119 protein-coding genes, 1 tRNA gene and 1 pseudogene (1 of these 121 cut by a window edge) are annotated in these 112,984 nt (G+C 57.7%); 38 read left to right on the top strand and 83 right to left on the bottom strand.

Annotated features, from left to right (window positions below; translation table 11 throughout):
* Positions 1–1,111, bottom strand: the 5' portion of a protein-coding gene (locus AKL27_RS13550) for a branched-chain amino acid ABC transporter ATP-binding protein/permease (protein ID WP_050463364.1). Its footprint begins 698 nt before the window's first position; only the first 1,111 of its 1,809 coding nucleotides appear in the window; the start codon lies at positions 1,109–1,111; its stop codon lies beyond the left edge, outside the window.
* The gene (locus tag AKL27_RS13545) at positions 1,111–2,148 is read right to left on the bottom strand and encodes a branched-chain amino acid ABC transporter permease (protein WP_050463363.1); all 1,038 of its coding nucleotides are present in this window, start codon (positions 2,146–2,148) and stop codon (positions 1,111–1,113) included. Before AKL27_RS13545 ends, AKL27_RS13550 begins: the two co-directional genes overlap by 1 nt.
* Positions 2,149–2,617: 469 nt before the next feature.
* Between AKL27_RS13545 and hpaR the strand changes: the two genes are divergently transcribed.
* Positions 2,618–3,127 (top strand): homoprotocatechuate degradation operon regulator HpaR, encoded by a 510-nt coding sequence (gene hpaR, locus AKL27_RS13540; protein ID WP_050463362.1) that lies wholly within the window; start codon positions 2,618–2,620, stop codon positions 3,125–3,127.
* Positions 3,128–3,166: 39 nt separating this feature from the next.
* On the opposite strand, the gene AKL27_RS13535 is transcribed toward hpaR, so the two are convergent.
* Positions 3,167–4,762: an MDR family MFS transporter gene (locus tag AKL27_RS13535; protein ID WP_050463393.1), complete on the bottom strand. Its 1,596-nt coding sequence runs from the start codon at positions 4,760–4,762 to the stop codon at positions 3,167–3,169.
* Between the two features lie 47 nt (positions 4,763–4,809).
* Positions 4,810–5,826, bottom strand: coding sequence for a bifunctional helix-turn-helix transcriptional regulator/GNAT family N-acetyltransferase (locus AKL27_RS13530; protein ID WP_050463361.1), 1,017 nt, complete (start codon positions 5,824–5,826; stop codon positions 4,810–4,812).
* A gap of 76 nt (positions 5,827–5,902) precedes the next feature.
* Between AKL27_RS13530 and AKL27_RS13525 the strand changes: the two genes are divergently transcribed.
* Positions 5,903–6,697: an SDR family NAD(P)-dependent oxidoreductase gene (locus tag AKL27_RS13525; protein WP_050463360.1), complete on the top strand. Its 795-nt coding sequence runs from the start codon at positions 5,903–5,905 to the stop codon at positions 6,695–6,697.
* 133 nt (positions 6,698–6,830) lie between these two features.
* Here AKL27_RS13525 and pmbA read toward each other — a convergent pair whose 3' ends face one another.
* Entirely contained in the window at positions 6,831–8,195 is a 1,365-nt protein-coding gene (pmbA, locus tag AKL27_RS13520; RefSeq protein WP_050463359.1) for a metalloprotease PmbA, read from the bottom strand.
* 215 nt (positions 8,196–8,410) lie between these two features.
* Here pmbA and yjgA point away from each other — a divergent pair, with 215 nt between their 5' ends.
* Genes yjgA through AKL27_RS13505 form a run of 3 tightly spaced genes read left to right on the top strand, consistent with a single transcriptional unit; the run spans position 8,411 to position 10,310 of the window.
* The gene (gene yjgA / locus AKL27_RS13515) at positions 8,411–9,016 is read left to right on the top strand and encodes a ribosome biogenesis factor YjgA (RefSeq protein WP_050463358.1); all 606 of its coding nucleotides are present in this window, start codon (positions 8,411–8,413) and stop codon (positions 9,014–9,016) included.
* Positions 8,994–9,611, top strand: coding sequence for a molybdopterin adenylyltransferase (mog, locus tag AKL27_RS13510; protein WP_050463357.1), 618 nt, complete (start codon positions 8,994–8,996; stop codon positions 9,609–9,611). The genes yjgA and mog overlap by 23 nt, the downstream gene beginning before the upstream one ends.
* 30 nt (positions 9,612–9,641) lie before the next feature.
* A complete protein-coding gene (locus AKL27_RS13505) occupies positions 9,642–10,310 on the top strand; it encodes an alpha/beta hydrolase (protein ID WP_050463356.1) in 669 nt (222 codons plus the stop codon).
* Between the two features lie 55 nt (positions 10,311–10,365).
* On the opposite strand, the gene AKL27_RS13500 is transcribed toward AKL27_RS13505, so the two are convergent.
* Positions 10,366–11,199, bottom strand: coding sequence for an HDOD domain-containing protein (locus AKL27_RS13500; protein ID WP_050463355.1), 834 nt, complete (start codon positions 11,197–11,199; stop codon positions 10,366–10,368).
* 213 nt (positions 11,200–11,412) lie between these two features.
* On the opposite strand from AKL27_RS13500, the gene AKL27_RS13495 reads away from it, so the two are divergent.
* A complete protein-coding gene (locus AKL27_RS13495) occupies positions 11,413–13,695 on the top strand; it encodes a DUF3141 domain-containing protein (protein WP_050463354.1) in 2,283 nt (760 codons plus the stop codon).
* Positions 13,696–13,704: 9 nt separating this feature from the next.
* Here AKL27_RS13495 and AKL27_RS27180 read toward each other — a convergent pair whose 3' ends face one another.
* Both AKL27_RS27180 and AKL27_RS13485 read right to left on the bottom strand, forming a co-directional pair.
* Complete coding sequence (locus AKL27_RS27180; RefSeq protein WP_083439033.1) at positions 13,705–14,025, bottom strand: zinc ribbon domain-containing protein; 321 nt, start codon at positions 14,023–14,025, stop codon at positions 13,705–13,707.
* Between the two features lie 101 nt (positions 14,026–14,126).
* Positions 14,127–15,050, bottom strand: a complete 924-nt coding sequence (locus AKL27_RS13485; RefSeq protein WP_050463352.1) for a LysR family transcriptional regulator — start codon at positions 15,048–15,050, stop codon at positions 14,127–14,129.
* A gap of 104 nt (positions 15,051–15,154) precedes the next feature.
* Here AKL27_RS13485 and AKL27_RS13480 point away from each other — a divergent pair, with 104 nt between their 5' ends.
* The 4 genes from AKL27_RS13480 (at position 15,155) to AKL27_RS13465 (ending at position 18,837) form a co-directional block, all read left to right on the top strand.
* Positions 15,155–15,367: a DUF1427 family protein gene (locus tag AKL27_RS13480; RefSeq protein WP_050463351.1), complete on the top strand. Its 213-nt coding sequence runs from the start codon at positions 15,155–15,157 to the stop codon at positions 15,365–15,367.
* Positions 15,368–15,388: 21 nt separating this feature from the next.
* The gene (locus AKL27_RS13475) at positions 15,389–17,167 is read left to right on the top strand and encodes an amidohydrolase (RefSeq protein ID WP_050463350.1); all 1,779 of its coding nucleotides are present in this window, start codon (positions 15,389–15,391) and stop codon (positions 17,165–17,167) included.
* A gap of 48 nt (positions 17,168–17,215) precedes the next feature.
* Positions 17,216–17,908, top strand: a complete 693-nt coding sequence (locus AKL27_RS13470; RefSeq protein WP_050463349.1) for a YoaK family protein — start codon at positions 17,216–17,218, stop codon at positions 17,906–17,908.
* A gap of 323 nt (positions 17,909–18,231) precedes the next feature.
* Positions 18,232–18,837 carry a BPSL1445 family SYLF domain-containing lipoprotein gene (locus AKL27_RS13465; RefSeq protein ID WP_050463348.1) on the top strand — a complete coding sequence of 202 codons (606 nt, stop codon included), beginning with the start codon at positions 18,232–18,234 and terminating at the stop codon, positions 18,835–18,837.
* A gap of 77 nt (positions 18,838–18,914) precedes the next feature.
* Here the strand turns inward: AKL27_RS13465 and AKL27_RS13460 are convergent, their stop codons facing one another.
* Entirely contained in the window at positions 18,915–19,517 is a 603-nt protein-coding gene (locus AKL27_RS13460; RefSeq protein ID WP_050463392.1) for an alpha/beta fold hydrolase, read from the bottom strand.
* Positions 19,518–19,677: 160 nt separating this feature from the next.
* On the opposite strand from AKL27_RS13460, the gene AKL27_RS13455 reads away from it, so the two are divergent.
* The 5 genes from AKL27_RS13455 to parC all read left to right on the top strand — a co-directional run bounded on the left by AKL27_RS13455 (position 19,678) and on the right by parC (position 26,618).
* Complete coding sequence (locus AKL27_RS13455; RefSeq protein ID WP_083439032.1) at positions 19,678–20,511, top strand: pirin family protein; 834 nt, start codon at positions 19,678–19,680, stop codon at positions 20,509–20,511.
* 15 nt (positions 20,512–20,526) lie between these two features.
* A complete protein-coding gene (locus AKL27_RS13450) occupies positions 20,527–21,294 on the top strand; it encodes an SDR family NAD(P)-dependent oxidoreductase (RefSeq protein ID WP_050463346.1) in 768 nt (255 codons plus the stop codon).
* Between the two features lie 240 nt (positions 21,295–21,534).
* Positions 21,535–23,535: a DNA topoisomerase IV subunit B gene (locus AKL27_RS13445; protein ID WP_050463345.1), complete on the top strand. Its 2,001-nt coding sequence runs from the start codon at positions 21,535–21,537 to the stop codon at positions 23,533–23,535.
* Complete coding sequence (locus AKL27_RS13440) at positions 23,535–24,290, top strand: lytic transglycosylase domain-containing protein (RefSeq protein WP_050463344.1); 756 nt, start codon at positions 23,535–23,537, stop codon at positions 24,288–24,290. Before AKL27_RS13445 ends, AKL27_RS13440 begins: the two co-directional genes overlap by 1 nt.
* Positions 24,291–24,311: 21 nt before the next feature.
* On the top strand, positions 24,312–26,618 hold the full coding sequence (parC, locus tag AKL27_RS13435; protein WP_050463343.1) for a DNA topoisomerase IV subunit A: 2,307 nt from the start codon (positions 24,312–24,314) through the stop codon (positions 26,616–26,618).
* A 151-nt stretch (positions 26,619–26,769) separates the two neighbouring features.
* Here the strand turns inward: parC and AKL27_RS28645 are convergent, their stop codons facing one another.
* From AKL27_RS28645 to AKL27_RS13415, 4 genes are all read right to left on the bottom strand, one after another.
* Positions 26,770–28,770: a methyl-accepting chemotaxis protein gene (locus AKL27_RS28645; RefSeq protein ID WP_083439031.1), complete on the bottom strand. Its 2,001-nt coding sequence runs from the start codon at positions 28,768–28,770 to the stop codon at positions 26,770–26,772.
* A 411-nt stretch (positions 28,771–29,181) separates the two neighbouring features.
* The gene (locus tag AKL27_RS13425) at positions 29,182–30,363 is read right to left on the bottom strand and encodes an MFS transporter (RefSeq protein ID WP_050463341.1); all 1,182 of its coding nucleotides are present in this window, start codon (positions 30,361–30,363) and stop codon (positions 29,182–29,184) included.
* Between the two features lie 442 nt (positions 30,364–30,805).
* The gene (locus AKL27_RS13420) at positions 30,806–31,267 is read right to left on the bottom strand and encodes an Hsp20 family protein (protein ID WP_050463340.1); all 462 of its coding nucleotides are present in this window, start codon (positions 31,265–31,267) and stop codon (positions 30,806–30,808) included.
* A gap of 123 nt (positions 31,268–31,390) precedes the next feature.
* A complete protein-coding gene (locus tag AKL27_RS13415) occupies positions 31,391–32,233 on the bottom strand; it encodes a LysR family transcriptional regulator (protein ID WP_198155962.1) in 843 nt (280 codons plus the stop codon).
* 154 nt (positions 32,234–32,387) lie between these two features.
* Here AKL27_RS13415 and AKL27_RS13410 point away from each other — a divergent pair, with 154 nt between their 5' ends.
* Positions 32,388–32,777: a tautomerase family protein gene (locus AKL27_RS13410; protein ID WP_050463338.1), complete on the top strand. Its 390-nt coding sequence runs from the start codon at positions 32,388–32,390 to the stop codon at positions 32,775–32,777.
* A 53-nt stretch (positions 32,778–32,830) separates the two neighbouring features.
* Positions 32,831–33,943 carry an MBL fold metallo-hydrolase gene (locus AKL27_RS13405; protein WP_083439030.1) on the top strand — a complete coding sequence of 371 codons (1,113 nt, stop codon included), beginning with the start codon at positions 32,831–32,833 and terminating at the stop codon, positions 33,941–33,943.
* Positions 33,944–33,951: 8 nt separating this feature from the next.
* Here AKL27_RS13405 and AKL27_RS13400 read toward each other — a convergent pair whose 3' ends face one another.
* The 9 genes from AKL27_RS13400 to AKL27_RS13360 form a co-directional block, all read right to left on the bottom strand.
* Positions 33,952–34,986, bottom strand: a complete 1,035-nt coding sequence (locus tag AKL27_RS13400) for a M48 family metallopeptidase (RefSeq protein WP_050463390.1) — start codon at positions 34,984–34,986, stop codon at positions 33,952–33,954.
* A gap of 11 nt (positions 34,987–34,997) precedes the next feature.
* On the bottom strand, positions 34,998–36,080 hold the full coding sequence (locus tag AKL27_RS13395) for a YjgN family protein (RefSeq protein ID WP_050463337.1): 1,083 nt from the start codon (positions 36,078–36,080) through the stop codon (positions 34,998–35,000).
* Positions 36,081–36,221: 141 nt separating this feature from the next.
* A complete protein-coding gene (locus AKL27_RS13390) occupies positions 36,222–36,551 on the bottom strand; it encodes a DHCW motif cupin fold protein (RefSeq protein ID WP_050463336.1) in 330 nt (109 codons plus the stop codon).
* Positions 36,551–37,744: an aminotransferase-like domain-containing protein gene (locus AKL27_RS13385; RefSeq protein WP_050463335.1), complete on the bottom strand. Its 1,194-nt coding sequence runs from the start codon at positions 37,742–37,744 to the stop codon at positions 36,551–36,553. Before AKL27_RS13385 ends, AKL27_RS13390 begins: the two co-directional genes overlap by 1 nt.
* A 55-nt stretch (positions 37,745–37,799) precedes the next feature.
* Positions 37,800–38,258 carry a RidA family protein gene (locus AKL27_RS13380; RefSeq protein WP_050463334.1) on the bottom strand — a complete coding sequence of 153 codons (459 nt, stop codon included), beginning with the start codon at positions 38,256–38,258 and terminating at the stop codon, positions 37,800–37,802.
* A 143-nt stretch (positions 38,259–38,401) separates the two neighbouring features.
* Entirely contained in the window at positions 38,402–39,271 is an 870-nt protein-coding gene (locus tag AKL27_RS13375) for a DMT family transporter (RefSeq protein ID WP_050463333.1), read from the bottom strand.
* Positions 39,272–39,316: 45 nt separating this feature from the next.
* Positions 39,317–39,907, bottom strand: a complete 591-nt coding sequence (locus tag AKL27_RS13370) for a LysE family translocator (RefSeq protein WP_050463332.1) — start codon at positions 39,905–39,907, stop codon at positions 39,317–39,319.
* Between the two features lies 1 nt (position 39,908).
* Positions 39,909–40,238 carry a DUF2917 domain-containing protein gene (locus AKL27_RS13365; protein ID WP_050463331.1) on the bottom strand — a complete coding sequence of 110 codons (330 nt, stop codon included), beginning with the start codon at positions 40,236–40,238 and terminating at the stop codon, positions 39,909–39,911.
* Positions 40,235–41,245 carry a threonine dehydratase gene (locus AKL27_RS13360; protein ID WP_083439029.1) on the bottom strand — a complete coding sequence of 337 codons (1,011 nt, stop codon included), beginning with the start codon at positions 41,243–41,245 and terminating at the stop codon, positions 40,235–40,237. Before AKL27_RS13360 ends, AKL27_RS13365 begins: the two co-directional genes overlap by 4 nt.
* Positions 41,246–41,346: 101 nt before the next feature.
* Between AKL27_RS13360 and AKL27_RS13355 the strand changes: the two genes are divergently transcribed.
* The 5 genes from AKL27_RS13355 (at position 41,347) to AKL27_RS13335 (ending at position 46,575) form a co-directional block, all read left to right on the top strand.
* Positions 41,347–42,813 carry an aminotransferase-like domain-containing protein gene (locus AKL27_RS13355; protein WP_050463328.1) on the top strand — a complete coding sequence of 489 codons (1,467 nt, stop codon included), beginning with the start codon at positions 41,347–41,349 and terminating at the stop codon, positions 42,811–42,813.
* Between the two features lie 166 nt (positions 42,814–42,979).
* The gene (gene htpG / locus AKL27_RS13350; RefSeq protein ID WP_050463327.1) at positions 42,980–44,893 is read left to right on the top strand and encodes a molecular chaperone HtpG; all 1,914 of its coding nucleotides are present in this window, start codon (positions 42,980–42,982) and stop codon (positions 44,891–44,893) included.
* Positions 44,894–45,011: 118 nt separating this feature from the next.
* A complete protein-coding gene (locus AKL27_RS13345; RefSeq protein ID WP_050463326.1) occupies positions 45,012–45,398 on the top strand; it encodes a DUF1090 domain-containing protein in 387 nt (128 codons plus the stop codon).
* Between the two features lie 59 nt (positions 45,399–45,457).
* Entirely contained in the window at positions 45,458–45,973 is a 516-nt protein-coding gene (locus AKL27_RS13340; RefSeq protein WP_050463389.1) for an FUSC family protein, read from the top strand.
* A complete protein-coding gene (locus tag AKL27_RS13335; protein WP_232310984.1) occupies positions 45,970–46,575 on the top strand; it encodes a GNAT family N-acetyltransferase in 606 nt (201 codons plus the stop codon). The genes AKL27_RS13340 and AKL27_RS13335 overlap by 4 nt, the downstream gene beginning before the upstream one ends.
* Here the strand turns inward: AKL27_RS13335 and AKL27_RS13330 are convergent.
* Together AKL27_RS13330 and AKL27_RS13325 are read right to left on the bottom strand one after the other, a co-directional pair.
* Positions 46,556–47,008, bottom strand: a complete 453-nt coding sequence (locus AKL27_RS13330; protein WP_050463324.1) for an outer membrane lipoprotein — start codon at positions 47,006–47,008, stop codon at positions 46,556–46,558. The two genes, AKL27_RS13335 and AKL27_RS13330, sit on opposite strands and share 20 nt — an antisense overlap.
* A gap of 152 nt (positions 47,009–47,160) precedes the next feature.
* Positions 47,161–47,910: an SDR family oxidoreductase gene (locus tag AKL27_RS13325; RefSeq protein ID WP_050463323.1), complete on the bottom strand. Its 750-nt coding sequence runs from the start codon at positions 47,908–47,910 to the stop codon at positions 47,161–47,163.
* Positions 47,911–48,044: 134 nt separating this feature from the next.
* Between AKL27_RS13325 and AKL27_RS13320 the strand changes: the two genes are divergently transcribed.
* On the top strand, positions 48,045–48,530 hold the full coding sequence (locus AKL27_RS13320; protein ID WP_050463322.1) for a DNA-deoxyinosine glycosylase: 486 nt from the start codon (positions 48,045–48,047) through the stop codon (positions 48,528–48,530).
* Positions 48,531–48,600: 70 nt separating this feature from the next.
* On the opposite strand, the gene AKL27_RS27750 is transcribed toward AKL27_RS13320, so the two are convergent.
* The 3 genes from AKL27_RS27750 to AKL27_RS28640 are packed head-to-tail and all read right to left on the bottom strand — an operon-like array spanning position 48,601 to position 49,340.
* Entirely contained in the window at positions 48,601–48,822 is a 222-nt protein-coding gene (locus AKL27_RS27750) for a hypothetical protein (RefSeq protein ID WP_157056918.1), read from the bottom strand.
* Between the two features lie 25 nt (positions 48,823–48,847).
* Complete coding sequence (locus AKL27_RS13315; RefSeq protein ID WP_050463321.1) at positions 48,848–49,123, bottom strand: DUF2442 domain-containing protein; 276 nt, start codon at positions 49,121–49,123, stop codon at positions 48,848–48,850.
* Complete coding sequence (locus AKL27_RS28640) at positions 49,095–49,340, bottom strand: DUF4160 domain-containing protein (protein WP_083439028.1); 246 nt, start codon at positions 49,338–49,340, stop codon at positions 49,095–49,097. Before AKL27_RS28640 ends, AKL27_RS13315 begins: the two co-directional genes overlap by 29 nt.
* 294 nt (positions 49,341–49,634) lie before the next feature.
* Here AKL27_RS28640 and AKL27_RS13310 point away from each other — a divergent pair, with 294 nt between their 5' ends.
* The gene (locus AKL27_RS13310) at positions 49,635–50,267 is read left to right on the top strand and encodes a LysE family translocator (RefSeq protein WP_050463388.1); all 633 of its coding nucleotides are present in this window, start codon (positions 49,635–49,637) and stop codon (positions 50,265–50,267) included.
* Here the strand turns inward: AKL27_RS13310 and AKL27_RS13305 are convergent.
* From AKL27_RS13305 to AKL27_RS13235, 15 genes are all read right to left on the bottom strand, one after another.
* Complete coding sequence (locus tag AKL27_RS13305) at positions 50,264–51,223, bottom strand: NAD(P)H-dependent flavin oxidoreductase (protein ID WP_050463320.1); 960 nt, start codon at positions 51,221–51,223, stop codon at positions 50,264–50,266. The genes AKL27_RS13310 and AKL27_RS13305 overlap by 4 nt on opposite strands.
* A 14-nt stretch (positions 51,224–51,237) precedes the next feature.
* A complete protein-coding gene (locus AKL27_RS13300) occupies positions 51,238–51,978 on the bottom strand; it encodes an enoyl-CoA hydratase/isomerase family protein (protein ID WP_050463319.1) in 741 nt (246 codons plus the stop codon).
* 2 nt (positions 51,979–51,980) lie between these two features.
* A complete protein-coding gene (locus AKL27_RS13295; protein ID WP_050463318.1) occupies positions 51,981–52,451 on the bottom strand; it encodes a MaoC/PaaZ C-terminal domain-containing protein in 471 nt (156 codons plus the stop codon).
* Between the two features lie 39 nt (positions 52,452–52,490).
* On the bottom strand, positions 52,491–54,086 hold the full coding sequence (locus AKL27_RS13290; RefSeq protein ID WP_083439027.1) for an AMP-binding protein: 1,596 nt from the start codon (positions 54,084–54,086) through the stop codon (positions 52,491–52,493).
* A 1-nt stretch (position 54,087) separates the two neighbouring features.
* Complete coding sequence (locus AKL27_RS13285) at positions 54,088–54,810, bottom strand: ABC transporter ATP-binding protein (RefSeq protein ID WP_050463317.1); 723 nt, start codon at positions 54,808–54,810, stop codon at positions 54,088–54,090.
* Positions 54,807–55,598: an ABC transporter ATP-binding protein gene (locus AKL27_RS13280; RefSeq protein ID WP_083439026.1), complete on the bottom strand. Its 792-nt coding sequence runs from the start codon at positions 55,596–55,598 to the stop codon at positions 54,807–54,809. Before AKL27_RS13280 ends, AKL27_RS13285 begins: the two co-directional genes overlap by 4 nt.
* Positions 55,595–56,476 carry a branched-chain amino acid ABC transporter permease gene (locus AKL27_RS13275; RefSeq protein ID WP_050463316.1) on the bottom strand — a complete coding sequence of 294 codons (882 nt, stop codon included), beginning with the start codon at positions 56,474–56,476 and terminating at the stop codon, positions 55,595–55,597. Before AKL27_RS13275 ends, AKL27_RS13280 begins: the two co-directional genes overlap by 4 nt.
* 11 nt (positions 56,477–56,487) lie before the next feature.
* Complete coding sequence (locus tag AKL27_RS13270; RefSeq protein WP_050463315.1) at positions 56,488–57,360, bottom strand: branched-chain amino acid ABC transporter permease; 873 nt, start codon at positions 57,358–57,360, stop codon at positions 56,488–56,490.
* Positions 57,361–57,378: 18 nt separating this feature from the next.
* On the bottom strand, positions 57,379–58,509 hold the full coding sequence (locus AKL27_RS13265) for an ABC transporter substrate-binding protein (RefSeq protein WP_050463314.1): 1,131 nt from the start codon (positions 58,507–58,509) through the stop codon (positions 57,379–57,381).
* 79 nt (positions 58,510–58,588) lie between these two features.
* Positions 58,589–59,380, bottom strand: coding sequence for an enoyl-CoA hydratase-related protein (locus AKL27_RS13260; protein WP_050463313.1), 792 nt, complete (start codon positions 59,378–59,380; stop codon positions 58,589–58,591).
* Between the two features lie 32 nt (positions 59,381–59,412).
* Complete coding sequence (locus AKL27_RS13255; protein WP_050463312.1) at positions 59,413–60,546, bottom strand: ABC transporter substrate-binding protein; 1,134 nt, start codon at positions 60,544–60,546, stop codon at positions 59,413–59,415.
* Positions 60,547–60,605: 59 nt separating this feature from the next.
* Positions 60,606–61,244 (bottom strand): DUF4286 family protein, encoded by a 639-nt coding sequence (locus AKL27_RS13250; protein WP_050463311.1) that lies wholly within the window; start codon positions 61,242–61,244, stop codon positions 60,606–60,608.
* A 65-nt stretch (positions 61,245–61,309) separates the two neighbouring features.
* Positions 61,310–62,089: a citryl-CoA lyase gene (locus AKL27_RS13245; RefSeq protein WP_050463310.1), complete on the bottom strand. Its 780-nt coding sequence runs from the start codon at positions 62,087–62,089 to the stop codon at positions 61,310–61,312.
* 44 nt (positions 62,090–62,133) lie between these two features.
* Positions 62,134–63,006, bottom strand: coding sequence for a MaoC/PaaZ C-terminal domain-containing protein (locus tag AKL27_RS13240; RefSeq protein ID WP_050463309.1), 873 nt, complete (start codon positions 63,004–63,006; stop codon positions 62,134–62,136).
* 58 nt (positions 63,007–63,064) lie between these two features.
* Positions 63,065–63,985 carry an SDR family NAD(P)-dependent oxidoreductase gene (locus AKL27_RS13235; protein WP_050463385.1) on the bottom strand — a complete coding sequence of 307 codons (921 nt, stop codon included), beginning with the start codon at positions 63,983–63,985 and terminating at the stop codon, positions 63,065–63,067.
* 595 nt (positions 63,986–64,580) lie between these two features.
* On the opposite strand from AKL27_RS13235, the gene AKL27_RS13230 reads away from it, so the two are divergent.
* From AKL27_RS13230 to AKL27_RS13215, 4 genes are all read left to right on the top strand, one after another.
* On the top strand, positions 64,581–65,480 hold the full coding sequence (locus AKL27_RS13230) for an IclR family transcriptional regulator (RefSeq protein WP_050463308.1): 900 nt from the start codon (positions 64,581–64,583) through the stop codon (positions 65,478–65,480).
* A 9-nt stretch (positions 65,481–65,489) separates the two neighbouring features.
* Positions 65,490–66,365 carry an IclR family transcriptional regulator gene (locus AKL27_RS13225; RefSeq protein ID WP_083439025.1) on the top strand — a complete coding sequence of 292 codons (876 nt, stop codon included), beginning with the start codon at positions 65,490–65,492 and terminating at the stop codon, positions 66,363–66,365.
* A gap of 237 nt (positions 66,366–66,602) precedes the next feature.
* Entirely contained in the window at positions 66,603–67,841 is a 1,239-nt protein-coding gene (locus AKL27_RS13220) for a serine hydrolase domain-containing protein (RefSeq protein ID WP_083439024.1), read from the top strand.
* A gap of 385 nt (positions 67,842–68,226) precedes the next feature.
* Positions 68,227–68,727, top strand: coding sequence for a DUF3761 domain-containing protein (locus AKL27_RS13215; protein ID WP_408609770.1), 501 nt, complete (start codon positions 68,227–68,229; stop codon positions 68,725–68,727).
* 77 nt (positions 68,728–68,804) lie between these two features.
* On the opposite strand, the gene AKL27_RS13210 is transcribed toward AKL27_RS13215, so the two are convergent.
* A complete protein-coding gene (locus AKL27_RS13210; RefSeq protein WP_198155957.1) occupies positions 68,805–72,125 on the bottom strand; it encodes an EAL domain-containing protein in 3,321 nt (1,106 codons plus the stop codon).
* A 32-nt stretch (positions 72,126–72,157) separates the two neighbouring features.
* On the opposite strand from AKL27_RS13210, the gene AKL27_RS13205 reads away from it, so the two are divergent.
* Genes AKL27_RS13205 through AKL27_RS13200 form a run of 3 tightly spaced genes read left to right on the top strand, consistent with a single transcriptional unit; the run spans position 72,158 to position 73,381 of the window.
* Positions 72,158–72,370: a hypothetical protein gene (locus AKL27_RS13205; RefSeq protein WP_050463306.1), complete on the top strand. Its 213-nt coding sequence runs from the start codon at positions 72,158–72,160 to the stop codon at positions 72,368–72,370.
* Complete coding sequence (locus tag AKL27_RS27745) at positions 72,367–72,519, top strand: hypothetical protein (protein WP_157056917.1); 153 nt, start codon at positions 72,367–72,369, stop codon at positions 72,517–72,519. The genes AKL27_RS13205 and AKL27_RS27745 overlap by 4 nt, the downstream gene beginning before the upstream one ends.
* A gap of 37 nt (positions 72,520–72,556) precedes the next feature.
* The gene (locus AKL27_RS13200; protein ID WP_050463305.1) at positions 72,557–73,381 is read left to right on the top strand and encodes a class I SAM-dependent methyltransferase; all 825 of its coding nucleotides are present in this window, start codon (positions 72,557–72,559) and stop codon (positions 73,379–73,381) included.
* A gap of 61 nt (positions 73,382–73,442) precedes the next feature.
* Here the strand turns inward: AKL27_RS13200 and AKL27_RS13195 are convergent, their stop codons facing one another.
* Complete coding sequence (locus tag AKL27_RS13195; RefSeq protein ID WP_050463304.1) at positions 73,443–74,588, bottom strand: branched-chain amino acid ABC transporter substrate-binding protein; 1,146 nt, start codon at positions 74,586–74,588, stop codon at positions 73,443–73,445.
* 415 nt (positions 74,589–75,003) lie between these two features.
* On the opposite strand from AKL27_RS13195, the gene AKL27_RS28635 reads away from it, so the two are divergent.
* A complete protein-coding gene (locus AKL27_RS28635; RefSeq protein ID WP_050463303.1) occupies positions 75,004–76,752 on the top strand; it encodes a methyl-accepting chemotaxis protein in 1,749 nt (582 codons plus the stop codon).
* A gap of 24 nt (positions 76,753–76,776) precedes the next feature.
* On the opposite strand, the gene AKL27_RS13185 is transcribed toward AKL27_RS28635, so the two are convergent.
* On the bottom strand, positions 76,777–77,178 hold the full coding sequence (locus AKL27_RS13185; RefSeq protein WP_050463302.1) for a response regulator: 402 nt from the start codon (positions 77,176–77,178) through the stop codon (positions 76,777–76,779).
* A gap of 383 nt (positions 77,179–77,561) precedes the next feature.
* Between AKL27_RS13185 and AKL27_RS13180 the strand changes: the two genes are divergently transcribed.
* The 5 genes from AKL27_RS13180 (at position 77,562) to AKL27_RS13160 (ending at position 81,365) form a co-directional block, all read left to right on the top strand.
* Complete coding sequence (locus AKL27_RS13180; protein WP_050463301.1) at positions 77,562–77,843, top strand: hypothetical protein; 282 nt, start codon at positions 77,562–77,564, stop codon at positions 77,841–77,843.
* Positions 77,844–78,266: 423 nt separating this feature from the next.
* Positions 78,267–78,902 carry a hypothetical protein gene (locus AKL27_RS13175; RefSeq protein ID WP_050463300.1) on the top strand — a complete coding sequence of 212 codons (636 nt, stop codon included), beginning with the start codon at positions 78,267–78,269 and terminating at the stop codon, positions 78,900–78,902.
* A gap of 92 nt (positions 78,903–78,994) precedes the next feature.
* On the top strand, positions 78,995–79,768 hold the full coding sequence (locus tag AKL27_RS13170) for a hypothetical protein (RefSeq protein ID WP_050463299.1): 774 nt from the start codon (positions 78,995–78,997) through the stop codon (positions 79,766–79,768).
* Positions 79,769–79,817: 49 nt separating this feature from the next.
* Positions 79,818–80,084: a transposase gene (locus AKL27_RS13165; protein ID WP_050463298.1), complete on the top strand. Its 267-nt coding sequence runs from the start codon at positions 79,818–79,820 to the stop codon at positions 80,082–80,084.
* Between the two features lie 219 nt (positions 80,085–80,303).
* Entirely contained in the window at positions 80,304–81,365 is a 1,062-nt protein-coding gene (locus tag AKL27_RS13160) for a GlxA family transcriptional regulator (RefSeq protein WP_050463297.1), read from the top strand.
* Positions 81,366–81,784: 419 nt separating this feature from the next.
* On the opposite strand, the gene AKL27_RS13155 is transcribed toward AKL27_RS13160, so the two are convergent.
* Complete coding sequence (locus AKL27_RS13155) at positions 81,785–83,029, bottom strand: MFS transporter (RefSeq protein WP_050463296.1); 1,245 nt, start codon at positions 83,027–83,029, stop codon at positions 81,785–81,787.
* A gap of 50 nt (positions 83,030–83,079) precedes the next feature.
* Positions 83,080–83,892 carry a siderophore-interacting protein gene (locus tag AKL27_RS13150; protein ID WP_050463295.1) on the bottom strand — a complete coding sequence of 271 codons (813 nt, stop codon included), beginning with the start codon at positions 83,890–83,892 and terminating at the stop codon, positions 83,080–83,082.
* A gap of 517 nt (positions 83,893–84,409) precedes the next feature.
* Between AKL27_RS13150 and AKL27_RS13145 the strand changes: the two genes are divergently transcribed.
* Positions 84,410–84,485, top strand: a tRNA-Lys gene (locus tag AKL27_RS13145).
* Positions 84,486–84,569: 84 nt separating this feature from the next.
* Here the strand turns inward: AKL27_RS13145 and AKL27_RS13140 are convergent.
* The 36 genes and pseudogenes from AKL27_RS13140 to AKL27_RS12975 form a co-directional block, all read right to left on the bottom strand.
* Positions 84,570–85,241, bottom strand: coding sequence for an SOS response-associated peptidase (locus AKL27_RS13140; protein ID WP_050463294.1), 672 nt, complete (start codon positions 85,239–85,241; stop codon positions 84,570–84,572).
* Between the two features lie 33 nt (positions 85,242–85,274).
* The gene (locus AKL27_RS13135) at positions 85,275–85,517 is read right to left on the bottom strand and encodes a hypothetical protein (protein WP_050463293.1); all 243 of its coding nucleotides are present in this window, start codon (positions 85,515–85,517) and stop codon (positions 85,275–85,277) included.
* A 129-nt stretch (positions 85,518–85,646) separates the two neighbouring features.
* Positions 85,647–85,817, bottom strand: coding sequence for a hypothetical protein (locus AKL27_RS27740; RefSeq protein WP_157056916.1), 171 nt, complete (start codon positions 85,815–85,817; stop codon positions 85,647–85,649).
* Positions 85,818–85,850: 33 nt separating this feature from the next.
* Positions 85,851–86,384, bottom strand: a complete 534-nt coding sequence (locus AKL27_RS13130; RefSeq protein ID WP_050463292.1) for a hypothetical protein — start codon at positions 86,382–86,384, stop codon at positions 85,851–85,853.
* A gap of 490 nt (positions 86,385–86,874) precedes the next feature.
* Entirely contained in the window at positions 86,875–87,378 is a 504-nt protein-coding gene (locus AKL27_RS13125; RefSeq protein WP_050463291.1) for a hypothetical protein, read from the bottom strand.
* A complete protein-coding gene (locus AKL27_RS13120; RefSeq protein WP_050463290.1) occupies positions 87,375–87,902 on the bottom strand; it encodes a glycoside hydrolase family 19 protein in 528 nt (175 codons plus the stop codon). The genes AKL27_RS13125 and AKL27_RS13120 overlap by 4 nt, the downstream gene beginning before the upstream one ends.
* Positions 87,899–88,162, bottom strand: coding sequence for a hypothetical protein (locus AKL27_RS13115; RefSeq protein ID WP_050463289.1), 264 nt, complete (start codon positions 88,160–88,162; stop codon positions 87,899–87,901). The genes AKL27_RS13120 and AKL27_RS13115 overlap by 4 nt, the downstream gene beginning before the upstream one ends.
* Positions 88,159–88,527, bottom strand: coding sequence for a restriction endonuclease (locus AKL27_RS13110; RefSeq protein ID WP_157056915.1), 369 nt, complete (start codon positions 88,525–88,527; stop codon positions 88,159–88,161). Before AKL27_RS13110 ends, AKL27_RS13115 begins: the two co-directional genes overlap by 4 nt.
* A 57-nt stretch (positions 88,528–88,584) precedes the next feature.
* Positions 88,585–88,953, bottom strand: coding sequence for a hypothetical protein (locus AKL27_RS13105; protein ID WP_050463287.1), 369 nt, complete (start codon positions 88,951–88,953; stop codon positions 88,585–88,587).
* Positions 88,954–90,915, bottom strand: coding sequence for a LamG domain-containing protein (locus AKL27_RS13100; protein WP_050463286.1), 1,962 nt, complete (start codon positions 90,913–90,915; stop codon positions 88,954–88,956). It abuts the gene before it with no gap.
* Between the two features lie 11 nt (positions 90,916–90,926).
* Positions 90,927–94,103, bottom strand: coding sequence for a host specificity protein J (locus AKL27_RS13095; protein WP_050463285.1), 3,177 nt, complete (start codon positions 94,101–94,103; stop codon positions 90,927–90,929).
* Positions 94,100–94,699, bottom strand: a complete 600-nt coding sequence (locus AKL27_RS13090; RefSeq protein WP_050463284.1) for a tail assembly protein — start codon at positions 94,697–94,699, stop codon at positions 94,100–94,102. Before AKL27_RS13090 ends, AKL27_RS13095 begins: the two co-directional genes overlap by 4 nt.
* A gap of 54 nt (positions 94,700–94,753) precedes the next feature.
* Positions 94,754–95,494 carry a C40 family peptidase gene (locus tag AKL27_RS13085; RefSeq protein ID WP_050463283.1) on the bottom strand — a complete coding sequence of 247 codons (741 nt, stop codon included), beginning with the start codon at positions 95,492–95,494 and terminating at the stop codon, positions 94,754–94,756.
* Between the two features lies 1 nt (position 95,495).
* The gene (locus tag AKL27_RS13080) at positions 95,496–96,185 is read right to left on the bottom strand and encodes a phage minor tail protein L (protein WP_050463282.1); all 690 of its coding nucleotides are present in this window, start codon (positions 96,183–96,185) and stop codon (positions 95,496–95,498) included.
* 1 nt (position 96,186) lies between these two features.
* On the bottom strand, positions 96,187–96,522 hold the full coding sequence (locus tag AKL27_RS13075) for a phage tail protein (protein WP_050463281.1): 336 nt from the start codon (positions 96,520–96,522) through the stop codon (positions 96,187–96,189).
* Entirely contained in the window at positions 96,522–100,043 is a 3,522-nt protein-coding gene (locus tag AKL27_RS13070) for a phage tail tape measure protein (RefSeq protein ID WP_050463280.1), read from the bottom strand. The genes AKL27_RS13075 and AKL27_RS13070 overlap by 1 nt, the downstream gene beginning before the upstream one ends.
* Before the next feature lie 42 nt (positions 100,044–100,085).
* Complete coding sequence (locus tag AKL27_RS13065) at positions 100,086–100,307, bottom strand: DUF1799 domain-containing protein (protein ID WP_232310983.1); 222 nt, start codon at positions 100,305–100,307, stop codon at positions 100,086–100,088.
* Between the two features lie 86 nt (positions 100,308–100,393).
* A complete protein-coding gene (locus tag AKL27_RS13060) occupies positions 100,394–100,702 on the bottom strand; it encodes a phage tail assembly chaperone (protein WP_050463278.1) in 309 nt (102 codons plus the stop codon).
* A gap of 30 nt (positions 100,703–100,732) precedes the next feature.
* Positions 100,733–101,383 carry a phage tail protein gene (locus tag AKL27_RS13055; RefSeq protein WP_083439023.1) on the bottom strand — a complete coding sequence of 217 codons (651 nt, stop codon included), beginning with the start codon at positions 101,381–101,383 and terminating at the stop codon, positions 100,733–100,735.
* Positions 101,384–101,485: 102 nt separating this feature from the next.
* Complete coding sequence (locus AKL27_RS13050) at positions 101,486–101,833, bottom strand: DUF3168 domain-containing protein (RefSeq protein ID WP_050463276.1); 348 nt, start codon at positions 101,831–101,833, stop codon at positions 101,486–101,488.
* The gene (locus AKL27_RS13045; RefSeq protein ID WP_050463275.1) at positions 101,830–102,312 is read right to left on the bottom strand and encodes an HK97-gp10 family putative phage morphogenesis protein; all 483 of its coding nucleotides are present in this window, start codon (positions 102,310–102,312) and stop codon (positions 101,830–101,832) included. The genes AKL27_RS13050 and AKL27_RS13045 overlap by 4 nt, the downstream gene beginning before the upstream one ends.
* Entirely contained in the window at positions 102,305–102,631 is a 327-nt protein-coding gene (locus AKL27_RS13040) for a phage head closure protein (RefSeq protein ID WP_050463274.1), read from the bottom strand. The genes AKL27_RS13045 and AKL27_RS13040 overlap by 8 nt, the downstream gene beginning before the upstream one ends.
* Positions 102,631–102,975: a head-tail connector protein gene (locus AKL27_RS13035; protein ID WP_050463273.1), complete on the bottom strand. Its 345-nt coding sequence runs from the start codon at positions 102,973–102,975 to the stop codon at positions 102,631–102,633. The genes AKL27_RS13040 and AKL27_RS13035 overlap by 1 nt, the downstream gene beginning before the upstream one ends.
* 2 nt (positions 102,976–102,977) lie before the next feature.
* Complete coding sequence (locus tag AKL27_RS28140) at positions 102,978–103,130, bottom strand: hypothetical protein (RefSeq protein WP_198155956.1); 153 nt, start codon at positions 103,128–103,130, stop codon at positions 102,978–102,980.
* A gap of 61 nt (positions 103,131–103,191) precedes the next feature.
* The gene (locus AKL27_RS13030; protein ID WP_050463272.1) at positions 103,192–104,433 is read right to left on the bottom strand and encodes a phage major capsid protein; all 1,242 of its coding nucleotides are present in this window, start codon (positions 104,431–104,433) and stop codon (positions 103,192–103,194) included.
* A gap of 2 nt (positions 104,434–104,435) precedes the next feature.
* On the bottom strand, positions 104,436–105,278 hold the full coding sequence (locus AKL27_RS13025) for a head maturation protease, ClpP-related (protein ID WP_050463271.1): 843 nt from the start codon (positions 105,276–105,278) through the stop codon (positions 104,436–104,438).
* On the bottom strand, positions 105,265–106,509 hold the full coding sequence (locus tag AKL27_RS13020) for a phage portal protein (protein ID WP_050463270.1): 1,245 nt from the start codon (positions 106,507–106,509) through the stop codon (positions 105,265–105,267). Before AKL27_RS13020 ends, AKL27_RS13025 begins: the two co-directional genes overlap by 14 nt.
* Before the next feature lie 9 nt (positions 106,510–106,518).
* Positions 106,519–108,192: a terminase large subunit gene (locus tag AKL27_RS13015; RefSeq protein ID WP_050463269.1), complete on the bottom strand. Its 1,674-nt coding sequence runs from the start codon at positions 108,190–108,192 to the stop codon at positions 106,519–106,521.
* Entirely contained in the window at positions 108,192–108,656 is a 465-nt protein-coding gene (locus tag AKL27_RS13010) for a terminase small subunit (RefSeq protein WP_050463268.1), read from the bottom strand. Before AKL27_RS13010 ends, AKL27_RS13015 begins: the two co-directional genes overlap by 1 nt.
* Before the next feature lie 127 nt (positions 108,657–108,783).
* Complete coding sequence (locus AKL27_RS13005) at positions 108,784–109,161, bottom strand: hypothetical protein (protein WP_050463267.1); 378 nt, start codon at positions 109,159–109,161, stop codon at positions 108,784–108,786.
* 187 nt (positions 109,162–109,348) lie between these two features.
* Positions 109,349–110,026, bottom strand: coding sequence for a hypothetical protein (locus AKL27_RS13000; RefSeq protein ID WP_050463266.1), 678 nt, complete (start codon positions 110,024–110,026; stop codon positions 109,349–109,351).
* 254 nt (positions 110,027–110,280) lie between these two features.
* Entirely contained in the window at positions 110,281–110,772 is a 492-nt protein-coding gene (locus AKL27_RS12995; protein WP_157056914.1) for a hypothetical protein, read from the bottom strand.
* 31 nt (positions 110,773–110,803) lie between these two features.
* A complete protein-coding gene (locus AKL27_RS12990; RefSeq protein ID WP_050463264.1) occupies positions 110,804–111,355 on the bottom strand; it encodes a hypothetical protein in 552 nt (183 codons plus the stop codon).
* A gap of 83 nt (positions 111,356–111,438) precedes the next feature.
* Positions 111,439–111,927, bottom strand: coding sequence for a hypothetical protein (locus AKL27_RS12985; RefSeq protein WP_050463263.1), 489 nt, complete (start codon positions 111,925–111,927; stop codon positions 111,439–111,441).
* Positions 111,924–112,355, bottom strand: coding sequence for a hypothetical protein (locus AKL27_RS12980; RefSeq protein WP_157056913.1), 432 nt, complete (start codon positions 112,353–112,355; stop codon positions 111,924–111,926). Before AKL27_RS12980 ends, AKL27_RS12985 begins: the two co-directional genes overlap by 4 nt.
* Positions 112,356–112,404: 49 nt before the next feature.
* Positions 112,405–112,984, bottom strand: a pseudogene (locus AKL27_RS12975) (hypothetical protein); the annotation flags it as partial.

The following is a 112,984-nucleotide window of genomic DNA, read 5'->3' as shown; positions in this document are numbered from 1 at the left end:
AGCTGACATCGTTGACCGCCACCAGACCGCCGAATTCTTTGCGTGCCTTGTCGACTTCCAGAATCACGGCACCGGCATCCGGCTTGCTGCGGGTGGACAGCGGCACCGCTGCGCCGTCGCCCGCCGTATCCGCTTTGGCCGCAGATGCCGGCGCTTTGGCCGGCATCACGCGGCGCCAGATATTGACCACGAACGGCCAGATACCTTCCTGCGCATATTGCAGAATCAAAATCAGGATCAGGCCGTAGACAATGATTTCGATATTGCCGTTGGTACCGAGCAGACTCGGCAACCAGACTTGCAACTTGTCTTGCAGCAGCGTCATGATCAGTGCGCCCAGCAAACCGCCCCACACATGCCCGGCACCGCCGATCACCGCCATCATCAAATACTGGATACCCATGTTCAGACCGAACGGGGTCGGATTGACGGCGCGTTGGAAGTGGGCGTAGAGCCAACCCGAAATCGCTGCGAACAAGGCGGCCAGCACGAATACCGTGATCTTGTATTGTGCGGTATTGACACCCATCGCCTCGGCCATGCCAGTGCCGCCCTTGAGCGCGCGCATGGCGCGACCGGGGCGCGAATTGAGCAGATTGACCGAGACCCACACCGCACTCAGGGCAAAGAACCAGATCAGATAATAAATTGAACGGCCGGTATCAAGCGATATGCCGAACAGGGAAATCGGGCTGATGCCGGAGATGCCGTCGTACTTGCCCAGCCACTCCATATTGCCGAACAAAAAGTACAGCGACAGGCCCCAGGCAATCGTCGCCAGCGGCAAATAATGGCCCGACATGCGCAACGTGATGGTGCCAAGCGCATAGGCGCAGATACCGGTGATGACCAGCCCGGCCAGCAAACCCAGCCACGAGGACAAACCGAATTGCGTGGTCAGATAACCGGTGGCATAGGCGCCAAGACCGACGAAGGCCGCTTGTCCGAACGAGGTCAGACCGCCGACCCCGGTCAGCAATACCAGACCGATACAAACGATACTGTAGAGCCCGATATAGTTGGCTTGCGTGACCCAGAAATTGGGCACCGGAAGCACCGGCAACAAAGCGACTGCCAGCGCCAGAATGATAATGCCAGGACGCTTCAACATTATTCGTCCCCTCCGTGGTGAGACGTGGTCATCGAGCGCCACAACAGAACCGGAATGATGATGGTGAACACGATGACTTCCTTGTATTCGCTAGCCCAGAATGAAGAAAATGATTCCAGCAGACCGACCAGCACCGCGCCGATGGCTGCCAGCGGATAGCTGACCAGACCGCCGAGGATGGCGCCGACGAAGCCTTTGAGGCCGATCAGGAAACCCGAGTCGTAATAGATAGCGGTAGTCGGCACGATCAGAATGCCCGACAGCGAACCGATGAAGGCGGCAAAGAACAGCGACAGCTTGCCGGCCATGGTGGTCGAGATACCCATCAGACGTGCGCCGGTGCGATTCATCGCAGTGGCCTTCAAGGCCTTGCCGTAAAGCGTGCGGCTGAAGAACAGCGCCAGCGCCAGAATCAGGATCAGCGACACCACCATCACCACTACGCTTTGCCCGCTGATCTGCATCGCCCCCAGTTCAAAACTGGTTTCCAGATACGGCGTCACGCGCGACCCTTCCGGACCGAAGAACAGCAAACCGAGGCCGGTCATCATGAAATGCACGCCGACCGAGATGATCAGCAGGATCAGTACCTTGGCATTGGCCAGCCGCTGATAAGCGAGACGATAAATCATCGGCCCCATCGGCGTGACCACCGCAATCGACAATGCCGCCTGCACCAGCAACGGCCATTGACGCGGCGTGGCCCACCATACCAGCAACACAATCGCCAGCGGCAGCACCAGATTGAGCAGCAGCATTTTGGGAATCGCGCGGGTGCGGCCGATACGCAATGCCGCCACCAGATCCAGCGTCGTGGTCATGATCGCCATCGCCGCCAGCAACCAGATGGTGGCCGGTACGGTGCCGGCTTGCAGCGACACCAAAGTCAGCGCGCCAAAGGAAACAAACTCGCCTTGCGGCAAAAAGATGATTCTGGTGACGGCAAATACCAGCACCAGTGCCAGCGCTACCAGCGCATAGATGGCACCATTGGTGATGCCGTCTTGCGTCAAAATTGCGAATATAGAAAAATCCATCGCGTTACACCCCGGGCGAAGAGTCGTGCAGTACTGCGTTGAAAGTGAAGCTGCCGGGAACCGGCAGCCGTGATCGGGCATGGCAAGTCATATGTCTCCTCTGACCGGGCTGCCGCAGGCGACGCCCTGTTTTGTTGTAGTTCGTGCGTAATCATGCTGATGTCGCGTATCAGTACCACTTATTGATACGGCATCAGCCGGCATCGTGGACGATGTCGGACGACGACGCAATCATTCGTTGTTCCCGCCACCCTTCTGCGCACGCGTTTTATCGCGTTTCTCTTCTCAGCGGCGAGAACATCTTCAGATATTCATTAATATGTTAAGTATTAATGTAACATGTTCAATAGCGCTGTCAAGTATAATCACCGCACCCTTTTCAAAATTGCGAAGCCAGCCATCGCGGGCAATTACCGCACTGCAAGCGTTCTTCCGCAGTGTCAGTTGCCGGCCTGTGCAGCCAACATAAATGAGCAACAAATTCCAACATCGCAACCTCCCCATGCTGCTGCTGCAGTCACGCGAATCCGTCATGCGCTATTTTCGGCAGGCGCTGAAACAGCGCGGATTGACCGAACAGCAATGGCGCGTGATCCGGGTGCTGCATGAATTCGGTGAACTGGAGACTGGCAAGATTGCGGAAGAGTCATGTATCCTGGCGCCGAGTCTGAGCGGCGTACTGGATCGCATGGAGCGGGATGATCTGATTGTGCGGTACCGGCTGTCGAGCGATCAGCGCAAGGTATTTGTTGATCTGACCGGACGCAGCAAAGAACTGGTCAGCAATATCAGTGATTCGATTGAGGTGCAGTATGCGGCGCTGGAACAGGAGCTGGGCCAGGAACGTCTGCTGTCGATTTATTCGCTGCTGGACAACCTGATCGCACTGCCCGAACCGGAAGCGGCCAAACCCGATATCGTGCGCACCAGGATCACCGCCCGCAAACCGGCACGGGCGACATCAAGAAAAGCAAGCTGAGGGAGTTGAACGGTAATCCGGCGCGGATTGCCGCCGGCATCATTCCGGCATCACCGGTTCGACCTTCTTGCTGGCGAACTTGATCAGCGGCACTTTGCGTACCATCCACAATCCTGCCAGCGCCGAGATGATGGCCAGCGCAATCCCCATATGAATCGCTCCCACCAGCGCATCGCGCGCGGCGTCAAGCAAGGCCGAACCATTATGGCCGGCACTCAGCATCTGGCTCAGCAGGGTGGACTGGATATCGTGATTGACCAGAATTTCCGGATCCTTGAATTCCGCCATCCACTGCACCGCGTGATCGCTTTCCAGCGCCTTCTCTACCCCGCTGCTATACATGTGCGTGACCAGCGTACCGGTCACCGCCGTGCCCAGCATGCCGCCGATCATGCGCAGCGACTGCAACAACGCAGTGGCAATGCCCAGATGTTCGCGGCTGGCCGCTTGTTGCGCAAACACGGTCAGGTTCGGCAATACCAGCCCCAGACCGAAGCCGCCGGCCAACATCGCCGTCAGCATGAAGCTGGTGCTGGTGCCGCGCTGCGACAACACGATGCCCAGACAAGACAAGGCAATCAGCACAAAGCCGACCGTCATCATGATATTGGGATTGGGAATGCGGGTGACGACCCGGCCATTGACGATACTGGCCACGGTAATACAGGCCACCAGCGGCGTGATCAGCAAACCGGCTTCGCGCGGCGACATGCCGAAGCCACCCTGGAACAACAGCGGCGCATACATCAGCATCGAAAACATCGAAAAACCGGCCAGCACCGACAAGATGAACAGACTCGACAAAGCCGGATCGCGCACCATTTCAAACGGCAGAATCGGTTGTTCGGTATGCCGCTCCCATTTCCACAAGCCGTAAAACGCAGCCACGGTAAATGCCAGCAAACCCAGCATGGCCATGGTCAATCCGCGCTTGGGCAACATTTCCACCAGCAATTGCAAGCTGCCCAGCGACAGCGTGATCAGGACCGCGCCAAACCAGTCCAGCCGCATCTTGGCAGTGCTGGCGACATGGCGGATATGCGGCACATAGCGCCACGCAAAAAACAAGGACAACGCGCCCACCGGCAAATTGACATAGAACACCCAGCGCCAGCCCAGCGACTGTGTCAGGAAACCACCGAGCGAGGGCCCCACCGACGTGGCAATGCCAAATGCCGCACTGAGAATGATTTGCCAGCGCAGGCGCACATGCGCATCGGGAAACAGATCGGCCACCGAGGCGAAGGCAGTGCCGACCAGCATGCCGCCGCCGATCCCCTGCAACCCGCGCGCCAGCACCAACATCAGCATGCTGTTGGACAAACCGCACAAGACCGAGGCTGCAACAAAGATAATGATCGATGCGATCAGGAATGGCTTGCGACCGTAAAAATCACCGAGGCGGCCAAAGATCGGCACCGTGATCACAGAAGTCAGCAAGTAGGATGTCGCCACCCAGGCATACAGATCAAACCCTTTGAGCTCCGCCACAATGGTTGGCAAGGCGGTGCCGACAATGGTCTGATCCAGCGCCACCAGCATGATGACGAAACAGATGCCGAGCGTGGCCATGAGAGAAGCGCGAAACGGAAGAACTTGACCGCTGGAGTGAGCGGAATCGGTATGCAGTGACATGGTGGGTGCTGAAAGGCGTTGCGCCGAAGCCATGATTCTACCAACAGTCAGTTCGATTTGCCGGCGCCATTCGCAGCGCTTGATTTCTCCGCAGAAATTTTCGTCTGGACCGGCGGTCGCTGGCGCTCGAAGCATTGCTCGACAACCTCGCTGCCCCACTGTTGGCCGGCGCGTTCGTCGTGCAACACAAACCCGGCGTTTTCGTAGAGCCGGCGCGCCGCGTCCAATCCCCGGAAGGTCCACAAACGAGTCGCAGCAAACCCTTGCCCGTCACAAAAAGCCAACGCCGCGCTCAGCAACTTGTGGCCGACACCTGCACCGCGCATGCCATCATCCACGATGAACCAACGCAAGTGGGCCGTATCATTTCCCAAGTCCTCACCGTCGATGGCAACCGCGCCCACGATCCGTCCCGACTGCGTTGCCACCCAGATACCATTTTTCGGATTCGCCAGCCGCGCGACAAACTCCGCCATGCCTGTCGCCACCAGGCTTTCGAAAAATTGCCCGAAGCCGACGCTGCGAGCATAGAAATTCGCATGCATCTCGGTTACGCGCCCGACGACACCCGGCTGGTAGCCTCGTCGTACCTCGACCGACTCCACCGGGTTGAACGGCGTGCCGAGCCGGTGTGCTTCGAGGGCCCGGGAATAGGCGCCCAGTCCTTGCCCCACGACCTGTTGTTCAACTTGCGGCAACTGCGCCAGTGCAGTCGTCACCTGATGCCGGCCAAACGCGTTGATCGACGCCAGCGTATGCCGTCCCTTGGCAGTCAAGGTCAGCACTTTGGCGCGGGCATCGGTGGCACTTGGCGCTTCCTTCAGCTCACCGCCCTCGATCAGCTTGCGCACCATGCGGCTGACACTGGATTTTTCCAGACACAACACCTCGGCCAGTTGCACTGCTGTCAATGACTGGCGGCTGCCAATTTCCATAATGGCGTGGACTGCTGACGGTGGGTAATCAGTTGCCGCCAGCGTCGCCTGCATGAAGCCAAGCTCGCGCACCATCTGGCGCGAAGCCGCACGAATACTTTCAACCAGCTCAGGATCGCAATCGAACATTTTTCTTCCCCTGTTGATATTAAGTTGTATCATACAACCAATAGTCCCGATGATGTTGACAATGGAGAGCACCCACATGCAGCCACTGAAACAGCAACATGAACTGAATACCGGACGTAGTCGCATGGCCGGGCGCATCGGACTGGTCACCGGCGGCAACAGCGGCATTGGTCGTGCTACCGCGATCCTGATGGCGCGCGAAGGCGCCGCCGCGGTCGTGATCGCCGGTCGGCGCGCAGCGGAGGGGCAGGAGGTGGCTGCCGAATGCCAGGCCTTGGGCGCACAATCCTTGTTTGTGGCAACCGATGTCACGCAGGAAGAGCAGGTGGCCCGGCTGGTCCAAACCACCGTGACCCGCTTCGGCGCGCTGGACGTGACGTTCAACAACGCCGGTTTTCAGGAGCGGCGGGCAGCGGTCGAGGAACAGGACAGCAGCGTGTACGACCAGGTATTCAATGCCAATGTGCGCTCGGTTTTCCTGTGCCTGAAGCATCAGGTGCCAGTGATGGCCGCCCAAGGCACAGGCCGCATCGTGATCAATGCTTCGGTCAGCGGCTTGCGCAATCCCAATCCAGGCCTGTCGCTTTACTCCGCCTCCAAGGCCGCCGTGATTTCCTTGATGCGGTCGGCCGCCATGGAATGCGCACCGCGCGGCATTCGCATCAATGCGGTGGCGCCGGGGCGCGTCGTGACCGACATGATGCTGGCCTCGGGCATCGCCGATATCTCGGCAGTGGCGGCGGCTTTGCCATTGCGACGCATGGGCAAACCGGAAGAGGTGGCCGAGGCCGTGGTGTGGCTGGCGTCAGATGAAGCGTCGTACATTGTGGGGCATGTCTTGGCGGCCGATGGCGGCTTCAGCGCATCCTGAACAACAACCCGGGAGCGACCTTCAATCGCCGGACCTGCTGTGCACGCATAAAAAAACACGCCGCGCCGGACGGCGTTGCGTGTTGTTGTGTAACCCGGAACCGCGGGCTGCCGGAAAACTACATCGAGTCGGCTCAGTCGCCGGCAATCGTCATGTTTTCCAGCAAGATCGAGCCGGTTTCCTTGGTGCCGCGAATCAGCGTGTCATTGCCGATGGCAACGATCTGGCGCAGCATTTCCTTCATGTTGCCGGCGATGGTGATTTCTTCCACCGGATACTGAATCACGCCCTTCTCGACCCAATAACCCGAGGCGCCACGCGAATAATCGCCGGTCACGTAGTTCACGCCCTGTCCCATCAATTCGGTCACCAGCAGGCCGGTATCCATTTTCTTGAGCATGCCCTTGAAGGTATCGGCGGCAGTAGTCAGCGACGAGGTCAGCGACAGATTGTGCGAACCACCCGAATTGCCGGTGGTTTCCATGCCCAGCTTGCGCGCCGAATAGGTCGACAGGAAGTAACCCTGCACCACGCCGTCGCTGACCACATCGCGTTGCCGCGTCTTGACGCCTTCTTCATCGAACGGCGCCGAACCGACACCGCCGATCACGTGCGGATCTTCGCGCACCTGAATATGATCGGGAAATACCTGCTGGCCGAGTGAATCCAGCAAGAAAGTCGATTTGCGATACAGCGCGCCACCCGATACCGCCTGCACGAAAGCACCCAGCAAGCCGGCAGCCAGCGGCGCTTCAAACAAGACCGGACACTTGCGGGTCGTGAGCTTGCAAGCGTTCAGACGGGCCAGCGCGCGTTCGGCAGCATAGCGGCCGATGGCTTCCGGCCTGGCCAGTTGTTTGGGGTCGCGCATCGACGAATACCAGTCGTCGCGCTGCATGTTGGCACCCTTGCCGGCAATCGGCGCCACCGAAATGGTGTGACGTGAAAACGGGTAGCCGCCGACGAAACCGCGCGAATTGGCGGCCACGAAATGCGATTGCTGCGCATAAACACTGGCACCTTCGCTATTGGTGATGCGCTTGTCCACTGCCAGCGCTGCCGCTTCGCAACGTTGCGCCAGTGCCACAGCTTCTTCGGCTGAAATCAGCCACGGCGTACACAATTTGAGATCGCGCGGGTGCATTTCCAGATTGTCGACGTCCGGCAAGCCGGCGCAGTCGTCAATCGCGGTAAAGCGTGCAATGTTGTAAGCCGCCTCGACCGTTTCCTTGAGCGCCTGCTGCGAGAAATCGGAAGTGCTGGCATTGCCGCGCCGCACATTGCGGCCCTCTCCCAGATAGACAGTGACGCCAATGCCCTTGTCCTTGTTCTGTTCGATGGTCTCGATCTGGCCTTTGCGTACTGCCACCGACAAACCGCTACCCTCGCTGATATCCACTGCGGCATCGGAGGCGCCCTTTTGCCGGGCATACGACAGAACATCCTGTGCCAGTTGCTTCAATTGGTCTTGACTATGGGTAAATACGGTATCGCTCATGAGCCTGTTTTCGTCGGAATGCGTGTAAAACGGTTATGATAGCAGTCGTTTAGCATTATTCGGGTCTGATATCACATATCGGCCTGTTTACCGTTACATTTACCGCCACACATACCGTGGCAATCCAGTTTCAACACAACCGCTCCAGACAGCGGTGTTTACTACAGCAGCTTATACAGCCGCTCAATACAGCAGCCCTAACCGCCCCTACTATCATGCCAAATCCCAATCGCGGCTCATGTGGATTTCAATCCAACGAATTTGAACAAGAATACGACCGTCCGTCGAAGTCGCAGCTCAAGCGCGAAATGACTTCGCTGCAAAAGCTCGGCGCCGAACTGGTGGCCGAACCGCGTGACCGCGTCAAGCGCGTGCCGATGCCGGAAGACGTGCGCGACGCCATTCTCGAATGCCAGCAAATCAAGGACCACGAAGGTCGTCGCCGCCAACTGCAATATGTCGGCAAGAAAATGCGCACGCTCGACGAAGACGAACTCGCGGCGATCCAGAAAACCCTGGACAGCTGGCGCGGTCTGTCGAAATCCGACACCGCCTCGATGCATGCACTGGAACGCCGCCGCGAAAAATTGTTGAAAGACGACGCTGCGCTGACTGCCTTGCTGGGCCAGCATCCGACCCTCGACGTGCAGCATCTGCGCACGCTGATTCGCAATGCCCGCAAGGAACAGGCAGAAAACAAACCTCCCAAGGCATATCGCGAAATTTTCCAGATCCTCAAGCAATTGCAGGGCGAATCGCGCGCTGCAGCAGCCGAAGATAAAGAACACGACGACGAAGATGACGAGCAACACGAAGACTGATACCGAGATGCTGCGCATTGGCCTGGTCTCGATTTCCGACCGCGCCACCGCCGGCGTGTATGAAGATCAGGGCATTCCGGCGTTGCAGGCCTGGTTTGGCGCCGCACTGAGCAGCCCGTGGCAGATGGAAACGCGCTTGATTCCCGATGACCGCGCGCAGATCGAGCAAACCCTGATCGAATTGTGCGATCAGGCCGCTTGCGATCTGATCCTGACGACCGGCGGCACCGGTCCGGCACGCCGCGATGTCACGCCGGAAGCCACGCTGGCCGTCGCCAGCAAGGAAATGCCGGGCTTCGGCGAGCAAATGCGCCAGATCAGCCTGAAATTCGTGCCGACCGCGATTCTGTCGCGGCAAGTCGCCGTGATCCGTGAAACCGCAAATCATGCGGCACTGATCATGAACCTGCCGGGTCAACCCAAAGCCATCAAGGAAACCCTCGAAGGCTTGAAGGATGCCGACGGCAAACAACTGGTGGCCGGCATCTTTGCTGCCGTGCCCTACTGCATCGATCTGATCGGCGGCCCGTACATCGAGACCAACGATGGCGTCTGCAAGGCGTTTCGTCCCAAATCGGCCATCCGCACCAAATAAATTTTTTCGCTTTTTCTTTTCCCTACGCCCATGACCAAGCTGCTCGACACCATCCAAATCGAATCCGCCCCCAATCCGACCGCCGCCGTGATCTGGCTGCATGGCCTCGGCGCCGACGGCTCTGATTTCGTCCCCATCGTGCGGGAACTGGACTTGAGCGGCTGCCCCGCCATCCGTTTCGTTTTCCCGACGGCGCCGACGATGCCGGTGACCATCAATGGCGGCTATGTCATGCGCGCCTGGTACGACATTCTGGAACAGGATCTGGTGCGACGCGAAGATGAAGCCGGCCTGCGGGCATCGCAATTGCAAATCGACGCATTGATCGAAGCCGAAAAGGCGCGCGGCATCAGCGCCGACCGTATCGTGCTGGCAGGTTTTTCCCAGGGTTGCGCAATGACACTGCAAACCGGTTTGCGTTATCCGGAAAAACTGGCGGGCCTGATGTGCCTGTCGGGCTACCTGCCATTGCGCGAAACTGTACCGGCCGAACGCAGTGCCGCCAATCAGCAGACGCCGATTTTCATGGCGCATGGCCGCATGGACCCGGTAGTGGTGATCGAACGTGCAGAAAAGTCGCGCGACATCCTGCGCGATCTCGGCTATCAGATCGAATGGACCGAATATCCGATGCAACACTCGGTCTGCGCCGAAGAAGTGGATGCCATCGGCAAGTGGCTCACGCAGGTACTGGCATAAATTGCCGGTGTAAATGATTCGCCGCTGATCCGGCCCTGCGCCGGATCAGCCTGCTTCACTCCAGCATTTCCGCCAGACCTGCCGTCAGTTCCGGCAACGCCGGCATCCGCTCGGCCCAATCCCCTTCAATTTCCAGACGCTGCGCCACCGCCAGCGGATAACCGGCGGCGATCTCATCGGCGCTCATTTCCAGTACTTCCGACCGCGCCCGCCACGCCGCCAGATGCACCAGCGCTGCCGCCGCAGAAAAGTCTCCGGCGGCCAACGGCGCCGGGATGCGCCGCAAGGCACTGACCAGCGGCGCCGGAAAATTCCATAATTGCGCCAGCTCCGCCGATACGTCGGCGTAATGGAAACCGAACTCGCGCGTTTCCAGCGCGGCACGCTCTGCCGCCAGCACATGCACCTGCGGCTTGATCGCCGGCATCGCGTAAGGCATGACCACGTGTATCTGCAATTGCCCGATGCCATGCATCATGCCCAGCGTGAATACGGTATCGCCCGACACCCCTGCCTGGCCGGCCTCATTCGCCAGCCAGCGCGCAGTACAAGCGGTGTACAGGTTGTAGCGCCAGAATTGCGGCAAATCGATACCGGGCACTTTGGGAAATGCTTTCGCCATGCCGTTGCCGAGCACCAGATTGCGCACCATCACGAAACCCAGCATGCGCAAGGCATCATCCACCGTGCCGACCGTGCGCGAGACATGAAAGTAGGCCGAGTTCGCCAGGCGCAACAACTTGGCGCTGAGGGCCGGATCGGCTGCGATCTGCTGGGCAATGTCGGTGGCCGAAATATTGTCGTTGCCAAAACTCTCCATTAGCTTTTGCACAACTTTCGGAATCACCGGCAATTTTCCCGGCTGATCGATCAGACTTTCCAGCTTCATGGCAGCATCCTTTGGTTGGCGAACAGGAACAGTGATATTGATTGTCGCAGAGAAGCCACGATTTTTTTCACGAATACATCGTAAGATATCCCGTAACAGATAAAAAGAATGCAGCCGGCGCAGCGAACTTATAAAAATTCAGCGCCGGCAACACAATGATGGTCCCCCCGCGGACTCAGCCGGATAGAGCAGCGCCTTGCAAGGAGTGCAGTCATGGCAACACGTAAAACAACAACGCCGAAATCCGGCCCGCCCCCGAATGCCGGCAAGCCACAGCCAGGCAACGATGTCAATGCTTACCTGGCCGATGCGCTGCAACGCACCTTCCTGTTTCTCGATACCCTGCTCGATCGCGGCAACAACTACATCGATCACTTGGACCAGGGCACGCCGCCACTGCTGAAGTTCGACCATGAGGTCGTACTGGACGGGCACGACTTGCCCCAACCCTGCAACTACGCGTTGCTGCGTCTGACACCACCGGCCGATATGCCGGTCAAACCCGCAGCGCGACCGGTGGTGGTGATCGATCCGCGCGCCGGCCACGGCCCCGGCATCGGCGGCTTCAAGTTCGACTCTGAAGTGGGCATGGCGATGCGCGCCGGTCATACCGTGTACTTTGTCACCTTCCGTCCGGAGCCGGAGGAAAATCAGACACTGGTGACGGTGATGCAAGCCGAAGCGCGCTTCATGCAGGAAGTGATTGCGCGTCATCCGCAATGCCAGGCGAAACCGGTGGTGATCGGCAATTGCCAGGCCGGCTGGGCGATGATGGCGCTCAACGCCTTGCATCCCGACTTGTTCGGACCGCTGATGATCGTCGGCGCGCCAGTGTCTTACTGGGCCGGCAGCTCCACGCTCAATCCCATGCGTTATGCCGGTGCCTCGCTCGGCGGCTCATGGCTGGCCTCGTTCACCGGCGATCTTGGCGCCGACCGTTTCGACGGCGTGCATCTGGTGGAAAATTTCGAAAAACTCAATCCTGCCAACACCTGGTGGAACAAGTATTACAACCTGTGGTCCGGCATCGATACCGAAGCTGAGCGCTTTCTCGAATTCGAACGCTGGTGGGGTGGCTACTTCCGTATGACCGGCAGCGAAATCGAATCGATTGTGGAAAATCTGTTCGTCGGCAACCGGCTGGCGCGCGGCACCATGATGGCAGGTGAGCGCGCCATCGACTTGCGCAACATCACAGCGCCGATCGTGGTGTTTGCTTCATGGGGCGACAACATCACCCCGCCGCCTCAGGCACTCAACTGGATCATCGATACCTGGGGCGATGAACGCGCCATCGCTGCCGCCGGTCGCACCATCATTTATGTGCTGCATGAAAGCGTCGGCCATCTCGGCATTTTTGTCGGCGGCGCGATTGCGCTCAAGGAGCATGACCAACTGGTGACCTCACTCGATGTGATCGAAAGCCTGCCGCCCGGTCTGTATGAAATGAAACTGGAAGCCAAGGCCGGCAAGGAAGGCCAACGCTGGGAACAACTCGAACCGGGTGATTACACGGTGCATTATCAATACCGCACCATGAACGACATTCGCGCACTCAATCCGGAAGGGCGCGAAGAAGAAACAATTTTTTCCACCATCAGCAAGGTCTCGGAATTCAACGCCAACATGTATAAAACATGGATGCGGCCGTGGGTGAAAATGATGGCGCAACGACCGCTGGCCGATGCCATGGGCAAGTTCAATCCGCTGCGCATGCAGCGCCAGTTGTTTTCCGACACCTTCCCGCTGGCGCCCTTCATTCGCCAGCAGGCACAACAGGCGCGCGCCAACCGCGTGCAACTGGCCGCTGATCATCCGTTGCGACAACTGGAACAAAAAATGGCGGCGCAGATCACCGACAACCTGAATGACTATCGCGACCGTCGTGATGCCAAGACCGTGCGCACCACCCGCCAGGTCTTCGGCCCGCAAGGCCTGGGCGCCTGGTTCGCACCGGATACCCCCGATGCCGATATCGCCCATGCCCGCGCGCTGCGCGAGTTGGACAACTTCCGCGCACAGGCACTGGACCAGATCGCCGCCGGCGGCTTTGCCGAGGCGGTATGCCGCATCGTGCTGGCCGGCATGATTTCCATCGGTGCATTTGAACGACGCAGCCTGCGGCTGGCACGATTGCTGGCGCAACTGCCCAATATGCACGCCAGCGTCAAAGCCGATACCAACTGGGTGCAATTATTGAAAGAACAAGGGCGCATTACTGCGGTGGCGCCGGTCGAAGCCTTGAATGCGTTGCAGCAGATGCTGCCCGATCAGGCCAGCCGCGAACGGGCGCTGGCAGTGTCGGCCGCAGTCATGATGATCGAACCGACACTGGCCAATCCGCGTTCCGAAATCATTGAGTTTCTGATGGCGACACTGGACGTCGATCCGCAACGCGTGATCAAGCTGGCGCGCACGCTGACCGATGCGCTGGAAAGCTCGCCGGCAACCACGCCGGCTGCCAAACGCAAGAGCACCAAAAAGTCAGCCGCGTGAAACACCGGTTCAACGCGCCTTGCCGCACTGGCTGCAAAACCTGACGCCATTTACCAGCGCGCTGCCACAACCAGCACAGGCGGATGGTGTCAGCGCCGCACCGCATTGCGCGCAAAAACGGGAACCGGCCTCGCTGCCGGCACCGCATGCAGTACAAGCAATCAATGTTACCGCCGGCGCCGTTACCGGTGCGCGCCCCCACTGATTATCAGATGGCAGCGCCCGATCATTGCGGTAATGCTTGCCATGGCTGCCGCCGTGACTGCCCCCATATCCGCTGCCGTGACCGCCGCCATGACGACCGCCCAACAAGCGTTCAACTATTCCCATCGCGTGCTCCCGTTTGCGTGATTGACTGAGCACATTATGGGAAGCAACCGCGCACACGGGGATGACGCCGGCATGACAAATCTGCAATGTTGAAGATGACTTCAGGAGCGCGACGCCGCGGCTGGCGTCGCCGCCTGCGGCGCCAGGGCCTCCATCAGAAAATCGGCAAACGCACGCACCCGGCGCGGCATATGGGCATGACCGGGGAAGCAGGCATACAGTGCGATTTCATCGCACCAGAAATCGCGCAGGCATTCGATCAGCAAGCCGCTGTCGAGATCGGCTTGCACATCCCACAAGGCTTTCAGCCCCAGGCCCTTGTCAGCCAGAATCCAGTCATGCAGCGCTTCGCCGCTGGTACTCGACAGGCTGCCGCGGACCTGCACCGTGCGCCGCTTGCCATGCTCCATGAACGGCCACTGATTGAACAGACGGCGGCCACGCACCAGCCGGATACAGTCATGCAGCAATAAATCATCCGGCGTTTGCGGCATGCCGTGCTGTTCCAGATAAGCCGGCGTTGCGCACACCACGCGACGACTGCTCAGGATTTTGCGCACCACCGCCGTAGCGCCGCCCGGCATGCCGTTGCGCAAGACCAGATCAAGTTCGTCGTCAACCGGATCGAGGCCGATATCCGACAACACCAGTATCACCTCCAGCTTCGGGCAGCGGTCACGGAATTGCGCCAGCAATGGCGCAATCACCCGCCGCCCCAGTTCCGACGGCGCACCGACCCGCAACAAACCGCCCACCATGTCGCCTTGCGCCGAGGCCTCGGCTTCAGCCTCCTCCACATCACGCACGATGTGCAAGGCGCGCGCGTGCAACAACACGCCTTCTTCGGTCAGTGCAAAGCGCCGCGCGTGGCGCTCCACCAGGCGCACCCCGAGTCGGGCTTCCATCGCTGCCAGACGGCGACTGACGGCGGGCAACGAACTATCCAGATGAACTGCCGCTTTCGACAAGCTGCCGGCCGCCACCAATTGGGTCAACAGCTTGAGGTCACTGATTTGGTCTGCCATGGCTTCATGATTCCTAAAAACGGAATCTTATCTTATAACCATGGCCATTGCAGCTCGTTATGAATGGGACTATCTTCCATTAAACACAAGTTTAGGGAGTCAAGATGAACTACATTCTGTCACTGGCGGTGGGTCTCGGCGTCGGCCTGCTGTACGGGTTGCTGCCAATCCGCTCGCCCGCACCGCCGATCATCGCACTGCTCGGCCTCTTGGGCATGGTGGCCGGCGAACATGCGGTATCGATGGTGCGCGATCATCTGCATCCGCAGCAGCCGGCCACCGTCATCAGCGCCACACCGCCATCCGATCATCATTGACCTCGCAAGGAATTGCCCATCATGCATCCCGACCTGATTCTGACCAATGGCCGCTTTACCACGCTCGATCCGACCCACCCTGATCCGCAGGCAGTTGCCATCAGCGGCGGCCGCTTCAGCGCAGTGGGCGACGAGAAAGACATCATGCCGACCCGCGGCACACAAACCCGGGTCATCGATTTGCGCGGCCGCCGCGTGATTCCCGGTTTGATCGACAGCCATATTCACGTCATCCGCGGCGGCCTCAACTACAACATGGAATTGCGCTGGGATGGCGTACCCTCGCTGGCCGATGCCATGGACATGTTGCGCCGGCAGGCGCAGGTCACGCCATCGCCGCAATGGGTGCGCGTGGTGGGCGGCTTTACCGAACATCAATTCGCAGAAAAGCGCTTGCCGACCATCGATGAACTGAATGCGGCGGCACCGGACACGCCCAACCCGCCCGGCGGTGAAATCGTGCGCGATGGTGCCGGTGATCCGACCGGCCTGCTGCTGGCGCGACCCAATGCCACCGTGCTGTATGCCACCCTGGCCAAAGGTCCCAAACTGCCGCCCGAACAACAACTCAGTTCCACCCGCCACTTCATGCGCGAATTGAACGGTCTCGGCATTACCAGTGTGGTGGACGCCGGCGGTGGTTTTCAAAACTATCCCGACGATTACGAAATCATTGAAAAGCTGCATGCCGATGGCGACCTGACGCTGCGCATCGCCTATAACCTGTTCACCCAGAAACCCGGTGGTGAAGCCGATGATTTCGCGCGCTGGATCGCCACCGTGAAACCCCGTCAGGGCGACGATTCCTATCGACTCAACGGTGCCGGTGAAATGCTGGTGTACTCGGCCGCCGACTTTGAAGATTTTCGCGAACCACGCCCGGAGTTGCCGGCCAACATGGAAGCCGATCTGGAACGGGTGATTCGCTTGCTGGCCGAACATCGCTGGCCATGGCGTCTGCATGCCACCTACGATGAAACCATCACGCGCGCGCTGAATGTATTTGAAAAGGTGAACCGCGATATTCCGTTCGACGGCCTGCATTGGTTCTTCGATCATGCCGAAACCATCAGCCAGAAAAACATCGAGCGCATTGCCGCGCTCGGTGGCGGTATTGCAGTTCAGCATCGCATGGCATTTCAGGGTGAATACTTCATTGACCGCTACGGCCAGTCGCAGGCAGAGGCCACGCCGCCGATTGCGCGCATGCTGGCGGCGGGCGTAGCGGTCGGCGCCGGCACCGACGCCACCCGGGTTGCCAGCTACAACCCATGGGTATCGCTGGCCTGGCTGGTAACGGGTAAAACCGTCGGCGGCACCCTGCTTTATCCACCCGCCAATCGGCTGAGCCGCGAACAGGCATTGCGCTTATGGACCGAAGCCAACACCTGGTTTTCCAATGAACAGGGCAAGAAGGGGCGGATCGTGGTCGGTGAGCTGGCCGATCTGGCGGTATTGAGCGACGATTACTTCAAGGTGGCCGAAAGCGATATCCCGCATCTGGCCTCGGTATTGACATTGCTGGGCGGGAAGATTGTGCACGGCAACGGCGATTTTTCCGATCTGGCGCCACCGCTGCCGCCGGTATTGCCGGCGTGGTCGCCGGTAAAACGCTTTGGCGGTTATCAGGAGCGCAGCCAGGGTCAGACCAATGCCGCGCGCATGGCGGCGCAATGTGCATGCAGCAAGGCCTGCGCGGTGCACGGACACCAGCATGGCGCCACCGTCGGCCGCACCATTCCGACCAGCGATGCCCAGGGCTTTTGGGGGGCATTCGGTTGCGGCTGCTGGGCGGTGTAAAGTAACCCCATCCATCATTTCACTCACCTGTGCAAAGGAACCGGACACATGAGTATCAGCGCTACGACTGCCAGTCGCAAATTGCCGGCGATGCCGACACTCAAAGCCTTTATCGCCGGCTTTGTCGATACGGTCGGCTTCGTCGCCTTGTTCGGCTTGTTCACTGCGCATGTCACCGGCAACTTTGTATTGATCGGTGCTTCGGTCGCCAATGGCCGGCCAGGGGTGATCGGCAAATTGCTGGCGCTGCCGACCTTCATCATCGGTGTCGCCCTCACCCGCTTGCTGATTCTGGCGCTGCTGCGCAAGCAACGCGATGCCGCCGTGCCGCTGATGGCAGTGGAGCTGATCGCCTTGTTGCTGTTCATGGCGGCCGGCGTGTATTACGCGCCGTTTGCGGATGCCAACAGCTGGATCGCCATTGGCGTCGGCATGCTCGGCGTGCTCACCATGTCGGTACAAAATGCCGGTTCCAGAACCACCTTCCTGCATCTGGGGCCGACGACGGTGATGACCGGCAACGTGACCCAGATCGTGATTGATCTGGTGGATCTGATGACCGGCGTCGCCGCACCGGAAACCAGAGAGCGCATCGGTAAAACATGGCCGCCGGTAGCCGGCTTTGCGATTGGCGCTGTCGGCGGCGGCCTGTGCTACTGGCTGGCCGGGTTCTGGTCGCTGCTGGTACCGGCGGTCGCATTGGGCTTTCTGTTGCTGCGTCTGTGCGCGGCCGGACGCTGAGCAACGCCAATCAGCGCTGGCGCTGCTGCGCCGATGGCAAATGTGTTGCGCGCAGGTCTTGCCATTTATCAATGACATGCCGTTTCGGCAACCCCGCCCGGCCGGCCGGCCTGATACGGCAGCCACAGCGGGGCGCAGAGCAAAAGCACCCCGTGGCAATATATTTACCGGGAGAAACCCAAAATAGTTCCGCAAAAACAAAAAAAATGTAACTTAGACAAGCTCGACAAAGCTGCTACTATTTTTGAGGCATATCTATATCTTGATATGTGCAATCAGTCACATTGCTCAATCACGAAGTCAAATCCAGTATGGAGATACGTATGCAAAACAATTCCTCAAAAAAATCATCCTTCCTCAATACGCGCAGCATTGCCGCTATCGGACTGGCAATTGCCAGTGTTGCCTTTGCCGGCTGCACGACGACCATGCCGGATAAGGATGCCAGCGCAGGCACTACCCGCAACACCATCAATGCCGGCGTCGATTCGACGCTGTCCAAGCTGTATCAGACCGCGCCTGCTTCACGCGAGCTGGTGGCGCGCGCCAAGGGTGTCCTGGTATTCCCGAACGTGCTTGAAGCCGGCTTTGTGGTCGGCGGCGAATACGGCAAGGGCGCATTGCGCGTCAACAATCGTACCGAGGGCTACTACAGCACCACGGCCGGTTCTGTCGGATTCCAGGCCGGTGCCCAGTCGAAGGCGATCGTGGTGCTGTTCATGACGCAGGATTCGCTCGATAAATTCCGCAACAGCAATGGCTGGACGGTCGGCGCCGATGCCACGGTCGCGCTCGCCAATGTCGGCGCCAATGGCAACATCGATACCAACACGGTGCAACAACCGATTGTCGGTTTCGTCATGACCAATGGCGGCATCATGGCCGGTGTGTCGCTGCAAGGTGCGAAAATCTCGAAAATCAATCCATGATTTCCGCGTAAGCAACATACGGTAATGTGATCAATGCGGCGCCTGCGGGTGCCGCATTTTTTTGTGATGACGGCGTATCATGGCGCCAGAAATTTCCGGATCAGCGGCGCCAGCAAATCCGCCCGTTCCCGTCCCAGATCGTGACCGGCATGGGCAATCACTTGCAGTGTCGCGTGCGGCAAACAGCCGGCCAGTTTTTCCCCGACCGCCACCGGACTGATCGGGTCGGCATCGGCCCACAACAGCAATACCGGCATCTGCAATTCGTGCAACCGCGCCGACAAATCTTCCTTGCAATCGATGAACCAGCGCGGATACGCCGGATTTTCTGCGGCAAAGGCCTCACGCCAATCCTGCGCACCAAGCCCCTCAATATCAATCCCGCCGGAAGTGGCCGTCAGCACCAGATGACTGATGGCATGCGGATTTTCCAAGGCCACCTTGAGCGCGATGATGCCGCCCATCGATTGCGCCACCAGCACGCTCGGCGCCACCACATCGGCCAACACCTGTTGCACCAGATCGTCGAGACCGGTCACGGCCGGATCCGGAGGGTTGGCACCAAAGCCGGGCCAGCCGTAACACACCGATTGTTTGCCGGCAGCCAGCAATTGCTGCAATGGCTGCCAAAACGCGGCCGCGCCTGAAGCGCCCGGAAGAAAGAGAAGTCTGCTTGTCATCTGTCTATTCAATAATATTGTCATCATTCGCACCGGCAACAGCAAAAGTCTACACGGTGCGAGACGGTTCAGCATCTGTTCGCCGGCAGGCGTATGATCATCGGTAGCCGGCATCCGCACATCAGATGCCACGAACCATTTGCCATACCGGAGATGCACCATGGACCGCACAATCACCTCCATGTTACCTGCCCAGCGCGTCATCGACGATGGCGACATGCTGTTGTGGCGCGCCCTGCCGCTGCCGCAGCACAATCATCTGGGACCATTTGTGTTCATCGACCACTACCGCCATCAGAGTCAGCGCGGCATCGGCGACAAACCCCATCCGCATGCCGGCATTGAAGTCTTGAGCTATCTGCTGGAAGGGCATGTCGAACATCGCGACAGCATGGGCATCACCGATCGTCTCGGTCCCGGCGATGCCCAATGCATACGCGCCGGTCGCGGCGTGATTCATGCCGAGCAACCGCAAGGCGGACGCCATGGCTTGCAATTGTGGACCACGCTGCCACCGGCCCAGAAACTGGCCAAGCCAACCTACACTTCGTGGCGCGCCGCCGCGATTCCCTCATTCACGCGTGATGGCGCCGAAGTCACGGTACTGGCCGGACAGGTCAATGACACCAGCGGTCCGATGCAACTGGCCTCACCTACCGTGCTGGCACGCATCCAGATCAATCCGGGCCACAGCACCACCTTGCAGATCGATGCCAACGCCGAGCTCGGCCTGTATGTCATGAACGGCCGCGTCGATGCCGGCGGCACCGTGCTCGATCCCGGCAAGCTGGCGCTGCTCAGTCACGGCGACAAACTGCATATCGGCGCCACCGGCAGCCGCCGTGCCGACCTCATCTTGCTGGGCGGAACGCCGGTGCCCGGGCCGATCTTGTTTTCCGGTCCCTTCGTGATGGATACGCCGGAACGGCTGGCGCAGGCACGCCGCGATTTCACCGAAGGTAAAATGGGCACGCTGGACGGCGTCCCGTTCTGACCAACCTGAATTTTCATGCCTCTCAATCAAGCCGCACCCCAAGCATTCACCCAGCGTGTCGCATTAATTACCGGCTCCACCTCCGGCATCGGCGCCGCCATCGCGCGCCGTCTTGCGGCGGATGGCTTTGCCGTCATCCTGCATTCGCGCAGCTCGGCCGATGTGGGCAACAGCATGGCCGCCGAATTGCCGCTGGCAGCGTATATCCAGGCCGATCTGGCGCAAGAAAGCGAGCGCGTCAGACTGATTGAGCAGGCAGTGGCAATCTGGGGCCGGCTCGACGTACTGGTCAACAATGCCGGCATCAGCCGCATCATCGCCCATGACGATCTGGCAGCAGCGACCTCGGCCGTATGGCAGGAACTCAATGAAGTCAATGTGGTGGCACCGTTTCATCTGGTGGCGCAAGCCGAACCGCATTTGCGGGCCGCAGCCGCACACGGCCGCAGCGCTTGCGTGGTCAATATCAGTTCGCATGCCGGCGTGCGTCCCAAAGGGGCATCGATTCCGTATGCGGCCGGCAAGGCCGCGCTCAATCACATGACCAAGTTGCTGGCGCTGTCACTGGCACCGGCGATCCGGGTCAATGCTGTCGCTCCGGGTCTGGTCGACACCCCGCTCACCGCGACCTGGACCAAGGCGCAGGCGCTGTGGCAGGAACGGGCACCGATGCAACGGGCGGCACAACCCGAGGACATTGCGCACATTGTGGCAATGCTGGTGGACTCGCATTATCTGACCGGCGAAATCCTGCTCGCCGATGGCGGCCTCAATCTCACCTGACACCGGCTTTGCCGCTGGCCGCATGCGCGCCCGGACCGGGTCTGGATTACAATCTTGCGCACCAGCCGTAGCATTCAGGCAACTTTTCGCCTGCGTGCCCTGCTCCGGACCGCCGCCAGACCGGAACAACGGGTAAATCCGATGTTTAACTGAGCGGCATTAGTCCACAGCGCCGGGTTTTTCATTAGAATGCAAACTCTTTGGCTGGAAACGGCCGTATCTGGATATCAAACTTCTTGCATGGCAACGAAAAAAACCACTCCGTCCGACTATAGTGAATCATCAATCCGCGTCCTGAAGGGGCTGGAACCGGTCAAACAGCGTCCGGGCATGTACACCCGCACCGAAAATCCGCTGCATATCATTCAGGAAGTGATCGACAATGCCTCCGATGAGGCACTGGGCGGTCATGCCAGAAATATCGTAGTCACCATCAATGCCGACAGCAGTATCAGCGTCGAAGACGATGGCCGCGGTATTCCGGTCGGTCTGCATCCGGAAGAAAAAGTGCCCACCGTCGAAATCGTCTTTACCCGCCTGCATGCCGGCGGCAAGTTCGACAAGGGCTCCGGTGGCGCCTATGCCTTCTCCGGCGGCTTGCACGGCGTTGGCGTCTCGGTCACCAACGCGCTGGCTTCACGGCTCGAAATCACGGTCTGGCGCAAGGATGAACAGGGCCGCGGGGTCCATCAACTGGCATTTGCCGATGGCGATCTGGTAGAAAAACTGACCTCCCGCGCCGCCGCTGCCGGCGACAAGAAATCCGGTACCCGCGTTTCCGTGTGGCCGAACCCGAAATACTTCGACTCGCCGCTGATTTCGTCGCAAGAACTGCAACGTCTGCTGCGTTCCAAGGCAGTGCTGCTGCCAGGTGTCAAAGTCACGCTGGTGAATCAGAAAACCGGCGACAGCCAAAGCTGGCAATACGATCAGGGCCTGCGCGGCTACCTGCTGGAATCGCTGGCGCAATCGACCAATGCCGAACCGCTGATTCCGCTGTTTGAAGGTGAACAGTTCGCCGGTCCCGATGCCGAAGGTTTTGCCGAAGGTGAAGGCGCGGCCTGGGTGGTAGCATGGACCGAAGAAGGCAATGTGGTGCGTGAATCGTATGTCAATCTGATCCCGACGTCTGCCGGCGGTACCCACGAATCCGGTTTGCGCGAAGGCTTGTTTGGCGCGGTCAAGAGTTTCGTCGAATTGCATTCGCTGCTGCCCAAGGGCGTCAAGCTGTTGTCGGAAGACGTGTTTGCGCGGGTCTCTTTCGTGTTGTCGGCCAAGGTGCTCGATCCGCAATTCCAGGGCCAGATCAAGGAGCGTCTGAACTCGCGCGATGCAGTGCGACTGGTGTCGACCTTCTCGCGTCCGGCACTCGAACTGTGGCTCAACCAGCACGTCGAATACGGCAAGAAGCTGGCTGATCTGGTGATCAAGCAAGCGCAAAGCCGCCTGCGTTCGGCGCAAAAGGTAGAAAAGAAAAAATCGTCCGGCGTCGCCGTGCTGCCGGGCAAGCTGACCGATTGCGAGTCGAGCGATCTGACCCGCAACGAACTGTTTCTGGTCGAGGGCGACTCCGCCGGCGGCTCCGCCAAGATGGGACGCGACAAGGAATTTCAGGCGATTCTGCCATTGCGTGGCAAGGTGCTCAATTCGTGGGAAACCGAACGCGACCGTCTGTTTGCCAATAATGAAATTCACGACATGGCCGTCGCCATCGGCGTCGATCCGCACGGCCACAACGATAGCCCGGACATGACCGGTTTGCGTTACGGCAAGATCTGCATCCTGTCCGATGCCGACGTTGACGGTTCGCACATTCAGGTCTTGTTGCTGACGCTGTTCTTCAAGCATTTCCCGAAACTGATCGAGAACGGTCACATCTGCGTGGCACGGCCACCGCTGTATCGCGTCGATGCACCGGCGCGCGGCAAGAAGCCGGTACAGAAACTGTACGCCCTCGATGACGGCGAACTGACGGCAATCGAAGACAAGTTGCGCAAGGATGGCCTCAAGGAAGGTGCCTGGGGCATTTCCCGCTTCAAAGGTCTGGGTGAAATGAATGCCGAACAATTGTGGGAAACCACCATGAATCCGGATACCCGCCGCCTGTTGCCGGTGCGCCTCGGCGAACTGGATCAGGACGCCTCCACTGCGCGTTTCACGATGCTCATGGGCAAAGGCGAAGCTGCGGCCCGCCGCGCCTGGATCGAAGAGCACGGCAACGAGGCCGAAGCGGATATCTGATGCATACCGGGATCAAACTGCTGGCAGCTGCTTTCTGTTTCGCCGCAGTTTCCGCGCACGCCGACATTTACGGCTACATCGACGCCGATGGCGTGGCGCACGTCGCCACCGAACAGGTCGATGCACGCTATCAATTGTTCATGCGCGGCAATGCCAGTGTTGATCCCGACCAATTGTCGTCAGCGTTGCCGGCCATGAAACCGGCAACACCCGATTCGCCGCTGATGAAGCTGATGCTGGGTCATCCGAATCTGAAAAAATATGAAGCGCTGCTGAATCAGAGTGCGCAGGAATTCTCGCTCGACCCGGCATTGCTGAAAGCCATCATGGCCGCCGAATCCGGTTTCAACCCGGCGGCAGTGTCGCCCAAAGGCGCCATCGGTCTGATGCAGATCATGCCGGATACCGCCGCCCGTTACGGCGTGCAATCCGACCGCCGCAAGACGGTGCAACAAAAGCTGACCGACCCGCGCATCAACATCCGGCTGGCGGCACGCTATCTGCATGACTTGCAGTTGCTGTTTCCCAAGCGGCTGGAGCTGGCGATTGCGTCTTACAATGCCGGCGAAGGCGCCGTGCAAAAGTACAACAACCAGATTCCGCCGTATCCGGAAACCCGCAATTACGTCCAGCTGGTGGCGCAGTTTTACCAGATGTACCAACCCGTGGCTGCGGTCACCGGCGACAGCTCGCGCCGTCTTCAGGTGATACTGCCGGGACGCCGCAATCTGCCGCCACCGATTTCCATTCAATAATTGAATCACACCTAGCTCCTCATGACTGAACAAGCCAATCTGTTTGAACAAGCGCCAGCCGACGGCGAATCACTGACCCTGTCGACCTTTGCCGAGCGCGCTTATCTGGATTACGCGATTTCCGTAGTCAAGGGTCGCGCCCTGCCGGATGTCACCGATGGCCAGAAACCGGTCCAGCGCCGCATCCTGTACGCGATGAATGAACTCGGCCTGAACGCCACTGCCAAGCCGCGCAAATCGGCGGCGGTGGTCGGCGATGTGCTGGGCAAGCTGCATCCGCATGGCGACCAGTCGGTGTATGACGCGCTGGTGCGCATGGCGCAGGATTTTTCGCTGCGCTACCCGCTGATCGACGGTCAGGGCAACTTTGGTTCACGCGATGGCGACGGCGCCGCTGCCATGCGATACACCGAAGCTCGTCTGACGCCGATCAGCAAATTGCTGATGGAAGAAATCGACATGGGCACGGTCGACTTTCAGCCGAATTACGATGGTTCGACCGAAGAACCCAAAACGCTGCCAGCGCGCCTGCCGTTCGTCTTGCTCAACGGCGCTTCCGGCATTGCCGTCGGTCTGGCCACAGAAATTCCGTCGCACAATCTGCGCGAAGTGGCCAAGGCTGCGGTCGCGCTGATCCGCAATCCGAAACTGACGCATGAAGATTTGATGGCCTTCATCCCCGGTCCGGACTTCCCGGGCGGCGGACAGATCATCACGCCGACCGCCACCATTGCTGAAATTTACCGCGTTGGCCGCGGCAGCCTCAAGGTGCGCGCCAACTGGAAAATCGAAGATATGGCGCGTGGCCAGTGGCAAGCGGTGGTAACCGAATTGCCGCCGGGTGTCTCGACCCAGAAAGTGCTGGAAGAAATTGAAGAGCTGACCAATCCCAAGGTGAAGCTTGGTAAAAAGTCGCTGACACCGGAACAACTGGCGCAAAAGCAAGGCATCCTGGCGCTGCTCGATGCGGTGCGCGACGAATCCGGCCGCGATGCGCCGGTGCGCCTGGTATTCGAACCGAAATCGAAGAACCAGGACCAGAACGAGTTCATGCAGACACTGCTGGTGCAGACGTCGCTGGAAACCAGCGCCTCCATCAATCTGGTGATGATCGGCGGCGATGGCCGGCCACGCCAGAAGGGTCTGGGCGACATCTTGCGCGAATGGATCGATTTCCGTTTCGAAACCATCACGCGCCGGACCCGCTTCCGTCTGCAAAAAGTGGATGACCGGATTCATATCCTGGAAGGCCGCGAGGCGGTCTTGCTCAATATCGACAAGGTGATCAAGATCATTCGTGAATCGGATGAACCGAAGCCGGCGCTGATCAATGCCTTCAAACTGTCCGACCGCCAGGCCGAAGACATTCTCGAAATCCGTCTGCGTCAACTGGCGCGACTGGAAGCCATCAAGATCACGCAAGAACTCACGGCGCTGCGCGGTGAACGTTCCACCCTGCAAGATTTGCTGGATAACCCGAGCTCGATGAAGCGCCTGCTGATCAAGGAAATCGAAGGCGACGAAAAGCAGTTCGGCGACGACCGCCGCACCGTGATCGAAGAAGCAGAAAAAGCCGTCATCGAATTCAAGATCGTCGATGAAGCGGTCACCGTCATCATTTCGCAAAAGGGCTGGGTACGCGCACGGACCGGTCATGGTCACGATACCGGCCAGTTCACATTCAAGGCCGGCGATGCGTTGTACGGCGCATTCGAATGCCGCACCGTCGACAACCTGCTGGCGTTCGGCTCCAACGGCCGCATCTACAGTGTCAGCGTCAGCGCCCTGCCGAATGCGCGCGGCGATGGTTTGCCGATCACCTCGCTGGTGGAATTGAGCAGCGGCAGCAGCCTGTTGCATTACTACGCCGGCGCTGCCGATACCGCCATGTTGCTGGCATCCGATGCCGGCTATGGCTTCAGCGCCAAAATCGGCGACATGCTGAGCCGGGTCAAGGGCGGCAAGGCCTTTGTCACGCTCGATGAAGGCGATCTGCCGCTGACACCGCGACCATTGCCGGCCAACGCCAGCGCCGTGGCCTGCCTGTCGGAAAAAGGCCGCTTGCTGGTATTCGGTCTGGATGAGTTGAAGACGCTGGCATCCGGCGGTCGCGGTGTGATCCTGATGGAACTGGAAAAGGGTGAAAAACTGCTGGCAGCGCAAGCCATCACGCAAAAGGGCGTACTGGTGTCCGGTATCGGACGCGGCGGCAAGGCACAGGAAGTCAGTCTGTCAGCCGTGGCACTCGGACCGCATATCGGCAAGCGCGCCCGCAAAGGCAAGGCACTGGAATCGAAGCTGAAGGCGAACACACTGGCGGCCTTGTAATCTCGCCAGACGCGGAAGCACGGATGTAAACGCAGATGGGGATGTCGCGAACGACATCCCCTTTTTTATTATCCGCTAACATCTGACGACGCTCTCGGGTACTTCCCCCGCCACTACTACCCCCTGCCCTGCAACTACCCTAAATACAATCTCAACTCACCAAACGCTGCACCACAGCCGGCAACGCTTCCACCGGATTGTGCGCAGGAGTACGAAATACCGACACCGCCTGCATCAAGCCACGCGCCTGCTCTTCCAGTGCCTTGGCCGATGCTGCGGCCTGTTCTACCAGCGCCGCATTGCGCTGGGTCATCTCATCCATTTCCGACACTGACTGATTGATCTGGCCGATGCCATTGTTCTGTTCTTCCGATGCTTGCGCAATTTCACCGACAATCACGGTCACCCGCTGAATCGATGCCATCACATCATGCATCGTGGTACCGGCGCGGGTCACCAGTTCCACGCCGTCGCCGACGCGCGACATGGAGTTTTCAATCAGGGTCTTGATTTCCTTCGATGCTGCGGCGCTGCGTTGGGCCAGGCTGCGTACCTCGCTGGCCACCACCGCAAACCCGCGCCCTTGTTCACCGGCACGCGCCGCTTCCACTGCGGCGTTGAGCGCGAGGATATTGGTCTGAAACGCAATGCCCTCGATGACTGAAATGATGTCGAACATTTTTTTGGATTCGGCGCTGATGCTGTCCATGGTTTGCACCACATCACCCACCACGGTATTGCCGCGCACTGCCGTTTCCGACGCTTCGTCTGCCAGCTTGGTTGCATGTCTGGCATTTTCCATGTTCTGCCGGACAGTTCCGGTCAGCCGTTCCAGATTGGCGGCCGTTTGCTGCAACGACAATGCCTGATCTTCCGTGCGCTGCGACAGATCGGCATTGCCCTGCGCAATTTCGGAGGATGCTTCGGCCACGAAATTGCTGCCAGAGCGAATGCCGCCGACAATGCTCGCCAATTGTTGCTGCATGTTTTGCATGCCATGCATCATGCTGCTGCGATCGTTGCGCCGCAAGGTAATCGGTTCGGTCAGGTTACCCTCGGCAACCTGCCGCGTGAGGTGCGCCATTTGCTCCGGTTCCCCGCCTATCGGCTTGAGCACCAACTGATTGAGCACGATACTGAGCACCAGCGATACCAGCAACACGCTGAGCAATCCCAGCACCGCCGCAATCAGGCGCAAGCGATTGACCTCGGCCAATATCTTGTTTTCCGGAATGGTCACGCTGAACGACCATGGCGTCGTTGTAGACCCCACCTTGAGCGGCACATAAATACGTAGTGCACTGGTTTGCAAGCGTTTGCTGAACACGGTTTCCTGCAATTCCTTGCCTTCGCGTATCGCCGCCAGCGCATCTTCTTGCAGCCCGCGCGCCTTGCCGGTTTTGCCAACAATCGCAGCATCGGCATCGGCAACGTATACGCCGCGGTTGGAAAACAAGGCTGCATAGCCATCGTCGTACGGATGAGTTTTGCTGACCTGCTGCTGGAAACTGTCGGTGGCAATATCGACGCCAACCACGCCGACAAATTTTCCTTCCAGCGTGATCGGCACCACCAGACTGGTGAGCATCGTGTCCTTGCCGCCCACCTTGTACGATTGCGGCTCCATGATGGTTTCCTTGCCACTGCGCTTGGGCAGCAGGTAATAATCGCCGACACCATCAGTCTCATATTTACCGAGCGGCTGTACCTGAATCTTGCCGGCGCCACGGTTCCAGTAAGGAATATAGCGTCCGGTGTCATCGTGGCCCGGCTTGCCGGTAAAGTCGGCATCCTTGCCATCGAATGCGTTGGGTTCCCAGCCGGTCCAGATGCCAAGAAAAGCGGGACTGCCGGCCATCACTCCTTTGAGTATTTCATCGGCGGCGTTGCGATTGGCGATGCCGGCAACCTTCATGCCGGTGAGCGCCTGCGCCACTGTACGCGCCGCATCCAATGCCTGATTCATCTCTTCCGCGACCTGAATGGCCTCATGCTTGGCCAGTTGCTCCGCGTATTGTTGTGCGATGTCGTGCTGCGACGTACTGGCACGATAGGTGAGTACCGATATCGTGACGGCAAATCCGATCAAGACCACACCGATCACCATGAGCAGTACGCGCGTGCGCAGACTCATTCTTGCATTAGCAGACATGACCCCTCTCTTTCAATGCTTGCGCGCAGCATTGGTCGATGACAAGCCGCCGACCTGAAGTCAGTTCACTTGTTTTTGCAATAGCAGAAACAGGTGCGGATGGTCAAAGCCATTACTTGCGACACTCGTTGAAACGCCCCGGAGAAATTACTTGTGCCAACTTTTACGTATACTTTTTTGCTGGCGACGAAACGAGTATATGTTCATTTTTTTAAATATGACAATTCAAAAAATGCATTTGTTTTTTTGCCAGATCACATCCCGGTCACCAGCGGTCGTTTGAAATCATTCTGAAATCCGCGCCTGTCGCCGGAAAAAATACGGATGAAAAAAAATTTTCATCCGTGGCCAACAGGCAACATGCACGCGGCTCTGCACGTTGCCGTACATCAACATGATTACTTGTTCAGGCTATGCCGGCGGCAGGTGCTGCTTGCTGGCAGTGCGTCCCGACAACATCAATACCAGCGCCGCAATGCAGGTCAGCGAGCCCGCCAGAAAAGCGGCCTGATAGCCATAGAACCCAATCACGATCCCGACCAGCGGACCGGTGAGGCCGCTGGCAACATCGATGAACGCCAGGAAGCTGCCGACCGCCACGCCACGGCTGTGCGCCGGTACGCGCGCCATCGCCTGCACGCCCATGGAAGGGAATACCAGCGAAAAACCGATGCCACTGAGCAATGTTCCGCAAAATGCCCATAGCGGGTCATGGGCCTGCCACAACATCAATTGCCCGAGCAGTTCGATCACCACCGATACCGCGCCGACCTTGGTGCCGCCAAGACGATCAGGCAGATGCGCAAAGAACAGGCGAATCACGATATAGCCGGCAGAAAAACCAAGGATCGCCACCCCGGCGCCACTCCAGCCATGACTCGCATATAGCAACACCAGGAAACTGGTGATGATGGCGAATGGCATGGCACTGAACGCCAGCGCCAGACCGAAACGCCAGATCAGGCGCAATACCGCAAAGAACGGCAATGATTCATGATGCTGCGCGTGCAATGCCAGCGGCGCCATCGGTACGGCGATGGCCAGCGCCAGCAACGGCAGCAGGATGGTGACCAGCGCGATTGCCTGAAAACCGAAGTGCTGCTGAATCGCGATCCCGAGCGGCCCGCCCAGACCGAGCGCCGCAAACATGGCGATGCCCTGCCATGCCATCACCTTGCCGGTGCGTGGTGCGCCGACCCGGCCAATGCCCCAGGTCATGGCGCCGGTCAAAAACAGGCTTTCCGCCGGCCCCATCAGCAAGCGACCGGCAATCAACACTGCCAGACTCAGGCCCAGATGGGAAATCATGGTGGAGATCAGATACAGCACACCGGCCAGCGAGGCCAATGGCAAACCCAGCAACATGGCGCGCTTGGGTCCGCGACGATCACAATACGAACCGGCAAATTTGCGCGTGAGGATAGTCGCGAATGACTGGATGCCGACGATCCAGCCCACGGTCAAGGCACTCAAGCCGAGGCCGTCATGCACATGCAATGGAATCGCCGGCAGCGGAATGCCAATTGCCAGAAAGGCGCTGAAGACGATCAGCACCAGCGGCAGCAATAATGAAGATGCGGATTTATCAGTCATGGCCGGCTCCGTTCAAGGTGCAGAGTACAGCCACGTTCACGCACGCGGGACTGCACACGGAATTCGCCATACGCAACAACATTGAAAAAAAGGAAAAATAATCCGCGACGAATGTCGCAAGGAAATTGCCGGCCGGTTTGGCGGCGCAGAAAAGTGTCATCGAATTTCACCATAACGTCTTGCACGTGCATGACGGAAGACCGTCACTGCGAAAGACGCAGCACGTGATTGACGCGTTGGTTGACGTTAACGCTTACGTATCGGAACGCATGCTCTGATATCTGCCGGCGATTATATACAGAATTGAAAACGTGTGCAGCGGACTACCCGCATCGCATCATGCGGATGCGACATCCGTGCCGGCTGCGGCAAACAAAAAGCCGCTCAGTCGACGACTGAACGGCTTTCATTTCCGGCACAATCTGCTGCCGGCGAATCAGCATCAGGCAGCGTTGCGCTGCTCCAGACGATGCACATTTTCACCGCTGCCGATATCGATCTTGCGTGGCTTCAGCGCCTCAGGCACTTCACGTACCAGATCGATATTGAGCAGGCCGTTTTCCATCTGTGCGCCGGTCACCTTGATGTGATTGGCGAGCTGGAAGCGCTGCTCGAAATCACGTGCGGCGATACCGCGGTGCAGGAAATTTCCCTGCGTATCTTCCTTCTGTTTGCGACCGGTGATTTTCAGCGAATCATTTTCGGTTTCAATCTCGATTTCAGCGCGGCTGAAGCCGGCGACCGCCATCGAAATGCGGTATTTGTCTTCGCTCACCAGCTCGATGTTGTAAGGCGGATAGCTCGGCTGGGCATCTGCACGTTGCGCGTTGTCGAACATTTGGGCCAGACGGTCAAAGCCGATAGCGGTGCGATAGAGAGGAGAAAAATCGTAAGAAGTACGCATGGAAATATCCTTTAAAAATAAGCGATGGTTTCAGCGGACCTCGCCATTGAGCATCCGCTGGTATGGATATACGTGCGGACTCCGGAATTTCAAGAGTTTATTTTTACGGTCTCGCAATCCGTTTCAGGCGCGCAAGGCAGCAATCAAGGTACGCAAAACCGGTTGCACACGTCCGTCTTTCAGATTGCTATGCAGCATGACCTGCGCCAGCGGCAAGGCCGGCAATTGCATGCTCTTGCCGATATCGATGGCGCCCAGCGGTTTGACTCTGTACAGCAATGCCGATACCGCAAGGCCGGCCAGAATGGCGGCGGCAACCGCGTGCACACCGCCGCCGATGAAGACTTCCGACCACGCGATGCCGGCCTCATCGAGACGCCGCACGGCCAGTTCGCGAATGCCGCATGTGGTCGAAAAAGTCGCCAGCCGCAACGGTTCGCCGGGACGCTGTTGCCAGTGTGGCGCGGCGAACCAGCCCATGCGTTCTTCCATGATCAACTCGCCATCGTCACGCTCGCCGTCACGCCGCACGATTGCCGCATCCAGTTCGCCGCGATCAAACCAGATCAGCACGTCACGCGAACTGGCGATGCGAACTTCAATCACCACACCGGGGTCGCTCGCATTCAGTTGCGCCAGAATCTGCGGCAAGCCGTCACCGGCGACGTGATCACTGATGCCGAGCCGCAAACGCGCCGCGCCCGGTTGCAGATCCTGCAAGGCGCGTTCATGCGCCAGCAACAACGCCCGCGCGGCGTCGAGAAATTGCAAACCGGCCACCGACAACCGGACCTGACGCGGCGTGCGCTCCAGCAAGCGATGTCCGAGCCGTTCTTCCAGCCGCTTGAGTTTGAGGCTGATGGCCGATTGCGTGGTGTGCAAGGCCTCTGCCGCACGCGTAAAGCTTTGCATGTCCGCCACCAGAACGAAAGCCTGGACGGCGTCGAGATCCAGCGGTCGTGTCAGTGTCTGCATGACAACCCAATCATTTTCAATTGATATTACTGAAATATTCAATGATCTATTTTTAAAATGATACAGGCGAATTAAGATAAGTGCATCGGCGTTGGATCAATTCACTTGTCAGCGCCGTCCGCCACCGTTCATCCAGGAGAATCCCATGCCCTTTGCCAGAGTCTTTATCCGTCGCGGCGAAACCGCTGCCTATCACGAAGCCATTCTCGACAATATCTATCTGTCCCTGCGCGAAACCTTTGACGTGCCGGACGAAGACCGCTTCATGGTGATTGACGAATACGATCCGGGTCATTTTTCATTCAGCAAAAGCTATATGAACATTGCCCGCAGCGACAAGTTTGTGTTGATCCAACTGACCGTCAGCAATACCCGGCCGATTGAAAAAAAGAAAGCCCTGTATCGCCGCATCGTCGAACGGCTCGGTGCTGCACCAGGCATCCGGCCGGAAGACATCTTCATCAATCTGGTGGAAGTGCAAAAGGAAAACTGGTCATTTGGTTACGGTGAAGCGCAATATGCAGACCCCGTGTGAAACCGGGCGGCTCCTGATAGCATGGCGGTTGCTCATCACAACCGCCTGCGCCAATGCCACCCACGCCTGCCTCTGCCCCGCCACGCCGCAAACGACTGCGCAAGTTCGCTCTGCTCGCCGCCTTGATTTGCGTTGGCTGCGCCGCGGCCGGCAAATACTACGATCCTGAAAAATCCAACCGGACGGCATCGGGCTTCCGCAACAATTATCCGCAGGAGCCGCGCGCTTCTTTTCTCAAGTGGCAATGGGAACGGATTGCCAGCGGCGTGCCAAAACCGCCGGCCAACAACTATCAATTTCCGATGGCGACGCCCGAAGTGGCCTGGCTGCAAGCCAACCACACGGTGCCCAGCGTAACCTGGATCGGCCATGCCACCGCCTTGCTGCAAATCGGCGGCGTGAATATTCTCACCGATCCCCTATTTTCAGAACGGGCTTCGCCCTTCAGCTTTGTCGGGCCCAAGCGCAAAGTGGCGCCGGGGCTGAGCATGGCGCAATTGCCGCATGTCGATGTAGTGCTGATTTCGCATAATCATTATGACCATCTGGATCAGCCCGGCATCGAGCAACTCAACCGTCAGGCAGGCGGCCCGCCGCTGTTTCTGGTGCCGCTGGGGGTGAAAGATTGGATGACCGGCATCGGCATCGACAGCGCGCAGGTGCGCGAAATGGATTGGTGGGAACAAACTGCGGTCGCGCCGTTGGCGATCCATTTTGTTCCGGCCCAGCACTGGTCGGCACGCAGCCTGACGGATCGTTCGGAAACCTTGTGGGGCGGCTGGGTGGTACAGACCGATGCCACCGCACCCAAGCCGTTTTCAGCATTCTTTGCCGGCGATACCGGCTACTCCAAAGACTTTGCCGATATCGGCAAAAAGTTCGGCAGCTTCGATCTGGCGCTGATCCCGATTGGCGCCTACGCGCCGCGCTGGTTCATGCAAGGCCAGCACGTCGACCCGGCGCAGGCGGTAAAAATCCATCAGGATGTCCACGCCAAACGCTCGATCGGGATTCACTGGGGGGTGTTTGAACTGGCCGATGAACCGCTCGACGAACCGCCGGTGCTTCTGGCCGAGGAAGTCAACAAGGCCGGCTTGCCCGCCAATGAATTTACCGTGCTCAAGCATGGTGAAACCCTGAAGCTGGCGGCGCCGGCCGGCTCCTGAAACAGCGCTCAGGGTGCCTGCAAGATGCGCTGCACGCGCTCGGCACTGCTCGGATGGCTGGACAGATAGGCCGCCATTCCTGCAGCGCCGCCGGCCTTGTCCGTCTCTTTGCCGTCCTCGCGCTTGCCGCCTGATTCGTGGCCGCCCAGCTTCTCGAATACCGACGCCAGTGCTGCGCGACTCATGCCATTGGCCTTGAACATGGCAATCGCATAATCGTCCGCCTCGCGCTCGGCATCGCGCGAATATTTCATGTCCAGCAGTACCGTCGGGATATTCGCAATCACCGCCGAGACATCGCCGAACAATACCGTGGCAGCGGCACCGATGGCCGAGCTTTGTATCAGCCGGCGCATCAGATGACGCTCATGCAAATGTCCCAGTTCGTGCGCCAGCACGCCCATGATGGCGTCGTCATCCTGCAGCAGCAACACGATTTCATCGGTCAGCACGATATCGCCGGAAGGCAAGGCGAAGGCATTCGGGCCGATCTTGCTGTGACGGAACAGAATCTGGTACTGAGGCCATTGCTCAGGCGGCGACGTCAATGCCCGGAAACGCCGGATCAAGGCTTCGCGTCGCGCTGCCGGCAATTTGGTCGGTGCCAGCATGTGGCGGTCGAGAAACTCCAGCGTACCCTGCCCGATCTGGCGATCGACCGCGACCGGCAAGGACTTGGCGATCAGATTGGCGGCCGCCGGCAACAGATAGATGTAGCCCAGCACCACGACTGCCACCAATGCCGCCAGCGCGGCCAGCGTGGCGCGCCAGTTTTGCTGAATCCGCACCACCAGCGAATCGCGGTGGCGGGTGGCGGCCAACAAGTCATTGAAGGCCGGATTATCCTGCACCTCAAGATAGGCGCCATCCGGAAACGTCACCTTGCGCGCGGCCCGGTTCAAGCGCTCCGATACCCGCAACTGCCCGATCGGACACTGGCGGTCGATATCACCGGTCAGGTAGGCGGTGTCATCTTCGACGGTCAGGAACACCGCATATTTGCGCGATGTCTTGCCGTCGAAATAGAACGCCGGAATCGTCATCGTGGCAACGCTCACAGCGACATGTCGAAGTCCAGCAAATCTGCCATGCCTTCGCTGGTAGCCGAGCCGTGCGCTTCAGCATCTGCCACGAATTCATCCAGATTGCTGGCCGGCAGCAGCGTCATCGATTCGATCCGGTAACGCATGGAGCGAATTTGTGCGAACGGGGTAAACAAACCCAGTGTGCAAATGATGGCGAGAATATTGGTAAAGGTGATGAACATCATCCGGCCCCAACGCATCTGGCTGGTGAAACGATGTTCGCCGAGACGGGTGTGATTCCAGATCAGGTTTTGCAACAAGGTGAGGAACAAGGGATACATCAGGAACAACCACGCGTAGATCACGAAGCCCATCAGTATCAGCGAAAATACCAGGCCGGCAGTAGCGCTTGCGATACCGCCGTGGGCCAGCACCGTCAGGGTACTGCCAAAACCGAACAGGATCACGACCAGCCCGGCAATGCAAATTCCCAGACCGAGCAGATAGGTTTTATAAAAACTGCCGACTGATCCGTCGAACGAAAAATGGGTGCTGCCGAAGCGGGCTTCGCTGTGCTGGAAACGCTTGATGCGCTGATGCGTGAAGGGCGTCAGAAAATACAGCGTCAGCACGGTCAAAACCGGCAGCAGCAAATACACCACATAAGCAGTTTTGGCATTGCCCTTGAAACCGAAGCGAATACCGCGATAGCTGGAGTTGTACATCTTGAATTGCAAGCTGCGCCAGATCAGCCACGGAATCGCAACCGCGAAGGCAACCATGACGATAAACCCGACCAGCGCATTGACCTGAAAGGCAAAGTTGTAAGCCACCAACAGCACCACGGCAATGATGCGGCCTTTGAGGATCGCGACCGGATTGCCGTGATAGTCGAAACTGGTGCCGGCGACGGCGGTATTGCTGTAGAAGTAGCGCAGGCGGCGTACCTTGGCCCAGGCCGAATAGATACCGAGCGTGATGATCGACAACAACAGATTGACGATCCAGATCCGGAAATATTCCGAACCACGACCGCTGAAAGTGAATGCTTGTGAAGGGGAAACTGCGAGGGGGCTGGCGTCTTGCTGGCCGAACTCAAATGCACTGGTCATAACTGCCCCGAAAAAAGTTGGATTGAATGGCGAGAGAATCGCCGGCCTTCCTCATGACTTGCTGAAGCGGCACTATTCTGCACTATTTTCGGGAGCCTGTTACAAATTTCTGCAGTGCACTATTTGGCAAATGGCGATGTACTAATCAACAATAAACAAACGCGCACCGGCCACGGTTGATGAACGATGCGCTTCGGCGTTATCTGCCACCTGATAACTCATGCCAGGCCGCAAGGTAAATTTGCGGCCGTCGTCGAGTTCGGTTTCCAGTTCGCCTTCCAGGCACAGCAAGACATGGCCTTTGCTGCACCAGTGGTCGGCCAGATAGCCCGGCGTGTACTCCACCATCCGCACCCGGATCGGGCCGAACTGGCAAGTACGCCACCAGGCGGTACCGGTGATGCCGGCATGTTCGGTACGTTCGACCTGATTCCAGTCGGTGGTACCGAACGGCAGATTGCTGATTTCCATTACAGCTTGGCTGCAATCAGCTGGCCAAGACGCTCAATGCCGGCGCGGATCTTTTCCGGTGGCACGGTCACGAAACTGAGGCGCAGCGTATTGTTTTCCGGCGCGTTGGCAAAGAATGGCGCACCCGGCACGAATGCCACCAGTTGCTCTACGGCTTCGGCCAGCAAGGCAGTGCTGTCGATATGCGACGGCAGCGTGACCCAGATGAACATGCCGCCTTCCGGCTTGGTCCAGCTGCAACCGGCCGGGAAGTAGGTGGTCAGCGCATCCAGCATGGCCTGGCACTGATCGCCGTACAGCTTGCGGATGGTCGGGATGTGCGAGGTCAGGAACCCGTCCTTGACCGCTTCGTAGACCACCATTTGCGTCAGTTGCGCGGTGTGCAGATCGGCGGCCTGCTTGGCTTGTTCCAGTTTCTGGATCAGCGGAATCGGCGCCACCACATAGCCCAGACGAATGCCCGGTGTCAGTACCTTGGAGAACGATCCCATGTAAATCACGCCGCCCGGATTCATGTTGAGCATCTTCGGCAACGGATCGTTGCGATAACTCAGCGCACCGTACGGGTCATCTTCGATCAGCGGCAAACCCAGACGGGCACAGGTATCGACCAGCGCCTGCCGGCGTTCCACCGACAAGGTGCGACCGGTCGGGTTCTGGAAATTCGGCAGCGAATACAGCAAGCGCGCGCCCTGCCCCAGGGTGGCAACCGCTTCCGGCAACAAGCCGCCTTCATCGCTCGGGATCGATACAAAATCCGGACCGTACAGCGAAAATGCCTGCAACGCTCCCAGGTAGCTCGGGGTTTCCACCAACACCTTGCTGCCTTCGTCGATCAATACCTTGCCCAGCAGATCCAGCCCCTGCTGCGAACCGGACACCATCAATACCTGCTCCGGCACAATCCGCGCGTCCGCGGTCGACAGCGAATCCGCGACCCAGGCGCGCAACGGTGCATAGCCATCGGTCGGCCCGTATTGCAGTGCGACCTTGCCCTGCTGTGACAAGACCTTGTCGTAGGCCGCGCGCAGGTGCTCTACCGGAAATGTCGCCGGGGATGGCAGGCCACCGGCGAAGGAAGTGATTTCCGGACGCATGGTGACCTTGAGGATTTCGCGAATGGCAGAGCTTTGCAGCTGCTGCGAGCGTTGCGAGAAATTCCACTGGATCGGATTAGGATGTTCGTTTTTCATGGGGAGCAGGCAAAAATAGGGAGCGACAGGCAAACCTGTTGCTGAAAAAAATGCATTATGCGATTTCGGCAATCATTTCGATTTCGACGCAAGCGCCCATCGGAATTTGTGCCACGCCGAAAGCCGAGCGGGCATGCTTGCCTTGTTCGCCAAACAATTCGCCGATCAGTTCGGAGGCGCCGTTGGTCACCAGATGCTGTTCGGTAAAGTCGCCGGTCGAATTGACCAGGCTCATCAGCTTGACGATGCGCTTGACCCGGGTCAGGTCGCCACCACAAGCTGCCTGCAATGTTGCCAGCAAATCAATGGCGACTGCACGGGCAGCCAGTTTGCCTTCTTCGGTGGTGATGTTCTTGCCGAACTGTCCCACCCAGACCTTGCCATCTTTCTTGGCCAGATGGCCGGACAGAAATACCGTGTTGCCGGCTTGTGCGGACATGACATACGCAGCAGCAGGAGCAGCAACGGCAGGCAATTCGATGTTCAGGGCTTTCAGCTTTTCATAGACGGACATGGGACATTCCTTGGCTTGGTGCCCGGCGGAGAAGTCCCGCAAGGCAACGGATTAATCGATGAATCATCAACGTAACGCGCAATTATCTCAAAATATCGGCTTCTCTGACGGGAAACTGCGGATCTGGCCGGATTGACGCCGGCTCAGCGCCGCACCGCCATCTTCCGGCCCACCGCCACGACCGCGATAACGGCGGCGGCAAACAACAGGTTATCGGCTTCCAGCTTCTCGCCGACGATCACTGCCGCGGCCAGCAAACTCATGAAAGGTTGCAACAATTGCACCTGACCGACCCGCGCAATGCCGCCCAGCGCCAATCCCTTATACCAAAAGAAAAATCCGATGAACATCGAAAACAGTGACACATAGGCAAATGCGGCCCATGCCTGCGGCGATGCGGTGATGCCATCGCGCCAGCCGAGCCAGACCGACAACGGCAACAGCACCGGCAGCGACAACACCAGCGCCCAGCAAATGACTTGCTGCCCGCCCATGGTTTGCGACAAGCGACCGCCCTCGGCATACCCCATGGCAGCGGCAATTACCGCCGCAAACAGCGCAAAGTCGGCCAGATGAAAACTGCCGCCGCCCTGCCGCAGCGCAAACGCCACCACAATCCCGCTGCCGACCAGCGCCGCAATCCAGAATCCGAGCGAAGGCCGTTCGCTGAAACGCAAAGCCGCAAACAAGGCGGTCGCCAACGGCAACACACCCAGTACTACCGCCCCATGCGAGGCCGGCACTTGTTGCATGGCAATCGAGGAAAACAGCGGAAAGCCGACCACCACGCCCAGCGCCGTGATCACCAGGCCCTTGAACTGAGCGGCGGTAGGACGCGGTGCTTTCAGATACCACAACATGCCGAGCGCGCAAATTGCAGCGACCACGGCGCGGCCAAAGGCGACAAAGGCCGGGCTGAATTCGGCCACGGCGATTCGGGTAAACGGCAAGGTCAGACTGAATACGGCAACGCCCACCAGTCCCAGCCACATTCCCTTTGATTCGTTATGCATGCTCTGCCTTGTTGTCGTTATTGTTGATTTTTTTGATTGAGTGCATCAGAGCCAGATCGCCAGCGCCGAATAGACCGTCAGCGCCACCATCACTACCGTGAAGACGCGACGCCAGAACACCTGCGTCAATTGCCGGCGCAGCACTGCGCCGCCCCACGCCCAGACGCTGACACAAGGCAGGTTGATGGCGCAAAACACCAGGCAGTAAATGGCAATCGCCAGCCACACCGGTTGCACCAGCGGCAAAAAGGCGGAAGCGCCGGTAATCGCCATCACCCAGGCTTTCGGATTGGCAAACTGGAATGCCGCCGCGGCCCAGAACGAGACCGGTCGCGCACTGTCGTCCTCAGACTGGCTGAAGCGCATGCCGCACAATTTCCACGCCAGATACAACAGGTAACCGGAACCGAGTACCTTGAGCACCACATGAATCGACGGCACCGCCATCACCAGACTGCCGATACCGGCCGCGCAAATCGCCAGCAGGACGCCAAAGCCGACAGTGATGCCGAGCATGTGCGGAATTGAGCGCATGAAGCCGAACCAGATGCCGGACGATGTCAGCATGATATTGTTCGGCCCCGGCGTGATGGAGGAAACGAAGGCGAACGCCGCCAGCGGCAACAAGGCTTCCATCTCAGCAGCCCGCGCGCTGCGGCTTGCGCCACCATTGACGGCACATGCCGGCCAGTTGCACCGACCACGACGGCCGCCGCGCCAGCATGGCGACCGACAGCGGCGTCATGCGCACTTCACTGTCGCGCGTGGCTTCCAGCACGATCAGGCAGCCCGGCAAGGCAATCATGTCATCACCGGCAGCCAGCCAGAAATCTTCGGCCAGCCCTTCCTGCGTGACCCACACCCGGCCACTGTGAACCCGCAACATGCAGACTTCATCCAGGCGCGCGACGCGTACTGCGTTGGCGCTGAACCGGACTGCCCGGCCATCGGCTGACAGGTGATTCATGCTCTCCGCCTTTCCTGATTGTCTGCTGCGGCATCCTGATCCGGCCGCGCCAATATTTGCATGAACATATCGTGATCGACATTGCCGCCGGACAGCGTGACGCCGACCTTGAGACCCTGCAACCGCGCGCGGATCTGCAGCGCCGCCGCCAGTGCCGCCGCCCCTGCGCCTTCGGCGACGTTATGGGTGGCGGTGAAATACAACTTCATGGCAGCCGCCACTTCATCGTCGCTGACCGCCAGCACTTCATCCACATGCGCTTGCATGATGGCCAGCGAATCGCTGTCCGGGGCGCGGCACGCCATGCCATCGGCAAGCACGGTAGTGACCGGCGACTCAACCCGGCTGCCGCTGTCGAACGACAACTTGTAAGCCAGCGCATGGGCCGATACCACGCCGATAATTCGGGTCCGCAAACCGAGCGCATTGCGCGCCGCGACTGCGGCACACACCCCCGAGCCTTGACCGACCGGCACCAGCAACACATCCAGATCAGGCTGGGCGCGCAGCAATTCCATCCAGGCGGTCGCCACACCGCTCACCAGATCGCGGTGAAACGAGGGAATCATGTGCAGATCATCACGCGCTGACAACAGCGCGGCATGTTCACGGCTTTCCTGAAATTCGTTGCCGTGCTCGATCAGCGTCACGCCGAGCGCGCGCATGGCGGCATTTTTTTCCCGGCTATTGCCGCGTGGCACCACGATGGTGGCGGCCAGTCCGTGACGGCGCGCCGCCAGCCCGACCGATTGTCCGTGATTGCCGCGCGTGGCCGAGATCACGCCGCGCAAATGCGGCTGATTGGTGCGCAATGCCTGCAGATACACCAGCCCGCCGCGAATCTTGAAGGCCGAGGTCGGCGTATGATTTTCATGCTTGACCCACAATTCGGTGCCGAGCGCCTGATTCAGCAGCGGCCAGGAATACTGCGGCGTGGCCGGCATGGCGGCGTACACGGTAGTGGCGGCAGCATCGATTTCGCTCAGGGTCGGCAACAGTGTTGTCATCTCGGTCTCGCAATGTTTTAAAAGATGTCTTATCCTAATCGACATAGCCTGTACAGTACCAGTACACTTCATCAAATAGTTACTCTCTTTGTCACGGTAATATGACCAATACAGCCAGCGCCGCCATACCGGATACCGTCCTGCAGCCGCCCCTGTTGTCACGCGAAAGCGGCGATTCGCTAGTGGATCAGATCGTGCGCACGATTCAGTCTCGCATTGACGACAAGTTATTGCGTACCGGTACACGCATGCAGTCAATTCGACAATTCGCCGACCAGCATGGGGTTTCCCGCTTTACCGTGGTGGAAGCGTATGACCGGCTGGTAGCCAAGGGTTTTCTGGAATCGCGACGCGGCTCCGGCTTTTATGTGCGGGAACAATCGCCGGTTGCAGTGGCCGCCGGAGCCGGCGCGACGCGTACAGATGAGCATGCGGCGCAGCAACTGGATGTGGTCTGGCTGATCCGCAACATGTTCCGCCAGATGCCCTCGCAAAAAATGCCGGGCGGCGGCCTGCTGCCGGCGGACTGGCTCGATGGCGACCTGATCGCTCAAGGCTTGCGCGCCATCGGTCGCCAGAATCAGGCGCTGGTCACCTATGGCACCCCGCAAGGCTTTCTGCCATTACGTCACCAGTTGCAACTGAAGCTGGCCGAACTGGAAATTTCAGCGTCGCCGGAACAAATCCTGATGACCTCCGGCGTCACCCAGGCACTGGATATCGTGGCACGCCATTTCCTGCGGCCGGGCGATGTGATTTTCGTTGATGATCCGGCCTGGTTTCTGATGTTCGGCTCGTTCGCCGCGCTCGGCGCCAAGGTGGTCGGCATCCCGCGTCTGGCCGATGGCCCGGATATCGCCAAACTGGCCGAACTGGCGGCACTGCACAAGCCGCGCCTGTATGTCATCAACTCGGTGCTGCACAATCCGACCTCGACTTCGCTGTCGGCGGCCAAGGCGTTCCAGATCTTGCGCATGGCGGAAGAACACGACTTCATGATTGTCGAAGACGATATCTATTGCGATATGCATCCCGGTCATCCCGGCTCCGGGGGGCAAGGTGCGACCCGCATTGCGGCGCTGGACCAGTTGCACCGGGTGATTTATCTGAGCGGTTTTTCCAAGACGCTGTCGGCCAATCTGCGGGTCGGCTTCATTGCTGCCGACCCGGAACTGGTGCGCCATCTGGCCGACCGCAAGATGCTGTCGACCCTCACCACCAGCGAAATCGGCGAGCGCGTGGTTTACAAAATATTGTCAGAAGGGCATTATCGCAAGCACGCCGAGCGCTTGCGCAACCGCCTTACCAGCGTGCGCGACAAGACCATCCGGCAACTGGAGCGGATCGGGCTGCATACCGGCACCGCTACCGCCAGCGGCATGTTTGTCTGGGCCGATGCCGGTCGCGACACCAACGTCATGACGGAAAAAGCCATGGAGCAAGGATTTCTGCTGGCCCCCGGCAGCCTGTTTTCGCCCAACCAGTTACCGTCCACCAAAATGCGCCTGAACGTCGCCAGCATGGCCGATCCCGGCATCTGGCGTTTTCTGGAACAGGAATTGCGCTAACCGGACGGTACTGGCCAGCCAGCAATTTTTTGGAGCCGGCCGGTTGAAATCTTCATAAGCAGCCGCATTTTCCCTACAATACGCGCTCGGCAGCGGGTCGAAACCGGTTCGGTCAGATCCGGCACGAGCAGACATGAATTCATTTTTTTAGATCGAAGAGGCAAACATGGCAGCATCCGAAAAGCAAACCCTGGGCTTTCAGGCCGAAGTGAAGCAACTGTTGCAACTGATGATTCACTCCTTGTACTCGAACAAGGAAATTTTCCTGCGCGAACTGATCTCCAACGCTTCTGACGCCGCCGACAAGCTGCGCTTCGAAGCAATCAACAACAGCGCCCTGTTCGAGAACGATCCGGAACTGAAGATCAAGGTCAGCTTTGACAAGGCGGCGCGCACCATCACGATTTCCGACAACGGTATCGGCATGAGCCGTGATGAAGCGATTTCCCATCTGGGCACCATCGCCAAGTCCGGTACCAAGGAATTCTTTTCGCGCCTGTCCGGCGACCAGCAAAAGGATGCCGCACTGATCGGTCAGTTCGGCGTCGGCTTCTACTCCGGCTTCATCATCGCCGACCGCATCACGGTCGAAACCCGCCGTGCCGGTGCGCCAGCCAACGAAGGCGTGCGCTGGGAATCGGAAGGCGCCGGCGAATTCTCGGTGGAAGCCATCGACAAACCGAACCGCGGCACCGACATCATCCTGCATCTGCGCGAAGGCGAAGATGAGTATCTGTCGGCATGGCAATTGAAGTCCGTGATCCGCAAGTATTCGGACCACATCTCGCTGCCGATCCTGATGCAAAAGGAAGAGTGGGACGAAGAGAAAAAAGAAACCGTCACCCGGGACGAACTGGAAACGGTAAATCAGGCCAGCGCCCTGTGGACCCGCAGCAAGTCCGACATCACGCCGGAACAGTACGAAGAATTCTACAAGCACATCTCGCATGACTTCGGCGCGCCGCTGGCCTACACCCACAACCGAGTGGAAGGTCGCAGCGAATACACGCAACTGCTTTACATCCCGGCCCGTGCACCGTTCGACATGTGGGACCGCAACAAGCGCGGCGGCATCAAGCTGTACGTCAAGCGCGTGTTCATCATGGACGACGCAGAACAACTGATGCCGGTCTACCTGCGCTTCGTCAAGGGCGTGATCGATTCGGCTGATCTGCCACTCAACGTATCGCGTGAAATTCTGCAGGAGTCGCGCGACGTCAAGGCGATCCGCGAAGGTTCGACCAAGCGCGTGCTGAGCCTGCTGGAAGAATTGGCCAACAGCGACGATCAGGCGCAAAAAGACAAGTACGCCGGTTTCTGGAACGAGTTCGGTCAGGCCCTCAAGGAAGGTATCGGTGAAGATGCCGCCAACAAGGATCGTCTCGCCAAGCTGCTGCGCTTCGCCTCGACCCATAACGACGACGATGCCCAAAACGTATCGTTCGCCGATTACGTGGCACGCATGAAGGAAGGCCAGGACAAGATTTATTACGTCACCGGTGAAACCCATCACGCTGCCCGCAACAGTCCGCATCTGGAAATCTTCCGTAAAAAGGGTGTGGAAGTGTTGTTGCTGAGTGACCGCGTCGATGAATGGATGCTGTCGTTCCTGCAGGATTTCGACGGCAAGGAACTGGCCTCGGTCGCCAAGGGCGGACTTGATCTGGGTCAGCTGGAAAACGAAGCCGAAAAGAAACAGCACGAAGAAACCGAGACCCGCTTCAAGGAACTGGTCGAGAAGATGAAGACTTCACTGGGCGACAAGGCCAAGGAAGTCCGCGTCACCTTCCGTCTGACGGATTCGCCGGCTTGTCTGGTGGCAGATGAAAACGAACTGTCCGGCAATCTGGTGCGCATGCTCAAGGCGGCCGGTCAGAATGCGCCGGAAGCACGGCCGATTCTGGAAATCAATCCGGACCATCCGCTGGTGCAACGCCTGCAATATGAAGAAGCCCGTTTTGACGACTGGGCCCATATCCTGTTCGATCAGGCCTTGCTGGCCGAAGGTGGCGCCTTGACCGATCCATCCGGTTTCGTCAAACGCCTCAACGGCATGCTGCTGGGCATGGCCAGCAAGTAACAGCACCATCCGCGTCATGCGCTGCGGCGGCCTGCGGGCCGCCGCAGTCGTTTCCGGCATTGCCCGATCACCGCATCTGCCTGTACAGTAGAGGCGTCACCTTTTTCCGGAGCAGCCCATGAAGACCCCGATCAGACTGACCGTATCCGCCCTGCTGTGCGCCCTGCCCTTGTGCTCGCTGGCCGCAGCACCGCCGGGCAGTTGCGAGGCCAAACGCGAAGAAGTGCAGCAACGCCTGGAACAGGCGCGTGCGCATAACAACAGCGCGCAAGAGGCCAAACTCAAGATTGCCCTGCGCCAGATCGAACAGCATTGCACCGACGCCGGCTTGCAGCGCGAACGCGAAGCAGAAATCAAAAAACTGGAAGCCAGGGTCGAACGGCGCAAAGCCGACCTGAAAGAGGCCGAGGCCGATGGCCGGCGCAAGAAAATCACGCGTCAGCAAAAGAAACTGGACGAAGCCGAAGCGGAACTGCAGCAAGCCCGGGACGCGTTGCCCAAGTAAGTTAAAAAATGAATGGCATTGGCGCTGCCTCCGGCACGCCAATGTTCATGCTGAAAGCCATGGAACTCAACTTCATCAATCCGCGCAAGAATGCACTGGTCTATCTGATCAAGATCCTGTCCGGATCGCTGATCCTGTGGTTCGGCTTGCGCGCACTGGGAATGCCGGAACCCTACTGGGCCATGATTTCACTGATCATCGTGACCGAACCCGACATGACGGTGGCCAAGGCCAACTTCAGAGCACGCCTGATCAATACCATTTCCGGCTGCATCATTGCCTGTATGTCACTGGTATTGTTTGGCGCCACCTTTCACGCCATGCTGATCGCGTTGACGGTAGCGGTACTGGTTGCCATGCTGTGGCAAAACTATCCCAGCAACTGGCGTCTTGGCCCGGCCACGGTCGTGATCCTGATGTCCGCAGCCTTTGCCGGCGGCGGTCTGCATCAGGAATTGCACCTGGCACTGGTACGGGTCGGCGAAGTAATTGCCGGCAGCACGGTAGCTTTGCTGCAAACCGTGGTCTACATCAAGGCGCTGAAATGGTTTCAGCACGAAGAGAGTCCGCCTTGAACGGTGAACTGCGGACGCCGCGTACCCGGCTGCGGGCATGGCGCGCCAGCGATATGGCGGCACTGGCGGCGATGAATGCCGATGCCGAAGTCATGCAGCACTTTCCCGCCACCCTCACTGCCACGCAAAGTGCTGAGCTGGCCGAACGCATACAGGATCATTTCGCGCGCGAAGGCTGCGGTCTGTGGGTTCTGGAGATCCCTGGCGTGATGGAGTTTGCCGGATTTGTCGGTTTGCTGCGCGTGTCGTTTGCCGCGCCATTCACGCCGGCAACGGAAATCGGCTGGCGGCTGGTGCGTGCAGCATGGGGCCACGGCTATGCCAGCGAAGCAGCGCAAGCGGCACTGGGTTACGCTTTCAATATGGAACAACTGGAGGAAGTGGTGTCGTTCACGGTGCCTGACAATCACCGTTCACAAGCCGTGATGCAACGAATCGGCATGCATTGCGACCGCAGCGAAGACTTTGATCACCCCAGACTGGCGCCCGGGCATCCGCTGCAACGACATGTACTGTATCGCATCCGCCGGGCCGAATGGCTGGCCCGTGCCGATGCGAACCGGCTCACTGATATCAGTGATATTAGTGAGTTACGCGGGTAGTACGACCCGAAGACAACAGACGCACACGTTCGCCGACGCGGAATGCTTCATCGGCATCTTGCGTAATCGCGCGCAGTTCGCCGTTATCCAGACGTACCGTGATTTCCAGGCCAGGACGATTGCTGACGTTGGATTCGATCTGATTACCGGCCACGCCGCCGATCAGGGCGCCGACAATACCGGCTGCCAGAGCGCCGTTACCGCCACCGATAGCCGAACCGGCTGCAATCCCGCCCAGTGCACCGCCGGCGATAGTGCCGACGCCGCTGGCGCCTTTATCGATGGTCACGTTACGGACCGACTCGACCACGCCCATGCGCACGGTCTGTTCGCCCTGTGCCTGACGGGTGTTGTACACGCTGGCCGAATTCGGTGTCACGGCACAACCGGCCAGAACGCTGATGGAAGCCACTACTAAAATCAATTTTTTCATACTTGAACTCCGACGATAGGAATGCCCGCTGCCGGGCATGAGCTTGTTGCACAAGCATTGCAAACAGAGCGTATTTTAATACAGACGCGGCAACCGCCCCTGAATACGCTCCGAATGTCCGTCGCCGGCCCGCCGGGGCGGTTCAGCAGGGATCAGCGGCCGCCGGAGACGTCGATAAAAGTACCGGTAGCGTAAGACGCTTCATCCGACAACAACCACATGATGGCATTGCCGACTTCTTCCGCCGTACCGCCGCGCTTCATCGGCACCGCGTTCTTGAGACGGTCGACCCGGCCGGCTTCGCCGCCGCTGGCGTGAATGTCGGTGTAGATCAGACCCGGCCGCACGGCATTGACGCGAATGCCCTCCTCGGCCACTTCCTTGGCCAGGCCGATCGTGAAGGCATCGATGGCACCCTTGGACGCCGCATAATCGACATACTCACTCGGACCACCGAGCTTGGCCGCCATCGACGACAGATTGACAATCGATCCGCCCTTGCCGCCATGCCGCGTCGACATGCGGCGTACCGCTTCCCGCGCGCACAACAAGCTGCCGGTCACATTGGTAATCAACACCCGGTTGATGCGCTCGGCCGTCATCTCATCCACCCGAATCTGATGCTCCAGAATACCGGCGTTATTGACCAATGCAGTCAGCGGACCGAGTTCCTTGTCGACGGTCGCAAACAAGCGCACGATATCGGTTTCCGATGCCATGTCCGCAGCCACGGCAATCGCCCGGCCACCGGCCTTGACGATGCCGTCCGCCACCGCGTCGGCGGCACCGCGATTGGAAACGTAATTGATACAGACGGCGTAGCCGCGCGCAGCCGCCAGTTGCGCGGTAGCCGCGCCGATACCGCGACTGCCGCCGGTGACGACAATGATTTTTTCAGTCATGCTGTTTTATCCTTATGGTTTGGTCTCTGCAAACACGGGCCCGACGGCCGGCGCCGAATAGTGTAGCCTTAATCGCCGGGACGTGCAGCCGGCCCGGCACCGGCATTTCACAGACTCAACAACACCGCTATCGCATGCAACGCAAATCCAGTTTTCCACCAGTCGTCGACGCCAACATCCACACCCTGATTCTCGGCAGCCTGCCGGGCGAACGTTCGCTGGCGCAAAGTCAGTATTACGCCAATCCGCAAAACGCTTTCTGGAAATTATTATCTGAAGTGGTCAGCGAAGATTTGCGCGCGCTGGAGTACGAAGCGCGACTGCAAGCCGTGCTTGTACACGGAATCGGATTGTGGGATGTGGTGGCTGAAGCGCAGCGCGAAGGCAGTCTCGACAGCAAGATTCTCAATCACGCCAGCAACGACCTCACAGGCTTGATCGACACGCTGCCGACACTGACGACGATTGCGTTCAACGGCGGCACTGCGGCGCGCATCGGATTGAAGGCATTGAAGGAACGCGCGGAACAATACCGGATCGTGCTGCTGCCATCGAGCAGTCCGGCGCATACGATGGCGTATGCAAAAAAACTGGACGCGTGGATAGGATTGAAACGCTGAGCGTTCGTGTATGAACTGGAAAATCTGCAGGGTGAAAAATCAGCCGCCAGATTCCTGCCACCGGGGCGCGCTACTGGCGGAAGAAAATGATATCCAGAAATGAGCCCGAGAAGCCGCCGTTGAAAATGAGGTACTGGATGGCTTGCCCGAACAGGATGATGACGAGCAATACAAGCAAGAGCTTCAGGCAAAAGAGAATTTTTTCGATCATGACCGCGAGTGTATGAGGATCATGAAATTCTCGCCATAAAAACCGCACGGCAAGTCGCGGTTCAATCAGCGAGGCGGACAAGTAATGCCCGATCGGGTCGAAAACTTCAGTGCGCAGGATGTTGACAGCCGGCGGCAGGGGCGCCGCGCAGCAAACCTTCGGAACTCAGGTCTTCATCAATGTCGGGCCAGTGGATGCCATAACCTGCGCCGGCGATGGTCCAGTGCCGGCGCTGTTCCGGCGTAGCCTTTGCCAGACGCGGGTACCAGCTCAAAGGAACGGTTATTTCACGGCCGTCCATCAGGGCCACCGAGAGTTGGGCGTCATCGATTGCCACCGACTTTACCCGGGTATCACTGTTTGTCAGGGCCGAACCAGTCATGCCATGCCTCCACAAGAAATCGCCGGTGCCTGCGGACCAGCTGTAACAACATACCAAGCTCATGCACCGAAAACCCGACGTTGCAGGCAAGTGCAACATGCTCAGTCCAGAATTTGGCTGACGCATTGTCGCGATCAATGTGAATGTGCGGCGGCTCATTCGGCTCATGGCTGTAAAAGTACAAGCGGTAAGGACCTGAACGCAGAATCGTCGGCATGATCGGGACTTTTGCAAGTATAGCGGATTAAAAACGCTTGACTTGTTTCCAAGGAGAAAGTTTCAACAAAAACAACAAACAGTGAAAATCAATGACCATAACGGATAAGCCTTATCCCCGACATCAGGCAATGCCAGGGACCAGACAGATGCATACCCGCCTTTTGCCGTCAAAGTGCAGCATAATAAACATCCATTGCCTGCAACTGATGCAGCCTCACCGCCACCGCTGGCGAGTACAACCGTCACCTGACCTGCCCACGCCGATATGGAAATACCACTGTTCGCTCATGCCTTGAATATCACCACGCTGGCGGTCTTTGCCCTGGTTGCCTTCGTCACCATTGTGACGCCCGGTCCGACGGTATTGCTGGCGCTGGCCAATGGTGCACGCTACGGCGTGCGGCGCTCGGTGCCCGGGATGTTCGGCGCGGTGATGTCGGATTTTGTATTGGTCGGTTCGGTAGCGCTCGGGTTGGGTGCCTTGCTGGCAGCATCGGAATTCTGGTTCAGCGTGGTCAAATGGGTCGGCGCTGCCTATCTTGCCTGGCTCGGCATCAAGCTGTTGCGTTCGCGCGGCGGACTTGATCTGACGCCAACCTCCGCCGATCAAGGCGAAGCCGCGCCGCGCCGGATTTTCGCCAAATCATTTCTGGTGGCGGTCACCAATCCCAAAGGCTATTTGTTTTGCTCTGCCTTGCTGCCGCAGTTCATCAATGCCGGCCAGCCGCAATGGCCGCAATACGTCGCCATCGGTCTCGTATTCGCCAGTATGGACTTCGCCGTGATGCTGGGCTATGCGCTGATCGGCGCGCGTGCCGTCAGTTTGCTGCGACAGCGCGCCGTGCTGTGGCTGGATCGCTCTTGCGGCGCGGTGTTGCTGATGCTGGCTGGATCGCTGGCGTTCTATCGTCGCAGCACCAGTTAAGCCGACACCGGCGGCAAGAAGTTTTGCCGCGCCGTGCGATATTCCTGTTTCAGACGTGCCACGATATCTGCTGCCGGCAAAATAGCGTCGATGTTGCCGGCGCCCTGCCCGCATCCCCAGATTTCTTTCCATTTTTTCGGCTTGGCGAAATTCACGTCGGCCGCATCATGCACCGGCAAATTGTCCGGATCAAGCCCGCTGGCGCGGATGCTCGGCTTCAGATAATTGCCACTGACACCGGAAAAATACGGCGTATACAAAATATCGGCAGCACTGGAATCGACCACCATCTGCTTGTAACCGGCGACGGCTGAAGCTTCCTCGGAAGCGATGAAGCGCGTCCCCATGTAGGCCAACTGACAACCCAATACCTGTGCCGCCAGAATCCCGTTACCGCTGGTAATCGCACCGGCCAGCACCAGCAAGCCATCGTAAAACGCCCGCACTTCGGATACCAGCGCAAACGGACTCAGCGCACCGCTGTGCCCGCCGGCGCCGGCGCACACCAGAATCAAACCATCGACACCGGCCGCCAAGGCCTTTTTGGCATGCCGGACGGTGGTCACGTCGTGCAGCACGATGCCGCCATAGGCATGCACTTGCTCGACTACCGCATCGGGACTGTGCAAGGAAGTGATGATGACCGGCACCCGATGCCGGATACAGGTATCGAGATCGTCTTGCAGACGCGGATTGGACTGGTGCACGATCAGATTCACTGCATACGGTGCAATCACCCGCTGCGGATCGGCCGCCCGGCAGGCGGCCAGCCCCTGTTCGATGGTCGTCAGCCACTCATCCAGCAATTCCTGCGGCCGGGCATTGAGTGCCGGGAACGCGCCGACGATACCGGCACAGCATTGAGCAATCACCAGCGCCGGATTGGAAACCAGAAACATCGGCGAAGCAATCACCGGCAATGCCAGTTGTTGTGGCAAATTACAGACTTGCGTCATGACTCATCCATTGATCATTTTTTACGAAAAGCGGCAATCCGCTGCTGCATATCCGGTCCCTTGCCGGCATTGCGGAATACCTCGTGCGCCAGTCCGGCTGCCAGCGGCAAGCCATCGGTCTCGCGCAACAGATGTTTGTTGGCGCGATGGCTGAACCACGATCCGCTCAGCAGATCGCGCACCGTGCGTTCGATTTCGGCATCGAACTGCGCATCGGCCACACAAAAATTCGCCAGCCCCATGGCATGGGCTTCGGCCCCCGAATAGGTCCGCCCCAGCAACATCATTTCTGCCGCCCTGGACAAACCGACCCGCCGCGGCAAGCGCTGGCTCATGCCCCACAACGGCGTCAATGCCCACTTGGCATGCGTATCGGCAAAGCGTGCCGACTCTGCCGCAATGATCAGATCGCCAGCCAGCGCCAGTTCCAGCGCGCCGGTATAGCAATGTCCATGCACCGCCGTGATCACCGGTTGCGGCAAATCAGCCAGGCTTTCAATCACGCGCGCCTGCAAATGCGGCACCGGCAAAGGCTGACCGGCAGCCAAGTCATGCAAATCATTGCCGGCGGAAAAACATTTACCGGCGCCACGCAATACCACCGCCCCGATATGCTCCGTATCTGCAGCTATGCACAGGACATGCGCCTGCAATTCCAGAAACATTTGCACCGACAAGGCGTTCATCTTGTCCGGGCGATTCAGCGTCAGGGTCGCCAGCCCCTGCGCCACTTGCATGGTGACCGTTTCCGTCATGCTTATGCCTCGTTTTGCGCTTGCGCGCCGCTCTTGGTCAATACCAGCACATCGCTTTCGCCTTCCTGCACCACCACGCCGTGTTGATTGATCAGACGGAACAAGCGGCCAAGCTTGCCGCTGCGCCCGCTCTTGCCGGGCTCCACTGAGGTAATGCGCAATTCCAGATGAATGGTGTCGCCGACCAGCAATGGCGCCAGAAAATTCCAGTTGCGGAAACCCAGCATGGCAATCACCGATTTTTCGAAAATGCCAAGCTCATGCAACATGCCGGTGCTGACCGCGATACCCAACACGCCGTGCACTACCCGTTCGCCGTAACGGGTCTTCTTCGCAAATTCAACGTTGCAGTGAATCGGATTCCAGTCGCCTGAAATCATGGAAAAGAAAGTCAGATCGGCTTCGGTGATGGTTCTGCCGCTGCTTTCAAACAACTGGTCAACTGCAAAGTCTTCAAGGTAATACGATGCCATGCGGTGTGCTCCTGAAAAATGAATACGTGCGTTTCAACATCAGGCTTCGGCAGCCAGACGCTCGATCGCCATTTCGCGCAGCTTGGCGCGCTGGATCTTGTTGCCGTTGGAACTTTGCGTGGTCGGGAATTTATCCACCGTCCAGATATGCGCCGGGACCTTGAATGCGGCCAAGGTGGTCGCCGTCGCCGCGATCAGCTGCCGCTCATCCAGTTGCTGTCCCGGCAGGGCAATCGCGAAGGCCACGGCCCGCGTCTGCCGCGCGATATCGACCGCCACCACTTGCACATCGGCGACGCCCGGCTGGGCTTTCAGGGCATCTTCGATTTCCACCGGGCTGACCAGATAACCGGCCAGACGAATTGCGTCGCCCTGCCGGGTCTGATATACAAAACTGCCGTCTTCGCGCAAGAAGCCGACGTCGCCGGTACGGAAGAAACCTTCAGCATCGATTGCCTTGGCGGTGGCTTCCGGATTATTCAGATAGCCGATGAAATTGGTAGCGGCGCGAATTTCCACCGTGCCGCTGCCGCCGGCCGGCAAGATTTCACCGGAGTCGATATCGCGAATGCGAATTTCGGCATCCTTGCTGGCCGGCATGCCGCCGCCTTCAATCCGATCGGTTACCGGCAAGTGTTGCTGCTGCAAGGAGAACAAGGCATTGACTTCACTCGATCCGTACAAGCCGGTCATCGGAATACGGCGGCTCCAGGCCTGTTTGCCAAACTCGACCACACCCGGATGGAAAGTTGCAAATCCAAACACGCGTGCCGAGGGGAACGGATCGTGACCTTCCACGTTTTCGATAATGCGGCGGAACATTTCATCGCTGCCGAACACATGCGTGACCTGATGACGATTGATCAGTTGCGCCGCCGTCGGGCCATCAAAGGTATCCATCAGCACCACCGGTTGGCCGGCGGCAAACGTGGCGAAGGCAGAACTGAAACCGAACACGCCGCAAAACGGCAGCGCCGCCAGCAGACGTGCGCCGGCTTCCTCGAAACCATAGGCCCTGGCGACATTCTGGCTATGCAAAGTGACCGTGCGCTGCGGATGCATCACTAGTTTGGGGCCGCTGGTGGTGCCGGAGGTAGTGAACAGAATACTGAGCGCATCGGCGACAGCGGCTGCCGGCGCCGTAGCGGGCGCCGGCGTCTGCATATCAAAGGCGACCGTCGGTTTGCCGAGAATCTCGGCCGGCAAGCGGCCATCGCCGTCCACCACTGCCACCCGTTCGACGCTGGCCGCAGCAGCATGACTGACATCCCGCAACACTGCCGGAAAATCGATCTTGCGGAAGTTCAGCTGCAATATCAGCATCTTGGCCCGGGATCGCTCCAGAATGTATTCCACTTCATGCGAGCGATAACGGGTATTGACCGTCATCATGGCGGCGCCGATATGCGCCAGCCCGAAATACAGCGCCATCCATTCGATGCGATTGACCAGCCAGACCGCCACGATATCGCCCTCGCCGATGCCCTGCCGCTGCAGCCAGCCCACCGTATTGCGCACCATGCCATCGAATTCGCGATAACTGATCTCCCGCTCATCGTCGATAAAAGCGATGGCGTCGCCATGCAACGCCACATTGCGGGCCAGCAGTGCCGGCATGTCCGATAAGATGCTCATTTCAATACAGCTCCATAAGTTTGGCGTTATCACTCAATTCTTCCGGTACCGCTTCGCGGATAATCGCACCCGATTTCATGACCACGACACGGTCGGATATCTTGAGCGCTTCCTTGACGTTCTGCTCCACCAGCAAAATCGCCATGCCGGAATCCTTTTGCAACTGCCGTATCGGCTGCAGCAAATCCTGAAACAGCTTGGGTGCAAGGCCAATCGATGGTTCGTCCATCAACAGGCAACGCGGCCGGCTCAGCAGCGCACGACCAATCGACACCATTTGCTGCTGGCCGCCCGACAAGGTACCGGCGCGACGCTGATAAAACTGGCCCAGCGCCGGCAATACCGTCATTACCCAGGCCAGACGGTCGGCCCGTTCTTCGGCGGCGACGCCGGCCGACCACAAACCGAGCTTCATGGTTTCCGCCACCGTCAGTCCCGGAAAAATGCCGCGTCCTTCCGGCACCAGCGAAATGCCGGCAGCGGTCAATGCGCGCGGTTCCAGCATGTTCATTGGCTTGTCATCCAGCAGCACTTCACCGCGCTGGCGTCGTACCAGGCCAAACAAGGTTTTCAGCAGCGTCGACTTGCCAGCGCCGTTATGACCAATCAGACACAGCACTTCCGCCGGCCGCAAATCGAAATCAAAGTTCGACAATACCGGTCGCCCGCCATAACCGACTTCCAGCCCGCGTGTTCTCAATATGGTAGTTGGCGTTTGGTTCATGCTGCTTGCTCCCCGAAATAAATTGCCGCCAGATGCGGGTCCTTGAGCACCGTGGCCGGATCGCCATCGGCCAGCAGTTTGCCCTGATCGAGAAATGCAATGCGGTCGGAAATGCCGATCACGATATCGAGATTGTGTTCGATGATGCATACCGTCACGCCCTGTCGCACTTCGCTGCGCAACAGTTCCAGAAACAATTCATACGAGCCGCGATCCAGACCCGACGCGGGTTCATCCAGCAACCAGATTTTGGAATCGGTTGCCATGATGCGCGCCATGCTCAGGAATTTGCGTTCGGCATACGCCAGATCAATCGCGCGCGTCTTGGCCTTGTCGGCCAATTTGGTCCGTTCCAGAATATGTCTTACTTTTTCCAGCCGCGCCTGTCGCGCGGCACGGCCGCCGGCTTGCCAGATCCATGAACTCGGCTCCATCACCGTCAGTACGTTTTCTTCTACTGTCATGTGGTTGAACAGACGCAAATCCTGAAAAGTGCGGGCGATCCCGAGGCGGCCAATCTGATAGTGCGACTTGCCGACGATCGATTGTCCTTTCCACAGGATGTCGCCGGATTCCGGTACCAGATGGCCGGTAATCAGATTGAACAAGGTGGTCTTGCCGGCGCCGTTCGGTCCCACCAGCGTGGTCACGATACCGGCGCGCAGATCCAGCGATACATTATTGGTCACCTTGAGGCCACCGAATGCCTTGTTGAGATTGCTGATGCGCAGCAATACCTCTTGCTCCGGGGCTGCCTGCTGCGGTTGCAGACTGGGATCGCGCATCATGCCTTGCTCCTTTTGGCCGGGCCGACAATGCCACCCGGACGATAAATCATCAATAACACCATGGCGATGCCGTAAGCGATCTGCTGAATCGCGCCGATCTCGGTTTGCGGCAAAAACCACATATAGCTGAACAGACTCGGCAGCAACATCAGCAACACGGTGCCGACGATAGGACCAAGCAAGGTGCCGGTGCCGCCAATGATGACCATGGCCATCAGCAACACCGAAGTATCCAGCATGAAGCTCTCGACATTGATGAAGCCGAGGTAGAACGCATACAAGGCCCCGGCTACCGCTGCCAGCGCGGAAGAAATCACCACTGACAGCGTCTTGATCGCCGCTACATTCTTGCCGAACGCGTGGGCCGCAGATTCACTGTCGCGGATTGCCTTCAGATTGCGGCCAAAACTGGAACGCAGCAAGGTACTGGTGATCAGCAGCACCGGTATCAGGCAAGCCAGCGTCAGCAACAGGAACTGCACCGGATCGGTCACCGCATAGCCAAACAGCTCCGCCGGCGGAATGCCGATCACACCGCCCAGCCCGCCGGTCACCGACTTCCATTCGGAAAACACGGTCACCCCCAGCACCTGCAAACCGAGCGAAGCCGCGACGAAGTACTCACCGCGCACGCGCAGTGCCGGCAACGCCAGTACCAGTGACAGCAAGCCCGCCACCACCATCGCTACCGGTACCGCCAAAAACAGAGAGGCACTGAAGTGCACCGCGAAATAGGCGGCCGTATATGCACCGACACCAAAGAAGATCGCATGCGCAATCGAAAAAATCCCGGCATAGCCCATGATGAAGTTGAGCGTGATCGCCAAAATCGCGTTGATGCAGATCAGCGTCACCAGATTGAGTAAATAAGCAAACATGATTGGTGGCCTCAGGAAGTAACCGCGCGACCGAAAAATCCGGAAGGTCGGAACAGTATGAACAGGAACAACACGATGAAGGTCACCGCCTCGCTCCATTGCGGCTCGAAATACAGTAGCGCCAGGTTCTCCGCCATGCCCAGCAACAGACCGGCACAAGCGGCGCCGCGCAGGCTGCCGACACCGCCGACGATAGTGGCAGCCAGACTGATCAGCATGACATGGTGACCGATGGCCGGATTGAGGCCGGCGCTGGCTGCCGACAGAATCGCCGCCGGCACCACCAGCAAGGAGCCGAGCGCGAACACGATGGTCGACAAGCGCCGCGGGCTCAACCCATACGCGCGGATCAGTTCGGTGTTTTCTGACAAGGCACGCAATCCCATGCCGACATGCGTGCGCATCAGGAATACCTGCAAGCCCCAGAAGAACAGCGCGGCGACCACGATGGCAATCCCGGACAGCGGCGAGACAAACAATCCGGATGCCACTTCAATGCTGCGGCTGAGCGGCGTCGCCACCGATACGAAGCTGCGACCGAAGATGATGCCGATCAGATTTTGCACCACGATGCCGATCCCGAACGAGGCCACGAACACGGTAAAGAACGAGCCTTCATGTGCCTGAATCGGTGCGTACACGAAGCGGTCCAGCAACACGCCGAACAGCACCGCCGCCAGTGTTGCCGCCAGAATTGCCAGCACCCAGTGCAGTTGCGCTACCGAGTACAGGTAATAAAACACATAGGCGGCAATCGTGAACGTGGAACCATGGGCAAAGTGAAATACCTTGGTCGAACCGAATATCAATGAAAAGCCGACTGCGATGAGCGCATACAGCGCGCCCACCTGCAAGCCATTGATCAGAAGCTGTAGTAGCAGCATGGGACTCGCCTCTTCGCGTTATTTCGTATTCGCGGCGCTGACGATCTTGCCGCCTTTGCCGTCGATTTCATTGATTTGCATCGGCATCACTACCGTACCGTTGTCAGTAAAGGTCACCTTGCCGCCGACCAGATCGAACGATTTGCTTTCGATACGCTGTGCCAACAGGTTGTCACCGGTAACCGGTTTGCCCTTCTTTTGCAATTGCTCGGCCAGCAAGGCGAACAGGCGTACCGCGTTGTAATAGTTGGCGATATACGCGGTCGGCATCTTGTTGTATTTTTTCTTGTAATCATCCACAAAGCGCTTGGTCACCGGATCATGCGAATTCCAGTCCATGAACTGCGTGGTGTACAGCGAACCCAATGCTTCCGGCTGGGTATTGATTTCCGGCACCGAGAACGCGGTATAGCTGGCCAGCAATTGCTTGACGCCGTTGTCGCGGAATTGCTTGACGATCTGCAACTGTTGCGAGCCATACGACGCGATGTAGACCACATCCGGATTGGCCGCCCGCACCCGGGCGGCAATGCCGCCGAATTGCTGCGCCGTGGCCGGCACCGACAAGGCTTCCACCAGTTGACCGCCGGCGCCCGGCAAGCTGGTTTCCATTTCCTTGCGGATCGCCTGCCCGAGCGGATCATCGATATATACCAGCACAAAGCGTTTCAGTTTGCGCTCGTTGACCAGATAAGGAATGATCGCGCGCACTTCATAATTGGCCAGCGGAATGATGTTCCAAAAATACGGACCAAGCTCGGCCAGATCGGGACCGACACCGCCGCCATTGACGGCAACCGTTTTGGTACGTCCGGCTACCGTGGAAATCGCTTTCGAGACACCGGTAAAAGCCGACAGGACATACGGCACCTTTTGTACATTGACCAGTTTGTTCATGCCGATCACGCCCTGCTGCGGCAAGGCCTGACTGTCTTCGTACTGGATCGACAGTTTGCCGCCCAGCAGATTGTCGGCATTGATGTGATCCCGCGCCAGGTTGGCGCCGGAGCTGAAAATGTCGCCATACGACGCATTCAGTCCGCTCATCGGAAACAAGGCGCCGATGGTAACGTCAGCCGCATGTGCCGGCATGGCAGAGACGGCGCCGGCCATCAGCGCCGCAGCGAAAATTCTTTTTAATATAGACATGTTTATCTCCTGCATTATGTTTTAAGAAATTTGTCCGTCATTGCTCTCTGCTTGCTGCCATTTCCTTGCGGCGACGCATTCAACTGCCGCGAAACAGCGGTGCCCGCTTTTCGCGAAAGGCTGCCGCTCCTTCCTGGTAATCGTCGCTGTAACCGAGTGCCCGTTGCGACTGCAATTCCAGTTCCAGTTGCTGCGCCAGACTGTTATCGGCTGCCGCATAGATCGCCAGTTTTGTCAGCCCCAGCGCCTTGGTGGCGGAACCCGCCAGTTGCGCGATCAGCAATTCGGCTTCCGCCTGGAATTCCTCATCTTCCACGCAGCGCCAGATCAAGCCCCAGGCCGCCGCCTGCTCCGCACTCAGTTTGTGATTGAGCATGCTCAGCCCGATGGCACGCGCCGTTCCCACCAGTTGCGGCAAGAATTGCGTGGCACCGGCATCGGGCATTAAGCCAAGCTTGGTGAATCCTTGTAAAAAATAAGCGGACTTGCTGGCGATCACGATGTCACACGCCAGCGCCAGCGTGGAACCGACACCTGCCGCCACGCCATTGAGGGCACACACTACCGGCACCGGCAGCGCGCGCAACTTCAATACCAGTGGTTTGTAATACCGTTCCAGCGACAGGCCAAGATCACGCCGGCTGCCGTCGGCCGGCGGCGTGCGGTCGGTCTGATCCTGGCCGGCACAAAAGGCGCGACCGCTGCCGCTGAAGACCAGTACCCGCAGCGCCGGGTCATGCTCGACACCGGCAATGGCCGCCGCAATCTCTTCATGCATGCCATCGCTCAGGCTGTTGAGCCGCTGCGGCCGGTTCAGCGTGATGCGCGCCACGCCACCGGTGAAAGAAAACAGGATGCCTGCGTCGTTCATATGTACTCCATGTCCCATGATGGAATCTGCGCTCAAGGTGCGGCTGACACCGTTACCAGCCGGCCACCCTTGCCATCGACTTCATTGATTTGCATCGGCGCAGTGATGGTGCCGTTATCGGCGAAGCTGACCTTGCCGCCCACGAAGTCAAAACGCTTGCTCTGCTTGCGCTGTTCCAGCAAGGTATCGCCGGTCACCGGCTTGCCCTGCTTTTGCAAATCGTGCGCCAGCAACCCGAACAGGCGCACCGCGTTGTAGTAATTCGCCATGTAAGTGGTCGGCAGCTTTTTGTACTTTTTGCGGTAATCATCGACAAAGCGCCTGGTGACCGGATCGCTGGAATTCCAGTCGATGTTTTGCGAGGTGTACAACGCGCCGCGCGCTTCCGGCAAGGCATCGATCTCGGGCACCGAGAAGCCGGTATAGCTCACCAGTTGCTGGGTAATGCCGTTGTCGCGGAATTGTTTGACGATCTGCAATTGCTGTGCGCCGTAAGAAATGATGTAGACCGCATCGGCCTTGGCGCTGCGCACACGGGCGGCGATGCTGCTGAATTGCTGGATGGTCGGCGGTACCGACAACACATCCACCAGTTGCCCGCCGGCAGCCGGGACCGCAGTTTCCAGTTCTTTCTTGATGGCCTGACCGAGCGGGTCATCGACATACACCAGCACGATCCGCTTCAGGCCACGCTCCTTGACCAGGTACGGCACCATGGCGCGCACTTCGAAATTGGCCAACGGAATCACGTTCCAGAAGTATGGCCCGAGTGTCGCCAGATCGGGACCGATGGCACCGCCATTGGCCACGACCGTATGCGTGCGCTGGGCAACACCAGAAATCGCTTTCGAGACCCCGGTGAATGCCGTCAGCACATACGGTACTTTTTCCACATTGACCAGCTTGTTCATGCCGATCACGCCCTGCTGCGGCAAGCCCTGACTGTCTTCGTATTTGATCACCAGTTTGTCGGACAACAACTTGTCGGCATTGATATGTTCCACCGCCAGATTGGCGCCAGCCAGAAACGTATCACCGAATGAGGCGTTCGGCCCGCTCAGCGGAAAGGCCGCGCCGATGTGAATTTCTTCGGCCACTGCCGCCGTCGGCGCGTATTGGCACAACAGCGCCAGCACCAATGCTGGCAAATATTTTTTCAGGATCATGATTGCTCTCTGTCTCGTTATCGTTATTCTCTGCAGCAGGTAATTACGGGGCCGGCACCTCAGCTCACCACTTGCGGCGTACCGGTGGCGCGATAGCTGTCGCTGACGATATTGCTCAGACCGGCACTGCGCAACGCCGCCTGGCGGCTTTCGATGAAGTCATTCCACGCCGTCTGTGCCGGCCCGTCTGCCGTGGCGAAGTCATACACTTCCAGATAGCGGGCATCGGCGGCAACATTTTCAAAACAGCGCACCGCCACGCAACCCGGCACGTTGAGGGCATCAGCGGCACCGGCGGTCACACGCGCAGTGTCAACACTGCCACTCACCTGCGCGGTCAGGGTGAACAGACTTCCCTCATGCGTGGCAGGAAATGCGCCTTGCGCAAACAGGCGGCGATAGTTGCGGCGCACGCGATTTTCGCCATAAAACTCTTGCATGCGGCACGACCATGGCGTTTGATGCGACAACAGTCGCTGAAAGCCCGGCCCCGGCTCCACCTGCTCGTCGCGGGTTTCGTAAAACACCAGATACTTGGGCAACCGTGCCGCCGAAAAATAGCGCCGGCCGCTGGCCACGCCATCAATTGCGCACACCTCCGCCACATGCTCCATTTCGTACCAGGCGTTGAACTCTTCTTCACGCGACTCGGCCACATGCAGCCAGACCGCAATCATTCCATTGGCATTTCTGTCCATGATGTCTCCTGTCTGATTTTTCTATTTTTTATCGTTAAATCTTGCGGCTTGGCGCAAGAGCTTACCTACTTGCGCAAATGCGCGCTGGCCTCGTCTTCAATCCGGTGCCAGATCTCGTGCGCCATGGGCGTTTCCGACTCTTCCAGAATATGACCGACCAGACCGATGGCGCGCGCCATGACACCGAAGCCGCGCACGATCTTCCAGGGGAACCCGAATTCGCAGCAAATCGCACCGATGGCGCCGGTGGCGTTGATCGGCAACACCTTGCCGGAAGCACGCTCGGCTTCCGCCCCGATCAATTCCATCAATGCGATGTAACGACCTTTCATGCCATTGTCGGCAGCGATCTGGAACAGACGCGGCGTGCGCGGATCAATCGGCTTGTGCAGCGGATGACCGATGCCGGGAATAATCTGTTTGCGGTCACGGAAAACCGCCACGGTGCGCCTGGCGATATCGGCCAGATCGGCATCCGGGCCAGCGCCGTCCAGCGCTTCATACAACATTTTGGCAGCGCCTTCCGTGGTGCCGACAAACACCGTTCCGAGCCCGCACAAGCCGGCAGCGACGGCGCCTTGCAAGGATTCCGGCGCACCGGCATAGGTCAGCCGGGCAACCAGCGCGCTGGGAGTAATGCCATGCTCGACCAACGTGATCAACATCGCATTGAAGACCCGCGACTGATTGCCGGTAGCGGTCTTGCCGGTCAATTGAAAGTAGGCGAAGTCGCCCAGATTCATGTGCCCCAGAATCTCGTTCGGCAAATCCTTGCCGCGTACCGTGATGCGATCCGGCGTACTGAAACCGATATCCGAACGAATCACTGCTGTCTTGCTTGTCATGGTTCTGTCTCCGAAAATGCGTTGAATCAATCTGGTGTGCAGCTTCAGGCGGCGATATCCGCGCTGCCGTTGCTCAATACAATCTGATCGCGTTCCAGCACGCGCGAGCGGAACAAAGCCCGTCCGCCTTCGCGCCAGATTTCCGTGCGGATCGTTTCGCCCGGAAAAACCGGTGCCGAAAATCGGGTCTGCAATGACTGCAATCGCTCCGGCCGGTAATCGCAGCAGCTTTTCAGGATCGCGTGGCAGGCCACGCCATAGGTGCCGAGGCCATGCAGAATCGGGCGCGCAAAGCCGGCGGCGCAGGCGACCGCCGGGTCGGCATGCAAAGGGTTCATGTCACTCGACAGGCGATACAACAACGCCATCTCCGGCCGGGTCGGCAAGTCGCAGATCTGATCTGCCGCCCGCGCCGGCATGGCAGCCGACTGTACCGGCAAGACATCACTGGGCTGACCTTGTTCGCTGAAGCCGCCTTCACCACGACAAAACGAAATCTGCTCTACCGTTGCCAAAGTGACGCCGCTTTTCTGATCCACCACCTTGCGCTCCACCACGACCAATGCACCTTTATCTGCGCCCTTGTCGACCACCGCCATGACCCGCGACCGGCCGACCACGATGCCGCTGCTCGGCAAGCACTGGTGCAGCCGTACCTTTTGCTCGCCATGTACCACCTTGAGCAAATTGATACCCGACTCCGGATTGCCCATCCACAAACCGGGATGCGCCAAAATCACCGCCATGCTGGGAAATGCCTGCAAGCCCTTTTCATAGACAAAGCGCAATTCATTGCCATCCGTGGAATTTTTCCCGAGGCCGAGCGCGAGCGCATACAGCATCGTGTCTTTTTCGGTATAGCGGTGTTCCTGTTCGGGAAACACCCAGTTCTTCAGTTTGAAATAATCAATGGCCATGTCGGTTCCGTTGCGATGCTGAATGCTGCTGATCCTGATGCTGCGTGCCCCACCGCGTTCACACCGGGTCCCAGCTGAATACGTCGGCCGAGCGGTCAAATGCCACAAAGTTCTTTTGCAGTGCCGGCATCGCATGTTCGGCAATGCTTTCCGGCGTCCAGCCTTCGGAGCGGTGTACCGAACGCAACGGACGCGGCTGACTCATCAGGAAAATTTCATTGTTGCGTACCGTGAATACCTGGGCGTTGACATCGCGCGCAGCATCACTGGCGAGATACACCGCCAGCGGCGCGATCTTGGCCGGCGTCATCAGCTTGATCTTGTCGACGCGCGCCTGCTGGGCGGCGTCATTGACCGGAATCGAACTGATCATGCGGCTCCAGGCAAACGGCGCGATGCAGTTGGAGCGCACATTGAAGCGTTGCATATCCAGCGCAATCGATTTCGACAAGGCCGTCAGTCCCAGTTTGGCCGCTGAATAATTGGCCTGCGCCAGATTGCCGATCAACCCCGAAGTAGAAGTCATGTGCACGAATGCGCCGCTGGCCTGTTCCTTGAAATGCAGCGCAGCCGCCTTGCTCATGAAATAGGCGCCATACAAATGCACCTTGAGCACGGCATCCCATTCGTCGCTGCTCATCTTGTGAAACAGGCTGTCGCGCAGGATGCCGGCATTGTTGACCACGCAATCGACACGTCCGAACGTATCGATTGCGGTTTCCACGATACGTGCTGCGCTGCCGGCTTCCGACACGCTGTCGGTATTGGCTGCCGCCTGTCCGCCGGCGGCGATGATCTCGTCCGCCACCTGTTGCGCCGGCCCGGCACTCAGCCCCTCGCCGCTCAGCGAGGCACCGATATCGTTGACGACCACGCGTGCACCGTGCTGCGCCATCGCCAATGCAATGTCGCGACCGATACCGCCTCCGGCGCCGGTGACCACGACTACTTTTCCTTCTGCGATTCTACGAATTGTCATGCTGATGTCCTTGATCCTGAATCCGGTTGCCATTTGCGGCGACTGATTGCTGTTGCGATAAAAATGGGCAACACGTTGATGGCGTTGCCGGGATTCCGCTGCGCTGTGGCGAACGGTACTGCGCGTGGTCTGGCACGGCTGGAACGACGTTGGGAGGTATAGTCTGAAAACGCCGATGGGGTGTCAATAGACCGGAAAATAGTGTTCCGTACATCGAAACCTTGTTATCCGTCAGATGCCTGTTTGCGCCTATCGTCACCGGGCATGGCAACGCGCAATGCACGGCCCTGCTCAAAAAATGTGCTGATGCAGCATGCTTTCCCGCTACAGCCGGGCCAGAGCGGATCACCGCTATTTCCGGCAGGTCTCTGCAACGGCAAAAACGACGCGTAAACATTTCTCTGCCAACATCGCTTGCGAGATGCGGTTCCAAAGTACGGAACAGTGTTTGATGTTAGATTGACGTCATGCATCGGCTGCTGCAAGGTTCCCGGCAACAGACCATGACCACAGAAAAATCAGACGTATCACAGACCGTAAAAACGGCGGGTACGCAGCAGGAGACCAACATGCAGTTTTCGATGTCGCGCACCACATGAACCGGCCCGCTGAAACTGGCCCGGCAAGCGCACGCGCCAAGGCAGCAGTACGCAAGGCGGCGGTGCGACCGGTAGAGGTGCGCATCGTATTGCGCGCACCTCGCACGCCCTATCGCGAACACGCGGCCGACAACAGCAAACTGATCGCGCCGATTGAACGCGGCTTTGCGGTACTCGACGCGTTCCTTGAGCAGGAACAGTGGCTGGCCAATCAGGATATTGCCGAACGCACCGGGATTCCGAAAGCCACGGTATCGCGCCTGACACGCACGCTGACCGAACTCGGTTATCTGACCCATTCGGAAACCTTGAGGAAATACCGGCTGGCATCTGCCGTGCTCGACCTTGGTTACGCCGCCATGGCCGACGCCGATGTGGTATCGCTGGCGCGACCTTCGATGCAAGACTTCGCCGACGACAACGGTGTGTTCGTGGCACTGGCCGGACGCGATGGTCTCGACATGATCCTGTTTGAAAATTGTCACAGCGCGGCTACGCTGGCCACCATCGCCCTCGGCGTCGGCGAACATATGCCGATTGCCGCCTCACCGCTGGGATGGGCATTGCTGGCCGGCTTGCCGGAAGCCGAGCAAGCTTATCTGCTGGATCGCATGCGACCACATCACAAACGTGATCGCTGGATGTTGCTGCGCCAGCGCATCGCCGAAGCTGCGGCGCAGGTTGCCGCCAAAGGCTATTGCGCCTCCACTGGCGACTGGGGTGCCGACATTACCGTGGTGGCAGCGCCGCTGAACATTCCGGGACGCCTGCCGATGGCGCTGGTATGCGCCGGCTCGCCGCGACTGACGCCACGTACCAAGCTGGATGAACAATTGGGACGCAAGCTGGTGACGCTGATCGGCCAACTCAAAAAACGGGCTGCGGCTCAGATTTAAGGACGCACCATGAAAGCCGCAGCAGCCAGCAATATCCGCAAACAATCTGCCACCGGCAATCACGAAGGACCAGAACGTTTTTCGGTGCGCGATCAGGATGCGGCTCCCGGCAGCAGTACTTCGACCCACACACTGGAACGCGCACTCGGCGTACTCAAGGCATTTCGCGGCAGCCCCAAACCCTTGGCGCATGCCGAGCTGGTGCGCCGCACCGGCTACTCCAAGGCCTCGATCTCGCGCGTGGCGGCAACGCTGGTAGCGCTCGGTTATCTCGACCGGGCGCCGGACGGCGTTCGCTTTCAGATCGGCGTGCGCGGTTTGCGCATCGGCCATCGCTATCTGTCCAACAGTCCGATCACGCGTCTGGCAAAGCCGATCATGCAAGCCATGGCCGATCATCACAACATGTCGGTCGGACTGGCGGTGGCCAATCAGCTCGACATGATTTACATCGAATATTGCAACAGCAGCAGTATCGCCACCTTGCGCCTGGGCGTCGGCCGCACGGTACCGATGGAATTGAGCGCCATCGGCAGAACCTATGTCTGGGTCCAGCCACCTGCCCGCCGTCAGCGTCTGCTGTTCGACATCCTGAAAAAAATCGGCGTGCACGGACCGGCAGTGGTGGCCAAAATGGAAGAGGCCTTCGAAGATCTCGATCAGTATGGTTACTGCATGGCCGCCGGCGAATATCAGCGCGATACCTTCGCCGTCAGTGTGCCGGTTTTTCTCGGTGACCCGCCGGTGCCGATGGCGCTCAATTGCAGTGCCGTATCGTATGTGCCGGATGTGGAAAATATCAGAAAGATGTTGGTGCCGGCCTTGCAAAACACCGCCGAGAAATTGAAGAATGCACTGGCGTCCATCGACAGCACCTTGTTCTGAACAGGCGTTCACGCAGCAATACACGCCGGCATGAACATCATTTTCGCAAATACGCCGGCCGGGTTCCTGCCATCCGGGAATTTTCCGGCGCGATGACCGCCCGGCGTTAAGTATCTTCCACAATTTCCCCACGACAATCCTGCTGATAAGCTTGCGGGTCGTTTCGATTGCTCGCAGATGGACACAAGAAGCAACCTGACGATATCAAGACACCAATAACAAACCCGGAGATCATGCATGTCTTATCGCAACACACCATTTCATTTGAAAAAACTCGGCGTCGTCGTCGCCATGACCTTGTCCGCCAATCTGGCCTGTGCCAAAGAGCCGGTAGTCAATGTACACGCGGCCGAAAAAATCGGCACCGTCCAGCAAGTCTATGACGGCGCCCTGTTCCCGGATGTACAGGTCAATACCTTCCGCAATATCGACCGCCTGTTTTCCACCCGCGTCGTACCGAATGGCGGCAAGGTGTTTCCGCTGCCCGCCGGCGACAAGCCGCTGAAGAACTTCAAGTTCAGCTCGGGCGGCAAGGATTACGACCTGTACGATTATGTTTCGCTCAATCGCGTCAGCGGCCTGCTGGTGATCAAGGATGGCAAGATCGCATTCGAGAACTATGAACTCGGCAACAACGAGAAGACGCGCTGGATGTCGATGTCGGTGGTCAAGTCGATCACGGCAACGCTGATCGGTGCCGCCATCAAGGATGGTCATATCAAGAGCATCGATGATCCGATCATCAACTACCTGCCGCAACTCAAGGGCAGCGCCTACGACGGCGTGTCGGTACGCAACCTGTTGCAGATGGCTTCCGGCGTCAACTGGAATGAAACCTATACCGATCCGAAATCGGATCGCCGGCGCATGCTGGAAGTGCAAAATGCACAGGTTCCCGGCGGCGTGCTGGAACTGATGTCCAAGCTGCCGCGCGCAGCAGCGCCAGGTACCCGCTGGAACTACAGCACCGGCGAAACCCAGGTCGCAGGTGCGCTGGTACGCGCCGCTACCGGCAAGCCGGTGGCGCAATATCTGTCGGAACGGATCTGGGGCAAGTTCGGCATGGAGTCCGATGCCACCTGGTGGCTGGAATCGCCGGATGGTCTGGAAGTCGGCGGCAGCGGCTTGTCGGCCACGTTGCGTGACTATGGTCGGTTCGGCATGTTCCTGCTGGGCGGCGGCAAAGCCGGCGGCGAACAGATCTTGCCGGATGGCTGGGTCAAGGAAGCCGGCAGCCCGAAAATGGTGGATGGCAAACTGGTGAACTACGGCTACATGCTGTGGCCGATCCCGAATGCAGCCGGCACCATCAATGAAGGCGCCTTCGAAGCACGCGGCATTTTCGGTCAGCACATTTACATGAACCCGAAAGAGAATGTCGTGATCGTGGTCTGGAGTGCATTGCCGAAACCGACCGGTAAAGCAACCGTCGGCGACAATGACTTCTTCGCAGCCACGACTCAGGCAGTACGCTAAGCGTCATCCAACGCACGCTGGACTGTCCCTGACAAGCCGGCGTGCGTTGTACCCATCCCATTCGGCATCTCTTCCACGCACGTCGCGCAGATTTCTGACTGCTGTCAATTCACAACACTGAAGTCGCTTTTGCCACGTCGCCATGCGCGCCGGCACAAGAGAATTGTTACAAGACTTTGCTACGGCCCCCCGCCGACGCCACAAAAAAATCCGCAAAACCATGCGCAGCATACATTTCAGGCATATGCTGGAAACCGATGCACGAACTTGCATCGACTTCAATTCGTTTTATTTCATTGTCAAAAAAGCTATACACTCGATCCTGTTTTACCCGCGGCACAGCTTCATACCCACCTTCGACCCTCAGGAGAAATACATGAACAAGATCTTCGCCTCGACGTTGTGCGCCACACTGCTGGCCTCATTCAGCTGTCTGGCAAGCGCCGCACCGCCAGCCGATGCTCCGGCCGGCACCACAGGATTGTGCAAGGACGGCAGCTACTATTCCGGCGCCGAGAAAAAAGGCGCCTGCCGCGGCCATAAAGGCGTGAAAGACTGGTACGCCGACAGCACCACCAAAGCCGCCGCACCTGCTGCTGCCAGCCCGGCACCGGCGGCAGCCGCTCCGGCCGCGGCACCGGCACCGGCAACAGCGATGACCAAAAGCGCACCCGCTGCGGCACCAGCCAAATCCGCTGCCACCCCTGCCGCTGCTGCCGCACTTGGCGGCGGCGCCGGTAAAGTCTGGGTCAATGCTTCCACCAAGGTCTATCATTGCCAGGGCGACAAATGGTATGGCAAGACCAAGCAAGGCGAATACATGAGTGAAGCCGATGCCAAAGCCAAGGGCTTCCATGGCGACCACGGCAAGACCTGCCAGTCCTGATCCGGTGCCGGCACTGCGCAACGCGGTGCCGGCAATAGCGATTGCATGACCGGCAACACCGGCCACGGGCCGCTTGATCAGACTTCCGGCCCACCCATCTTTGGCAGCAAATCCGGCCGACTCAAAAAGTGGCCGAACTCCTTGGCCGGCAATGGCCGGCTGAACAGGTATCCCTGATTTTCATCGCACTCCAGCGCACGCAGAATTGCCAGTTGCTCGAATGTCTCGACGCCTTCCGCAATCACCGACAGTTTCAGCGAACGCGCCATTGCCACAATCGCCGTCACGATGGCGACATCACTTTCATCTGACATCAGGCCCTTGACGAACGACTGATCAATCTTGAGTACATTGACCGGCAATTGCTTGAGATACGCCAGACTGGAATAGCCGGTACCAAAATCATCCACCGCCAGCCGGATACCCATTTCAGAAATTTGCGTCAACAAACCGATGGCACCGGAATCCTTGTCCATGAACGATCCTTCGGTCACTTCCAGCTCCAGCAAATCGGCGCCGAGTCCGGCATCGTTCAATATGGTCGCGATGATCTGCAACAGTCCCTTCTGATGCAACTGGCGCGGCGACAGATTGACCGCCATCATCAGCGGCCCGTACGATTGCCATTGGCGCGCCTGTTCGCATGCGGTTCGCAACACCCACTCACCGATGGGAACAATCAGGCCGCTCTCTTCGGCCAGTGGAATGAAGCGCGCCGGCGATACAAATCCCAGTTCCTTGCTATGCCACCGCACCAACGCTTCGGCGCCGACAATACTGCCGGTCAGCATGGAGACCTTGGGCTGGTAGTGCACGACCAGTTCATTCTTTTCGATGGCCGAGCGCAACAGATTGCGCATTTCAAGCCGGTCGATGACGCGCGTATGCATATCTGCCGAATAATAGCTGTGCGTATTGCGCCCCAGCGCTTTGGCCGCATACATGGCGATATCGGCGTTGCGCAGCAGCGTCTCCCCATCCCGGGCATCTTCGGGGAACCGACTGATGCCGATGCTGCTGCTGATCACGATTTCCTGACCGGCAATACTGAACGGCGTCATGAAACGTTTCTTGATCTCATCGGTAATGACGGTCAGCGCTTCCGGGTCAAGCGCCTGCTCCAGCACCAGCACGAATTCGTCACCGCCGACGCGCGCCACCGTATCGTCGTTATGCACAACCTGCCTGAGCAAGGCAGCGACGTCGCGCAACAATTCGTCGCCGGTGAAATGCCCCAGCGTATCGTTGATTTCCTTGAAGCCGTCAAGATCGATATACAACACACTCAAACCCTGCCCCGCCCCGGCGGCCCGTTCCAGCGAAGCATTCAGGCTGGTCATCAACAGATGGCGATTGGGCAGACCGGTCAAACCGTCATGCGTGGCAAGATAGATCAACCGTTCTTCCGCCTTGCGTTGTTCGGTAATGTCTTCCGAAATTCCCAGCAGGTATTTGACGTCGCCATTGGCATCCGTCAGGCGCAAGCGTTTGGTCTGGACCAGTTTGATCTTGCCATCCACGGTCGTGATCTGCGATTCGGTCACCAGCACCGGCTGCGTACAATTGAGTGCATCAAGATCGCGCTGCACCATACCCCGGGCCTGTTCCGGCGCAAAGATTTCAGCATCGGTTTTGCCGATATAGTCGACATTCTCCAGTCCGAGAAACTTTTCGCCCGCCGGATTGATGCTGACGAAACGCAAATCGGCGGCTTCCTTGACGAACACCATGCTCGGAATATTGTTGATGACCAGCCCGAGAAACTCGCGACTGCGGCGCACTTCGAGCATCGCCCGCGCGGCAGCGATACCGAACGCCACGTCGTTGGCGGTTGCCGTCAGCAATTGAATTTCTTCCGTACCAAAGGCATCCGGATCAATCGAGAAGATGCCCAGCGCACCAATCACATCTTCCCCGACCTTGATCGGCAATCCAATTGCCGCAGCGAAACCGCTGCTGGCTGCGGCCAGTCGCCACGGCGCATCGTTGAGCGGCGTTTGCAGGTTGTGCATCACCTGCGGTTTGCCGAATCTGACGGCGTTGGCGACCGGTCCCATTTCCGTCTCCGGCGAATCTTTGCGCAGATGTTCAAAAGCGGTCAGCATTTCGCTGGTGGCGCCGTCATGCGCCTGCACCCTGAACATCCGGCTGCCAAATTTGTCACTGTAACCAAACCAGGCCAGCTGATAGCCACCGGTCTGACGCACAACCTGACAGATATCATTGAGCAGCGTCTGTTCGTTTTCGGCCCGCAGTATGGCGCCATTGGTGGCACTGCGCATGGCTTGCACGCGATTGAGACGTTGCAGGCTGTCGTGCTGGATTTGCAACTGGTTGGCCATTTCATCAAAGCTGCGCGCCAGCTCACCGACTTCGCCGCCGCTTTTGGCCAGACCGGTGCGCGCATTCATATCGCCGGCACCAAGCAAGGCCGCAGTCCGGGTCAAGACGCCGATAGGCTTCAGCACCAGCCATGAGCTGAGCCACCATGCCGCCGTCATTGCCAGCAATGCGGCCAGCGCCAGCAGCAGAAAATTCCAGGCGGTGCGGTACTCCACCACGGCCAGTGAATCGCCCTGCGGGATGCCGACCCGCAGAAAATACATGCCGGTGACGTCCGATGAAAACACCGGCAAATAAGTCGTGGTGCGCATCACCCCGTCGCGCCACATTTCACTCGCGGTATAGCGGCTGTTCTCGTTGACGCGGGCGCGTATCCGGTTCCATTCCAGCAATCTCTTGCCGACATATTTCTGCCCTGGCGCCGAGGCGATGATGACGCCGTCGCTGTCGCTCACCGTCGCCGCCACTTTATCCAGGTGCCGGCTGCTGGCGCTGCCGCGCTTGAACGAATCGTTGAACCAGGAAAAATTGACGACCAGACCCAGTACCCGCGTAACTTCACCGCGCACATCAAGCACCGGCAACGCGAACACCACCACCGGCTCGCCGCTGTTGTCATTGTGTTGCACATCTCCCACCGCGAATGCCTTGCGCGCCATTACCCGTCCGAAGTAGGAACGGTTTGCCAGATTCAGGGACACTGGCAATTCGATGCCAGAGCAAACAACGTTACCGCTGCGGTCGGCGACAAAGATGTTGTCGTAGTAATAGTCGGTCTTCAGTGTCAGGGCCAGAAAGGCATTGCAGCCGGCGCCCTCGTTTTTGATTTCGGCGATCTTCGCCAGATTTTCCAGATAGCGCTTGGGCTCTGGTCCTGCTTCCTTGGAATGCATGGAAATCCGGTAAGCCAGATTTTCAGCTTCTTCATGCAGATTTTTCTTCTCGGCTGCGTAATCGCGAAATCCTTGCAGCGTAAGTAAAACAATGGCGGGCAATAAAGATACTGCAACCAACAACATCAATCTGGTACGCAGACTGACTACGTGAGACTTCATGCGCATGAGTTTCTTGCCTCTCCACAACCAGCTTGATTCTGGGTTACGTCTGCCAACAATATTGTTTTAAATATAACGTAGAAAAACCGGACTTCGGATTGGAATTTTTGCGCCTGCGCGAGACTTTTCCACAGCACAATATTGACCTGCGAAAAGATACGCAGCGTCTCGCCATGCAAATCGTTATGCAGACTGGCATGCAGCCGGAATCAGCGAAAGTGCGTGGCGCATCGGAATCAAAATGACGGCTGCGGGCGGTCTCAAAAACCGTTTTATTCTCACCACATTTCTGCGCTCCGGAAAAAAAACGGCGGCGCCGTATCGAACCGGAAAACGCTGGCGTGCCGTTGTGTCGCGGCAATTTGTTGCCGCCAATGAAAAGGCACTGCCATGACAAGGTATCATTCGGTAATTCGAATTCAGGCCACATCATGTTGATCAAAAGAAAATCCATCGAAGCGCAAGCCAACAGCAAGGCTGGCCCCGGGCGCAAGGAGCGCGAACCGGCAGCACCCAAAGCGCCGCGCAAACCGAAATTCGCACCGGTCACGCTGTCCGAACAGGAAGGCGTGCGGTACCTGCATTTCGGTACCGAATGGGTTCAGGGTGCAATGCGTCTGCGCAAGCCGGACTGGATCGAACTCGAATATGCACAACAAATGATGAGCTGGATGCTGTTTCAGCAGCATCCGCATCACATCGTGCAATTGGGATTGGGGACCGGCGCCTTGACCAAATTCTGCTACCGCCAGTTTCCGCAGGCGCAAGTGACGGCGGTTGAATTGAATCCGTCAGTCATCGCCATCTGCAACAGCATGTTCAAATTGCCGCCGGAAGACGAACGTCTGACGATACTGGAAGCCGATGCCATGGACTTCATCACCGATCCCGCCATCCACGGCGGCATCGATGCATTGCAGGCCGATCTGTACGATGCCACCGCGCGCGGTCCGGTACTCGACACGCCGGAATTCTATCGGGCCTGCCGCGACAGCCTCAGCCCGTCCGGTGTACTGACCGTGAACCTGTTCGGCGATCACCCCAGCTACACCAAGAATCTGAAAGCCATGCGCTTTGCTTTCGATCAGGTAATCTGTTTGCCGGAAGTACACGATGGCAATGTGGTGGCCCTGGCATTCAAACAGGCGCCGGAGATCGACTTTACGGCACTCTATGCACGCGCCGCTGAAATCCAGAGTGCCACCAGGCTGCCGGCGAAGTCGTGGGTCAACGGCATCAAGGCCGCTTGCGCCTGACGCCGGTCAACGGCGGCCATCACCATCAATGCGATTGCCGCGCAGTTGTTGAATACCCGGCTTAGCGGCCGCCGCTCAGGCGAATTTGCTTCATGATGGTCCACGCACCGTCCTTGGCTTGATAGAGATCAAAACTCGGTTCGCGCAAATCGCCCTGGGCATCGAATGCAATATCGCCGGTCAAGCCAACATGGGTGACACTATGCAGCGCTTCGGTGATTTTCTTCGGCTCCACTGAATTTGCCTGTTTGATGGCAGCCGCCAATACCTGCACCTCATCGTAGACAAACATGGAATAGCCACCCGGTGTCGCGGAAAATTTTTCCCGGTAACGCCGTTCGAAAACTTCCTGCTTTTTGCTGTTGCGAATACCGGCACCGGGCTTGATCGATACCACGGGCTGGCGGCTGGCGCCGACGGCCTCGATAAACGAATTATCGACCACGGAAGCGGCGGTAATCACCGCGGCATTGATGCCGAAACGCTTGATGCCGCGGGCAAATGCAATCGTCTGCTCGCCCAGTGCACCGAGAAAGATGGCTTGCGGTTCTTCACGTTTCAGGCGCACCAGCACCTGATTGAAATCGAACGTGGAGCTACCCACTTCCTGCGTGCTCAGAATGCTGGCGCCATTGGCCAGCGCCGCCTTGCTGAATTTATCCTTGTAGTTTTTACCGAACGCAGAATCGTCATGCACGATTGCAATGCGACGCCATTGCATATCCTTGACCGCATATTCCGCCAGGCTGGCGGCACGCTGATCGTCATACGGCGTAATCCGGAAAGCACTGCGATGTCCCTGCTGGGTAAACCGGCGCGAGCCGGATACTGCGAAATGCGCAATGTCGGCTTTGCTATAGACATCTGAAGTGGCAATCGCCACGCCGCTGTTGAACAAACCCACCACGCCGACCACGCCGGTTTTGACGAAGTAGCCGGCGGCATTGACGCCGATCCACGGGCTGGATTTATCGTTTTGGGTCAGCAGCGAAAAGACCAGCCGATCACCGCCGATCTGTATCCCCTGCTTGTTGATATCTTCAATCGCCAGCTCGGCGCCTTTCAACATGGCCACGCCACTGGCACCGCTCAATCCCGTCAGCGGTCCGGCAAATCCTATTTGCACCGGCTTGTCGGCAGCACCGGCCTCATTGAAGAGCACACTCCACGCCACCAGCAACATCGCGCCTATCTGTTTCAAACCCATGTATCGCCTCTGCCTTGTTTCTGATTTTTTCTTTTATCAGCTGTCGCCATCCGCAATCGCCGTCCTGTGACACGGAATTGGCAGACCCGGACGCGACGCTGCAATGGCTGCACATCATTTCCTTACTGTCTGAATAATGCCATAAGGCTTTACCGGATATTCCCGTCATGCAAAAAATATCCGGACAGTGGGCTGAGGTTTGCATCACCGACGCCGTTTTTGCATCTGCCGATTGTAGAAACGCCGCGACATTTTTCTGTCGTGACCACTATTTCGTTGATTTGCGATACGTGAAATGTTGCCATTGTGATAATTTTTATACGTACCGACATCCGGATCCTGTAATCAGAGCGCTTGACCGCGCACGACCCCCGGATGTCGCATTGCATATTCCATCGACAAAAGGGGGCACGGCATGCGCATTTCCAATCTCAAAATAGGTTTACGTCTGGGCATCGGTTTCGGTCTGCTAGTCACATTGATGATCATCATGGTCGGCCTCGGTATCCAGCGCATGCATACGCTCAAGGAAAAAATGGATGAGACGGTTCACAACCGCTACCCGAAAACGGTATTGGCCAACAACGTCATCGACAACAGCAACACCATTGCGCGCGCATTCCGCAATATCCTGCTGAGCCACGATCCAAAAGAAATCGCCGAAGAATTGGCAACCATTGAAACTACTTCTGTGGACAACAGCCGGGTGCTGAATGAGCTCAACAAGGTGGTGACGGACGAAAAAGGCAAGGCCCTGATGGTCAAGATCAATCAGCTGCGTGGCGAATATGGCAACACGCGCAAAGAAATTCTGCGCCTGCTGGAACAAGATGCGCGCGAAGAAGCCACCATCTACCTGTTGAAACAGGTACGTCCGCTGCAAACCCGGTACATGGATGAGATCACCAATCTGATCCGTTATCAGGATAGTCTGATGTTCAGTGCCGCCGCCGAGATCAGCGCGCAATATCTGCAAGCCCGCAACATCCTGATTGGCTTGACCGCACTGGCGATCTTGCTGGCGACGGCAATTGCCACACTGGTCACACGCAGCATCACCCGACCGATCACGCGTGCCTTGCAGGTCGCCGAATCAGTCGCGGCCGGCGATCTCACCTCACGCTTCGAAGCCCCGCTGCAGGATGAGACCGGGCGTTTGTTGCAGGCACTGCAAACCATGAATCAGAATCTGCTCACCATCGTCGCCAAGGTTCGACGCAGCACGGACAATATCGCCACCGCCTCGACCGAGATCGCCAGCGGCAACATGGATTTGTCGAGCCGCACGGAATCGCAAGCCGGCGCGCTGGAAGAAACGGCATCGTCAATGGAGCAACTGACCACTACTGTCGGGCAAAACGCCGACAATGCCCGGCAAGCCAATCAGTTGGCGGCATCGGCTTCGGCGGTGGCGGTACAAGGCGGCAGCGTGGTCGATCAGGTAATTGAAACCATGAGTGCCATCCATGCGTCGTCGAAAAAGATTGTCGATATCATCAGCGTGATCGACGGTATCGCCTTTCAGACCAATATTCTGGCGCTCAATGCGGCAGTGGAAGCAGCGCGTGCCGGCGAACAGGGACGTGGTTTTGCGGTGGTGGCGTCGGAAGTGCGCAGCCTGGCGCAACGCAGCGCTTCTGCGGCCAAGGAAATCAAGCTCTTGATCGATGCCTCGGTGGAGAATGTGGATGCCGGCAGCAAGCTGGTGGAACAGGCCGGCGCCACCATGACCGAAGTCGTCGACAGCGTGCGCCGCGTGACGGATATCGTGGCTGAAATCAGCAGTGCCAGTCAGGAGCAGAGCGATGGCATCGTGCAGATCAATGAAGCCGTAACTGAAATGGACGAAGTCACGCAGCAGAACGCGGCGCTGGTGGAACAGGCGGCAGCGGCGGCAAAGTCATTGCAGGATGAAGCGGCACAGCTGTCGCAGGTGGTCAGCGTGTTCAATATCGACGACGCCGCCAACGCCGCGTCGGGAGTGGTGGCCGAGAGCGCACCGGCCACGCCTCTTGTCCGGCATGCGGTAACGACGCCAGCAGCAGCGCCGGTCCTCAAAAAGCCGGCACCTCAGGTACAACCTCGGGCACCGAACAAGATCCCACTGCAGAAAAAAACGGCCGAGCGTAACAGCATGGCAGAAGATGGCTGGGAGGAATTCTGACCGCCAGCCCGGACACTGCCTGGCTCAGGCTGCCAGTTGCGCTCTGCGGGCCAGGATCTTGGCGATTTTTTCTTGCAGGGTGGCGGCATTGAAGGGCTTGACGATATAACCGTCGGCGCCGGATTGTGCTGCCTCCACAATATTTTCCTTTTTCGCCTCGGCCGTAATCATCAACACCGGCAAATGGCTCAATTGGGGAGTAGCACGAATTTTCTTCAACAGCGCCAGACCATCCATGACCGGCATGTTCCAGTCGGTCAGCACGAACGTCACCGGGGTGGCGCCGGATTCCAATATCTTGAACGCGACCGCGCCATCTTCGGCTTCCGACATCTTGGTGTACTCAAGCTCCTTTAACAGACCTGTAACAATACGACGCATTGTGGAGAAATCGTCGACTACGAGAAAATGCTGATCAGCTGACATGGCAGATAAAACCGAAGCGTAGATGAAAGAAAAGTGTCAAGTGTAAAGCATTTCGAATACCTTCGATTAATAATCACTAGTTCATCTACACATTTATCGTAATCCGGGGCCATTGCGACATCCCCGCGTGTTCTTGGGCGCCGGCTTGCGATGCTCTGCTCCGGGCCGGAGCGGCATCCGCGACAGCATGCTCACGCTTGATCCGTTCTGGTGATTTTTCCCCTCAAATATCCACGAATAGCGATTATTTTTTGCGCGCCCGCGCCGTATGCTTGTACAAACCTGCAACGCCGGATTTCATGTAACCGCGCCGGTCCCGGGTGTCACGGCATATTCCGGGGGTGCAAGCACCATGGCAGCAGCGTTACATAAAAAGGAAAAACATGCGGACAGCACTCATCGACAATTGCAGGATTGCAGAATTTGACCATGAGATCATGCGCCGGCTGACTGTCATCCCGGTCAATCTGGTGGCCGTGAAAAACGAAAAAATGCTGATCGCGCTGCGCAATGAAGATGAGGAAATTTATCGCATCATCGGCACCGGCACCTTCAGCAAATGTCAGCAAATCCTGCAAACATGCTCACGCATCGGACTGGTCGACGAATTGTTCCACAATGTCGACAACGACCAGAACTGGACTGCCATCTTCCGCCAGTACTGACCGCCCCTGATACCAGGCGGCAATTGAAGACGACGACACTGCCCGTCGTCGCCATCCATTTTGGTGCACCTGATTCCGGCATGCACCATTTCAGTCTACTCAAACGCGCCATTTCCATCTGTCCGAAGCAGACAAGGTTTTGTCGCTAACACAATTCTTTGGCGTCCTAATATCAGTTCAACCGAGGCAACACTGCGGTTACCGCAGCAACAAGCGGCGTAAGGCAAACGTCAGACGATCAGGCTGTCACATACCAGCAACCCGTGTGCATATCCTGAGCGGGATCCAGATCAGAGCGCAAGCAAGAAAACGAAACGGCATCGCACCCGCTTTGCCGCTGGCTAAACACATCTTGTCTGTTAGTCGGGGCGTGAATGGACGAGAGCTTACGGTAAACAACGCCCAACTCAAGGAGAAATAAAAATGAACAAGCACATTATTGCAGCCGCCGTGGTGTCACTGTTTGCTGTGTCAGCTTTTGCCCACAACAACAATCCACCACCAATGGCAGCAGGCAACACCAGTGCGGTCGCCATTTCTACGGGCGGTGCAGGCGGCGCAGGCGGTGGAGCCATTTCAGGTAACGCAGCCGGCGGCAGCACCAGTGGCGGCAGCGTCACCGGTGGCAATGCCAATCAAGGCAATTTCGGTGGCATGGCAAACAGTGGCGGTAACTCAACCGCGGGCGGCGCAGTCACCTCAACCGGTGGCAACACTGCAGCCATTGCCGGTTCCGGCAGCACTGCAAATGGTGGCTCGGGTTCAGGTTCGAGTGGCTCGGGACATCATCAAAACGGCCATCAAAGCGGTAGCGGTGCCGGCGGCGGCGGCGCAGGTGCCACCAGCGGTGCAGGCGTATTGCAGGCAGCCAACGGCAATTCGCTGGCAAGCAGCTCCACCAAGTCCTCGACCGGCAGCGCCAATGCTTCTGCCAGCGGCAACAAGAACACCGCCGGCTCGGCTACTTCGGTGGTTATCGGTGGCAGCACTTCCAGCGGCAAAGCAATCGGTGGTGACGGCGGTAACGGCGGCAATTCGGGCGCCGCTGCTATCAACTAGTTTCAGCCCCGCTGCCTTGGCAGCATGCGCTCCGGGAGGGCAGGCCCTCTTCCCTCCCGGTTCGCAACAACAATAATCGAGATGGAGCAGCCATGAAAAGCAAGCTTCTAGGTGTGCTGGTAGCCTCTATGTTCACATTACCAGTATGGGCGGACGGCAACGGTCATGGCCAGTCTTCCGGATCATATGGAGGTACACCAACCTCCAGTTCATCCTCATCAGCCACGGGCGGTGCCGGTGGTGCGGGCGGTACGGCAACCGGTGGCGCAGCTACCGGCGGCAATGCTACCAACACTATCTCCGGCGTTTCCGGCGGCAAGGCAATCGGCAACAACTCTACTGTCAGCGTTTCGGTTTCGGTGCCTACCGGCAGCGGCACCAGCGGCACCAGTACGGGGGCCAGCGGAACCAGTGCTGCGGCCGCCGGCAATACACAGGGGGTCGATTACAGTGGTTCGTACACCGTCAAGACAGTCCCCAACATGGTGGCGCCATCGCTGACCACCACCTTGTCTGATACCTGCATGGGATCAAGTTCGTTCGGCCTGTCGGTGGTAGGTTTCGGTGCTACCGGCGGTACTACCATGGTTGACCAGGCTTGCGTACGCCGTCTGGACTCGCGCGAATTTCGTGCCATGGGTATGAACGATGTCGCGCTGGCCTTGCTCTGTCAAAGCGAATCCAATCGCAAAGCAGTCGAGTCAACCGGTCGGTCGTGCCCTTCGGTGGCTAAAGCAAGCGATACCGCGCAATCGCCCGCTGCCTCCAACAGCAGCACTGATTCCGAGCGCTACACCGACCCTGCCATACGCCGCCGCCTCGGTCTTGATCCGCTGACCGAAGCTTCTGCCAAACAGGAAAACTGATTGCCCTGAGCGGGCGCCATGACAACGACAAGAAACCAGAGGCCATGCGATGAAGCGGACCACTACCACCAGCGAGCAAATCGCTGCCGCCCTGAAACAGGCAGAACTGGGCATCCCCCTGGAAGACGTGATTCGCCAGGCAGGCGTTTCCGAACGAACTTTTCTTAACTGGAAGAAACAGTTCAGTTCGCTGCCCGGCTATCCCCAGGACCTGAAAGACCTGCAAGAAGAGAATGCCCGACTAAAACAAATCGTCGCCGAACTGACGCTGGAGAACGCCCGGCTGCACGACGAGCTGGATGACAAACGCAATTAGGTGAAGCTCATCGCATTGAAGGAGATGTTGCAAAGAAATGTTTTTTTGATAATTTTGTCAGCTTGTTGCAAGCCATTCCAGATACTGATGCAGCCGGCTCTTGCATGAAAAAAAGTTATACGTCAGACAAGTAAATCGGATGCACAATGAGTTGTCTAAAAAATAACATTAGTAGAAATATTCAGACATACAGAAAATAAGAATTGCAGGGAGCGGCTCATGGAAATGCTATGCAGCAAATCACTCGAACCACATAGTAAGCGTCGATCCATCAAACATATCGGGATCATCGTATTCGACGGCGTCATTCTGGCCGACGTGGTCGGCGCGGCAGATGTCTTTGGCGTCGGCGACAAACTGATTTCTTCCGCCTTTCCCGGCATGAGCGGCTACACCATGTCATTGCTGTCGCGTACCGGCGGCATGGTGAATTCCTCGGCACTGGTGCAAATCATGACCGCCCCGCTGCCACCGCCGGACAATCATTCATTCGATACTCTGTTGATTGCCAGCGGCACCGGCAATTTCGACGCCTATCGCGATCCCCTGCTGCTGGACTGGCTGCGCGAAGTGAGCGGCTCGGTACGCCGTATCGCTGCCATTTGTACCGGCGTGTTTGTCATCGGCGCCGCCGGCTTGCTCGACAATCGCCGCGCTACCACGCACTGGGCCTTGCAAGACAAGCTGGCGCAGGAATTTCCGGAGATTCACCTCGAACGCGAAGCACTGATTACCGAAGATGATGGCATCTTCACCACCAGCGACGTCGGCATGGCCGCCGACCTGGCGTTGCGGTTTCTGGAAAGCGACCTCGGCAGTGCCGTCGCCAAACGCGTGGCGGAAAGCCTGGTGGTATGTCAGCGGCGACGCGACACGCCGCCAGTCACGCGCGTTCAGCGCCATCCTCAGGCTGTCAGCAACAGCAAAGTACAAAAAGCGTCACGCTGGTTTTTTGAACATATGTCGGAACCGATCAACATGATCGATGCCGCCAACTCGGTGTCCATGAGCGAACGCAATTTTCAGCGTCAATTCAAACGCGAAACCGGACAGACGCCGCATGAATTCTTGCTGCAGATCCGGCTTGAAGCGGTACGTCAGCAATTGACGGAAACCGATCTGCCGGTCGACAAAATCGCTCGCCGTTGCGGCTTCTTCAGTGGCGAACACGTGGCCAAGCTGTTTCGCAAACACATGGCAATTTCTCCTTGCGAGTATCGCAAGGCTGAACGCGCCGGCCAGACAGCAGATATATCTGCCTCGATCCAGAATTCGCACTAACCCCGATCATCCATCATCCTGTCTGCCTCGTGCGAGCCCGGTGCGGTTTGCGCAGTCCGATGCCTCGCCGTATCCAGAGCATGCACCTGTCGACAATCCCGAAAGTCATTGCCACACGATGACACGGCTGTCAGGTACAAAAACCATCCGTCAGGCTGAAGTCTTGCTCAATGGCAGCGAACGCGTCTTCGCCTGGCCCCGCGCGGCACCGACAGGCACGGCAGCGGCATGCATCCGACACCGCTGGCGGCTGACGACAAGTTGTTTACGAACGACACAGCGCATCGTTCTGAAGCACGATGGCGCTTTTTGACAGGCTCGCCCCCGAACATTGCCGGATGACTGACGGGTGCACGGCGCAATGAAATCCTTCAGTAACCGCCAACCGCATTTCTGCGGCCATGTTATTTCCGGTCAAGTCACTCCGTGCTTGCCAGTCCCGGCAGAGCAGTCCGGTTATCCGCGGTGGATTTGATCCGCGTCACCCACAACACCACGACCAGTGCCAACGCCACCGCCAGCCATCCCGCCGTGCCATAACCGGCAATGCGCCCGTCGGCCTGAGTCGATAACAGCAAGCCGCCGAACCACGCGCCACAACCAGTACCAACGGCTTGCAACGCGCTGTTGGCACTCAGAAAAGCACCACGCTGCGCCGGCTCCGGCACGGTGGTCAGCAAGGCCTGCATGGGTACCATGCGGGACGACATCGCCACCATGAAAAACGGAAAGAACAAGACCATCGCGATAAACGGCAACGCCGGCAAATGCGTCACGAACAACACCGGCAATGCCGAGATGCACACTGCGATCCGAAAAACATTGCGGCTGCCGTAGCGATCCGCGAGCCGTCCGACAGCACGCGAAGTAAACAGTGTCGCGGCGCCGCCGAACAGATAGAGCCAGGACAATTGCCCGGGCAAGACGCCGTGATTTGCCACCAGTATCGGTGAAATGAACGGAATGACCAGCATGTGCGAAACCATCATGGTGAAGGTCAGCGCAAAGGCATTCATATGACGCGGATTGGTCAGCAGGCGCCACAGATCCGGCACCACCTCAGCAAGTGGCCGCGGCCGTCCGCTCAGATGCAGGGTCAACGATGGCACGACACGTGAGGCCGCCAGACAAAACACGCCGGACAACAAGACCAGCAAGAAGAATGGTGCCGCCCAGGTAAAGTGCGCACCGATCAACACGCCCGCCGGCACCCCGACGACTGCCGCCAGAGAAAATGCCGTCATGATGATGCCCATGGCGGCACCACGGCGCGCCGCCGGAATCACGTCACCGACGATGGCCATCACCACCGATCCCAGCACACCGCCGGTGATGCCGGCGAAAGCACGGGCGGCCAGCAACAGCGGATAACTGGACGCCAGCGCACAGGCCAGATTGGCTAACACGAACAGCGCATAAATCGTGAGCAACAGACGACGCCGGTCGAAGCGATCAATATAGGTTGCAGCCAGCAATCCGGATAGTCCGGAACACCAGGAATAAGCAGACACGGCACCGGCGAATGCCGCCGGCGTAATCTGAAACGCCGTCATGATCTGCGGTCCGAGCGGCATCATGATCATGAAATCCATGATGATGGTGAATTGCGTCAGTGCCAGCAGCCATAACAGACGGCGCTCACGCGCGGCATCGAGTGTGTACATAATGATTCCTTGTCAGGCGGGCCAACGTATATGGCCCGCGTCCCGCGATCTCAATCGTCGAGGTTTTCATGCACTCCGGCGTCGCCCTGACGCCAATAGGCCGCGGCGCGGATGCGCTTTTTATCGATACCGCGTTCCGCCACCAGATGCTGACGCACCGCGCGCATGCTGGCCGACTCGCCGGCGGCCCACACGTAGCCTTCACCTTGCGGCAAATCGGTTTCGCGGATGGCCTCCAGCATTGCCGCTCCTCTGGCGCCGGATTCGCTGCGATAACACCAGACCGCGTGCAGCTCGGTGTTGGTCACGAACGCCATGCGCGCCGATGGGTCAGCCACCTCGATGATGGCGATCACACGCGCAGCGGCTGGCAATTCCTCCAGTCGACGGGCAATCGCCGGCAATGCCGTTTCATCACCGATCAGCAAGTGCCAGTCGAAACCGGCAGGAATCACCAGCGATCCGCGCGGGCCGCCGATACCCAAAGTCTGCCCGGGCCTGGCTTGAAGCGCCCAGCTCGCCGCAGGTCCGGCTTCGTGCACGGCGAACTCGATATCAAACTCGCGCGCGGCACGGTCGAAGCGACGTGGCGTGAAGTCACGCATCACAGGACGCTCGCCGCCGGGGAAGATCAAACCGTCCGGCCCCATGGTCGGCAAGCTGAGTTGATCAGTGCCAGGTGCGGGGAAGAAAACCTTGATGTGGTCATCAAAGGAGGCGGATTCAAAATCATCCAGATCGTCACCGGTAAATGTCACGCGGATCAGATGCGGGGTCAGTGTTTGCACGCGCAAGACTTGCAGCATGCGGAATTTCAGGTTGTGGCGCACACGATAGGGAGCCAGGTCAGGACGGTCGGACATAAATCGATTCTCCAAAGAATAAATAGCATATGCATGCCAAAAGAGGCAGCCGGTCCCGGGGGCCGGACCTTGACTCACCTGGCGGCGTTGATGCTGGGGATGTCGGAGACTGCGCTTAAATTACTAAGTTATGATTAAGATATATCTTAGTATTGCGGTAATTTATCTGGACGGAAATAACTTGTCAAGCATTGGATACATGGGAAATAAACCGAAACGCCGAAATTCAGCTTGAAAATGGGCAAGTCACCGCAAAAAATCCGGCGACAAACCATACGGGCGTGTCATGTATGCCTAAGAATGCGCACCAGTTGAAATGACTTGTCTCCCGCTATTCAAATACAACGCTTGCCGGTACCAAACGGCCAACGGTAAAAATACAAACCATAAAAACCCTTCACACGCCGCAAACACAGACGAAACAAGCTCTTCCAGCACGCTCGAAACAAAACCTGCACCACCGGAACAAAAAGAGCTTGCGGCGGCAGAAAACACTGACTATAATTCGGCCTCTGTTGGGGCGTTAGCTCAGTTGGTAGAGCAGCGGACTCTTAATCCGTAGGTCGAGTGTTCGAGCCACTCACGCCCCACCAAGCATTCGAAGGGATTCCAAGCAATTGGAATCCCTTTTCTGTTTTCGGAGTGTGCATTTTTCTGCCACTCTCAAATTCTCCGCATCAAAACAAACCCTCTGTAGTTGCAACCTTCTTTGATGCGCGTGGCGCTGGCCAAGCCTTCATTCCTTTGGCCGGATAGAGCGTCAACATCGATCGCGCAACCTCCGGATCTTTGCAGTCGAGCCAGGCATCGTATTCACCGGCCGGCACGATCACCAGGCTGCGCTTTTCATCGCCCGGTTTGTGGAATCGCTTCATCAGCGGATGGTCGTCGGCGTTGATTGTGATCTGCGTAAAAGAGAAAGACTGCCCGCCTTCCGGCTCATCCCACGCGCGCCAAAGTCCGGCCACACAAAACTCGGCACCGTCTTCCATGCCGATGGCCCAGCGCTCCGCCTTACCCGATTCGTAATTCGGTTCGTAAAACCACGACGTCGGCAACAGGCATGTTTGCCCCTGGCGCCATGCTTTTGAATAGGATTGTTTTTGCCCGATTGTTTCGGCCCGGGCGTTCATGGTGGTGAAGTGCTTCGCCGCCGGCGGCATGTGCGCTTTGGGCAGCATGCCGTATGTGCCGACGATCAATTCCGGCGCGCCATCATTCCCGGCGCGGATTATCGGTGCGGCATAGTCTTGCCAGACCTCGCCTGGCCAATCCGGCAAACCGGTGGTGAAGACCTTTACCAGTGCATCGATCCGTTCTTTCCTGGTGGGGGCGTAATTGACACACATGGCACTCTCCCTAGTGATAGGGAGGATTCTACTTCAGCCATCGAATGACGCCGGGTCAGACTTCAAGCGATACAGCATCTGATGGATAGCCGCATAATTGCCGCCGACCTCCTGAGCCCAAGCCATACGAATTTGAATGATGTCCTGAAGATCTTGGGATAGCATGAAGTGCAACCGTCGAATTTCCCATAGCAATTCCTGCACCACTGGGTCGCTATTGGTGCGCGAAAGCTCTTGGAGCCTCTTGTATTCTATGGATGGACGAAGGTTTTTCATATTCACAAATACTGTGCATAAACACAGTATATCGCAAACAAAAATCGCCGACCAAGACATTCTAGGATGACGCAGAAAAACAAAGACCCGCTTTCGCGGGTCTTTGTTTAACAACAATTCAAACAGCGTTTAAGCAGCTTGCTTCAATACCTGCGCGTCATTAGGTGTACAAATACGTCGCGCTAACTCCACTACGCCGAAATGCTCTGCAGCGGCATTAAAAGCGAGTTTCACCGCTTCAGTTGCATTTTTCCTTTGTGATTCGGATGATCCTGCAATTTGGATGACTGGAGTATTCATGACTATTTTCCTATTTAATTGTTTTTATTATGTTTAAAATTTAATAACTAACCAACGACCTTCGATTGACACCTTAAAATTTGCACCGCCTGCTGCTGCACGCTTGGGCATTTCAGTAGCAACAAACTTCAAAACCTGCATAAAACTTGCACTACGGCCATATACTTTAACGACACTTGCACGGTGCTTTGGAGTCAACTCAATCGCTCCAATGATGGCGGTAACGTACAATTCTATGACCGTATTACTATCCTTAATGTTCTCAGTATTTGCACCGTCCTCGATGGATGGGCGAACATTGACATCAAGAACTTTTAAAAATCGACGCCCAGTACGAGAGACAATCAGGTTCGCGATCGCGCTTGCAATTGTCTTCCGCCCCTCAAAGATACCATATGCGACGGTTTCTTTGGTTTCATCATTGTATATTGCGTTTTCCTTAGCAAATTCAAGGGCCTTGTAAACTTCAACCGGCGAAACCGCCTGAGTTGTGTCCAAATCGCTCAACCAACTATCGTGCGTTTTCTGCCAAGACTTTTCGTCAAATTCTTTTGTTTCAAAAGGCATCCCACCCCCATTAATTTTATTGATATTGTATGGGCAGACAGTATCCGTTTCGAACGAAGAAAAATCAATTAAATATGGATCAATTACCAGCTTTAATTACATAAAATCAAACGAAACTGAGTATACATACAGCATAAATGTTGAATTTTTGAAATTATTCCGCTACAACCTCTACCCTTCAAATCAACGGCATCAGTCCAACAATCCCAACACAACCCAATAAGGCGACACCAGCAAAGCACAATGATTTGTATCAAAAGCAAAAAACACAATTTATTATAAAAAAGAAAAAGCCCCGACTCCGGGGGAGGATCGGGGCGAAGAATGCAGCTCCGCTTTAGTCAGAGTACTGCATCGAGTCACCGGATAGTGGGGGTCCAAATCCAACAACTTGGGGAAAGAGTAACAGAGTCGCCCTGAGCAACTACGGTAATTTTTCAACCTAAGTGCATGTGTTGCTCGCACACACAAATCAGCTACCAGTTCCATCCTACGGCATCAATCCATTCGCCCGCAACACCGCCTGACAAGCCCGCCCTGTTGCAGCCACCTCCTCCGTCTCCAGAATCAGCGACTTAACAGATCGGTCCAGGCTTTCCGAAAGTACCCGGCCGGCGGAATCGGTGCTGTTGCTGCTTCCGGCGCCGGTTGCTTCGCCGGCTTCGGCAGGTCGGCCACTATCACACCACGCGGCGCCGAGACGCAGGCGCTCAGTAGCAGCGGCAGCAAGACGCTCTTTTGCCATTTCATTGTCTTTCCCCTTGATCAGTTCTGAATAGGCGGCATGCACCGCGGCCACCACGCGGTCGTTTTCTGCATCGCGCGCGGTGATTGCCGCCAGCTGAGCGCTGGTGCGTGCGATCTTGTCGGCATCCCACAGCGCCTGTACTGCGGCGCGGCCGGCGACGTCGCCCTGATGCCTGACAAACATACAGCCACCGGCAAGCGAGGCTGCGATGACCAGGCCGGCGCCAAACTTCCACCAGCCGTTCACGTCAACACCTTCTTGGCACGCCCGAGCAATGCCTCCCGATCCGCAAGGCCGTTCGTGCCGCCGTTGATGCGCTTGGTAATCGTCAGAAAATCGCCCTTGTCTGCCAACTCGTTCAGGCCGTTGTTCCACCAGAACCATGCAGCCGATCGGCAGGCGAATTCAGGCGTTTCCAAGATCTCGGGATGGCTCAATGCATCGATATCCAGCGCCATCAGGCACAGCAGATAGTTGCGCGTGCCGGTGATCTGGATCAAGCCGCGCCCCTTGTAGCGCTGGCCATCGCCATCGGCTTCCGGGGTGTTGCCGAGCCTGGCCGCCAGCTTGCCGGTGTCGTAAGCGGCGCCGCTGGCCAACTCTTTCAGGAAATTCAGCTGCCCAGATTCATGCCCGACCTGCGCCAGAAACATTGCCTGCCGCGCTGGCGTATTGATGCTGAACTCGGCCATCGCCGCATTGAGCGGATCCAGAAACAACAATGCCCGCTTGGCGGCGGGCATGATGGTTTGAAGTTGATGCAGGTTCATGTTGCTCTCCGGTTTTTCAGAAACCAGCTACTCATCACTATGCCGGTCATACCCACATTCAGAATCACTTCGCCGATCTGCGGTTTCGTGTAGCCGTACAGCGGACCGGCCAACACGGCCAGCGCACCGACGCCAAGCACCACATAGAACACGCGATAGAAATGATTGCTCTTGTATGTCATTCGATTCAGCACGCACATGGCATGCGCCAGCATCGCCAGACTGGCCAACAGATTGATCACGAAAAGCGCTGTCATCATTGCGGGCCTCCGTATTTGGTTTTGAGCCACTTGATACCCAGCGGCACAATGGTTTGCGCTGACAAGCCGATACCGAACGCACACAACCAGCGCAGCGCGTCACCGGTCTTGGCCGTCCAGGCCGCGAACTCAAGAACGCCGACGTAGGCAACTGGTGTCGCGTAGCCGGCTACCAATGCGCTGGTAATTACCGAGATCGCCATCTTGGTCCGCGTGGTCTGCTCGAAGAACGAAAGCGCCACCAAGCCGCCGGCCATGCCAACCAGCAGCAGGTCGTATTGCAGGCCAAGAAACGAGCCGGTGATCGTGATTGTCCCAACGGTGTATGCAGCTGCTGCCGCACCTCCTGATGTTGGCTCTAACATCTTTCCCCCAAAGAAAAACCGCCCGAAGGCGGCCTGATTAATCGCTAGTACAGACGTCTACACAAAGGTCACTGCGTTGCAGAACAAATCGTCAACCTGCTCATCTGTCAAGCCTATTGTTGTCGCAAGAAGAGCAACAAATTGACTTCCTCGCTCAACAGCCGTTGAGAACTGCCAAGCCAATTTAGTTGCCTCATCACCGGCGGCGACAGCCTCTTCAACTGCCGACAACAGACCGGCGGCAAGCAGCGCGCGACGCGCTTGTAACGGTGTGACCGAATACGGCACCGGCGTTGGCATCAAAGTCCAACCGCCAACTCCATCGGGCGTATATTTTTCCCTCGGATCTGGCGGATCGGGATATTCCGTGTCGCCATCAAGGCGTAATCCGTCGTAGTAACCATATTGCTTATTGAAATTGCCCATCTAAAAAGCCCTTTCTACGAAAATCTCGGTGTCCCACGATGCTGATGCAAGCGAACTCAACGTCGTCGGAGCGGAGGCTGGACTAGGAGCAACACCGATCGTTTGCAGCGTAATGAACGCAGATATATTTCGGTCCAACTGCTGAGTTGGATTCACTGGAAATACTGTTGCTGCATTGAAGTATGTAAAAGCAGGAATTTTATTGCCGGGAACGTATCCGAAATCGGGGGATTTATTAATCCAATTTGCAACAAGTTTCTTTCGATCAGTGCCGATATTATCGGGATATAAGGTACGACTATTTGCCGCCTGGATTCCAGGAATTCTGATGTAATACGTTCCACGCAATGCGTAATTGACGACGACAGATATCGCCGACGCTGCCGTGACAACCTCACCCACATACAGGCGATTTTTTGCCGTAAATACCGGATTGCTTCCAGCCTGAACTGATGCGCCAGTGACCTGATACATCGTCATGTTGGACGTGTTGAAAAAATCACCTTCCACCAATCCTGCTGAGACTGGCGGTATAAAAGTTGCCCCCCCAGGATATCGGCAATAAGGGGAAAATCGAAACTCATCGATGTAGCCAACTCCGAACCCCTGACCGCCAAAATAGTGTTGTCCAATTCCGAATCCATTAGGTGAGCTAGAAATTTTCAGCGTACTTGTAACCGTCGAATCTAGAGCGCCGTTGATAATCAGCCGATAGGCGCCCGCGACCCCATCGTAAGTTATCGCGACATGATTCCATGAAGCCACATTTAAACTTGCGGTGCTTGTTCCATTGACGATATCGTTGTTGGAAGCGCTTGATAACGTCCAGACGATCTTGCCAGCAGCATTCACATAAGCACCATTGTTCAGCGCGGGAGCGAGAAAGCCAAATAGACTAGACACAGCGGAAAAAGCCGGAAGATAAAAATAAGATTCCCAGGTCCAACCGTTCGCCGGCATTGTATTAAGCCCAGCGCACTTGATGTAATCAGTGCTACCGTTAAGAGCGTTGTTCGCTCCCGAACCACCGAGTGCCAATGTTCCACTGCGTACTTGGTTGCTCTGCAGCTTCGCACCGCCAGCGCCCGTCCATATATTTCCATAGTCGTCCAAAAACGACGTGGACCCAACGCTTCCCTCAAAATGCAAAAGCGCTTGCCTGGACTTGTCAAACGTAGCGCCATATTGTGGAGGAACCACGGTCTTTCCCCACGCAACACTAGTCGGCGAAACGTAATCGGCGTAAACATAACTGATATTGCTGGCGGCCAGACCAGCGACAACACCGGCCACGTTTGCAGTCAATCGCGTCAGTAGATTGTTTTCGCCGCCAGCATCGAAGCCGGCGGCGAACGACAATACCATCGGTGTATCGGTGGCCGAAAGATTGAGCGCAAGTCCAGCGCCGGCAGACAACATGCTGGCATAACCATTGGCATCGGTCGCGCCGCTCAGCACGGTCTGCCGTACCGATGATTTACCAGTACTGACCACCGGCACCGGATTAAGAAACTCAAACTTGTTGGTGCTGGCACGATAGCGAAACGTCCCCGGCCACTTGTCCAGGTAAGCACCTGTCACCAGCGCGCCGCCGTCGGCTGCAACAATAGTCACCGCCGGCAGTTCATCCAATTTGATCGTCGGCGCGATCAACGAATTGGGTCCCATGCAGCGCACCCGTATTTCCATGCCTTCGATCAGTTCCTTCACAGGCGGCGTCATGGTGACGGTCATGGCGTCACCGGTGCCGGCAGCGACTGCAAACTTATCGATGCCAGCCTGAACATCGACGGCACTCGGCACACCCAAGGCGGCGCGTGCGGCTTTCTTGTCGCTGCTGTCGGTACCCAGCAGATCGGCCATGAAATCGCGCAGCGTACCCCATGCCGTTTTCATTTCGGTGACGGTCGGTGCCGGGGTCTTGCTGCCGTCAAAAATATTCTTGCCAGGTAGTAAAGCCATGATGCTCCTTGTTAATAGCCTTGAATGCGAGCGTCCAGCGTGCCGCTCACAGGATTGTTGTTGATGTCAAAACATTTGATCAGCGGGCCGAGCGTGTTGTTCTTGTCGATCCACTTGGCATACACCGCACTGCCGCCATCGGCTTCCAGCGTCAGTTGTACGTTCTTGATTGCGAGGTAGCGTTTGCCGATGGGTAGGCGCGTGCCGGCAGCAGCGATAAACAGATCATTGAACTGCTCCTCTATGTCAGGCACGTCAATCACCGCTCGGCACGCCGCAATCAAGCCCTCGGTTGGACCTTGCCCGGTGCTGAAGCGGAACTGGTATTGCACGGACTGCACCACCACCGACCCCGGCCAGCTCTGATAGACCGCTTCCACACCAAAGAATGGTGCGTCATCTGCGCCATAGAACGGCGCATCACCATCGGAACTGAAGAAGGGCTCGCCGCCCGACACCCGATATTCGATCTGCTGCGTACTGCCTTGCATGTCAAGATCAAGTGTCATCTTGATACCCCTGGCCACAGTTGACGGCGTAAATACCGCTGTCTCGTATGTCATCGCGCGATAGTTGTCCGTGAAGAATGGCGCATCGCCAATGGTGCCGAAAAAGTCAGCGACATCGTTGCCATAGAAAATACTGGTGCCGTCCGCTTTCAGCACGCCATCAGCCACCGTGCCACCGGCGATATGCCCCGGATAGCCCAATTCCTGAAAATCAAAATCCTCCACAACGTTATCGACCAGGGCATCTCCGAACTCGGTCTGGATCAAGGCCGGCGATGCCGAGACCGCCCCGGCGCGATTCACCGCCTTGATCATCAGTGTGATCTGGCCTGCAGGTCGGTTCAGCGCCTGATAGGGACTGCCCACCAGAATCCCGGTATGCAGCGGATTGGCATCACCCCAGCTCTGATTGATGCCGGCGTGATAACGGATCACATAGCCAGCCAGCTCGGCGTCGGTGATCTGCCCCCACGACAGCACGTCGCCATCGATGAAGAACCAAGGCACGTTGGAGGGTGGGCCACTGTTGCCGGTCAGAGCGGTTGACGGCGTCTCGGCCGCACGCGATGCAACGTTAATCGCATTGACCGCCCTCACGCGCACCACGTACTCACCGGCATAGATGCCTCGCACTTCCATGCTCAACGATGCAGTACGGCCGGCATCGACCCATTCGCCGAGATCGCGGCGCCATTCGACCAGATAGGCCGTTGCCTTGTCCGGGGCATCCCAGGCAATCACCATCGTGGTAGTCGATTGCCCCTGCGCGACCGTGTCATAGGTTGACAGCCGCAGATTAAGCGGCGGCACCTGATAGCGCATCGGCACCACCGATTGCGGCCGCGGGGCAATCTTGGTGCCTTCATCGACCAGCGCGAATTTACCCGGCTCATGTTGAGTGGCCGTGATTTCGAAAGTCAGCTTATCTTTTTCTGTCACCGAGGCGATGCGGTACATCGGCGCCATCAAATCGATGTTATCGACGGTCCAGACGGACTGCGCCTGCGGAGGTTCCGAGTAGTCGCTGGCCACCGTGACATCGTCGCCATCGATCGAGGCCACCAAGCGCGTTTCAGATATCGCACTCGGGAGAATGACCGTCAAGGCGTCACCCACGGCAATAACCGGTGCCTTATCGACCGTGATGACGCGCCCATTCACTGCCCGAATACGGCCGCCATTGCGACGGCCCATGCGACGCGAATCCGCGATGCGCACAATCTGCCCAGGCGCAGCCACGGCGCCATCGAGTGCCACCTGGAATTTGATACCGTCGGTTTCCAGACGCGAGGTCGCCAATGCCCAGCGTCCTGCCCGCTGCGCCTGCCCCTGCGAAGTGCAACCGAAAGCAGTCAGTTCCAGCGGTCGCACACCATAGCGTTCCAGACCTTCCTCATCTTCGACGTATTCGACTTTGGCGCGGTAAAAATCGGCCGGATCATTCCAACTGACCAGCGCCGTCGAATAACGCGTATTGCGGCTGGTGCCAGAACGCAGGAACTTGCCGCCGATCACGTTGGCAGCGGTGTAAACATAGACCGGATCGGTCGCCATGTCTGCCGACGCCACCACACTGCCGCCAGCCCAGTAAGACAGCCCGCGAAAAATCGAGGCCATGTCTTGCAAAACCTTGATGGCAGGCGCCTGGTCTTGCAGATAAAGATTGCAAGTGAAGCGCGGTTCCATCCCACCTTTACCATCCGGCACCAGCTGATCGCAATATTGGCCAATGCGATACAGCACCCATTTATCGACCTGGTTGGTATCGATCAAATGCCCGATACCGTAACGGTCGTGCAATACGAGATCGCGAAAACACCAGGCCGGATTGTCGGTCCATTCCGGTTTGAAAGTGCCATCCCACGGACCGCTGTAGACGCGTGTGATCGGATCGTAATTACTCGGCACCTGAATAATTCTGCCGTACAGATCAAAGCCACGGCGCGGCACCCCGGAAAACTGTGAAGCATCAATCAGCATGCCGATAATGGCCGAGACTGGGTAACGCAGCTTGGCGTCGATGACCTCGGTATACGACTCAATGTTGGTGGTGTCGACAATGCGATTGCTATTGGCATTCGCGGTCAGGCGCCGCACCCGGATCTGCCAGCCGGAAATACTGGACTTCGGCAATTCGATCCGATGGCTGCGCGCATATTTGCTGGTGGCCTTGCCACTAAACGCGGCTACTATCACCGGAACAAAGGCGGCACCATCCGTAGACAGGTCTACCGCATAGTCAATCCGATAGCCGCCAACGTTACCATTGGCCGGGTCGGTCTGACTGATGGCCGGCAAGGAAAGACGCAGCCGGATCGCGTTCAATTGCCGATTGGTGATCGACTTCACCCAGGGAGATGCCGACTTCAGTTCAGTAGAGACGCCCAGTTCGTTCTCGATTTCCGGAAATCCGGGAATGTAAGTCTGATCTTGCGTGCCATTCCGAAAATCGTAACGAAATCCGCGAAAATTGTATGAGCCGTCCGCATTCTGCAACGGTGTTTCATTCAAGTAGATTGATTGCGCGCCGTTGACCAACCCGCGTATAGGGCCTTCCGACACCAGGTCCAGCACGCGCGCATAAGAAATACTGTGCAGACTATCTGGCGACTCGATTGCCGCCGTGGCACTATCGTCGCCGCCTTTGCCACCACCGCCGTATCCAATAATGCCTCTCATTGCTGATCCTCGGCCACGATACCTGCTGAGATCACCGCCGAGCCAACCACCGCGCGACCGTAAAGCAAGCTAACTGCCTTGCCTTGGGCGCTGGTGTTGACTGGACCATTGAAGTTATAGCTGGCCCCGTTGTCGACATTGTCTCTGGTTGAGAGGCCGCCCTGTTGCGGTGACAACATTTGCACAATGCCGCCCGCCATCATGGAGGCGCCCATCACGATCAAGGCCGAACCAAACGGCGCACCGGCCCCAAACGTGCCACCGGTAATGATGGCGCCCACCACGATCAGCACCGCGCCCACAATCGTCTGCAGCAGACCGCCGCGCTTGCTGCCCTGCATCACCGGGGCAATACGAATATCGTCGTCGCCAGTCGGATCTTGCAGATGATCTCGACCTATATTGCGCCGCCCGACAAACACGGCAAAGGTGATGCCACGCTGGCGACCGCTCATCAATGCCCGCTCGAAACCGGGCAACATGATGCGCAGTGCGTGCACCGCCTCAGCTGCGCTGCATACGGCGAGATGATGCACACGGCCGCAGGTGGTACCGAGCGTTCCGTATAGCCGGATAGTTTTGAGTGGTTGTTGCATGGCTCAGAAAGTAAAAAAGCCGACGTGAAGTCGGCTGGTTGCGGTGAGACAGTGTCAGGCGGGGCGGTAGCGCACAATCAACCGCGTAATTTCGCGCCAGTGGCCGCCGTAGACGTCACGTGTCGATAGCTTGTTGTAGAGGTGATGCAAGAACTCGCTGTTGCCGATATACACGCCGGCATGATTGGCCACCCTGGCTCCGTACTGCATGATAATCACGTCGCCGATCTGGATGTCGCTCGCGTCAACCGCGACAAAACCGGCCACGCGAAACTGTGTCATGTATAAATCGTCGCCACTGCCATCACGCCACCAGCCGTCGCGCCGCGCAAAGTCTTTCAGCGTAATGCCCCGCTCGCGCTGATACCAATCGCGAATCAGGGAATAACAGTCCAGCACGCCATGAAAGAAGCCGCGCCCCACCAGTGGCGCCTGATACCCGCATGGCGCGTGGGTAACCAACTCAGTGGCAACCGGACCATCAGGCCCGCCATCGACCCGGATGATGTGCCAAATCAATGCTGATGCCTCACAAGCCACCTTGTCGCCCTCGCTCGGTCGCGCTGGCTCATCAGTGTGCGAATGCACCAGCGCCACTATTTGGCCCTTATCTTCCGCACAGGCATATTCATCGGCGGGGAGAACGAAATGCGCGTTCTTGTCCTCCGGGTCGGCGGCATTGCGGCACGGCACATATGTCTCCACACCATGTTCGATGATCACCAGACCACAACACTCGCGGGGATATTCCGCAATCGCGTGCGCCCGGATCGCTTCTTCAGTCGCTGGATGCATGTCAGGCCCTCATCAGATCGGCAGCAGGGAAGCCACCAAACGGTAATTCATTGAATTCGCCAAAGCGGCATTTGCAGGAAGAGATACGTTTGCCGCAACGATCCAGCGCCCGCTCGCTGACTGGATGGTCACTTTTATCGAAGAAAGCAATCCCAGTCCAACCGCAGTAAGGGCCGCGATATTCAAAACTACAGAGATTGGCAATGATCTGCCGCCGTGGCAGCTTCAGACCATCCAGATCGAGCGCCGTGGCGAGCTGGAATTCGATATGCTCGCCATCATCTTCGGTGCGCTGATTGATAAACCAGATTTCGGCTGGCAAGTGCTCGTCGGGATTGGCATCAGGATTGCCATCCGGGAAGTTCACCGCATCCAGGAAACGCCCCAGCGTGATATGCCGGATCAGTTTGGCCCCGACCAAATCATCCAGAAAAATACATAAGGCGCTGATTGAGCCATCAATATCGCCGACCGTCAGCTTCGGCGATGGCTGCTGCCCTTCACCGGTTTTGCTGAAGCCCTCCACTACAATCGGCCACGGCGCAAACTCGCGTCCTTGCCACCAGATCGAACCCAATTGTTCATAGCCGTGAAACAATAATTCATCGCCGCCGATGCCACCGGCATCCAGTTCGAACAATTCGACCTTTTCACCGACCTCCAGCTGTTGGATGTCTGCAAATATGCCCATGCTAAAAGCCCTCTTTGAAGGTGACCGTCAATGTGTAGACGTCGGCCCCGAGATCTTTGGTTGAATAACCGTCCGGCGTCTTGATCAGCACCTGCTTGCCGAACGGCTCGGTCCAATAAAACGAACGCCAGCCAGCATGTTCATCGAGGAATTGGCAGATCTGCGCGATACGCTCTTGCTTACCGGTAAAACTCAGCGACCACGAACTTGAACGGGCATTGATGCCATCGCCCGCTGACTGCTCGTAGCCATCACCAAGCTTGGCAGACAAGGTTTTGAATTTAGGTGTCGCCGTCAGATTGTTGTTGGGCGTCCAGGTAAAAGTGCGCTTTGTCATCAGCCCCCCATGCCATTATGCAAACGCCAGATCTTGCCGCCTGGTGCGCACTCACGGTAGACCACTGCTTTCGCCGACTCCGAGACCATGCTGGCCAGTTCCTTCGCGGTCTGGTTCTGCGTATCTGCGGTGGTGCTCGATTGCGCCCCCGCCTGAGTAATATCAATATCGGTAATGATCTGAATCACGGGAGCCTGACCACCACCACCGAGCGAACGCACGCCGAGCGAGCCATCCGCTGCCCGCGTCAACGGCATGATGGCTTCTGGCCCGGCTTCCCCCGCAATACCGGCCCCCTTGGCAAAAGCGAAGAGTGTCGGTTTGGTCAGCACCGTATTAGCGTATTCGTGCAGGCTCGGCGAGGCATAGACATCGCCGAGGGCATTTGCCTTGAAGCCCACACCACCACCTGCCTGCGAATTCCAATAATCCGCCGTACTTGCCCCCGACGACTCAGCCCCCGCCCCTGCGCCACCGCCGAAATAGTTTGCAGCCGCGCTGATGGCAAAATTGAACAGACCCGAGATAGCGGCCCGTGCCTGCATCTTGGCGATATCCGAAATCACTGATTTCGCCAAATCTGAGAATGAAAGCTTGCCCGTAGTTACGAACGTCGCCCAGGCATCCTCCATGCCCCGCGCTGCACTGGTGAACATGCCCTCTACCTGCGAAGCCATGTTGGCAGCAGCATCGCGATAATTCGCCATGAAGCGCGTGGCGCCACTCCAGCCGTCGGCCTGTGTTTCTTTCAGGTTCGCAGTGAACTGGCGCTCCAGATCGATGCGCTGCTGGATATTGGTTTGCAGTGCGGCAATCTCCTGCTCGTACTGACCCCGGCTGATACCGCCGTGTGCCGTGCCTTTTTCCATTGAGCGGCGCAGCGCCTCTGCGGCTTTGTCGTACTCCTGCTGCAGCTGATTGATACGGCTCAGCTCATCGCGGTCGACATCACCCAGGCCGGTGCCGGCAATCAGATTGTTGATGGCCTGCTTGCGCGTCACATACGCGGCGTTGAGCGAATCAACATATGCCTGTACATCGCGCCGGTTTTTTTCCATCAATGAGCGCGAGTCGTTGCCGTACTTTTCCTCATTCGCCAGTTGCTCATCACGGACACGCTTTTGCAGATTGCGCGCCTCTTCGAGTGCTACCGTATTGCGCTTGCGACCGGCGACCTCGGCTTGCTGGTCAGCGATCTGCAATTCTTTCGTCAGTGCCGATTTCTTGGCTTCATATTCCGCTGACAGGTATTGCTGCGTGTCGAGCAAGCCGATATCGTATTGCGCCTTGATGTTTTGGTTGACCTGCTTGAGCGCCCGCTCCTGCTCCTGGAACTGCCCCTGCAGCGCCTTGAGTTCGGTATTGATGCCGACCTCACTGGACTTGGCCGCTGCCTTCGGCTTGTTGCGCTCTTCAATATCTTTGCGCAGTTGGGCGTACAGGCCGCCGCCAAGCGGCTTGCCATCTTCGGTGAAGTCAACATTGTCCAGACGTGCGTTGCGGTCGCCGGTGCGCTGCGCTTCGAATTGCATATTGCTGAAGCGTTCGTCCAGCTTGGCCAGCTCGACCTTCTTGCGGATATTTTTGTCGATAGATTCGCTTTGCGTATCGATGGCACGTGCGGCCTCGATGGACGCCGCAGAGGACGATGCTGCCTCTTTCTGGATAGCCGCTGCCAGTTCCTGCGCCTTGCCGCGCTGTTCCAGATTGGCAATCAAGGCAGAGAATTGCCGCTTGTCATCGTCGTTGGCGCCAGGCGATGCCATGCGTAGCTTCAGATCGGCAATCTGGCGCTCGATAGAATTGTCGGTGAAGAATTTGACAACCGACTCGAAGTAGCCCACCGCCGAGCGCTTTGCCTCATCCCAGCCGCGTGCGATCAGACTTTGGTTCTCGCGAATCTGCACAGTGCGGGTAGCCATGCCATCGACATAGGCTTGCTCGGCCAGATTAGCAGCGCCCTGGGCATCGCCCTGGCGCTCCAGGGCGGCGATCTGGTCATACACCGATTGCGTCAGATAGTGGTACTGCTCATTGAGCTTGGCGCTGGCTTCGGCCGGCTTTTTCGCCAGCTCCTCAAACTGCTCGACGGTCTTTTGTACCGCCTTTCCGGTGGTGGCCTCCATCTCCACGGCTGTCTTGGCGATCATGCCGATCTGCTCAGAGGTGAACTTGCCGCTCGACGCCAGTGTCAACACGGCCTCACGTGCCGAACCGACGCTACCCATGGCGCTCGATGCTTCGCTCGCCAATTCATGCAAACCGCTGGCGGTGGTACCGGCATAATTACCGGTCAGCACCAGCGCATTGTTGAACTTGGTTTGCTCTTCCGCTGCTTTGTAGGCGCCAAACGACAATGTCGCGACTACGGCCACCAACGCACCAATCATCAGCACGGCCGGCGACAGCAAGGTTGCCATCAAACCGCTGCGCTCGGCAAAAATCGAAAACGAGCGACTGGCAGCACTGAAGTCGCCACGCCCCAATTCCCGTGCCAGCACCCCCAGTTCGCGCCGCGCCCCGCCTGATTCCAGACTGAAACCGTGCATTGCCTTTTCGCTGGCGGCAATTTTTTCGATGAATGGCGTTGCGTCATTGGCAACGCCCAGTTGCGCCGCCCGGTATTCCAGCATCTGCTTCGATGTCATGCCGGCAGTGGCGGCTTGCTCTTTCAGCTTGGCAATGAATTCGTCTGCCTTGGCGCTGGCCTGGGCGCTCGATTTCACCAGGCTCAGCTCGGAACTGTCGAGTTGCTTGACCGCTGCCGTGTATTGCTCGGCCGATATCCGGCCCTGCTGCCACAGTGACAGCAACTTATCGGTCTGGGTCTGCAGTTCCTTGGTCGAGCCGGCACCGCGTCCAATGGATGCCAGAGCCCGGTTGACTTCATTGACTTGGTCGGCAGTCTCTTGCAGGCTGCGATTTTGTGCCGCAAAGCTGACGCTGGCGCCGGTCGATGGCGCCGCTGTCTTCGACGCTTCCGACAGCTCACGTGCGGCACTGGCAGCAGCCCGCGATGCTTCGATTTCCCGCCCCAGTGCCGCCGTCTTTTCCAGCGACGCTGCTACCAATGCCTTGATGCGAGCGCTGGCGGCGACTTCGGATTCTGCCGTCTGCGCCGCGGCCTGTGCCACGGCAATGCCGGCACCAGCAGAAGCACGCTGCGCTGCTTCCAGCTGACGCCAGCTGGCAATCAACGGTGCCGCCGCATCACTGAGCCCGAGCTGTGCCGCTTTCAGTTCGAGTGCCGCAATCTTGCCGCCTTCGACTGCAACCACCTGGCGCTGCAGGGATTCGAGAAAGCGGGTCTGCGAGTTACTGTACTGCTGCGCCGTCTGGGTTGCCGCTACGCCAATGGTGTTGAGCGCCGTCACCGACTTGACCGACGATTGCGTTACCGATTCGCTGAACTGGCCGGCGCTGCGCGCATGCTTGACCATGTCGGCATCGAACTGATCGCCTTCGGCGGCGAGCACAATGGTGGCTTTGCCGACTACATCACTTCCGCCTGCATCACTCATTGACTGCTCCAAAATAAGAAACCGCCCGCAGGCGGCTTGGTACTACTCACGCATGGCGCGCATGGCTTCCATTTCCATGATACGGATGCAATCGAAAATATCGCGCCACTGCTTGCGCTTGATGTCAAACATCCTCAACACCGTCGGCAAGACCTGATAGTCAAGGCCCGATGCGCCACCGGCGCCCACGCGCCACTGCGAACTCAGCGCCTCAAATACCCGAACGGCATCAAAGTTCTGCGGCCAGACATCGACGCCGGCCACCTCATCCAGGTCTGCACGCAGCAGGCCAAGCGCAGCCAGCTCTTCATCACTGGCCGGCTTGTCATACAGATAGCGGGCAGCGGCGATCAGTTTCCCGAACGGGCCTTGGTCAGTTCGTCGGTGTACTTCTTGAAAATCCGCATGGCGGCACCGTTGTACTTCTTGACCAACAATTCAAGATTGTCGCGATTGAAAGGCACATCGACGCCACTCCATCCGGTGACAATTTCCATGATGCCGTCGATGTCGCCGAGGTCTGCCAGGCGGTTCATGTAATCGCTCAGTTCGTCGGCATCCTTGTAGGCGAATTCGAACTTGATGCGTCCGGCCGATGCGCCGGGACGCGGAATTTCGACCTCGGCCTTGAAGGTCGGGTCGGGGGTCAGCTTGAACATTGCAGCTCCTGGTAAGGTTGTGGATAGCGCTTATGCGGCGTAGCGCGTCAGACGCGAGATCAGCGACAAGCTGGTGGTGACTTCCATGATGTTGTTCTTGCCCATGCTGGGCGTCTGATTGAACGACACATAACCGTTGTAATAGATGGCCGAACCGCCCGGCAGCTTGAGACGGAACACGCGTGGCTGACGGTCCAAATCGGCCTTTTCCAGCACAGCGTTATGCTGCAATTCCGGATCGTCGGCGGTCTTGATCTTGATGCTGGTCGGCGACTTGGTGGTCGGCAACTGGCGCTCTTCGTCGTCCGACAGAAACGAGTAGCTGGCGAAGTTCTGATCGCCGCCCGACGTGGCAAAGTCAGTGATTTGCTGGATTTCAGTCCAATCGGTGACCGCGCGCACCTTGCCGCCGCCGCTGCCGGCGAGGAAGCGATCGGCATCGGTGGTATCGATTTTTTCCAGCGTCACCGCATCAATAAGCACGGACTTGGCACGGGCAACGCGACCATCCAGGCCGGTCCAGCCAGAACCGACCACCAGAATCTGACCGGCAATGACCGCGTGGCCATCCTCCAGCGTCGCCACTGCTTCCAAGGCGTTGCTGATGGATGCCATTGTGTGTTCTGCCGAGTAACCGGATGCGATGGAAAAAATCGCGCCATTGGGTAATTTCACTCCCATGATGTCTACCTTTCAAAAATAAAAAAAGGCCCGCTGAAGAGCGAGCCGAAGAGGGCTGAATCGAACTTGCTATAAGCACTACACCGGTAAAAGCTGTTGAAGTCAGATTTTGGCAAGAATATAAAAATCACAACTGCGCCGATAGGTATTCACGTTGCTTTCGTAATTGCTGAAAGGTGCCCCCACCGGCCGCGCCAAAAGTGGTTCACCACACAGCCGCTGACGCAGGCTTGTCATTACCTCATTGGCTTGCGTGCGACTGTCGCCGAACACATCGATTTGCATGCGCACGATGTCACAACCAGATTCTCCGGAAAGATAGGCCACCGGCGCGCCGCCAACTTGCTGCAGTGTGATGTAGGGTCGCGCGACGCCGGCGGGAACAATATCAAAGTGCGCACCACCGGAGGCCAGGTCATCCACCAGGTCCTGAACGATTTTTTCTATCATTTCCGCATCTCCGCAATTGCCTTCTGCACGTTTTCAGCCAGTTTGCTGCGCATGGCATCGATTGCCACATCTTTTTTCGCCTCAAAAGAGGGGCGTAAAAACGGATGTGCCGGCACAAATATCGCGCGATTCGCCGCACGATGTGCTTTATAGGTGATGCCTTTCGGTCGTGGCGGCACATACCAGTGACCGCGCTCTACCCAGTCGCCATAAAAGGCATCTGTTGTTGATTTCTTTCCTTTGCGCCAAGACACAAAATACACCTGGCGTCTATCGGTAGACTGCTCGGGGATGTGCTTCTGATAGATCGCCTCTTTCAGGATGCCGCTTTTTTCCGGGGCGCGGATTACCACCTCATCCTTAATGATGGTTGCGCCAGCATTGGCTGCCGAGCGCAACGCATCGCTACCGACTTTGGCATTGAGCGATAGCAATGTCTGCTCCAGATCATCAAAGCCTTGCAGTGAAATATCAGCCATTGTTCAGTCCTGATGAACACATCAGTTGCAGCTCCACCATGCTGCCCGCCCGATCCAATACCGCCTCGATGTTGTAAATTGCCTCACCCACCATAACACGCATCTTCGAAGTAATACCGTCCCGGTACCGGATGCGGAAGGTGGTTGTGATTTCACTTTGTGCGGCTTGTGCGGCAAGCAACTCGCGGCCGCTCAAATCTTCTTTCTTTGCCCACACATCGACCAGTTTTGTCCATTCAGTGTTTGGATCGCCAAAGGCATTCTTTCCGACCGGCGGCAACTGAATTTGAATCTGCCATTTCAACTCACCGGCTCGCATCAGACCCCCGGCGAAATTCGGTGTGGCCGCAAAAAATGCCGCGACCCCATGGGCAACTCGGCGCCGACAGTGCCGATCAGCACGTCCTCGCGGTTGTCGTACAAATGGCCGGCAATAAACAACATGCCGGCCTTGATGTCTGCCTGTATCAGCATCGGATTGCGGCCTGCGGTGCCGTCTGCAATCGCGGCATCCATGGCCTCCTTGTCCGGAAATACGCTCCGGTTCAAATAGGCGATGGCATTGAGTTCGGCGGCCTCGATCGCCAGCAAAAGAAATGGACTGTCCCTTTCGGCGGCATCAATCCGTTTGTAGCCGATCAACAAATCCGGTGTAAGAAACATGCTTATTTCGCCGGTGTTTTCGACTCTTTTTCATCGACCGCGCCGAGGCTTTTTGCGGCATCCAGCAACTCGGGCGGGCATTCTTCGCCGGCCTTGTAATCGACTGGATAGATTTCGCCCTCAGGCACGCCCTGGAATGGCTTTTTCAATTTCATGATGACTCCGATGTGTGAAGTGGCAAACCAGCCGGGCTATGACAGCCCGGCATGCTGGCAATTACGCGCTGATTTTGAGGCCGCGCAGCGGCTCCGGATTGAGCAGACCACCGCCGACGCGCTTGGTGGTGTAGAACAGCACGTAAGGCTTCTTGGTGTACGGATCACGCAACACCCGAATACCGATGCGGTCAACAATCTGGTATCCCTGCTTGAAGTCGCCAAACATGATCGGAACGGCATTGGCGGCCGCGTTCGGCATATCCGGCATTTCGGTGACCGGGAAGCCAGCCAGGGTAGCTGGCTGGCCCAGCACATAGGATGGCTGCCACAGGTAATTACCGTCGCCATCTTTCAATTTGCGGGCGAGGCCTTGCGTGGCACGATTCATGACGAAACGCGCATTACCGGTAAATGCAGACGGCAGCGAATAAATCAGATCGATCAGGCCGTCCGATGTCAGCGCTGCAGCTGCGCCGCTGTTGATCAGTTGGATGGCTCCCAGCGGGTGTGCTGCCGCATTGGCGCCACCGGTTACATAGGTCAACAGACCTGCCGGCTTCTTGGTGCCATTACCGGACACAAAGGCCAAGCCTTCTTGCTTGGCGAATTCAGTTTGCACCTCGCCCGCAATGAACTGCTCCAGATTGATTTCGGAATCATCCAGAATTTGTTGCGTCGCTGCCGGGTTGGCATAGATTTCACCCGATGGGAAAGCGAACGGCTTGAATTGCGATGTGCCGGTTTCCGGCCGTTCGTCGGTTTCACCGACCCAGCCGCTGCCGGTGCCACCGACATTAACTAGCTTGCTGAAGCCGGCACGCGAGGTTGTTTGCACCGCGGCGATCGCGCGCATTGGCGATACCAGTACCAGCTTATCGAGAATGGTGCGGTCCCATTCAATTGGGGTAACGTAACCGCCCTCTTCCGCTACGCCCTTGTTCAATGCGGCATTGACTTCATTACCGGTTTTCATGAACGAGGTGAATGCGTCGGAATATTCCTTGTCTTGCGGCGTGTGGTTGCCACCAGCCCCCATTTGCGCGGCAGCCATCTTGATGTTGGTGTCTTCGATTTCCTTCTGCAGCTTGTCGATACTGGCGCTGATCGCTTCGACCTTAGCAGTCTGGTCTGCAGACGGCAGTCCTTTGCGAATGTCATCCACTTGCTTGGTGTGCTCAGCACGGAAATCGGCGAATGTCTTGTTCATGGTTTCAATGGCCTGGCGCAGTTCTGCCGGGACAGGGTCGCTTTCAGCGAATACCCGGATCAGGCCACGAGGAATGGGGCGTAAGGTTTGCATTTTCAGCCTTTCAATGATTGTGTAAATGAGTGCAGCAGGGCTGCCATTTCGGTGCCAGCGCTCGGCGTGGCGATAGTTCCGGCAGCGCCCGGCGTGCCTGAAAACAGTGCTCTGAGGGCGTCGCGCCGCACAGATCGGGAGTGGCCGGCGCGTGTCATCGCGGCTTCGACCATCGAAAGATATTTTTTACCGGCTTCGGCCTTGGCGCCACTGGCGACCACATCAGCAGCGATCATGCCGGTAGCGAAGCCATCGCGTACCGCCTGCTCAGCGCCGATCCATGTTTCACCGTCCATCATGGCGGCGATGTCTTTGGCGGCGATACCGGAGCGTGCTGAATATACCTCCGCCATGGCGGCATCAAACGGCGCCAGCACTTCGGCAACTGCCAGAAAATCATGGCGATTTCCGGCTGCCATGCCCCAGGCGTTGTGAATCATCAAATCTGCGCCGACGCCCATCAGGATGTCGTCGCCGGCCATGGCAATGACCGACGCCGCGGATGCCGCCAACCCTATCACCCGGACCGTGACTCGTCCTTGATGCTCGCGCAGCAGGTTGTAAATGGCCACGCCTTCGAAGAAATCGCCGCCAGGCGAATTGATATTGACCTGGACATCGACATTGCGACCGATGGACCGCAGCGCGGCACTGATGCGCTTGGCAGTGACGCCCTCGCCGTCCCAAGTGGTACCGATACGGTCATAGATAGAGATGGATTGAGGCTCATCCGCGGCGGCGCGAATTTCCGGCTGCCAACGCTCCAAGGCATCGGGACGCATGTCGAATTGCGCCTGCTGAATCGAATTTTCAGCGTGGATCGCAGGCAATTTAAGCAGGCTCATTTTTGGCGACCTTTTGTGACATTTGATTTTTGAGAGAGTTGGCTTGCGCTTCGCCAGATTCCGGCAGATCAGACAGTTCGCGCACTTCGTTTTGACTCATCCAGGGCGCTTGTCCACCAGCGCCGAGCGCCTTGGCGAAGAAGTCAGCCTGGTCTTTCAGGGTGCCGCGCAGCAAGGCGCGCTCGTTGTATTTGAACTCCATGTCATCCATCTCGCGCTCGCTCAACATGACGCGGGCGGCGGCGTCTTCCCAAGTCTTGAAGCGATGCGCAAGGGCGTACCGGACGAAAAAAATCGCAAGTTGCTCGACACCACTGCCCCAGCTGGTGTCATCCATCATCAGCAGCGGTCGCGGCACACCGTAGCTGCGCGCCACTTCCTCAATCTGCATATTGCGGTTTTCGATGTGCTGCGCATCGGCGGCAGTATTTGCCCATTTACTGGCCTTGGCGCCACCTTCCAGCAGCAGGAACTTTCCCGCGTTCTCGGCGCCGGACGCCTCGTTTTCGACCGACTCCTTGAAGCGCTTGTATGCTTCATCGGATAACTCTTCCGGCACTTCGATGGCGCCGCTGGCCATGACGCCGGTGCGAAAAGTGCGCGAGGCTGCTTGTTCTGCCTGTTGCGCCAGATCGATAGCGCCACTGGCCAACGCCGCCCGCGATAAGCCGGTAATGCCATCCAGTGACAGATCGCGCAGGTGGAATACCTCATTAGCCTGCAAGGTAATTTGCACGCCGTCTGGCCGGGTATGCTTGTAGATCATTTCCCATGTGCTGGTCAGCTCACCTTTGGTGGTCAATGGATTCATTGGTATCAACTGAATCGGGCGCTGCCCAGAGCGGATCACGCGCGCGTAACCATTGCCATGTAACAAGACGTGCAATTCCAGCAGTTTTTTGAATTCCGTCGGTGTTTGCCAGTTATTCGGCTTGCGCTTGAATAAGCGATAGGCAGGATGCGTGGTGACGTGGTCTTTATCAGTGTTGCGATACTGCAGATTAAACGGCAGCATGCCAATAGATTCCGAAATCAGGGTGACGCAGCGCAGGACCGCGGTATTGCGCAGGTTTTTCATGGCCGGCGTGGAGCCTGAAACGGCGCCGCGCACGAACTCCAGGAAGGCGGGATCGTCGAAGCCACGGAATACCTCGCCGCCGGCGGCTTCCGCACGCGGGCGTAGCTCCGCCTGCGCCGCCTTGGTGGAGCGCATGAAATCAAACAAACCCATGGATAACCTTTATGCGTATCGAACGCCGCGTTTTTCGTAGACCGATTTCGGTGGTGGTTTCGGATTGAGGGACATCAACGAAACGGCGTTGAATGTCGCCATCAGCGGATCAATCTTGGCCGTCCCTGATGCCTGCTTGGTAATTAAGGTGGCGTTGCCGCGCGGCTCAACCTTGGCGTTGCCTACGCACCAAGCCATCATTGGCTGCCCGCCATGCTCGATCACCCCTTCGGCCAATTTGCGCTCAGTGGTTTTGATCGCTCCGCCGAGACGCCAGCCTTGTGAGATGCCGATAATCTTTTCTTGCGGAATGCCGGCGTCGACCAGCGCATCCAGAATGCCACCGATACCGGCCGGATCCGCGCCGACCTGATCCAGCACATTCGCCTGCTCGATTTGCAATACGACGGCAGCAATATCAAGCACGTCGTCGCCGATTCTTTCAACAAATATCAGGTCGCCTTGCTCTGCAAAATCGGTGAACCGGGATGCCTCCGATTTGCGCCGTTCCAACACGGATGGGTGCGCCCATGCGCGAGTCCAGAGAAGCCAGCGGCGTGTTTCCCGGTCGCGGCCGATGACTGCCAATCCCAGCAAGTCATCCAGGCCGCCGCCGTCGATACCGACATCCACCACTTCGGAGCGGGCAATCAGATCTTCCAGCGTCAGACCGACGATAACGCCTTGCTCTTCCCAAAAATCAGCGCCCGGCCAGCGGTCTGAACGCAAATTCATGCCAATTTCAACGTTCAGATGCTTTGCCAGGAATAGCTGCAGGCCGCCGCTGGTCTTGGATAAATTTTTCTTTAGCTGATCTTCCAACCATTCCGCACTCACCGACCTGCCGATATTCGGATTGGTGATGTAGAAATTGGCCGGGTCGAGGTATCCCTTGGATTTGATCAGCCGCGCGGGGAACTCATACAGGATGCCCAATGACTTCGGATCATCAATGATGCCGTCGCGCACATCGCGGTAGTAATTCAGCTTTTCCTTGTACACGCCAGCCGGTGGCTCGTCGCTCTGCGTGGTCAGGTAGATCACCCATCCCTCATCGCGTGATACCTGGCCGCCGGTGGCCTCCATGAACATGCCCTCTGCGTCAGGCTTGGTGCCGAACAGCCAGTGCTCATCCACCAGGATCCGGCCGGACTTCTTGCCCGACACGGTATCTGTGTCGGCTGCTACCACTTTGAGCGAAGCCCGATTCACCCGATGCGTGATCGTGCGGATGTGATCCTGAATGTGAAACAGGGTCGACAATTCTTCGTCGGCCCGGACCATGCCGGCGGCTGGCTTGAAACTGTTGTCGGCAACCTCTTTGGTCGGCGCCAGAATCAGATGCTCTTCTTCCTCGCGCCAGCACAGGATCAGGGCCGTCAGCATGATTCCTGCAGCAATTGTTGATTTGGTGTTTTTCTTGCTGATCAGCAGGAAAAATTCACGAATCAACTGCTTTCCCGTCTCGGGATCATTCGCCCCAAAAATGACGGAGACGAAATCAAATACCCATTGTTCGCTGCATTCGCCAAATGTTGGCTTGCCAGGGAGGTCGACAACACGCAATTCTTTGAAAATTGCCAGCGCCTGCTCTGCCTGCGAGGGGAATATCGGCGGCGGAATGATGGATTCCCCCTTCACCAGCCGACGTTCCCAGTCAGTACAGGCTGTACTCCATTTCATCATCGGACCTTTTTACCGCCAGATGCCACCAAATGCGGCGGCGGTGGTGGCGCGAAACGGCCCGCCAACCCCTTTGCCGCATCTTCGCGCTGCTCTTTCTTGCCACCCTCGCCTGGTTTCTGGTGAACAAACGGCATCAGTGCCTTGGCAGCATCGATACGGAGTTTTTCATCCAGCGCGGCATCGTTCATGGCCGCCAGCAAGAATGATTTCGGGTCCGAGTGCTGCAATGCCCGGTTTAAATCAAATGCTGGCCGCTCTGCCGGCGTCGGATTCGGCGCGGCATTGACCGGAGCCTGGCGCATCGCCTGCAGATAAATCGCAACGTCCGGATCTTTAACCAGTCGGGAGCCGGCGGCAGATGCCGTTTTGGCACTATATCCGGCAGCGATAGCCCCGTCTTTATTGGACTTTCCGGCGAGAACGGCATCCGCAAATGCCCTTTTCTTGCCTGTTAAAGCCATTAACAAATCTCCAAAATGAGAAAAAATTCTGCGCGTGGGAAAGCAAGTGGTCTAGAGCCGGAAAGCCTTCAGACTTTTACCCCCCCCCCTTGCCTCCGTGGCCGCATCGATGATGATTGGCGGCCCGCTACGCCTCTTCGCGCTGTTTATCGCCGCTGTGGTGCGTAGTGCACATGCTTTGCCAGTTGCTCTTATCCCAGAACAACGTCTGATCACCGCGATGCGGTGTTCGATGGTCGACCAGACTTGCATAGGGCGGCGCAACTCCGCGCTCCGCACAGATCAAGATCACATCCGCCGCATTGCAGTCGACGATGCCCAGGTCGCGCATGCAGTAAACGCAGAATGGATGCTTCGCCAAATAGCCAGCACGCGCCTTCTGCCACGCATATCCATAACCGCGCTGCGTGCTGCTTGTGCTGTCGGTGCGCCATGATCCCGGCTGCATCACTGGAACACGTCCCGGCGCTGTTGATAGGCGCGGCTTGAGTGTTTGTAATTTCATGCATGCCAACCCTGCGTCATCGACGCGATCACATCAAACCCCGCAAATAAAAAAGCCCGCGATCGGCAATCCGACAACGGGCAAACCCACCAAGATGATGAGAGAGGAGACTAGAAAATTGGGCCTCTAACCTGCGCTAGACCCCCAGAAGGCCGACGTCCTATTAGTGCGTTACGGCCACAATAATTTATTGATGATATTTCTCAACTGTGGGCGGCCTGGTGGTCAACCCCATCCTGATCCGCATTTCTTGGCTGATGTGCAAGAAGAACCGTTTACCGTCGTCGGCGGTCTGCCGAGTTACCAGCTCAAACTCTTCGTCATCGGTATCAACGTCCAATTCTTTGCGAAGGGCCAAAATAACGGGAATGCTCTCAGATATCAATCGCTCAATAACCGGCGACAGACGTTCAAGGGCTTCTGTCATTGCAATCGCATGATCCTTGTCACATTGAATTCGAAGCGGGCCGACCGGAGCCTCGTCAGCCCTCGTCTTTAACGTACTGATTTCTATTGCCGCCATACTTGAGTCGAAGAGCGCAGTATTCATGCTCAACGCATACCTCTGAACCAACCTAACTGTTTCAGGGCTTCCTATAAGTTGAATTCGCGCCACAGCAGCACCGAACAATCGTGCCTGCTCCATACGGATCTCTGGAGAAATATATCCACCGATCATTTCCGCGAGTTGCTGCATTGCCCGAACGGTCTCCAACAGAATAGGCTCGAATACTTCTTTTCGGAGAGCATATTCACGCGCCGCCTTATCCTTTCGACGACTGTGATAATTGCCCAACCAGACGACGACGATCGCAACAATAGGGCCTGACACCCATTTCAAGAAATCAAAGAGATCAATACCCATATTCGCCCCCCTATTTTTCAAATAATAGGAACACAGTATGCACTGCTTGGCGCAAAATAAAAAAGCCCCGAACCGTGAGGAGCGAGGCTTTGATAACTACCGATACTTGAGAAGATTCGCGAGACCCAAACATATCTTGCAAGTGGCCGCGCCGCGAAAAAATCTGCTCAAGTATCAATAATTTAGGGCGAGCGAACGCCCCACATCAAAATAATAACCAACTATGCCAAACAGCACAAGGAGTTTGTTTGCACTTAGGCGTATTTGAAATATGAATCACACTCTTTTGCAAGCTGATAGATGTAGTGGTAATCAAATCGACGGCCCAAATCGGGCTCCCAGTAGCGGCCATGTGCCAGCCAATGCCTAAATTTGAATGCCGCTTTAATTTCGGAGGCAAGCCGCTTTTCGATACCAGAAAATGCCACCCACGCAGTTAGTAGACTTTCTTCAAATTTCACTTCAGACCCGTGCTTTCTCTTTAACTTCCGAAGATGCCTAGAAAGGGGATCTTTGTCTTTATTCTGGCATCTCTTCAAATAATCAGTGCGCCACCTCGCCTCAAGATGAGCAAGAACCATCAAAGAGCTTTGTTTATCCTGCTCCGCAAGTCGCTCCTGTAGCTCAGTCAAAACAACATGAGGCAAGTAATCAAAAAAGCGGATTTTGGCAGACGGCGATGAGGACGAGAAATAATCTTGAAGTGAATTTTCAACATCATTGTGATGCACTGCGACATCTAACAAAGTCCTCTTCTCCGCCTCGTAGGTTACCACTCTACCCATTTGCCACCTTCAGGAGAAGATCCCTAAGACTTTCGTGAGTTAGATTATGAAAAATCATGTTAGGTGGAGCGTCTGCAATTTTCCAAACCAATGGATCGCCAACAACATTCTGCTCCGGAGGCGATGGCAACTCATCGTTATCACCCGTCGAAAACGAAATCAAGTCGTGGGCCGAGCGTGCACTGGCGCGTATCAGTGAGAGCTTACGCGTGCCTCGGGGGCCTACAACGTCGACTCTCCCGTTAGATCCAATCAGCATGGTTCCGATGGGATTCAGCGCGACATTGATTGTTCCAATCATGATTGACATTGCGTCCACTTCATAGGGCCCTGAAAACTGCTCCACCAACCGGACCTTTCTGTACGCGGTTTTCACCGTGCCCGCCTGAATGTATTGATCCAGCGCCGCTTCGGTGAGCTTATACAATTCCGAGAGATGTGCCTTCCAGCGCTCAAGCTCTTTTTCTTTTGAAAAAGTTGAATTTTCTGAAGCCTGTTTTTTTTCTGTTTGTTGCCGAACGAAGTCGTCGAAGGAATTTGCCATTTAACTCTCACCTAGTAGGAAGCCGAGACGTGTTGCCCTGCTAATTAGAGCATTCTACACAATCTCGGATGTCGCCCCCTGACTTAATCGAACACTCCACGCCTCTTCAACAACGGAAGAATTGCTTCTAACGCATCGGCATAACTTGCCACACCCGGGGCACGCTGGCGCCACACCATTGCGCCCGAGCCCCGGTTGCGCATCTCGATACCTATAGCTTGACGATATTGCGGCTTTAATGCGTCGACGCACCACTCAATCACTTCCATCTCGGCTTTCCGCACACTTTCTTCAGCGATCTCATGGGTGCTCTGCCATTGCTTACTGGACTGAGCCTGGCGGCTCGATGGCGAACAGCCAGGCATGCCAAGCGCCGGCCGATAAGCGGCAGACCAGTCGTGCCACTCTTGCAGCAGTGCGTCGGCGATTTCCTTGTATTCCATAGCTCTCCCAAATTCAACGTGATTCGCAGGGTCGCCGTACTGACGCGCCGGCAGCGCCCTGCTGTTTTCTTTTCCTGCTCGCGCCAGCATCAACGCCAGCATGTCAATCGTTTCTACCCGCTTGCTCATGCGTTCATGGCCTGGTAAAGCCGTGCAACATCTTTCTTGGCACCGCTGCGATGAAAGTCATTAACCCGCTGCACGGCCCTCATGACCTCGGCTTGGCTACACAAACCCAGCTGGATTTTGTACATGTCACGCCCTTCGGCAATTGCCGCCAATTCATGCGCGTAGCAGGTCGATTTGCCGGTGCTCAGCATGCGTATGCCGATGCCGTGCAGCTTGTCCTGAGCGTCATTGATCTGGTCTATGAGATTGGTGCCGATCTGGAAGTGCACTAGCGCCTCGGCGATGTTCATGCCGTTGGCCAACGTATTCCAGTCATCCCGGGCCGCCCGTCCTTGCCGCAATCGATCCAGCGCGACATCGACGTAACCAATCAGCTCAACCTGTTTATGCATCGGCAGCGTGTGCGCGCCGGACAATGCCCAGTTCATCGCCTGCGGATTTACCGGACGTGGCTTGTATGCCTTGTTGCGCTTTGCCTTAGCCATCATTCTGCCCCTTCTTCTTCAGCGCCCGCGCGGCATCAAGTGCGGCCTGGCGATTTTCGGGCGACACGTTCACCGGAGCTTCCGGCGTGGCTGGTTTTGGCGAGCTGATTGCCTGCCCGGATATTCTGACCGGCACCACTCCGCCGTTATCGATTGCCGCCTGTACCCGTGCCTTGAACGTGAACATCGATTCGCCCGGTTGCGACTTCAGGCCGAACTCCAATCCTTTTGCGGCCACGCCTTGCTCGGTGGCGAACCATGCGCCGTGGGAACCACCCTTGCCGGCGCCGCGCAGCTTCTCGTTGCGGCACCAGTTGCGCCAGGTGGCATCCCAGTCCCGCTTGCTGGCACTGCCACCAGTGGCAGCGATCCAATGGTCTTTGAACTTGTCGCCGATCATCCGGATGCCATCCTCGGTCCACGTCGGCTCAATCTCTGCCGCTGCTTTGGCATGCTTTCCCAAAAGCTTCCAGTCGTCAGGCAAGCGGGTACCGCGTGCCACCTTACGATTCTTTGATGGTTCTCTTTTGGTTTCCTTTATGGTTCTGGGTGCGAGATCTGCGGGGGTGGAG

It is taken from the genome of Herbaspirillum autotrophicum (genome assembly GCF_001189915.1).
Taxonomy (GTDB): Bacteria; Pseudomonadota; Gammaproteobacteria; order Burkholderiales; family Burkholderiaceae_D; genus Herbaspirillum; species Herbaspirillum autotrophicum.
This window is presented reverse-complemented; position numbering and strand designations above follow the sequence as displayed.

Excerpts from the sequence above, each read along its gene's own strand:
- AKL27_RS13545 (WP_050463363.1), bottom strand. The coding sequence starts at position 2,148 with ATGGATTTTTCTATATTCGCAATTTTGACGCAAGACGGCATCACCAAT.
- hpaR (WP_050463362.1), top strand. The coding sequence starts at position 2,618 with ATGAGCAACAAATTCCAACATCGCAACCTCCCCATGCTGCTGCTGCAG.
- AKL27_RS13535 (WP_050463393.1), bottom strand. The coding sequence starts at position 4,762 with ATGTCACTGCATACCGATTCCGCTCACTCCAGCGGTCAAGTTCTTCCG.
- AKL27_RS13530 (WP_050463361.1), bottom strand. The coding sequence starts at position 5,826 with ATGTTCGATTGCGATCCTGAGCTGGTTGAAAGTATTCGTGCGGCTTCG.
- AKL27_RS13525 (WP_050463360.1), top strand. The coding sequence starts at position 5,903 with ATGCAGCCACTGAAACAGCAACATGAACTGAATACCGGACGTAGTCGC.
- pmbA (WP_050463359.1), bottom strand. The coding sequence starts at position 8,195 with ATGAGCGATACCGTATTTACCCATAGTCAAGACCAATTGAAGCAACTG.
- yjgA (WP_050463358.1), top strand. The coding sequence starts at position 8,411 with ATGCCAAATCCCAATCGCGGCTCATGTGGATTTCAATCCAACGAATTT.
- mog (WP_050463357.1), top strand. The coding sequence starts at position 8,994 with ATGACGAGCAACACGAAGACTGATACCGAGATGCTGCGCATTGGCCTG.
- AKL27_RS13505 (WP_050463356.1), top strand. The coding sequence starts at position 9,642 with ATGACCAAGCTGCTCGACACCATCCAAATCGAATCCGCCCCCAATCCG.
- AKL27_RS13500 (WP_050463355.1), bottom strand. The coding sequence starts at position 11,199 with ATGAAGCTGGAAAGTCTGATCGATCAGCCGGGAAAATTGCCGGTGATT.
- AKL27_RS13495 (WP_050463354.1), top strand. The coding sequence starts at position 11,413 with ATGGCAACACGTAAAACAACAACGCCGAAATCCGGCCCGCCCCCGAAT.
- AKL27_RS27180 (WP_083439033.1), bottom strand. The coding sequence starts at position 14,025 with ATGGGAATAGTTGAACGCTTGTTGGGCGGTCGTCATGGCGGCGGTCAC.
- AKL27_RS13485 (WP_050463352.1), bottom strand. The coding sequence starts at position 15,050 with ATGGCAGACCAAATCAGTGACCTCAAGCTGTTGACCCAATTGGTGGCG.
- AKL27_RS13480 (WP_050463351.1), top strand. The coding sequence starts at position 15,155 with ATGAACTACATTCTGTCACTGGCGGTGGGTCTCGGCGTCGGCCTGCTG.
- AKL27_RS13475 (WP_050463350.1), top strand. The coding sequence starts at position 15,389 with ATGCATCCCGACCTGATTCTGACCAATGGCCGCTTTACCACGCTCGAT.
- AKL27_RS13470 (WP_050463349.1), top strand. The coding sequence starts at position 17,216 with ATGAGTATCAGCGCTACGACTGCCAGTCGCAAATTGCCGGCGATGCCG.
- AKL27_RS13465 (WP_050463348.1), top strand. The coding sequence starts at position 18,232 with ATGCAAAACAATTCCTCAAAAAAATCATCCTTCCTCAATACGCGCAGC.
- AKL27_RS13460 (WP_050463392.1), bottom strand. The coding sequence starts at position 19,517 with ATGACAAGCAGACTTCTCTTTCTTCCGGGCGCTTCAGGCGCGGCCGCG.
- AKL27_RS13455 (WP_083439032.1), top strand. The coding sequence starts at position 19,678 with ATGGACCGCACAATCACCTCCATGTTACCTGCCCAGCGCGTCATCGAC.
- AKL27_RS13450 (WP_050463346.1), top strand. The coding sequence starts at position 20,527 with ATGCCTCTCAATCAAGCCGCACCCCAAGCATTCACCCAGCGTGTCGCA.
- AKL27_RS13445 (WP_050463345.1), top strand. The coding sequence starts at position 21,535 with ATGGCAACGAAAAAAACCACTCCGTCCGACTATAGTGAATCATCAATC.
- AKL27_RS13440 (WP_050463344.1), top strand. The coding sequence starts at position 23,535 with ATGCATACCGGGATCAAACTGCTGGCAGCTGCTTTCTGTTTCGCCGCA.
- parC (WP_050463343.1), top strand. The coding sequence starts at position 24,312 with ATGACTGAACAAGCCAATCTGTTTGAACAAGCGCCAGCCGACGGCGAA.
- AKL27_RS28645 (WP_083439031.1), bottom strand. The coding sequence starts at position 28,770 with ATGTCTGCTAATGCAAGAATGAGTCTGCGCACGCGCGTACTGCTCATG.
- AKL27_RS13425 (WP_050463341.1), bottom strand. The coding sequence starts at position 30,363 with ATGACTGATAAATCCGCATCTTCATTATTGCTGCCGCTGGTGCTGATC.
- AKL27_RS13420 (WP_050463340.1), bottom strand. The coding sequence starts at position 31,267 with ATGCGTACTTCTTACGATTTTTCTCCTCTCTATCGCACCGCTATCGGC.
- AKL27_RS13410 (WP_050463338.1), top strand. The coding sequence starts at position 32,388 with ATGCCCTTTGCCAGAGTCTTTATCCGTCGCGGCGAAACCGCTGCCTAT.
- AKL27_RS13405 (WP_083439030.1), top strand. The coding sequence starts at position 32,831 with ATGCCACCCACGCCTGCCTCTGCCCCGCCACGCCGCAAACGACTGCGC.
- AKL27_RS13400 (WP_050463390.1), bottom strand. The coding sequence starts at position 34,986 with ATGACGATTCCGGCGTTCTATTTCGACGGCAAGACATCGCGCAAATAT.
- AKL27_RS13395 (WP_050463337.1), bottom strand. The coding sequence starts at position 36,080 with ATGACCAGTGCATTTGAGTTCGGCCAGCAAGACGCCAGCCCCCTCGCA.
- AKL27_RS13390 (WP_050463336.1), bottom strand. The coding sequence starts at position 36,551 with ATGGAAATCAGCAATCTGCCGTTCGGTACCACCGACTGGAATCAGGTC.
- AKL27_RS13385 (WP_050463335.1), bottom strand. The coding sequence starts at position 37,744 with ATGAAAAACGAACATCCTAATCCGATCCAGTGGAATTTCTCGCAACGC.
- AKL27_RS13380 (WP_050463334.1), bottom strand. The coding sequence starts at position 38,258 with ATGTCCGTCTATGAAAAGCTGAAAGCCCTGAACATCGAATTGCCTGCC.
- AKL27_RS13375 (WP_050463333.1), bottom strand. The coding sequence starts at position 39,271 with ATGCATAACGAATCAAAGGGAATGTGGCTGGGACTGGTGGGCGTTGCC.
- AKL27_RS13370 (WP_050463332.1), bottom strand. The coding sequence starts at position 39,907 with ATGGAAGCCTTGTTGCCGCTGGCGGCGTTCGCCTTCGTTTCCTCCATC.
- AKL27_RS13365 (WP_050463331.1), bottom strand. The coding sequence starts at position 40,238 with ATGAATCACCTGTCAGCCGATGGCCGGGCAGTCCGGTTCAGCGCCAAC.
- AKL27_RS13360 (WP_083439029.1), bottom strand. The coding sequence starts at position 41,245 with ATGACAACACTGTTGCCGACCCTGAGCGAAATCGATGCTGCCGCCACT.
- AKL27_RS13355 (WP_050463328.1), top strand. The coding sequence starts at position 41,347 with ATGACCAATACAGCCAGCGCCGCCATACCGGATACCGTCCTGCAGCCG.
- htpG (WP_050463327.1), top strand. The coding sequence starts at position 42,980 with ATGGCAGCATCCGAAAAGCAAACCCTGGGCTTTCAGGCCGAAGTGAAG.
- AKL27_RS13345 (WP_050463326.1), top strand. The coding sequence starts at position 45,012 with ATGAAGACCCCGATCAGACTGACCGTATCCGCCCTGCTGTGCGCCCTG.
- AKL27_RS13340 (WP_050463389.1), top strand. The coding sequence starts at position 45,458 with ATGGAACTCAACTTCATCAATCCGCGCAAGAATGCACTGGTCTATCTG.
- AKL27_RS13330 (WP_050463324.1), bottom strand. The coding sequence starts at position 47,008 with ATGAAAAAATTGATTTTAGTAGTGGCTTCCATCAGCGTTCTGGCCGGT.
- AKL27_RS13325 (WP_050463323.1), bottom strand. The coding sequence starts at position 47,910 with ATGACTGAAAAAATCATTGTCGTCACCGGCGGCAGTCGCGGTATCGGC.
- AKL27_RS13320 (WP_050463322.1), top strand. The coding sequence starts at position 48,045 with ATGCAACGCAAATCCAGTTTTCCACCAGTCGTCGACGCCAACATCCAC.
- AKL27_RS13315 (WP_050463321.1), bottom strand. The coding sequence starts at position 49,123 with ATGACTGGTTCGGCCCTGACAAACAGTGATACCCGGGTAAAGTCGGTG.
- AKL27_RS28640 (WP_083439028.1), bottom strand. The coding sequence starts at position 49,340 with ATGCCGACGATTCTGCGTTCAGGTCCTTACCGCTTGTACTTTTACAGC.
- AKL27_RS13305 (WP_050463320.1), bottom strand. The coding sequence starts at position 51,223 with ATGACGCAAGTCTGTAATTTGCCACAACAACTGGCATTGCCGGTGATT.
- AKL27_RS13300 (WP_050463319.1), bottom strand. The coding sequence starts at position 51,978 with ATGACGGAAACGGTCACCATGCAAGTGGCGCAGGGGCTGGCGACCCTG.
- AKL27_RS13295 (WP_050463318.1), bottom strand. The coding sequence starts at position 52,451 with ATGGCATCGTATTACCTTGAAGACTTTGCAGTTGACCAGTTGTTTGAA.
- AKL27_RS13290 (WP_083439027.1), bottom strand. The coding sequence starts at position 54,086 with ATGAGCATCTTATCGGACATGCCGGCACTGCTGGCCCGCAATGTGGCG.
- AKL27_RS13285 (WP_050463317.1), bottom strand. The coding sequence starts at position 54,810 with ATGAACCAAACGCCAACTACCATATTGAGAACACGCGGGCTGGAAGTC.
- AKL27_RS13280 (WP_083439026.1), bottom strand. The coding sequence starts at position 55,598 with ATGATGCGCGATCCCAGTCTGCAACCGCAGCAGGCAGCCCCGGAGCAA.
- AKL27_RS13275 (WP_050463316.1), bottom strand. The coding sequence starts at position 56,476 with ATGTTTGCTTATTTACTCAATCTGGTGACGCTGATCTGCATCAACGCG.
- AKL27_RS13270 (WP_050463315.1), bottom strand. The coding sequence starts at position 57,360 with ATGCTGCTACTACAGCTTCTGATCAATGGCTTGCAGGTGGGCGCGCTG.
- AKL27_RS13265 (WP_050463314.1), bottom strand. The coding sequence starts at position 58,509 with ATGTCTATATTAAAAAGAATTTTCGCTGCGGCGCTGATGGCCGGCGCC.
- AKL27_RS13260 (WP_050463313.1), bottom strand. The coding sequence starts at position 59,380 with ATGAACGACGCAGGCATCCTGTTTTCTTTCACCGGTGGCGTGGCGCGC.
- AKL27_RS13255 (WP_050463312.1), bottom strand. The coding sequence starts at position 60,546 with ATGATCCTGAAAAAATATTTGCCAGCATTGGTGCTGGCGCTGTTGTGC.
- AKL27_RS13250 (WP_050463311.1), bottom strand. The coding sequence starts at position 61,244 with ATGGACAGAAATGCCAATGGAATGATTGCGGTCTGGCTGCATGTGGCC.
- AKL27_RS13245 (WP_050463310.1), bottom strand. The coding sequence starts at position 62,089 with ATGACAAGCAAGACAGCAGTGATTCGTTCGGATATCGGTTTCAGTACG.
- AKL27_RS13240 (WP_050463309.1), bottom strand. The coding sequence starts at position 63,006 with ATGGCCATTGATTATTTCAAACTGAAGAACTGGGTGTTTCCCGAACAG.
- AKL27_RS13235 (WP_050463385.1), bottom strand. The coding sequence starts at position 63,985 with ATGACAATTCGTAGAATCGCAGAAGGAAAAGTAGTCGTGGTCACCGGC.
- AKL27_RS13230 (WP_050463308.1), top strand. The coding sequence starts at position 64,581 with ATGAACCGGCCCGCTGAAACTGGCCCGGCAAGCGCACGCGCCAAGGCA.
- AKL27_RS13225 (WP_083439025.1), top strand. The coding sequence starts at position 65,490 with ATGAAAGCCGCAGCAGCCAGCAATATCCGCAAACAATCTGCCACCGGC.
- AKL27_RS13220 (WP_083439024.1), top strand. The coding sequence starts at position 66,603 with ATGTCTTATCGCAACACACCATTTCATTTGAAAAAACTCGGCGTCGTC.
- AKL27_RS13210 (WP_198155957.1), bottom strand. The coding sequence starts at position 72,125 with ATGAAGTCTCACGTAGTCAGTCTGCGTACCAGATTGATGTTGTTGGTT.
- AKL27_RS27745 (WP_157056917.1), top strand. The coding sequence starts at position 72,367 with ATGACGGCTGCGGGCGGTCTCAAAAACCGTTTTATTCTCACCACATTT.
- AKL27_RS13200 (WP_050463305.1), top strand. The coding sequence starts at position 72,557 with ATGTTGATCAAAAGAAAATCCATCGAAGCGCAAGCCAACAGCAAGGCT.
- AKL27_RS13195 (WP_050463304.1), bottom strand. The coding sequence starts at position 74,588 with ATGGGTTTGAAACAGATAGGCGCGATGTTGCTGGTGGCGTGGAGTGTG.
- AKL27_RS28635 (WP_050463303.1), top strand. The coding sequence starts at position 75,004 with ATGCGCATTTCCAATCTCAAAATAGGTTTACGTCTGGGCATCGGTTTC.
- AKL27_RS13185 (WP_050463302.1), bottom strand. The coding sequence starts at position 77,178 with ATGTCAGCTGATCAGCATTTTCTCGTAGTCGACGATTTCTCCACAATG.
- AKL27_RS13180 (WP_050463301.1), top strand. The coding sequence starts at position 77,562 with ATGCGGACAGCACTCATCGACAATTGCAGGATTGCAGAATTTGACCAT.
- AKL27_RS13175 (WP_050463300.1), top strand. The coding sequence starts at position 78,267 with ATGAACAAGCACATTATTGCAGCCGCCGTGGTGTCACTGTTTGCTGTG.
- AKL27_RS13170 (WP_050463299.1), top strand. The coding sequence starts at position 78,995 with ATGAAAAGCAAGCTTCTAGGTGTGCTGGTAGCCTCTATGTTCACATTA.
- AKL27_RS13165 (WP_050463298.1), top strand. The coding sequence starts at position 79,818 with ATGAAGCGGACCACTACCACCAGCGAGCAAATCGCTGCCGCCCTGAAA.
- AKL27_RS13160 (WP_050463297.1), top strand. The coding sequence starts at position 80,304 with ATGGAAATGCTATGCAGCAAATCACTCGAACCACATAGTAAGCGTCGA.
- AKL27_RS13155 (WP_050463296.1), bottom strand. The coding sequence starts at position 83,029 with ATGTACACACTCGATGCCGCGCGTGAGCGCCGTCTGTTATGGCTGCTG.
- AKL27_RS13150 (WP_050463295.1), bottom strand. The coding sequence starts at position 83,892 with ATGTCCGACCGTCCTGACCTGGCTCCCTATCGTGTGCGCCACAACCTG.
- AKL27_RS13140 (WP_050463294.1), bottom strand. The coding sequence starts at position 85,241 with ATGTGTGTCAATTACGCCCCCACCAGGAAAGAACGGATCGATGCACTG.
- AKL27_RS13135 (WP_050463293.1), bottom strand. The coding sequence starts at position 85,517 with ATGAAAAACCTTCGTCCATCCATAGAATACAAGAGGCTCCAAGAGCTT.
- AKL27_RS27740 (WP_157056916.1), bottom strand. The coding sequence starts at position 85,817 with ATGAATACTCCAGTCATCCAAATTGCAGGATCATCCGAATCACAAAGG.
- AKL27_RS13130 (WP_050463292.1), bottom strand. The coding sequence starts at position 86,384 with ATGCCTTTTGAAACAAAAGAATTTGACGAAAAGTCTTGGCAGAAAACG.
- AKL27_RS13120 (WP_050463290.1), bottom strand. The coding sequence starts at position 87,902 with ATGAACCTGCATCAACTTCAAACCATCATGCCCGCCGCCAAGCGGGCA.
- AKL27_RS13115 (WP_050463289.1), bottom strand. The coding sequence starts at position 88,162 with ATGATGACAGCGCTTTTCGTGATCAATCTGTTGGCCAGTCTGGCGATG.
- AKL27_RS13110 (WP_157056915.1), bottom strand. The coding sequence starts at position 88,527 with ATGTTAGAGCCAACATCAGGAGGTGCGGCAGCAGCTGCATACACCGTT.
- AKL27_RS13105 (WP_050463287.1), bottom strand. The coding sequence starts at position 88,953 with ATGGGCAATTTCAATAAGCAATATGGTTACTACGACGGATTACGCCTT.
- AKL27_RS13100 (WP_050463286.1), bottom strand. The coding sequence starts at position 90,915 with ATGGCTTTACTACCTGGCAAGAATATTTTTGACGGCAGCAAGACCCCG.
- AKL27_RS13095 (WP_050463285.1), bottom strand. The coding sequence starts at position 94,103 with ATGAGAGGCATTATTGGATACGGCGGTGGTGGCAAAGGCGGCGACGAT.
- AKL27_RS13090 (WP_050463284.1), bottom strand. The coding sequence starts at position 94,699 with ATGCAACAACCACTCAAAACTATCCGGCTATACGGAACGCTCGGTACC.
- AKL27_RS13085 (WP_050463283.1), bottom strand. The coding sequence starts at position 95,494 with ATGCATCCAGCGACTGAAGAAGCGATCCGGGCGCACGCGATTGCGGAA.
- AKL27_RS13080 (WP_050463282.1), bottom strand. The coding sequence starts at position 96,185 with ATGGGCATATTTGCAGACATCCAACAGCTGGAGGTCGGTGAAAAGGTC.
- AKL27_RS13075 (WP_050463281.1), bottom strand. The coding sequence starts at position 96,522 with ATGACAAAGCGCACTTTTACCTGGACGCCCAACAACAATCTGACGGCG.
- AKL27_RS13070 (WP_050463280.1), bottom strand. The coding sequence starts at position 100,043 with ATGAGTGATGCAGGCGGAAGTGATGTAGTCGGCAAAGCCACCATTGTG.
- AKL27_RS13060 (WP_050463278.1), bottom strand. The coding sequence starts at position 100,702 with ATGTTCAAGCTGACCCCCGACCCGACCTTCAAGGCCGAGGTCGAAATT.
- AKL27_RS13055 (WP_083439023.1), bottom strand. The coding sequence starts at position 101,383 with ATGGGAGTGAAATTACCCAATGGCGCGATTTTTTCCATCGCATCCGGT.
- AKL27_RS13050 (WP_050463276.1), bottom strand. The coding sequence starts at position 101,833 with ATGATAGAAAAAATCGTTCAGGACCTGGTGGATGACCTGGCCTCCGGT.
- AKL27_RS13045 (WP_050463275.1), bottom strand. The coding sequence starts at position 102,312 with ATGGCTGATATTTCACTGCAAGGCTTTGATGATCTGGAGCAGACATTG.
- AKL27_RS13040 (WP_050463274.1), bottom strand. The coding sequence starts at position 102,631 with ATGCGAGCCGGTGAGTTGAAATGGCAGATTCAAATTCAGTTGCCGCCG.
- AKL27_RS13035 (WP_050463273.1), bottom strand. The coding sequence starts at position 102,975 with ATGTTTCTTACACCGGATTTGTTGATCGGCTACAAACGGATTGATGCC.
- AKL27_RS28140 (WP_198155956.1), bottom strand. The coding sequence starts at position 103,130 with ATGAAATTGAAAAAGCCATTCCAGGGCGTGCCTGAGGGCGAAATCTAT.
- AKL27_RS13030 (WP_050463272.1), bottom strand. The coding sequence starts at position 104,433 with ATGCAAACCTTACGCCCCATTCCTCGTGGCCTGATCCGGGTATTCGCT.
- AKL27_RS13025 (WP_050463271.1), bottom strand. The coding sequence starts at position 105,278 with ATGAGCCTGCTTAAATTGCCTGCGATCCACGCTGAAAATTCGATTCAG.
- AKL27_RS13020 (WP_050463270.1), bottom strand. The coding sequence starts at position 106,509 with ATGGGTTTGTTTGATTTCATGCGCTCCACCAAGGCGGCGCAGGCGGAG.
- AKL27_RS13015 (WP_050463269.1), bottom strand. The coding sequence starts at position 108,192 with ATGAAATGGAGTACAGCCTGTACTGACTGGGAACGTCGGCTGGTGAAG.
- AKL27_RS13010 (WP_050463268.1), bottom strand. The coding sequence starts at position 108,656 with ATGGCTTTAACAGGCAAGAAAAGGGCATTTGCGGATGCCGTTCTCGCC.
- AKL27_RS13005 (WP_050463267.1), bottom strand. The coding sequence starts at position 109,161 with ATGAAATTACAAACACTCAAGCCGCGCCTATCAACAGCGCCGGGACGT.
- AKL27_RS13000 (WP_050463266.1), bottom strand. The coding sequence starts at position 110,026 with ATGGGTATTGATCTCTTTGATTTCTTGAAATGGGTGTCAGGCCCTATT.
- AKL27_RS12990 (WP_050463264.1), bottom strand. The coding sequence starts at position 111,355 with ATGGCAAATTCCTTCGACGACTTCGTTCGGCAACAAACAGAAAAAAAA.
- AKL27_RS12985 (WP_050463263.1), bottom strand. The coding sequence starts at position 111,927 with ATGAGCAAGCGGGTAGAAACGATTGACATGCTGGCGTTGATGCTGGCG.
- AKL27_RS12980 (WP_157056913.1), bottom strand. The coding sequence starts at position 112,355 with ATGAACTGGGCATTGTCCGGCGCGCACACGCTGCCGATGCATAAACAG.